We start from the raw sequence: 112980 nt of genomic DNA on the forward strand, positions 1-112980 counted from the left end.
CGTGACGCCATGATGAGCAGCGGCAACTGGACAGCCGAAAGAACGGTCGTCGTCCTGGACACGGGTGCTGAGATCGCGGATGTTTTCCTCGGCCCCGCAGACCACATCGCACGCTTCGACCCAGCGCGCGTCATGACGGAGGTCGACGCAAAGCGGGCCATCGTGGATGCCTACGACGGGTCACCGGGGAGCGACGACGCAACGGCGACCTCCCACGAGGGGCTCCACACTGCTGTCCTCCTGCTCGCATCCGTGTACGCCGATCACGCCGACTACCGCGAGGAGTGGCGCCCCTAACCGTCATAGGCGATTACGGGACAGTCCTTAGGCTGGCTTTGTACCCGTGAGTCAGGTTCTGGCACACCTTTCATGAGGACGATCAACGGCGTTCGGCCACGGCGACGTCTCGTCATCTGGGCCGAACGCCTGCTCTATCTACCAGACCGGGTATACAAACGCGTCACCGGGGAGGAGTGGGACCGCGACACGCGCCACCACAGCGTCGGCACAAAGCCTCGCAGAACAGGCTGACAAGCGGCATCGAGGATCAGCACACTGAGCGCATGCGACACGAGGAAAAGGCGAAGCTCACCGCCGCGAGAGTCCTGGTCCCGGCAGTCATCCTTCTCACCTCACCGGTGCTGCTGATAGCCGGAGCACCCATCCGCCGCCGATACCTCCGCTACGTCTACCGGGATGAGGCTCCAGCGATCCTGGACAAGGAGCAGGGCAGAATCAGCGTCCACTGGTTCGTGGTCATGAGCCCACTTCTTGGATGGCTCTGCTGGCCCACAGAGGCACTCGCCCGACTCATCTCGCGCCGAGGTTAAACGGCGAGCTTACTCAAAGCGCGGCCGGTGGACGACTCACGCGGCAGGCCATGGCCCCATGCCCGGACCAACGAGCTCCAGGTCGGCGGTGGTCAGGAAAGCCGCAAGTCAATCCACGGGATAGTGTCCCCTGGCAGCAGGTATCGCTCGGTCTCGACGAACCCGTGCTTCTTCGCGAACCGCAGACCGTCCTCGTTTGATGACAGGACGACGGTGTCGATCACCCTGGCACCCAGCTCCCGCGCCCGGTGGAGCCCACGTGCATAGAGTGCTTCGCCGAATCCGTGTCCGCGGTGACTGGCAAGCACGCGGGCGATCACTGTCGCCGTCATGGTGGCGTCCGCTGGCGGGCGCACCGTGCTGCAGCCGACGAGTGCGTCATTGAGATACGCGATCTCCAGGTGGTGGCGCTCGGAACGTTCCCGTACCTCTTCCAGAGACAGGATGTGGGTGGGGATGATCACGTTGTGGATGTACCGCCAGTCTTTGAGAGCGGCATCGACGTCAGGCTGTTGGAAGCGAAGGTCAGGCATCCCAGCAGGAGACCCGAGTGCTTCTCGGACGTCAACTCCGTTGCCAGCCAACAAGCGCCATGCGCCAGCCGCCACTGAGACGACCTCTAAGCCGTCCTACGGGACTTCGGTTACCCATCAGCCCCTCCTGCATGTCATGAACGGCTCAGGCGCAGGTATGGAGCCGTCAATGCGCACGCATCAAGGGATCAGCAGCGAACTTCATCAAAGCCGCTTAGTGCTCGTGGATGAGCTTGTAGCCGGCTCCGCGCACGGTGACGATGCTGGAGCGGTCGAACGGGGTGTCGATCTCGCGGCACAGCGAACTGATGTAGACCTCGACCACGTTGAGCTGCCGGGTGGACGGCGCATCCCGTACCCGGCTGACGATGTCCTGCTTGCTGACGACTTGTTCGACCTGATCGGCGAGGCAGGCCAGGACGCTGCATTCCTTTGCCGTCACGACGACTTCGGTCCCTCCTCGCCACACGACCCATTCGGCGCACCCGGTCCGTCCGGAGCGGCGGACCAGCGCCCGCAGCCGGGCGACGAGGACCAGGAAGGAAGGGGGTTTGACGAGGTAGTCGTCGGCGCCCACCTCCAGCCCTTCGACGATGTCGTATTCGCCGCTCTTGGCCGTGAGGATGAGGATGGGGGGTGGTCAGGCTCGCCATACGGACCCGGGTACACACGTCGTAGCCGTTCATCCCGGCCAGCAACACATCGAGCACGATCACGTCGTCACTGCCTTCCACGGCACGGCGTAGCCCCGCATGTCCGCTGGAAGTCCATTCCGAGTGGATTTCCTCGGCTGCCAGTTTCGACCGCAGAACGTCGGCGAAGTGGGCACTGTCCTCCATCAAGAGCAACTGCATGGCCCCAGCAGGCGGAATCCCGTTCCCGGCGTCGGATATCCCTGAACCATGATTCAGCTTGGCTCTGCCGGAGCAACCTGCGGGATTTTTCAGGACGTTCGCTCCTGTTGCCCGTGTGGGCGCCCGGCAAGAATTCATGTCGTGCCCGGCTGACCGGGCACGTTTCATTCAATTCGCTGAGAGCCCGTCCATTCTGCCCGCGTTCCGCGTGGCGAAGTCGGGTGTACGAGGTGTGCGTCAAAACCCGTCCGGGAAAGGGCGTGGGGCGCACGAGAGGCCTCGCAAGAAACGGAAGGCAAGAAAATGCAGAAGGTTACGCAGTCGGCGCAGGCCGGTGCCGAGCGGAACCGCAGGAAGAAGGCCATCGTCGCCGGCGCCGCCCTGCTGGGCCTCGGCCTCACGGCGGCCGGTGGCTACGCGGCCTTGAGCTCGGACGCTTGGGTCTCCTCGGGCCGGTTCTCGTCGCACAAGGCCGAGTCGGTCAACCTCTTCGCCAACGGGAAGAAGAACTCCTCCCTCAAGGGCCTGTCCGCCAAGGACATGAAGGCCGGCGACGTGACCGTGCCGGAGAGGGTGACGCTCTCCAACAAGGGCAACACAGGCATCAACAACATCGTTCTGAACACCAGTATCCCCAACAGCGAGGATGCCAAGGCGCTCGCGGACGTGATCGACATCGAGATCGAGGGTGGGCACGGGATCGTCCCCACGAAGGTCAGGCACTCGCTGGCCGAATTCGTCAAGGGCAGCGTGGACCTGTCGAAGGAGCTCGGCCTGTACGAGCTGAAGGGTGACGAGGAAAGCAAGGAAACGATCCACATCAAGGCGGTGATCTCTGATCGCTTCACCGACAAGCAAGCCGGCAAGACGCTGGACGAGATCAACTTCCGCTTCGTCGGCACGGCGGACGCGTCGAAGGCTGAGAACTAGGAACTGACGACGGCCGGCTACCCCGCCTTCCAGGGCGGGGTGGCCGGCCTCTGCTGTGTGCGGTGAGCGATGAGGAAGAACCAAATGGATCGTCAGGGCAGCGGAGCGGTAGGGGAGAAGAAAGTGCGGATGACCAGAGGCGGTCTCTCCGAATTGCTGTGGTGGGGGGCGGCCATCGTGATGGTGGTGTCGGTCGGCGTGGGCTGCTGGGCCTACTGCGCCAAGGAGTACCGCTACGTTCCGATCCTCTCGGGATCCATGGGGCCGCACACCCCCAAGGGCGCGCTCGTCGTCACCGAGCCGCTGCGCGCCCAGGACATGAAGCCGGGCGACGTGGTCGCGTTCATGCCGCCCGAACCGTGGACACCGGGCGACGGTCTCCCGATGGTCCACCGCATCGCCGCGGTCACCCGTGACCTCGGTGGCGCGGTCCACATGACGACGAAGGGCGACGCGAACGACATCCCGGACCCCTGGCAGATCGACCTCACGGACGGCGCGGGCACGTACGCCCGGGTGGTGTACCAGATCCCGTACCTCGGCGGCTGGATCGTCATGGTGCGGTCCGTCGGACTCGTGGCCGGCATCGGCATCGTCACCGGTGTCGTCATGCCGTGGTACGCGGTCAAGAGGACACTGCGGGTCAGGCGGCGCAGGAGCGCGGGCACGGTCGCTCGGGGGACGGCATCGGGCTCGTAGCCTTCCCGGACGGCGGCGTGCTCCTGTCGCATCCCGGTCCGGTTGTCCCTCGCGGGCATTCATGCTGCCCCCTGCAGTGGCGCTGTGCATCTCCTGTGCCCATGGCCGTACCAGTAGCGTCCTGTAGGCAGACCGTCTACACGCGGGGAGTGTGCGTCGTGCCGTTACGCAAGGACCGGGAAGAGGCCGAGGCCGAGGTCGCGGCGAAGGCGAACCGACGCGCAGCGGATCCGGACTGGGGCCAGCGGGTGGCGCCGGAGCTGGGACAGGTCAATCCGGCCATGGCCACGGCCATGCAGCGCTCGGTGGGCAATGCGACGCTCGGGCGGATGATCGCGCAGGGCCCGGCCGGGCCAAAGGTGCCGCACGCCGCTCCCGGTGCGCGCGGCAAAAAACGCACCCAGGACGAGGTCGTCGAGCGCGGCGAAAGCCCGCCGACCAACCAGCAGAAGACCGAGGCGGGAGCGGCCACCCGGGCCACCCGCAGCGGCAAGGCCGGGGCGACGCCCTCGGTGAAGGGCAAGGAACAGCGGGTCGAAGAAGAGATCGGCAACCCGACCCTTGTCTTCACCTCCCGCTACGACGGCGACGAGGAGCAGTCGCTGAACGGCGACTACAGCATCGGCTTCGCACAGACGGCAACGCTGCGCCGCGCGGACGGGATGCAGACGCCCGCGGCAGACGCGTACGACTTCTGGCAGGAGGTCTCCGACGGAAGCCGCCAAATCGTTCCGGCGTCGGTGAATTACCGGCCCAAGAAGTCCAGCCGCGCCTGGGTCGTGGACGGCCCCTTCCACCCCCCGTACAACGATGAGGACGGCAACGTCGTCAACGCCGCCGACCGCATCACCTTCGTCGACAACCCCGGCTTCTCCACCACCACACGCATGTCGGCCGGCTACTTCCTCGTCGACTACACAGTCCGGTTCCGCTGGAAGGTCCGCAAGAAGCAGGGCGGACGCTTCACCAAGGCCGAGCCGTTCTGGGCGAGCGACGAGATGGTGCACCGCGTCACGTCCGCCTTCGATGCGGAAAACCTGGAGGAGGCCGTGCGAGTCAACCACCAGGCGGCGGGCAACCGCACCTGGAACGTACAGCTGCCCAACTGACCGGCCGACGCGGACCTGTTCGCCGTGTCTAACGCACTCGGCCGTACAGGTTCGGGTCGTAGTGACTGAACGAGGAGATCCGGACGTCCTTCCCGGGCCGCGGGGCCTCCAGGTACTGGCCGTCGCCGAGGTAGACGGCGACGTGGTGGATACCGGAGGCCCGGCCGTCGCTCGACCAGAACACCAGGTCCCCGCGGCGCAGTTCGGACCGGGAGATCGGGGTGGTGGCCCGGTACTGGTCGTCGGCGACCCGGGGGAGGCTGATCCCGGCGCTCTGGTACGCCGCCTTCACCAGGCCCGAACAGTCCCAGCCGTGCGGTCCGTTGCCGCCCCAGACGTACGGATCGCCCAGGTGGTTCATGGCGAAGGCGATGGCTGCCTCGGTGCCGTACCGGGTGGGTGTCCCGGAGCTGCCGGAGCTGCCCGAACCGCCGGTCCTCCCGCCCCCGCCGCCGCCCTCGCCGGCAGGGGGCCGGGCGGAGCCGCCACCGCCCGAGTAGCGCTCGTACTTGTCCTGGTGACCGGTCCACCACCAGGACCCGTTCCGCTGGTACCAGTACACCCGGTCGACGGGATCCCAGCCCTGGCGGCCGCGGAACACCGGCTCCGAGGTCCGCTCGTCACCGCCGGAAGCGCCGGCCTGCTGCTTCGCGCTGCTGCTGCCGCCGCCCGTCTGCCCGGACTTGGCGCGGTACTTGTCGTAGTGCGAGGTCCAGCGCCACCAGCCGGTGTCGTCCTGGTACCAGTACTTCGAGCCGTCCCAGCCGGCCCGGCCGGGCGCGGGCTCGGCGGCGGCGGGACCGGCTCCCGTGCCGACCAGCACCGCCGTGCCGACCGCCGCGACCAGGGCTCCGCGGACGGTGCAGCGCTGCCGACTCGTCCGGGCGGACCTGGTTCCGGACGCGGTACGGGCGCAGGCGGCGCAGTCGCAGCGGTCGGGGACCTCTTCGGTGAACTCGGGGGTACGCAAAGGCAAGACGATGTCCTTTCGGGTGGAGAGGGGAAGGGTCGCGGAACGGAGGGGCCGTTCAGCGACGGGCGTCCGCGGCGCTGCCGCGTGCCGTGTAGAAGGCGACCGTCAAGTCCTTGACCAGCGCCTTGCGTTCGTAGTCGTCGAGGCCGACGAGCCCCCGGTCGGCCATGCGGTGCACCGCGTCGTCGACGGCGTCGATGACGGAGGTGAGGACCGAGTCCCGGTGACGGGCGTCGATCGCCGCGATACGGCGGCGCTGCATGGCCCCGGCCACCTCGGGGGCGTATGCGATCTGCAGCGGCCGGGCGGAGAACACCTCTATGCCCACGGCCCGGCATTCGGCCGTCAGCACGCGCGTGAGCTCGTCGCCGACCGCCTCCGTGTCGCGCAGGTTCGCGAGGGTGGTGTCCGCATCGGTCTGCACGGCGGTGTCGGCGACCTCGTGGACCGCGACCTCGTGGACGGCGTCGCCGAAGGAGTCGGCCGGCGCCCGCGAGAAGACCCGGGCGGCGCTCGACTCGACCTGTTCCCGGAGGTAGGCGAGGTGGTCGTCGACGGCGAGCCGGGCCCGGGCGGTGTCCTTCACCCGCCAGACGACCAGGACGACGGCGTGCAGCGCGGTGCCCTCGGCGTCCACCACGGCCAGCGGTTCGCTGCGCCAGTGCCGCAGTCGTACGTCGATCCGCGCGTCCCGGGGAAAGGGGGAGGACCACAGGAGGCCGGTCCGGCGGATCGTGCCGCGGTAGCGGCCGAACAGGGTCAGCACGCGGGCGTGTCCGGCCCGGCCGCGTCGCAGTCCGGCAGTGGCGAGGAGGGCGACCAGCAGGCACCCGGCCACGGCCGCGGTCGGCCAGGACGCCGGCTCGATCCGGGTGGGCAGACCCCGGTCCAGGCTCAGCCTGGTGGCTGCCGTACCGGCCGCCGCCAGGGACAGCAGGGCCCACCAGCCGGAACAGGCACGGGCCCGGCGCTCGGCGAGGCCGCGGTCGAGGACGGGCGGCACCGCCCGGCGCGCGGCGGGGCGGGAAGGAGGACCCGGCTCCGGCCGTTCCGGCCGCGGTGTCCGCGGAGGCTCCGGCGGCCGAGTGCGGTGTTGGACCCGGCCGGCGTGGTGCCGGGCCGGCTCCGGCAGGGGGGCGGCGCCGGCCACGGCGGGCTGTTCCAGGGTGTCGGGCTCCGGATCCCCGTCGCGGAACAGCGGTCCCAGCACGACGGGGTCCCGGTACGAACGCACGACCAGCGCGGGCATGGACGGGGATCTGTCAGGGGGAGTGGACTCTCGGGACGTCCGCCCCCCGGTTCCACTCGGCGCGTGCGTCAAGGCCACCTCGGAAGGTCGATAACGATCATGAATGGATCGATCTTCCGGGATCCGAGCGGCCCTCTCACCCCACGAAGGTCCTGAAGGCCGGGACCTTGGTCCCCTCTCACCGGCGTGCCGTCATGAGCCCCGGCCGGCAGCTGAAGCGGCCCTCAGCTTTCCCGTGCTCGTGGCGCACTTGCAGGCATGCTCACGGCGGAAGGAGCGCAGTGACTCAACACATACAGACGGTTCTGCCATTTGTGCTGGAGGGCTGGGACGGCGAGTTCCCCCTCGTGGCACGGCTTGGATACCGGCCCGACCATCCGTTCGAAATGTCCTTGGAAGTGCTGGCCGCTCCCGGGGACCGCATCCGCTGGGTCTTCGCCCGAGATCTGCTGCTCGACGGTCGTCACCGCTCCTGCGGCGAGGGGGACGTACAGATCTGGCCCCGGCGGTCTCCCCGCGGCGGGCGCGTCTGGATCCGCCTCTGCTCCAGCAGTGCGCAGTGCGCGCTGTCGCTCGACGCGGCGGACGTCGACGGCTGGTGCCGACGGATGACCGACCTCGTGCCCGCCGGCAGCGAACGGGACCACTTCGATCTGGACGAGCAGCTGCGGCTCTTCCTCGCGTGATGCCGTCTCCCGGCGGCCTCCGCCCCCCGTCACCTCGCAGCCTCGGCTACTCGGGTCGTCCGTCGTCCGCTTCCGTCTCGCCCGCTTCCGTCTCGCCCCCACGATCGGGGAGCCTGGGATGCCGGTCACCGGCGGTGGCCTTGGCCACCATCTCGGCCAGCAGGCTGCAGGCTCGCGCGATCTCGTTCTGGGTCTGGTTGCGTTGGCTGACGGCAGCCGCGACCAGCAGCGCGGTCAGCGAGGAAGAACCGTTGAACGCCTGCAGGGTGATCATGTTGGTGAGCAGGTCATGACCGGCGAACGGGCCTGAGCCACGGGCAGCGGCGACGATGGCGAAGGTCACCACGCACAGGGCGCAGAGCGCGGCACCGGCCAGCTGGAAGCGGAAGGCCGCCCAGATCAGCAGAGGGAAGCCGAGGAACATGAGCGGCGTGTTGCCGGTCGCCAGGAAACCGACGCAGATCGTGGCTGCCAGCAGCAGCAGTCCCTCCGCCCAGCGGGACGGCCGCACGTCTTTCGGCCGGCGTGCGAAGCGGAGTACGAGCAGGACGGGCGTCACCACCAGTACGCCCATCGCGTCGCCCGTCCACCAGACCGACCACGTCGGCCAGAACTCCTCGGCGCTCAGCGCACCGGCGAGGGCCAGCGTCCCGCTGCCCACGGTCGCACTGATCAGCATCCCGGTGAGCGCGCCCAGAAAGATCAGCCCCAGCGCGTCCTGCAGACGGTCCAATTCCGTACGGAACCCCGTCCGACGGAGCAGTGCGTACGAGCAGACGGGCGCGAGGGTGTTTCCGGCCACGATCGCGAGCACGGCCGGGATCGACGGGCCGAGCGGCACGTTGACCAGGAAGGCGCCCAGCGCGATCCCGGGCCAGACCCGCAGACCGAGCAGGAGCAGGCTCGCCAGGGCGATCCCGGTCGGCGGCCACAGCGGGGTGACCTGGCCTCCCACCAGTTGCTGGACCAGTCCCAGCGTGGCTGAGCCGTAGTACAGCGCGGCAACGGCGCAGATCTCCAGGGCGGCCAGACCGGCCCGCCGGAGCCGTTCAGGCCGCGCGGCACGCATCAGGCGACACCTCCGCATCGATATCGCCCCGAGGTCCATCATCCGTCGGATCCCTCGGATCCTCCATGGCACGGTTGAGCCGGGTGGGGGACACGGGGATCAGAGGTGCGGGGTGCGCAGGGCGAGGATGGCCAGGTCGTCGTGACCGTCGCTGGGGTGGTGATCGGCCAGAACCTGAACGAACTCCTGCAGGGGCAGGGCGGCGTACTTGGTGGCGAGATCGCCGAGCCGGTCGAGCCTCTCATCGATCGGGTGCTCGGGATGCTCGACCAGCCCGTCCGTGAAGAAGACCACGGTGGTGTCCGGAGGCAGGAAGCGGGAATGGTCGGGTCGGGGCTGCTCGGGGTCGACCCCGAGCGGTACCCCGGGCTCGGCGAAGAGGTACTCCGCCGGGCGCCCAGGGGCGATCAGCAGGGGTGGGACGTGGCCCGCGGTGCTCCAGTGGATGCGCCAGCCCGGTTCCTCGGGCTCGATGCGCGCCAGGGTCGTGGTGGTGACGGGATTGCTCGTGATGGCGTGCAGGGTGCGGTCGAGCTGGGTGAGGATGGCGCTGGGCGGATGGCTCTGGTCGAACAGCAGAGCCCGCAGCATGTTGCGGGTGGAGGCCATGGAGGCCGCGGCCTCCAGATCGTGACCGACCACATCACCGATGACGACCGCCACGGTGTTGTCGGCCAGCGGGATGGCGTCGTACCAGTCCCCGCCGAGTTGACTGGGCTTGGCCGCGGGCCGGTAGATGGCGGCAGCCGTGAAGGGTCGCAGGTCCGGCAGGGTGGGCAGCAGAAGCCGTTGGAATTGCTCGGCTCCGAGGCGAACGCGTTCGAACAGGCGGACCTTCTCGATCGCGATTCCGGCGGCACTGGCCAGGGCGATGACGACGTTCTCGTCATGGACGTCGAAGGGCTGTCCATCGCGCCGCTCGGAGAGGTAGAGGTCGCCGTAGATCTCGCCGCGGACGCTGATGGCGACTCCGAGCAGCGTGTGCAAGTGCGGGTGGCCGGACGGGAACCCGGCGGACGACGGATGGGCTGAGATGCTGTCGACCCGCAGGGGTTCGGGGTGGTGGATCAGGTGCCCGAGGACTCCCAGCCCGCGGGGCAGACCCGTCTCGGCCAGATCGGCGCGTTCCTGCTCGGACAGGCCGGCGGTGATGAACTGCTCCAGGTGCTCGCCGGACTCGCCGAGTACGCCCAGTGCCCCGTAGCGGGCGCCGACCAAATCCATGGCGGTGGTCACGATGCGGTCCAGAACATCCGGCAGCTCCACCTCCTGGCTGATCGACACCACCGCGTCCAGCAGGCCCTGAAGCCGGTCCATGGCGGCCAGCAGGGAGCGAAGTTGCTCGTCGATCCTGGCCAACTCGGTACGCAGGCGCACGTGCAGGTCGGGAAGGTGAGGCTGCCCGGGGTGTTTCCCTTCCTCCTTTCCTGCCATCACGAGCGCCCGGCGTCAGGATTGCTCCACTTCCGCACCGACGTCCCCGGGTCCGCACGCAGGGCAGGATGGATCCGCTGATACGACCCCTCACCCGAGCGGTGCATTCCGGTCTCCTGACACGACCCTGATCAATCGGGACCACAGCGTGGCACGGCGGTACAGGCAAAACGGTCATTACTCCGAAGGTGGCATGCCACTCAGGGCCGGCCCGTCGGCACTCCTCTGCCGACGCACAGCGGCGCGGTGATACTGAAAGTAGGCCGACTGCCCCGTCCCTCGTCTCTGATCACTCCGGGTAGTCGCCGCGGCAATGCCCGCTGTGCGGTCCGTTCGGCAGGTCGAGCAGGTCGAGCAGGTCGAAGGGTGGCAGCGATGGACGCACCGGCGCCGGGATCGGGTGAGGTGCCCGAGGACCCGTTCGAGCTGCCCAACTCCGCCTCGGCGGTTCTGGACGACCGCGGCAGGGTCGTCGGCTGGAGTGAGCGCGCACGGGAACACCTCGGCTACCTGCCCGATGAGGTGCTGGGCCGCATGGCCTTGGAATTGTTCGTCGACTCTCGTGACCATGAGGTGGTCCGGGAAGCAGCGGCGGCGTGCGAGCGCGACCAGGGCTGGTCCGGCGTCCTGCCCGTCCTGCACCGCAGCGGTCGACGGGTGGAGCTGGGCTTCCGAGTGCGCGCCGTCATCCGCGCCGGTTCGGCCCGCGAGTGGTTCCTCGTCGTCGCCCCGGCGGAGGAGCTGCTCCAGTGGGAGACGGATCGGTCCGTCCTGGACGGCCTGTTCCGTCGCTCCCCGATCGGTCTGTCCGTCCACGCCCCCGATCTGAGCATCCTGCGGATCAACCGGGCGCTTGCTTGGTACACGCAACTTTCCACGGCGGAGATCCGGAGCCGGCGCATCGGCGACTTCCTCATCGGCCCGGACCTGAAGACCATCGAGACCCGGCTGCGACGGGTGCTGGAGACGGGCGCCCCCCTGATCTTCACCGAGCAGCCGTGCCGTCTGAGGAGCGACCCCGACCACGAGCGCGTGGTGTCGGTGTCGGCGTTTCGGATGGAGGACCCCTCCGGCAGGATCCTCGGAGTCACCCAACTGGTGGAGGACGTCACCGACCGCTACCGGGCCCGGCGGCGGCTCGCCCTGCTCAACCGGGCGAGCGCCCGCATCGGGACGACACTGGATCTCGGCCAGACCACTCGGGAGCTGGCCGACGTCGCCGTTCCCGACCTCGCGGACGCCGTCTCGGTGGATCTGCTGGAGTCGGTCGCCCGAGGCGACGAGAGCGCCGAGGAGACGAGCGGAACGGTCCGCAGGATGGCCGTCCACTCGGTCGTGCCGGAGGCGCTGCAGGTGATGTACTCCGCCGGAAGTGTCTTCCGCTTCGACCCCCGCACCCCGCACGCCAGGTGCCTCGCCGAACAGCAGCCCATCCTCGAACCCGAGCTTCGGAGCAGCCCAGGCTGGTACTTCCAGGATCCGGAGCGCCGACGGCGCGCCCTCGACCTGGACGCCCACTCACTGATCGTCGTACCGCTCAAGGCCCGCGGGCTGCTCCTCGGCCTGCTCAGCCTGTGGCGGGCCAGGCGGCCCGAGCCGTTCGAGGAGGACGACCTCACGCTCGCGGAGGAATTCGCCGCGCGGGCCGCCGTGTGCATCGACAACGCCCGCCGCTACACCCAGCAGCACCAGGCCGCTTTGACATTGCAGCGCAGCCTGCTGCCGCAGGAGCTGCCCGACTCCAGCGCGGTCGAGGTCGCGCACCTCTATCTGCCCGCCGATCCCGCCACCGGCGTCGGCGGCGACTGGTTCGATGTCATCCCGCTTTCCGGAGCGCGCGTCGCCCTCGTCGTCGGCGATGTCGTCGGCCACGGGCTGCACGCCGCGGCCACCATGGGCCGCCTGCGGACGGCCGTGCACACCCTGGCCGGCCTCGACTACGCTCCGGACGAGGTCCTCTCCCACCTGGACGACCTGGTCAACCGCCTGGCGGATGAGCAGGAGCCGGCCGACGGACGCTCGGGGGGCCAGCAGATCGTCGGGGCGACCTGCCTCTACGCCGTCTACGATCCCACCTCCCGGCGCTGCACCCTGGCCCGGGCGGGCCACCTGCCGCCCGCCGTGGTGACCTCCGACGGCACGGTGACCGTGCCCGACCTCCCCGAGGGTCCGCCGCTGGGGCTGGGCGGACTCCCCTTCGAGTCCGCCGAATTGGAGCTCGCGGAGGGAAGCCTGCTGGCGCTGTACACGGACGGCCTGGTCGAGGCGCGTGGTCTCGACCTGGATGAGGGACTCTCGCGGCTGAGGGAAGCCCTGTCCCGGCCCGGCCGCTCGCTGGAGGAGACCTGCACGGCGGTGCAGGACGCCCTGCTGCCGGAACACCCGCCGGACGACGTCGCACTGCTCCTTGCCCGTACCCGCGTGCTGGCGCCGGAGCAGGTCGCCTCCTGGGAACTGCCCGCGGAGCCCACCGCCGCCGCCCGGGCACGGCGGCTGACGGAGGCCACACTGACCGGGTGGGGTCTGGAGGAGCTGGCGTTCACCGCCGAACTGGTGGTCAGCGAACTGGTCACCAACGGCTACCGGTACGGCGGCGGCACGCCGGTGATGCTGCGGCTCATCCGCGATCGCAGCCTGATCTGTGAGGTCTCCGACGGCAGCAACACCGCTCCGCACCTGCGACGGGCGCGCACCACCGATGAGGGCGGCCGCGGTCTCTTCCTGGTGGCCCAGCTCACCGAACGATGGGGTACTCGCTACACCCGGGACGGCAAGACCGTCTGGACGGAGTTCCCCCTTGCGGGATCACCAGGGGACCTGCTGATAGTCCTTCAGGAGGACACCGTGGAGGGGTGAGCCGGCCTGCCCTTGCACGATGGGGTGGTAGATACGGGCGGCACCGTCGACGATGTCCAGGGGCGGGCGCCAGCCCGTGGCGGCGTGCCGGTTACGGGCGGGGAGGGGCTTCTCATCGGTGACCCAGCCGGTGTCGACGCTGCAGGTGTGGATGCCGCGGGTGGCCAGGTCGGCCGCGCTGGTGCGGGTGAGCATGTTCAGGGCGGCTTTGGCCATGTTGGTGTGCGGATGGTCGCCGGTCTTGTTGCGCACGGTGAACTGGCCTTCGACCGCCGAGACGTTGATGAGGTAGCGGTGGGGGTGCGGGGAGGCATCGAGCAGCGGGAGCAGGCGGTCGGCGAGCAGGAACGGGGCGACGGCATTGACCAGCTGGACTTCCAGCAGCTCCGTCGGGTCGATCTGCCCCAGACGCAGTGTCCAGGAGTTGGTCGCGGTCGTCTCGGGCAGCAGGCCCGCCTCGTCGACGCCCTCCTGCGACGGCGGGGCGGCCACCGAGGTGTCAGCCGTGTGTGCGGTACCGGCCAGGGCGTGGGGCGCTCGGGACCGTGGGGCGAGCTCCGCCGTCCACGGCAGGGGTGTGGTGCGCGGACCGGGTACGGAAAACCCCGGAGCGGTCCAGAGCTGCGGCGGGGGGAGGGACGCCGGGGTCGGCGTGATCGGCGTGGTTTCCGCGCCACACAGTGCGCTGTACGCCTGCGGAGAGCGGCGTAGGGTCTGGGCCGCGTTGTTGATCAGAACATCCAAGGGCAGCCCCTGGGCGAGCATGTGGTCCGTGAAGGCGAGGACCTGCCGGGGATCGCGCAGGTCCAGGGCGGCGATCCGCAGCCGGTGCCACCACTCCGCGGCGCCGGGAGCCGCCGCGAACCGGCGCACCGTGTCCTGTGGGAAGCGGCTGGTCACGGTGAGCTCGGCGCCGTCCCGCAGGAGCATCAGCGCGACCTGGAAGCCGATCTTGACGCGCCCGCCGGTCAGCAGCGCGCGCCGGCCGGTGAGGTCGGTGCGGCTCGTGCGGCGGGCGAGGTTCTCGCCGGCGCACGTGGGACACAGCAGGTGGTAGAAGTCGTGGACGTGCCGGTAGTGGTTCTTGCAGACATAGCAGCGCTGGGGACGGTTCAGCAGCCGTGACGGCCCGTCACTGTCCGGCACACCTCGTTCCGGCCGGGCCGGTGCGGGCAGAGCGGCGTCCATGACGCGGTCGCGGGCGCCCATCGCGGTGGCGGCGAGCAGCTTCGCGTCGACTGCGGCCCGTGCCGCGCGTCCCTCGGCACGGCGTCGCAGGCGGCCGTCGCGGACGAGTTCGCCGGCGGCCTGTTCCAGCAGGCGGCGCTGGGCATCGTCCACGGGCAGCTGCCGTGCCTCGTGCATCAGGTCCAGGCAGGTCTGTATGCGCTCACTGTCCATGGGGTGCCTTAGGTGTGATGGATCGTTCGCGGCTCTCCCCGCACGCGGACGACCGGACCACGCACAGGCGAGGGCGGCCGGGGTGGTGATCAGAATAGGCCGAAGGCAGGACGGCCGTGGCGCATTTTCCAGCCCGCGTACGAGCCCGAGCCCCACCGCAGACGCACTGTAGCCGTGACCCCGGGAGGGGTCACGGCTACAGCGGGCCGCACGGCCATCCTCGCAATGCGCGAGGAGTGGTGCGACCGACAGGCCAGTGTCGGTCGCACCAGTCCTGGTTTCAACGCCGGGTGACTACCACTGCCCGACGACGGGAGCGTCGGTGGGGATGCCGAAGCGGACCCTGTAGATCTCCGTGTCGGAGTCCTTCGCAGCACCGAAGAAGCTGTAGTCGGCCGGCCGGTGGACACCGACCTTGTCGATGCCGTCGCCGTTCCAGTCGCCCTTGATCGGGACATCGCCCGGGTTTCCGAACTTCACCTTGTGATCGACCGTTGCGGAAGTGTGCGAATCAGTGAGGTAGAAGGTCGTGTCCGAGGAACGGTAGACACCGACGGTGTCCTTGCCGTCGCCGTTCCAGTCACCCACCATCGGGGTGTCGGTCCCGATTCCCATCCTCACGACGTAGGCCGCCGAGACGTTGTCGTTGGACAGGTAGAACGACTCGGTCGAGGCACGGTACACGCCGATGGTGTCGACACCGTCACCGTCCCAGTCCCCGACCAGCGGCACGTCACCCGGGTTGCCGAACTTGCCCGACACGGCCACGGACTTGTTGTCGTTGGAGAGGTAGAAGCTCTGATCGCTGGGCCGGAACACGCCGAAGGTGTCCTTCCCGTCCCGGTCCCAGTCGCCCGTCAACGGCAGGTCACCCTGAGCACCGAAGTACGCCCATCCCGCCAGGTTCCCGCTCCGGTCCGACAGGTGGAACGAGGAATCGGCCGAACGGTACACACCGACGGTCGCCGCGGGAATCCTGGTGCTGTCGGCGATCCACTGACCGAGGCCGTCGGCGCGGGCGGCGATGGCGCCGGTGCGGGTCTCGGTGGCGGGCGCCCCGAGGCAGCCACCCTGCCAGGAGCGGCTGTTGACGCCGACGAGTTCGCCGGCCGCGTTCAGCAGCGGACCGCCGGTGTCGCCCTTGCAGAGGGCGTCGGTGCCCTTGCCGGTGATGGTGAGGGTGCCGGCGGCGGACGCGTTGGTGGTGAAGGTGCCCGTGTGGAGCTTGTCGGGGACCCACTGGGTCTTCGTGCGCCCGAACCCGACCGCGGTGAGCTCGGCGCCCACTGCGGGAGCGTTCTTGCCTATCTTGGCCGGCGGGAGAGTGGTCGCGACGCCGGCCAGTCGGCCGAGGACCAGGTCGCGGTCGGTCCGGGGAACGAGGTCGGTGATCTCGACGGCCTTGCCGTCGGAGAGCGTGGCGATGGACTTCAGCGCCGGCTTGCCGGCCGGGACCGAGGTGCCGGGGGTGGTGGCGAAGCAGCTGGCGGCGGTCAGGACCCAGCGGGCGTCGACCAAAGTCCCGGTGCAGGCACGGGAGTTGGCCTCGTCGCCGATGGTGAGCCTGACGACGGACTTGTGGCTGTCGGCGGGGGCCTCGGGGCCGGTGACGGCGAGGGCGGGGGCCGCGGAGATCAGGCCTGCGGCGACCGCGGTGGCGGAGAGCAGGACGGTCATCCGCGCCGGGCGCAGACGGGGTGCGAGCATGGTTCTTCCTTCGGTGAGCGGGTGCGTGGGGAAGCGAACGGGCGCCGCGCGGGCGTCACTTGGAGGTGCGGATCTCCATGAGCGTGAACTTGCGGGCCTGCTCGTCGTCGCTCTCGCCGACCGGGGTCCAGGAGTTCTTCTTGATGTCCCACGTCTTCTCCTCCGCGCCGGTCTTCATGTTGACCTGGGTGGAGTAGCCGTTGCCCTTGATGACGAAGACCGAGGGGATCTCCAGGGCCAGGTAGCCGGTGGTGCCGGTGACCTTGAAGCAGACCTTCTTCTCCTCGTCGGAGCGGGGCAGGATCTCGATGAGATCGTTCGCGCTCGCGCAGTCGGCGAGGAGGATGTGGCCGTCACCGCGCTTGAGGATGATGTTCTGCTCGGCGAGGATCTTGTCGGCGTTCGGGTAGCCGAAGTCCTCGATGGCGTAGCCCGGGCCTTCCTCGGCTACGCCCTTCATCGCGGTGGCGTCCGTGGAAGCCCCGCCCGCGGTGGCAACGCCCGCCCCCGTGAGCGCCAGCCATGCCAGCGCTCCGGCGGTGGTGGCCGCGGCCACCGTGCGGACGAGCTTCTTGCGTGCCTTCATCCCTACCCCAGTCTTCGGTTCCGGTCACTGCCCCGGAAAGTCCCATGTCCAACCAATAAGAGCCGCGTCGAAGGCGATCTCTCCCAGGAAGCCCCCCAACTTCCGACGGGATCTTAACCGCACACCTGCGACAGAAATCAAGTCCGGAAAAAGGAAGTCGATAGCCCGACAGTCAAAAACGCGACGGCAATCAACCGTGGTTGACGCGAACGGGAAGCCGGGCCGAGTGATCTGACTCACGCCGCATCGAGATCCTGACCTGGGAGTATGCGGCAATCGATGGGCTTGTGTCCGATTTGGGTGGCGAACTGGAGACTCCGGAGGGCTGTGTAGGCTCCGGGTTCATAAACGTACGTTGATTCAGCATCATCTAGCGTCTGGTCAAACCGGCCCGTCCCGCGTAGGGTCATGCTGCGCGCCTCTCGGACCTCGCAACGCGATGCACGGTCCGGCGATTAAAACGCGACTCACACCTTGCCGCCCTGGACTCGCCGCATTCTTTTACGGCATGCCATGCGCCGATAGCGAAGGACCGTTTTGGACACCATTTATTGGAGTAGGCGGCGCATTCTCGGCGCCATCGCGGCCACCACGGCCGTCGTCACCACTTCCAGCCTCGTTCTCAACCCCACGTCGGCCTGGGCGGACACGCCGCCTCCGGAAGCCGACCCGTTCCGGCTGCCGGACACCGAGCGCGCCAAGGTCGTCAAGGCGTGGGTGCTGGGTGGTCCGGCCGTGCGCGCCGCCGCCGCCGTCGCATTGGCCGGCTCCGACGCCGACGTGCAGAACTTCCTGACCGTCAGACTCGACTCGGAAACCGCGGTGGACAACCGCGCGGCGCTCCTGGGCAACCTTGCGATCGTCGGCCAGGGGATGCGTCGTGGAGTCACCGCCGCACTCAACGGCGATGACGCCGCCGTCTCCGCGTTCCTCGCAGGGGGCTTCCAGCCCCTCCTCCTGGAGGACCTGCGGGTGGCCACCGCCACGGTGATGGCCACCGGTGGCAAGGCCGCGAACAGGATGGGCAACGCCGCCTTCAACGACGGCTCGCGAGCCGCGTTCGAGAAGTTCCTCACCACCGGCCGGTTCACGGCCCGGCTGGAGGACATGCGCTTCGAGACCGCCAGGCTCTTGTCACTGGCGGGCCCGGAGGTGCAGAAGTACGCCGACAGAGCCCTGTCCGGCACGGAGTCCGATGTCCAGTGGTTCCTCGACACCGGCCAACACATCGCCCGCGCCCGCGATCAGGAGCGGTCCAAGATCGAGGAACTCGTCGCCATCGCCACCCGCGAGGGCAAGACGGCCGAAGCCAGGACGAAGGAGGCCGAAGAAGCCTGCGCCCGGGCCGTGGAAGCCTCGGCCAAGGCCAAGGAGGCCGCCGAAACCGCCGAGGCCGAGGCCCGCCAGGCGGAGAAGGACGTGCAGAAGGCCGCCCAGGCGGCCCGCAAGGCCTCCGAGGCGGCCAAGGGAGCGTCCGACGCGGCCCGGATGGCGACCAACGCCGCGAATGCCGCGATCCAGGCTTCTCGGCGCGCCTCGAACGCGGCCATGGCCGCGAGCCAGGCGGCAGCCGCCGCGGGCAAGGCCGCCTCGACCGCGTACGGGGCGGCCATCTCCGCCTCCAAGAACGCCGGGACCGCCGAGAAGGCCAAGGAGGCCGCCGCCTCGTGCCGGAGGATCGCCGGCCTCGCCTTTGTCACGGCGGATCAGGCCGCGCTGGCCGCCGACTTCGCACAGAAGTGCGCCGACATCGGTTCCAGGGCAGCCGGCGCGGCCCGCAAGGCCGCCGCCACGGCCGAAGGCGCCGCCAGGTCCGCGGACATCTCGGCCGGTGTGGCCGGGAGTGAGGCCGCTGAGGCCAAGCGTCAGGCACAGATCGCCGGCACGAACGCCCGGGTCGCCACCAACGCCGCCGGAACGGCGCAGGCCCTCGCGAGCGCGGCCGCGACCGCAGCGCGCAATGCCCGCAACGCCGCTTACAGCGCGGCCGACCATGCGATCAAGGCCGCGGAGGCCTGTGAGTGGGCCGTCGCGCACGCCGGCCAGGCAGCGGACTACGCGAACAAGTCCACCGAGTTCGCCAACGAGGCCACCAAGGCCGCCGACAAGGCCACGGCAGCGGTCGTCGAGGCGGTCAAGGTGGAGAAGGACGCGCGCGCGGCCGAGCAGCAGCGGCTGGACCACGAAACCCAGCGCGCGATCGAGGAAATGCGTCTGTTCGCCCAGGTCGATGCGATCGAGCGGGCGGCGGGCGAGGCGAAGCGCACCCAGGCAGAGCAGACCTCCCAGGCCACGCAGGACCTCATCGCGCAGGCCGAAGCGGCGCTGCGGGGCGGCAACCCGGCAGCGGCGGCCGCCGCGGGCCGCAAGGCGGCCCTTGCCGTCATGAACTCCCACGGAATCTGGTCCCGCGAGGCCGCGCAGTTCGCCCTGGCCGGTGCGGACGAGGACATCCACGTCTGGATCGACAGCGACCGGCAGATCGCGCAGCGGCAGGACGACAGGGAAACCGTCGTCCATTTCGCCCGCGTCTCCTCCTCGAAGATCGGCTTCGCCGCGACCGCGGCGCTGAAGAGCAGCGACCCCGACGCCGCGGCGACGTTCCTCCGCACGGGTGTCATCCAGGCCGCGGCCGGTGACAACCGGTTCCTCGTCGCGCGCCTGCTGTCCGAGAACCCCGGCCGCGCGGTCACCGAGGCGGCCAACGCAACACTGAACGCCGGAACGCCCGAGGCGCTCCACCAGTTCTTCTCCAGCACGTTCGAGAAGGCACAGCGCGAGGACGACGCGGTGGCCGCCGCGACCCTGCTCCGGACCGGGGGTCCCTACACCCAGGCCTATGCCCAGGCCGTGCTTGAGGGCCCCTCGTGGATGCGCCGGAACTTCATCGGCACCGTCCAGTACGAGACCGCGCAGCTCGACCACGACTTCGCCACCCACGTCGCTGCCATGCAGGGTGCCATCGCCGCGGCCGCGAAGATCGCCGACAAGGCGCAGGAGGACGCCGCCCGCGCCCAAGAGGCCGCGGCCACGGCTCGCAACGCCGCCACGGAAGCACAGGCGTGGGCAAAGAAGGCGGACGCGGCGGCTGCTCGGGCCGCCACGTCCGCCCAGCAGGCGAACACGTACGCGGACCAGGCCGAAGCGTCCGCCCGCAACGCCCAGGCCTCGGCCGACAAGGCGAAGCAGGCAGCGGCCACCGCCCGGACCGCCGCCCGCGCGGCGAACTACTCCGCCAACCAGGCACTGAAGTCCGCTCGCAGTGCGCGCATCGCCGCCGGCGATGCCAAGGCGCAGGCGAAGGAGGCTCGCGCCTCCGCGAAAGCGGCGGGCAGGAGCGCGATGGATGCGGCCACCGCGGCCAGTGAGGCTCGCCTGGAGGCGAAGCAGAAGCGGGAGGCGGCGGACAGGGCAACGGCCGAGTTCGAAGCGAACCAGTGGGCAGCCGCCGAAGCCGCCAAGAAGAATCCCGCAGACAGCTCCGAGCACGACGAGGTCAGGCTCGGCCTCTCGACGTCGACCTGGCAGGATGTCAACCACTTCACACATGAGTTGGCCTACTACACCGGCGCGGCCGCTGCCACGGCCGGTGGCATCGGTGTGATCATGCTCGAGACCCCCGCCGCTCCGGCGGCCCCGATAGCGCTGGGGATAGCGAGCACCCTGGGTTGGACCACCGCGGGCCTCGACGTCGTGAGCGCGGGCTCCGCGGGCCTGGGCTACGGCTGGAAGAGCACTGAGTTCCAGACGTCGGCCGGGCTGGCGGTGTTCAGCGTCCTCACCCTCGGAGTCGGGAGGAACCTCATGCGCATTCCCACCGTCTCCCACGCCGTCGGCGAGCTCACCAAGGCCGCATTCGACGGGTTCGGCTCGATCCTCAACCGGCTGACCGCGCACTGAGAGGCGTACAAGAACACCTGAGGGGCCGGTCACGGGGGTGTCGGCCCCTCAGGGCGTCCGCACCGGCGGGTTTTCGTCCGTGCCGCGTGCCCGTCCGGGCTCGTACGGCTTTCGCGTACGCCGCCCGGTACGGCCGGGTGCCGCCGCCAGGGCCCGGGAGATCGAGACCAGCAGGTCGCGGTCCTCGGCCTCTGCGGCGTGCATGGCGGCCACCGCGAGGTCGCTCTGGTCCGTCCCCGGCCGCGACCTGCGCGTACGGGCGTCGGCCGCCGCCGTGAACATGGCGGCGAGTCCGGCGGCCACGGCCTCGCGCTCCGGGGCCCCGCCGGCCTTCGCCCGCCGGTAGGCCGGCTCGCGCACCTCGTCCGTGCAATAGGCGCACAGTTCGAGCATCCAGTCGTGGATGGTGGTCATCCGGTAGAGCAGGACCTGCTCGGGTCCGGCGTACCAAGGCGGGGGCAGGAACATCGCGTTCCTGGCGGTGGGCCCGGGGCGGCGCACCAGACGCCACAGGGGCCGCAGGGCGGTGATGCCGACCAGCGGGTTCCACACCCGGTCGATCAGCCCGGGTCCGTAGGCCGGTACGAGGAGCCCGACACCGATCATCATCCCGCTCACCGCGATGAAGGGCGCCAGGCTGTCGTTCAGCGCGTCCCAGTCCCGTCCCGTCCAACGGGCCGCTATGGCGGTCAGCTTGAGCGAGCCGAAGACGATGTTGCCCAGGGCCGCGATCACCAGGACGAGCAGCCCGACCCGCAAGGACCTGTCGACCGCGGTCTTCGGCTCGTGCGCCGTCCTGCGGTCGATGTCGAGGACCCAGTTCCAGCACACGACGGTCGTGGCCACGCCCGCGGCGACGTACGCGAGGAGATAGATCACGAGCATCTCGCTGATGAACGGGGTGGCGGCGTAGTACGTGTCGAAGTCCCGCGGACGCTCCACCGGCACCTCGCCCAGGGCGAAGAGCCCCACCAGCGCCACGATCACGACGCCGCATCCGATCCTCCACACCCGCACGCGCCGGCACGTACGGGCGTACTCACCCGATCCGCCTCTCCAGTGGTCCAGCAGCACCAGGGACGCGCACGAATAGGCGGTCAGGATGCAGTGGACGAGGAGGGCCGAGAGGTTGCTGATGCCGGTCAGCCGGTTGACGGCGGTGATGGTCGGTGCCGAGGAGAAGACGAAGCCCGCGCAGGGCAGGAACAACAGGAGGTGCACCGTCCGGACCGCCGGGCTCCGCCAACCCCGCAGGAGTGCGGGCAGCCTCGCCAGCAGGGCGGCGCCCAGAACGAGGGCGGGTACGTAGTAATCGACATCCGGGCGGACCATCAGCCCCCCAGCGATGCCCAGATGCGGCCGGCCACATCGTCGGGGGGCGTGCCGGCGCGCTTGCCGAGCAGGAAGGGCCGGAACTTCGCCGCGAGCATGCGACCGAACCGCTCCGCCCGCCGTTCCTCGGCCACGCTGTAGTCGGTGCGCGCCGCGACATCGGCGATCACGTCACCGACGGTCCGCTGGTTCCCGTTCCCGAGTGCGCGGGCGGCCACGGTGCTGCCGGCCCCCTTTCCGGACCGGCCGGACCGGCGCTCCTGGCGGTGCCACAGCTCGTGTCCCAATATCACCATCTGGTGCATGTGCAGGGTGTTCTCCTCCACCACGACCACTTCGTAGTCGCCCAGGTCCAGCCAGAGCCCGCTGACCGTGTCCGGGGGGAACGGCTCCAGCATCAAACGGACTTCTCGGCCGCTGCTCTCCGTCAGATAGGCGCAGATCGCCCGGAACAGTTCATGCGGATCCTGTGTGGTGGGGCGCGAGACTCCCGCGAAGAGTTCGTCCCGATGGCGTTTCATTGCGCGCGAAAGACCCACTGCGTCCCACATGTCTTCCCTACCCGGACGCGTCCCTTGTCGGACATCGTTCTCGACTTCGAACGCTGCGCGGCACGCGGTCGGTTCATACTGCCAGACGACGCGATCGGTGCGATGAGGTTCGTGCGGTGCGTCGGCGTGTCAAAGTTCCAGGATCCGGGGCGGGTTGGTCACTGACACACCCTCACGCGGCTGGGACTGGGACTTGGACTCGTACGGACACCCCCGCGTTCGCGACAGTAGTCACTCCGCGGAGCTCAGGCAAGCGGGGCCTGCCCGCGCATCGTCCCTGGCCAGAGGCCTTTGGCCGCCGGCGTGCCGGACAAGTGGAGTCGGCGCGGGCCGAGTTCGGCGCCGCCCGCCGGAGCGGGGCAGGCGCGGTCTCCGTCGCTCGCCCCGCCGGGAATTTCTGCTCTGGGCGAGACGGCTATCCGTGCGCGTCTGCCCGGCCCTCGCGAGCGCGCTCCTCGCGCGAGCGCCGGGCAACGGATTCGATGAGGGCGATGATGGGCTGTGCGGTGTCCTCCGGCACGTCGGCGAGGGCCCGTGCGGCGTAGTCGACCACGCCGAGAACGGAACCGGGGGAGTCCGCGGAGCCGGTCTTCCTGAGGCGCCGGAGGTCCTGTTCCTGGCGGGCGACCGTCTGCTCCAGAAGGTCCTTGTGGATCAGCTGAAGCACCCGGTCCAACGCCTGGGCGGGCTCGGCGACGAGGAAGTCGATGCTCTCCCCGAAGAATCCCGCGATCCCCGCCGCGTGATCGAGATTCGGAGCCTTCTCCGTCCTGATCATCTTGTCGAGCCACTGTGTGCTCGTGCCCGCACCCGCGGCGACTTCCGCCAGTGAATAGGCGCGCCGCTGTCCATCGGGGGACGTGTGCAGTCGCGTGGAGCGCAGGAAGACGATCCGGGCGACCACCCGGCGGTGACGCTCCTCCACCGGATCCGCCCCGCCGCCGTCACCCTGCGGCAGCAGCTCACCGCGCAGCAGTGCGTGTACGTGGTCCACGGGCAGCCCAGAGGCGTACGAGAGGCCGCCTTCGCCCTCCACCCGAAGCACGTCCTCGCGTCCGAGTCCGGCGCGCTCAAGCAGGGAGACGATGTCCCGGGCAGTCCTGGCGGGATCCGCGACGTATCCCTCGCTCATTTCCGTTCCCCCGGTCCATGCCTGCCCGCAACCAATGACCTAATTAGGCATCAAACAATATCGATTTCAACCGGACATTGGCAACAGAAGGCTACCAGCGGGACCTGCGTTGATGACAGGGTGCGACCAAGGAATCAAGAGCGTCAGCTCTGTGCGGTGTCGTCGCCCGCCTGGTCGGCGTCCTCGGCTCCGCGTGCCTTCTCGCGCATCTTGCGCACCAGCTCCGCCTTCTGGTCGGCAGCACCCTGGCGGTCGCGGTTGCGGTGCGGGCCGTTGTTCTGCCGTTCGGCGCGGGACAGCCGCTTGCGCGGGCCGCCGCCCTGGCCCACGGGGTTGTTGATGTTCTTGCTGTCGGTCATGGGTTCCTCCGGTGGTGATGTGAAGCGATCTACGGATTCATCGTGCGGGACGGGCGGGGACGTCGAAGGACGTCGGCAGGGGCCCATCACGCCCTCACTCGTAAATCGGCCTCTGGAAGAACATGACAAAGACGTTACCCGGTTCCGTCGGCCCCGCACACCAACCCTTTCGCCGCCCCGGCGTCGGCCGGGCCTTCGGCGAGCGCCCGGGGGAGGGGATCTGTCAGGGCTGCGAGGCATCGCTCTAGACTTCAGGTCAACGTTTCGCAAAGCCAAGTACGGCGCGGGGGAACCCCGTACACGACGATTGGGTAGCCAGTGCTTCTGAAAACGTTCGGCTGGTCGTTCGCGGTCACCGCGCTCGGCCTGATCGCGGCGGTCTTATACGGGGGGTGGGCCGGCTTCGGGATCGTGGCGATCCTGTCCATCCTCGAAATCTCGGTGTCCTTCGACAACGCCGTGGTCAACGCCGGGATCCTGAAGAAGATGAACGCCTTCTGGCAGAGGATCTTCCTCACCATCGGTGTCCTGATCGCGGTCTTCGGCATGCGTCTGGTCTTCCCCGTCGTGATCGTCGCCGTCAGCGCCAAGATCGGTCCGATCGAAGCGGTGCAGCTCGCGCTCGACGACAAGGACAAGTACCAGCAGCTGGTGACCGACGCCCACCCGTCGATCGCCGCCTTCGGCGGCATGTTCCTCCTGATGATCTTCCTTGACTTCATCTTCGAGGACCGCGACGTCAAGTGGCTCGCGTGGCTGGAGCGTCCGCTCGCCAAGCTCGGCAAGATCGACATGCTCTCCGTCTGCATCGCCCTCGTCGTGCTGCTCGTCTCCGCGATGACCTTCGCCACCCACGCCCACCAGTACGGCGGCGTCCACGCGGACAAGGCGCAGACCGTCCTGATCTCCGGGGTCGCCGGCTTGATCACGTACCTGGTCGTCGGCGGTCTCTCCGGTTACTTCGAGAACAAGCTCGAGGAAGAGGAGGAGCGTGAGCACGAGGCCGAGGAAGCGGCCAGGACGAGCGGCACGAAGGTCCCGGCGGTCGTGATGGCCGGCAAGGCCGCGTTCTTCCTGTTCCTCTACCTGGAGGTCCTGGACGCGTCCTTCTCCTTCGACGGCGTCATCGCCGCCTTCGCGATCACCGACGACATCGTCCTGATGTCCCTCGGCCTCGGCATCGGTGCGATGTACGTCCGCTCGCTCACGGTCTACCTCGTCCGCCAGGGCACCCTCGACGACTACGTCTACCTGGAGCACGGCGCGCACTACGCGATCGGCGCCCTCGCCGTGATCCTCCTCGTCACCATCCAGTACGAGATCCACGAGGTCATCACGGGCCTCGTCGGCGTCATGCTGATCGCCTGGTCCTTCTTCTCCTCGGTCCGGCGCAACCGCAGGCTGGCGGCGGCCGAGGCGAAGGGCGCGGGAGCCGACGCGAGAGCCGAGGTCTCCTCCGGCGTCTGAACCGGGCCGTGCAGAGACCCGGGCCGGGAAGATGTGGCGAAGCCCAGGCCGGCGGTGCCGTATGGTGGAGGCATCGACGCGGGGTGGAGCAGCTCGGTAGCTCGCTGGGCTCATAACCCAGAGGTCGCAGGTTCAAATCCTGTCCCCGCTACTGCTCGGAAGGGCCCGGATCCTCAACAGGATCCGGGCCCTTCCGCTGTTTTCCCGGGGTCCCCGCCCGTTACATCGGGTCGGGGAAGATGTCCATCATGCTCCAGGCGACGCTGAAGCACGGGGGGAAGGAGTAGGTCTCCGGCTCGGTGTCCAGTGCCTGGAGCGCGAGGATCTGGCTCATGGATGCTCACCACTTTCTTCTCGGGTTCGTGTCGGTCGGTCACTGCATACCCGGGCGCGGAGTTGGTCGCCTTCGTGCCCAGGGGTTCATGGGACGTCCGCCCGGCGCCGTCAGCCGGCTGCCGGGATCAGGGGACGCGCGTGGTGGGGTTCCGTCAGGAGCGGGCCGGCCAGCAGGCGGTGCAGGGCCAGCAGGACACCGGCTCCGCCACTGGACAGGTCGGCGGTGAACCGCTGCGAACCCGCTCCGAGGAAGCGGACACCGCGCCGGTACGGGACGGCGTACTTCAGCAGGCCGGTCGCGGCGCGTACGGCGTCCTCGCGGGCGGCGTCCGTGCCGGTGAGCTCGGCGTGCCCGGTCAGGAACCAGGTCAGTCCGGCCAGCCCCCGGTACAGGCCCGCCTCCTTCGTGGTGCAGGAGACCCGGATGCCGGCGACCAGCCTCGGCAGCGCCTCGGCGCAGCGCTCGTCCGGCGCGGTGGTCACGTAGCGGGTGAGCGCCGCCGCGACGCCGGCCGCGCCCGTGGCCAGGTACGGCATGGCGCGGGTGAACCGTGCGTCGTCGGAGATGGACAGGGCGCCGTCGTCCAGCGGGAAGGTCCGGTCCAGTTCCTGGTGGAGCAGCAGGCGGCCCGCCTCCAGCCAGCGGGCCTCGCCGGTGTCGCGGGCCAGGTGGTGGAGGAAGAGGGCGAGCCCCGAGCGGCCGTGCAGCAGGCCGCGGGCGTCGTGCTCGCCGAGGGCGGCCGGCAGGTCGGGGGTGCGCAGCAGGCCCTGGCCCGCCGCGACGGCCCGCTCCAGGTGGCTGCTCTCCCCGGTCAGCCGGTGCAGGGCGAGCCAGCCGAGGCCGACCCCGGCCCGGCCGCCGGCCAGGGTGCCGCAGGAGGCGGTGAGCGGGTGGTCGTCGGCGTCCCGGAGCAGGTCGACGGCCTCGTCGAGCAGGCCGAGGCCGGCCAGTACCCGGGCGATGCCGGCCGAGCCGACGAGCAGTCCGGGCGGCAGGGCGTCGCGCTGCGCCAGCGTGTCGCGGCGCAGCCGTTCGCGGATCTCCTCCGGCACCGCGGCCCCGGCGCGGTGCAGGGCGTGCACCACCCCGGCCGTGCCGTAGGCCAGGCACACGGTGTTCGTCCGGAACGCCTCGGGCGAGGGCGGGAAGACCCACTCCGGCCGGTCGGCGTCGGCCATCTCCAGCAGCCCCGCCGCCACCTCCTCGGCCAGCCGGGTCAGGCAGCCGCGCGGATCGGAGTCCAGCTCGGCGGGGGAGGGCAGGCGGTCGGGCTCGTACCGGTCCCGCGCCCGGTCCTCCGCCAGGTGGAAGGCGGTCGCCCGCTGCCACAGGTCCTGCGGCGGAGCCACGTCCGCCAGATCGCGGCGCAGCAGTGCGAGGTTGGCGGGCGCGTGTTCGGCGGTCTCGTGGAACGGCGCCAGGAAGGCGAACGCGACCGCCGACATGCCGTACCGGTCCTGCAGCAGCGGATCGGTGTCGGTCCGGGCCAGGCCGGGCGGCGGCGCGAACCCCGGGGTCCCCATCCCGGAGGGTGCCGCGGACAGCGCCGAGGCCGCTTCGAAGTCCACCAGCCGGACCCGGCCCGACGGCGCGACCAGGACATTGCCCAGGCTGAGGTCACCGAACCGGTAGCCGGCGGCGTGCAGCCGCTCCAGCGCGGCGTCCAGCTCGGCCAGCAGGCTCCGGCACGCCTCGTAGTACGCGGCCACGGACTCGGCCGTGCGGTCGGCGCGGGCCAGCGGGGAGGACCGGCTCAGCCAGCCCACCAGCGGCTGCCCCGCGACGTACTCGGTGACGAGGAAGTCGTGCTCCCACTCCGTGAAGTGGTCCAGCGGCTCCGGGCCCACCCCGGGGGCGGCCGCGTGCAGCTCGCGCAGCACCCGGTACTCGTGCCGCAGCCGCTGCTGTGCGTCGGTCCCGTCGAAGACCAGGCCGTTGTGGGCGCGGGCCTCCTTGACGAAGACGGCGCGGCCGGTCCGCCGGTCCCGGGCCTGGTAGGCGCCGCCGGCGTTGCTCAGGCGCACCGCGCGGGTCACCTCGTAGTCGCGGATCAGGATCGGGCCCGCGTGCGGCTGCTCCTCCTGCTCGACGAAGGGGTCCGCGATCCCCGCGGGCAGGTGGAAGGCGGGCAGCCGCCGGTCCACGACCTCGCGGCCGGAGCCGTCGAGGACCAGCCCCTCCCGGGTGCCGTCGGCCCGCAGCCGGCTGCGGGCACCGAAGGAGCCGTAGCGGTAGTGGACCGTCCGCGAGTCGCGAAAACGCCGGTCGGTGAGGATGTACGGCCCCTCCTCCCCGTCGAGCGCGTCGCTCAGGCGTTCCAGCAGCCGGTGGGCCGTCGCCCTGTCCGGCGGGTAGACGGCGCAGAACTTGCCCGACTGGGCCCGCCCGGCGTGCTTGTGATGGAGGAACAGGAAGAAGAGCCGGGCGCTCAGGTGCTTGAACGGCACGCCTTCGGAGAAACAGATCCCGGCGACCGTGTCGAGCACGTGCTGCGCCCGGTCCAGCCGCGCCGACACGTGGATCTTCCAGCCCTGCTCGGCGGGCCCGGTCCGCGGACTGCCCCAGACCGTCCAGATGCCCTGGGCGGCGCCGCGCAGGCCCGGCGGCACCTCGCCGGGAGCGAACCGCGGCCCGGGGTCGGCCACGCTGGGCAGCGGCAGGTAGTACTCCCGGTCCGCGAGCGCTTCGCCGAAGCCTTCGAGCACGGGATCTCCTTGCGGGGTGGTGGGCGGTCGCAACGTCGTGCCGGACGCTAGGGCGGGGAGGTATGGATTCGGTTCGGCGGCGGCATGCGACCGGTATCCCGCCCAACTGGGCGCTCGGCCGGGGCTTGAGGCCGGGTGGAGAAAACATGGGGGACTCTCCCCCATGCGGGGAGGGCCCCTCCCGTACCAGGATCGTGCGTGGCACGGAGCGGTGGGTCGGGGGCGGGGAGCAGCGATGGTGGCGGGGCAGGCGCGGGCCGGGGTTTCACTCTCGGCGGTCGAGCACTGGTGGGGGGCCGGGCTCGTCGGCGGTGGCGGGGGTGAAGGGCGGCCGGACTGGGCCGCGTTCGCCGAAGAGGCGTCGGCGGCCGCGCCCGAGGAGGCCGTGGCGCCCGAGGGGCACCATCCGGGACTGAGCGGTTTCGAGTGGGTGCTGCGGCCGTTCACCGTCTGTGCGGGGGAGCGACTGGAGCGGGGCCTGTCGGGGCGGGCGCGGAGGCTCGTGGACATGACCGCCGTGCGGGACGACCTGGAGCGGCACCTCAGCGGCAGGCTGGCACGGGCGGCGGCGCGGACGCTGGTGCTGGAGCTGTACGGGGCGCGGAGCGCCGGGCGGCTCGACGGGGACGACACGCGGGCCCGGTTCCGGGACTTCCTGGGGCGTACCGCGTCCCGCCGCGGCCTGGCGGCCCTGCTGGCCGGCCGGCCGGTGCTGGCGCGGATCCTGGGGCGGGCCGCCCTCGACGCGGCGGACGCCGTCGCGGAGGCCCTGGAGCGGCTGGCGGACGACCACGCCCGTCTGACCGCCGGTCTCCTGGAGCAGTCCGGCGACCCGGGGCTGCTCGTGGGTGTCGAGCCGGGCGCCGGCGACGGGCACCGGGGCGGACGGAGCGTGATGCTGCTGCGCTTCGCCGACGGGACCCGGCTGGTGTACAAGCCACGGCCGCTCTCCGCGCACCACCACTTCAACGACCTCGTCGCCTGGTTCAACGGACTGCCCGACTCCGTGGATCTTCGTACGCTGCGGCTGCTCGACCGGGGCGACTACGGGTGGGTGGAGTTCGTCGCCGCGGAGCCGTGCGCCTCTGCCGCGGAGGTCGAGACGTTCTACCGCCGCCAGGGCGCGCTGCTGGCGCTGCTGCACTTGATCGACGGGACCGACCTGCACCACGAGAACCTGATCGCCGTCGGCGCCCACCCGGTGCTGGTCGACGTGGAGACCCTGTTCCACCCGGCGCCGGCGGGTACCGACACGGATGATCCCGCCGCCCGCGCACTCCATGACTCGGTCTACCGGGTCGGGTTGCTGCCCCAACTGCTCGTGGGCGACCACAGTGCCCTGGACGTGTCCGCGGTCGGCGGCGGCCGCGAAGCGGTGTCGCCCGTCGTCCGGGCGGACTGGGCCGACGCCGGCACGGACCGGATGCGCCTGGTGCGCAGGGCCGGGCGGTTCGGCGAATCCGCCAACCGGCCACGCCTCGCGGACGGCGGGCCCATAGAGCCGGCGGCCCACATCGAGGCACTCTGCGCCGGATTCCGCGCCGGATACACGGCGATCGGCGCGGCGAGAGAGGAACTGTTGCACGAGACAGCCTTGTTGAAGGCGTTCGCCGAGGACGAAGTGCGGGTGGTGGTACGCCCCACCTGGGTGTACAGCACGTTGCTCGACGAGTCGACGCATCCCGATCTGCTGAAGGACGCGGACGAGCGGCAGCGGGTTCTGGAGACCCTCCGGACCGACGTGCTCGGGACGGTGCGCGAGCCCGACCTGGTGGACGAGGAGATCGCCCAGCTCTGGGCGGGGGACGTACCGGTGTTCACCGCCCGTCCGGGCCGGGACCGCCTGTGGGGCGCGTCGGAGCGGCCCCTGGCCGGGCGCACGGACCTGTCCGGGATCGCCCGGGTCGCCGCGCGGCTCACCGCCCTGGACACGGTCGACCGCCAGGACCAGGAGTGGATCGTACGGGCCGCGATGGCGACGGCCTCCCAGGCGCCCGTGCACCGGCCCGTCGAGGACCGGCGCACCCGTACGGCGGAGCGCGCCCCGGAGCCGGAGCGGCTGCTGTCGGCGGCCCGGTCCGTCGGGGACCGGCTGGTCTCCCTCGCGTACCGCGAAGGACCGCGCAGCAACTGGATCGGCCTGGAGCTCCTGGACGACCGCTACTGGCGGATCTGCCCGATGCCGGCCGACCTGGCCGGCGGGTACACCGGGCCGGCGCTGTTCCTGGCCCAACTGGCGGCGCTCACCGGGGCCGGACACTACGCGGAGGTGGCCCGTACGGCCCTGGCACCCGTACCCGGGCTGCTCGACGCGCTGGGCGCCCGGCCCGCGGACCTCCGCGCGGTGGGCTCGGGGGCCTTCTCCGGCCTCGGCGGCATCGCGTACGCGCTCGCCGAGACGGCACGGCTGCTGGACGATCCGGAGGTCGGCGCCTGGGCGTCCGCCATGCTGCGGCTGGCGGGCGCGGCGGCCCGGTCCGAAACGGAGTACGGGGTGGGCGCGGGCGTCGCGGGCGGGCTCGTCGCACTGCTGGCCGCCGACAGGGACGGGGTCGGGGCAGGTGCCGGGGACGACGGGCAGCAGACCTGGCGAGACGCGCAGGCCTGCGCGGACCGGTTGGCCGCGGCGGACCCCACGGCCGGCGGGCGGGGCTTCACGACGGGGGCCGCCGGGCTCGGATGGGCCCTGCTGCGGTTCGCCGAGGCCGCGGCCGCCGCGGGGTCCGGGGGAGCGGCCGCCGAGGGCGGTGACCGGTACCGGCTCGCGGGTCTGTCCGCGCTGCGGGCGGCCGTGGCCGGGCAGCCGGACGCGGGCCCAGGCCCGGGCCACGGGGGCCACGGGGGAGCCTCCGTGCGCTCACCGGCCGACGGGCCCGCGGGCGAGGCCCGGGCCTCGGCCTGGTGCGGGGGGCGCGCCGGCATCGCACTTGCGGTGCTGGACGCGCCCGGCGCCCTGGCCGACCCGCACCTCGCGGCCTGGTCCCGCAGGACCGTCGAAGCGCTGGGCCGGGACAGGCCGGCTGCCGACGACAGCCTGTGCCACGGCGAGGCCGGACTGTGCGAACTCCTGGGCCACAGCGCCGTCCCCGAGGCACGCCCGCACTGGATCCGCCGGGCCGGAGCACTCCTCGCGTCCGTCGAGGAGACCGGGGCCCGGAGCGGCGCCCCGGACGGGGTTGCGCATCCCGGCCTGCTGACCGGGCTGGCGGGGATCGGGCACGGACTCCTCCGGGCGGGGTTCCCGGAACGCGTGCCGTCCCTGCTCCTCCTGCAGACGCCCGGCTAGGAGCCGATCCCGAAGACGGGCGCCCGCGACCGCCGCCCGCCCGCCCGACATCACTTTCGGCCGCCGTCCGCGGTGCTCCGCCACGGAGCACCCGACCGCACGACGGGACACACACCACCGCACAGCTCGGCACGACCACCACTCCTGCGGATACGAAGGACAGACGATGACCACGCAGATCAATCACTCGGTGAGGTACGTCGACAGCGGCGCCGGCGCGGAGACCGCGGCCCACGACCACCCGGTGGGCGAGGTGATGCTGGGGGCGAGCGGGATGCTGGGACTGCGCAGCCGACTGCTCAGGACGGCGGACTCCGACGCCGCCGCCTCCGTGGACGTGCCCTGGACCACCGGCTCCCTCACGCTGTTCTGAGGGGAGGAGGGGCACGTCGCCCGGTGAGATGTCCGGGAATTCGTCTTGACGGATCGAGCGGAGGCCCGCGGATCCGTGGCCCTCTGCCGCGGGTGAAAAAGATCAAGTAGCCTGCGCCCATGCGAGCGACGTCGTCGGTCATCGTGGGGCGGGACGCCGAGATCCGACTGCTGGACGAGGCCTTGGAGAGCGTCGGGAAGGGTGCCGGACGGGCGGTGTTCCTCGTCGGCGAGGCGGGGATCGGCAAGTCCCGGCTGGCCGGCGAGTCCGCCCTACGCGCGTACGACCGGGACATGCCGGTGCTGCGCGGCCGCGCCACGTCCACGGGGCTCGTCGTGCCCTTCCGACCCCTGGTCGAGGCGCTGTCCTCGCGGTTCCGGGCGGCCGGTGCTCCGGACGACCCGGAACTCCAGCCCTACCGGCCCGCGTTGGCCGGCCTCGTGCCGGAGTGGCGGGCCGGGACGGTGGCGCCCGGATACGCGATCTCGCTGGTCGAACTGGCCGAGGCGCTGCTCAGGTTATTGGCGGTGCTCGGCCGCGAGCGGGGCTGCGTGATCCTGCTGGAGGACCTGCACGACTCCGACACCGAGACGATCGCGGTCGTCGAATACGTCGTCGACAACGTGGCGGAGCTGCCGGTCCTCCTGGTCGGCACGCTCCGGCCCGACCCCGGCCCGGCGCTGGACCTCGCGCTCGCCGCCGAGCTGCGCAACACCGCCTCGCTGAGGGAGCTGCGGCCGCTGGACGAGGCCGCCGTACGGGACATGGCGGCCGCGTGCCTGGACGTGGCGCCGGGTGAAGTGCCCCCGGCCGCGCATCGGCACCTCTCGCAGTGGGCGTGCGGGAACCCGTACCTGGTGGAGGTACTTCTGGCCGATCTGCTGGACACGGGACGGCTGAGCAGAGCCGACGACGGATGGCGGTTCGCGGAGCACGGCGAGGCGACGGTACCGACGGGCGCCGTCCGCAGTTGGGCGCGCCGGCTGGACCGGCTCGACGAACCGGTGCGGGAACTGCTGCTCGTCGCGGCGACGCTCGGCGGCCGGTTCTCCGTCGGGGCTCTCAGGGCGGTGACCGGACTCGACGACCGGGCGCTGTTCGCCCACCTCCGGTCGGCCTCCGAGGTGGGGATCATCGCCCCGGACGGGGCCGCCCACGACCACTACACGTTCCGTCACGTTCTGACGGCGGACGCGCTCAGGGCCTCGCTGCCGCCCGCCGAGCAGGCCGCGCTGGCCCGGCGCGCGGCCTCGGCCATCGAGGAGGCGGCCGGCGAACTCTCCGGTGACCAGCGCCAGTTGGTGGCTACTCTGCGGTTGGCGGCGGGCGACAAGGTCGCGGCGTCCCGGCAGTTCGCCCAGGTCGGACGGCAGATGCTGGACGCCGGTGCGTCCGGCTCGGCCGCCGTGTTGCTGGAGCGCGCCCGGGGGCTCGCGGCCGACGAGGAGCGGGACGAGGTCACGGTGCAACTGGCGATCGCCCAGGCCGAGTCCGGGCGGCTCGACGAGGCGGCCGCGCTGCTCGACGACCTTCCGCCGGCGCCCGCCGGGTCGCGTGCCGCGGAGGAACGGGCCCAGGCGCACACGCAGGTGGCCTGGGTCGCGACCATGGCGGAGCAGCAGGAGGAGGCACGCCGCCGGATCCGGGCGGCCCGCGCCCTGCTCGGGGCCACCCCGCGCCCGGAGCAGGAGGCGGCGCTCGCGGTGGTCGAGGGCCATCTCGCGCTGCTGCCGGAGCAGGACGGCCGGGGCGAGGGGCGCTGCCCGGTGGACCGGGGCGGCGAGGACGGCCGCGAGCGGCTGGAAGAGGAGGAACGTTCCGCCCGATGGGCCGCCCTCACGGCGGAGCAACGCGGCCGGCCCGTGGTGGCCTGCCAGGCATGGCAGTTGCTGGCCATGCTGTCCCGGGAGCGCGGGTTCGACGAGGCCGACGCCTGCCTGGAACGGATGCTCGCGGTCGCCGAGGAGCACCGCCTCGCGGTCTACCGGGCCGAGGCACTCGTGCGGCTCGGCACCAACGCGTTCATGCGGACCGGCGAGGCGACCCGCCTGGAGACCGCCCGCACGGCGGCGCACGAACTCGGTTCGCTGGCCCTGCTCCAGTCCGTCGACGGGCTGCTCGCCATGCAGAGCGTGCTGGGCGGGCGATGGGACCGGGCCCGGGGGATCGTCGAGCGGTCGGTCGAGGCCAGCGCCCGCCTCCAGAACCTGTCGACGCACCGCTATCTGCTCCTCGTCGACGCCACGCTCGCCGCCCACCAGGGGCGGGCCCGCGAGCAGGACCGGGCCCTGGTCCGGTTCCGCCGGGCGGGCGGCGAGGAGTCCATGCTCGTGCCCCTGCAGCGCGGACTCTGCCAGGCCGTGGGCGCGTTGATGGGGGAGGACCGGGAGCGGGCGAAGGCCGAGCTCGACGCGGCGCTGGCCTGGGAGCGGGAGCACCCGAGCTTCTTCTACCTCAGCGGCCGGTACGGGCTCGGCCCCCTGTTACGGATCCTCGACGGCGAGGACTCCGGCCGGGAGGCGTACCGGGAGGCGCTGGCCTCGCCGGGCGGGCAGCTCGCCTGGAACCGGATGTTCCTCGGCATGGCGGACGCGGTGTTGCGCGGCCGGGACGGCGACCCGGACGGTGCGCGGCGCGCCGTGGAGCAGGCCGGCCGTGCGGCGACGGTGTTTCCGCAGGCATGGCATCTCGCCCTGCGGCTCACCGCCGAGGCGGCGCTCGCCGATTCCTGGGGGGAGCCGGCCGCCTGGCTGCGGACCGCCGAGGAGTACTTCCACGAGGCGGGCGTCCTGCCGGTGGCCGGGGCCTGCCGGGCCGTCCTGCGGCAGGCGGGCGTCAGCGTCCCGCAGCGCCGGGGCGGCCGGGAGCGGATCCCCGCGGGCCTGCGCACCGCGGGCGTCACACCGCGCGAGTACGAGGTGTTCGTCCTGCTCGCGGAGCGGCCCGGCAACCAGCAGATCGCCCAGCGCCTGTGCATCTCGCCCCGAACGGTGGAGAAGCACATGGCCAGCCTGATGGCCAAGACCGGCTCCGCGGACCGCTCGGCCCTGTGCGCCCTCTCGGCGGAGTGCGCGGACGCCTGACCGGGGCAGGCGGGAGCCGGGATGGGGGTCGCTCCCGTCTCTATGGGGGCACGGTCCCCCATGAGGCGGTCACCGGCGGCGCGACTCTGCGGGCTCGGCACCGATGTGTGACGGGTGCGGGCGGCGGATCATCGAGTGGACCGACCCACTCCCGTCACCCACCGGAGGTTCGCTCGATGCCGCGTCCGTTCGCGCAGCCCGCAGTGCCACCCGGCACGCTCGGGTTCTCCGTCCTCGGCCCGCTCACGGTCCACCGGGACGACCGGGCGCTGCCCCTCGGCCCGTTGAAGCAGCGGGTCGTGCTGGCAACCCTGCTCGGCTCCGCCAACACCCCGGTCTCCGTGGACGCGTTGACCGACGCGGTCTGGCAGGAGGAGCCCCCGCGCACCGCCCGCAAGAACCTCCAGGTGTACGTGAGTGCCTTGCGCGCGCTGCTCGCGGATGACGGCCAGGACCGGCCGCGGCTCACCCACACGCATGGCGGATATGTGCTGCGCGTGGCAGAGGACGAGCTCGACCTCCTGCGGTTCCGCTCCCTGGTGCGGGCCGCCGAGGGGCAGGAGCCCCGCCCGGCCGCCCGACTCCTGCGCCAGGCCCTCGACTTGTGGCAGGGGCCGCCGCTGGGCGACGACCTGCGGCAGTCGCCCCGGCTGGCCGAGGAGGCCGAGCGGCTGGAGCTGCGCCATCTGACGGCCTACGAGAGCTGGGCGGAGGCAGAGCTGGAGCTGGGCGGCGCGCCGGCGGTGGTCGAGGGGCTGCGTGACCTGGTGGAGCGGCACCCGCTCCGGGAGCGGCTCCGGTCCGCCTGGATGTGCGCGCTCAGCGGGTCCGGCCGGCAGGCCGAGGCCCTTGCGGCGTACGACGACTACCGGCAGCTCCTCGCCCGCGAACTGGGCCTGGAGCCGGGTGGCGCCATGGCGGCCCGCTACCGGAAGATCCTCGCGGGCGACGACCGGGCCGGGGCGGGCGCGGGCGCGGCCGCCCGGCCGCGGGCCGCCAAGCCGCCGGCCGCTCTGCCGCCCGACCTCGTCGACTTCACCGGCCACGGCGAGGAACTGCGGTATCTGATAGGCCACTTGGAGGACGATGCCGCCGGCCGCATCGTGCTGCTGTCGGGCCCGGCCGGGGCCGGGAAGACCACGCTGGCGGTGCGGGCCGCCCACCTGCTCGGCGACCGGTTCGCCGACGGGCGGATCTGCGTCTCCCTGCGTGACGCGGACGGCCGCACCCGCCCGCTGTCGACGGTGCTCGCGGAGCTCGGTCAACGGACCGGCCAGGCTGGGCTGTCCGGGCCCGAGGCGTGGCGGGAGTGGCTGGCGGAGCACCACGTGCTGGTGATCCTCGACGACGTGCCCGACGAACGCGCCGTACGCCCCCTGCTCCCCTCCGGCGGGCGGGGCAGGGTGCTGCTCACCGCGCGCGGCCAGCTGGGCGGTCTGGCGCCCGTGCACCGGCTCTCCGTCCCGCCGCTCGGCACCGCCGAGTCGGTGCAACTGCTCGCGAGGCTCGTCGGCCAGGACCGGGTGCGGGCCGACCGGGAGGCCGCACTGCGCATCGTGCGCGCCTGCGGCGGGTCGCCGCTGGCGGTCCGGGTGAGCGGCATGCGGCTCGCGGTGCTCCGCCACGTGCCGCTGCGGGAGTTCGCGGACCGGCTCGCCGACCCCGCGGGGGCCCTGGACGAACTGACCTCCGGGGACGTGTCCGTCCGGCGGTGGCTGGCCCACGGCTGGGAGGCACTGCCGGAGGCGTGGGGCCGCGACGCGGGACGGCTGGCCGCGGGCACCGGGGAGGGTCCCTTCGGCCTGACCGAGGCGGCCGAGGCGCTCGGTTGCGACGAGCGGCACGCCGTACGGGTGGTGGAGGCGCTCATCGACGCCGGAATGGTGACGTCGCCCTGCGGCGAGGTCACCGCGCACGCGGCGCAGTACGAACTGCCCCACCTGATACGGCTGTACGCGCGCGGCTCGGGACTCGTCACCACCGCGGTGACCTAGGGCCTGTCTTTCGGATCAGGCCGGGCCCGCGGCGCCTGGCACCGCACCTCGCTGCGTTCTCGTCGGTCGCCGACGTCCCCCAGCTACCGCTGGGAGGTGCCCCCACCGCGTCGACTCCCTCCTCGGCCTTGCGATGCACGGCACCAGACGCCGCGGGCTGATCCGGCCTGATCCAAAAGACAGGCCCTAGAGCCTGTCTTTTGGGACCGCTGTACTGGGCCGGCCCCGGCCGCCCCCGTCGGGCGGCCGGAGCCGGCGTTTCAGGGGGCCGCCGGACCGGGACGGTCCGGGGCCGGGAGCCCCACCTGCTCCGCCAGGAAGGCGAGGCACTCGGCCTGCAGGGCCACCGCGCGGGACGCGGACCGGTCGCCGTGCCCGACGCCGCGCTCCAGCCGCAGCAGCACCGGGCCGGTGCCGGAAGAGGCGTGCTGGAGCGCAGCGCACATCTTGCGGGCGTGCAGCGGATCGGTCCGGGTGTCCCCGTCCGCGGCGACCAGCAGCACCGCCGGGTAGGCGGTCCCGGGCGTGACCCGGTGATACGGGGAGTAGCCGAACAGCGTCGGCAGCAGGGCCGGGTCCTGCGCGCTGCCGTACTCCGGCGTCCAGCTGGGCCCGAGCCCGGACCCTTCGTAGCGGACCATGTCCAGCAGGGGGGCCATGCACACCACGGCGGCGTACTTCCCCGGCTGCTGGCTGAGGGCGGCGCCCACCAGCAGCCCGCCGTTGGAGCCGCCCATGATCGAGAGGCGGCCCGGCTCGGTCCAGCCCTCGGCGATCAGGCAGTCTCCGGCCGCGGCGAAGTCGTCGAAGGTGTTCTGTTTGTTCTTCCCGCTGCCCGCCAGATGCCAGGCCTCGCCCTCCTCGCCGCCGCCGCGCAGGCCGGCCCAGGCGAACACCCCGCCGGCCCTGACCCAGGCGAGGACCTGGGCGCGGTACCGGGGCGACATCGTCTTGCCGAAGCCGCCGTAGCCGGTGAGCAGCGCGGGGCGCGGCACGTCCGGACGGCCGGTGGGGGAGATCACGAACATGCGCACCGTCGTGCCGTCCCGCGAGGGGAAGGCGACCTGGCGGGTGACCGCGCCGCCGACGCCCGGGGCGTCCGGGGCGCCCGGGGCGTCCGGGGCGTCGCGCTCCCAGCGCGAGGCGCGGCCCGTCCGGGCGTCGAAGCGGAGCACCCGCGGCGGTGTGACGAAGTCGGTGTAGGCGAAGTAGGCCTCGTGACCGCCGGGCGGTCCGGCCGAGAAGTCGCCGACCGCGCCGGTGCCGGGCAGCGGGACCGTGGCGGTCTGCCGCCCCTCGACCAGGTCGTGCACGGTCACCTCGGCGACCGTGTTGCGGGTCCAGGCGGCCAGGCCGAGCGGGTGCTTCAGCTCCGGACCGGACAGCACGACGAGGTGGGTCAGTACCGCGTCGGGCCGTTCGGGGATCACCTCGCGCCAGGCGTCGGGGCCCAGGCGCAGTTCGTCCGGCCGGCACGCGACGACGCGTCCGCGCGCGGCATCGCGGTCGGTGCGCAGCCACACCAGGTCGCGCGGGCCGGTGCCGGGCACCGCGTACAGGCGGGTGGCGGCGTCCATGCCCTCCTGAACGGGCCGCAGCTCCGGGCGTTCGAGCGGCCCGGCCGACAGGTCGGCCAGGTAGAGATCGGTGCCGCGGCCGGTGCCGAGCGTGGCCGTGACGCCGAGCCAGCGGCCGTCCGCGGTCACGGAGACGCTGTAGAACTGGGTCTTGTCCCGCCCCTCACCGAAGACCAGGGCGTCCGTGTCGGGGTCCGTGCCGATCCGGTGCAGGCACACGCGGCGGTGGTAGCGCCCCTCGCCGGGGTGCAGCCGGGGGTCGAGGTTCCTGACGTAGTAGTACGCCTCCCCGCCGGGCAGCCAGCCGATCGAAGACCTCCGTACCCGGTCCACCGGCCCGTCGACGACCTTCCCGGTGGCCACGTCGAGCACCTGGAGCAGCGAGTCCTCCGTGCCGTTCCGGGACACCTGAAAGGCCAGCAGATCGCCCTCCACGGAGGGCTCCCAGGCGTCGAGCACGGTGCGTCCGGACGGGTCGAGGGCACTGGGGTCCAGCAGCACCCGCTCCGTCGTGCCCGCCCCGGCCTCCGCCACCATGAGCACCGGATGCTCCTGACCGGCGTCCTGCCGCAGCCAGAAGACCCTGCCGCCGCGGACCCTGGGCGACCGGACGCGGTCCACGGCGTCGATCGCCGCCACCTCCGCCTTCCAGCGCTCCAGGTCCGCCCAGGACGCCCGCTCCGCCTCGTAGAGCGTTTCCTGCTCCGCGCCCCAGCGGAGCGTCTCAGGGGACTCGGAGTCCTCCAGCAGGCGGTACGGGTCGGGGACGCGCAGACCGTGCAGTTCCTCGACGACGTCCTGCCGTTCCGCGTACGGATAGCGGCGGGGCTCCCGGGTCACTCGTTGCTCCCTCATCCGTCCGTGGGTCAGAGGTCGTTGGAGCGGTTGATGACGCAGGCGGCGAGTTCCTCGTCGTCGCTGTGGGCGACGACCTCGATGTCCTCCCGCTCGTTCGGCTCCGGGTTCGTGGTCTCGGTCTCGGGCATGTCCGTCCTCTTTCGGGTGAGGCGTCCGCCGCGCGGTCCGTGCGCGAACGGACGGGTCTTCGGTCGGGCAACGTGCTTGTCGGCGGGCTTGCCGTCGGGCTTGTCGGTGCCTTCCGTGCCGGGCAGGGCGGCCATCGCGAAGACACCGGCCAAGAGGACGATCAGCCCCGCCGCGGCGATGATCGTGTCGACGGGGCCGAACCGGAGCCCGCCGATCGAGCCCCCGACGCCTTGCAGCGCGGATCCGGCGAGCCAGCCGGACAGGGCCGCGGAGAGCATCGACGCCAGCCGCGTCACCGGGTAGAACACGGCCATCACCCGGCCCCGGTAGTCCGGGGGCGCCGCCGCGAGCAGCAGCGGTGACATCGCGGTGTTCAGCATGGTGAGCGGAACGGTGAACACGAAGAGCAGGGCGACACCGCCCAGGAAGCCGGTCTGCCGGGAGTAGGCGACCAGCAGCACACCGCTCACCAGCAGGCCGACCCAGGTGGTCCTGCGCGCCCCGAGCCACTGCACCACCCGGCCCGCGCCCAGCGCTCCCGCGATGCCACCCGCACCCATGGCCATGCCGAGGTATCCGTAGAGGTGGGCGTCCGCGTGGAGGTTGTCGGTGGCGAAGAAGACGTTGAGGGTGCCCAGGGTCCCGACCCCGAACTGGCCGATGACGGCGAGCAGGAGCAGCGCCACCAGGAACCTGCTGCCCGCGAAGAAGCGCAGCCCGTCCATGAACTCCCGCCGCAGCATGCCCTTCTGCCGCTCGGCGGGCTTCTGCGTGCCGAGCGGTCCGGCGGAACCCGTGTCGGGCACACGTACGCCGATGGAACGGATCGCGATGTACGACACCACGTACGAGAGGCAGTTGAAGAGCAGGGCCCACTGCAGTCCGGCGGTGAACAGCAGCGGGGCGGCGAGGGGCGGGCCGACGATCCAGGCCGTCTCACCGGTCGCCTGCGCGATGCCGGCCGCCCGGGCGCGGTCGGCATCCCCGGTCACCAGGTCCGCGAGGACCGCGAAGCGCGCCGGGGCGAAGAACTGGCCGGCCGCGTGGAGCAGGAGCACGGACCCGTAGATCAGGCCGAGCCAGACACCGGTCGGGAGGGTGCCGGCCGGCAGGAAGGTGACGGCCGTCAGCACGGCCACCAGAGCGCCGCGGACCACCTCGGTGCGCAGCATCGTGGCGAGCTTGTCCCAGCGGTCGACGAACACGCCCGCGAGCGGACCGATGACCAGCACGGCGACGCCCGACGCCATCACGATGCCGCTGACCGCCACCGGCGCCCACGACTGGTCCTTCGCCAGTACGGTGGCCACCCACAGCACCAGCGTCGTGCTGAAGACGGCGTCCCCGACGGACGAGACGGCCTGGCCGAACCAGAGCCGGGTGTAGTCGCGGTTGATCAGCGTCAGCTGCGGTGTCACGACGGCCTCGGCGACGAGACGATCAGTGCCATGAGGGCGGTGACCAGGGTCGTGTGGTATGCCTTCGCGAAGAACTCCGCGCCCGAGGCGGACGGGTGCGCCGCCTGCGCCGCCGACCGCCCCGGGAGCGCCCCGTCGGGCCGCTGGGCCCGCACCAGGCATTCCACGGCCGCGGCTCCCGAGGGCGTGTCCAGCGGCTCGCTCCCCAGGATGAACCGGGTGAGGACCAGCTCCGCGGCCAGGTCCCACCGGTCGTGTTCGACGCAGTGCCGCAGCAACCGCTCGACCAGGTCCTGGGCGTGCGCCAGTGCGTCCCCGCCCAGCCGGGGGGCGGTCCGGCCGAAGTCGCCGAGATAGAAGGCGGTGTGCGTCACGGCGTACGCCTGCGGTTCGGTGAGCGGCGCCCCGTCCTGGGAGTTCGCGCCCCCCGGCTCGGCGGCGCGGAACGCGACGAGCGGGCTGCGCGGCAGGAGTTCGGCGTACGGCTCGACGGTGTGGCGGACACCGGCCTTGTCCGCGTAGTGGCGGATCTCGATGCGCTGGTACGCGGACTTCCCCTGCGGCGACAGGAACTCGGGGTCGAGCCGCGCGAGCGTCGCCCGGACCTGGGTGTCGTCGATCGCGTCGGGGGCCAGCGCGGCGTAGATCAACCCGTAGGTGGACGCGTACTTCGGGACGTCGGCGAACAGCCGCGGGAGGTCCGGGTCCTGCCAGAGCTTGCGGACCAGGGCCCCCGCTTCGCCCAGCGCCCCCGGAGGGTCGGCCAGGCGTGCCGTGCAGTGGCAGAGCAGCGCAAGTTCCAGCGCCGCCTTCGCCTTTCCGTGGGTCGCCGACCGGGAGCTCGCCGAGAACGGGTCGAAGTAGTCCAGATTCCCGCCCAGCCAGCCGAGCGCGCCGGCGGAGAGCCGCTCCAGGGGTGAGGACATGACTACAGGCGCCCCGTCTCTTGCAGGTAGTCGAGCAGGGCCGTGTCGACGGAGTCGCGGAACCGCGCGAGCGTCCGCGCGTCCTCGTCGAAGCGGTAGAGATCCTGGCAGGCGATCCAGCGGTCGCGGGTCTCCGCGCCCGGCAGATAGCCGTCGGTGACCGTGCCGACCTCCCAGTCGGGTTTGCCCGCGGTCTCCCAGCAGCTGGCGAGGGTGCCGTCCGCGCTCACCACCGCGCCGTAGCGGCCGTCGGTGTGACCACAGGTGACACAGGTCTTGCGGGCGCCGGGGCGGCCCACGGTGAAGCCGAGGTCGAGCGCCCGGCGCTGCCACCGGGTGAAGGCGGCCGAGAGTTCGCCCGTGTGCAGCAGACTGTTGGCGTACCCGACCCCCACGTCGCCGATCCGGGCGAAGTACAGCGTGCAGCGGGCGGGGTCGAGCGTGGCGGACAGCCGGTCGATCAGGGCGTCCACGCCGTGGAAGGTCTCCTGGGAGACGTTCACCCGCAGCGTCCACTGGAGCGGAGTGTGCTCGGAGGCCTTGGCGATGTTGCCGACGATCTTGTCGAAGGTGGCGCCGCCGTCCGCCCGGCCGACCCGGATCCGGTCGTGGTCGGCGCGGTCGCCGTCGAAGGTGACCTGGACGGACGTCAGCCCCAGGTCGGCGAGCCGGCGGGCGAGGGACGGGGTGAGCAGCGTGGCGTTGGAGATCATCCAGGCCGAGGTCGGCGCGATCTCCGCGGCCCGCTCCAGCAGTTCCAGGCAGCCGCGCGGGTTGAGCAGGGGCTCCCCGCCGAAGAGCAGGATCTTGAGCTTGTCCAGGCCGACGGCTGCCATCTGCCGCTCGGTGAAGCCGAGGATCTCGGTGATGGTCTCGGAGGTGAGGCGGGTCTGGGCGATCCGGGGCGGCCGGCTGCCGCCCAACTGGTCCTGGGCGGTGTTCTGGAAGCAGTACCCGCAGCCCAGGTTGCAGTGGGTGCTGGTGAGGACGGTCAGTGCGTAGGACCTGATCCGGCCGGGGGTGAACATGCCGCTCTCGTGCAGGCGTTGTTCCGCATCGGCGTGCAGGGCGCCCTCGGCGGTGACGTGCCGGTCGCGGAGCCGGGCCACCCCGCCCGGGCCCAGGAACCACCAGTTCCGCTCGCCCTTCAGGAGGCGGGCGCCGGAGGGGAGGGGCTCGGGCGGGGCGGCGGGGCCGAGGTTCACGGGCAGGCCGATATTCACCGCTTGGTCGATGCTCACAGGGTCTCCCGTATTGCCGTTGCCGTTGCCGTTGTCAGGGCAGGCTCGTCGGTCCGGCCGCCGGTGACGACGAGCGTCATCAGCGCCACGACGAGGGTCACTTTGTAGGACTTCCGGAAGTACTCCACGGGCGTCGCGTCCGCCGGGACCCGCCCGGTGGCGGACCGCCCGGGGATCGCCCCGTCGGCGGCCTGGGCCGCGTGGAGCATCCGCAGGCCGGCCGCTCCGGAGGGGGTGCGCAGTGGATCCGCGCCCAGGCAGTACTGGGCGAGCAGCAGCTTCGCCACGACGTCCCAGTCGCCGAGCCCCACGCAGTGGTCCGTCAGCCGTTCCACCACGCGCAGCGCCCGCCCCCGTTCCTCCTCGGGAAGGCGGGGATCGCGCAGGCCGAAGTCGCTGAGGTAGAGCACGGTGTGCGCGACCTGGCAGCCGTCCAGATCGGCCACGGGCAGGGTGGCGGCGCGGGGGAGCGGACTTGCCTCGTACAGCTCCTCGTACGGGGCGAACCGGTGCGGGACGCCCGCGAGATCGGCGTAGAACCTGGCTTCCAGATGCAGGAACGGCGGCTTCCGGCCCGGCGTCAGGTAGCTGCCGTCCGTCAGCCGCTCCAGCACGGCACGGGGCGCGTCGGTGGCGGCACCGACCGGTGCCAGCGCCGCGTACATGAGCTCGAACTGCCGGGCGCGCCTGCCGTCGAGGGTGAGGAGCCGGGGGAAGTCGGGGCGCTGCCACACCTGTTCGACCACACTGGTCACCTCGGTCAGGGCGGGGTCCGCGGGCGCGCACCTCTCCCAGTAGCGGAGGAGCATCGCGAGCTGCAGGAGGGCCTTCACGCGCGGGACCAACGGCAGTTCGGCGTGGGCGGCCGGGGAGTCGAGGTAGGCCGCGTGCAGCCCGATCCACCGCCGCGCGCCCGCCGACAGGCTGGTCACGGCCTCATCGAGGCCTGCTGATCGCGTACTCATGCTTCTCCTTTGCGGAAACGGACGCCTCGGCCGAGGGGGCGGTGGACGCCTCGGCCGGGCAGGCGGCGGTGGCCCCGGCCGAGGGAGCGGCGGATGCCCCGGCCACCCGCTCGACGATGTCGGCCGCGCGTGCCGCGCTGTCCATCGCGGCCAGCCTGCCGCCGAGCACATGGGCACGAGCCCGCAGACCGTCGTCCCGCCACGCGGACTCCAGCAGCGCCGAAGCCTCCACGGACGGGCTCTTGGGGAAGTGCGCGGCCACGCCGGCGCGCAGGCAGGCGCCGGTGAGCAGGGGCTGCTCGGAGCCGTTGGGCGAAAGTGCGAGGGGCCGGCCGTGCAGGAGCGCGGCCAGCACGGGCGCGGAGGTGCCGCTGCTCAGCACGAGGCCGGCGCGGTCGACGAGCGGTGCCATCCATCGTTTGCGGACCAGCATGATGTCGGCACCAGGGGCGGGCTGCGGGTCGGTTGAGCGGCCCTGCTCGACCACGGCCTGGAACCGGCCGCCGGTGAAGGCCTCGTTGAGCCGCGGCCACAGGCTCCGGCCCTCGAAGAAGCGGCCGAGATGGACGTAGACGACGGGCCTGCCGTTCCGCGACAGGTGGTCCCCGATCTCCTCGACCTCCGCCGGGTCGGGTGTCGGTTCCCAGGACAGCGGTCCCACGTGATGGGCCCGCTCGGGCAGCTGCGCGCCCGGATACTCCAGCTCCGGATCCCCGCGCAGCAGCAGCGCGTCGCCCAGCAGCGGTTCGTTCCCCCACCGGGGGGCACGCCCCGCCAGACCGGCCTGCTCCCGTACGTCGGTGTAGATCTGCAGGCAGTCCTGGGTCCGGCTCTGCCGGGACCGGCCCAGGTGCGGCTCGTCGTCGCCGCCGGCCCGGTAGTCCCACAGGTGCACCGAGAGCCCGACCACCACCACAGGGATGTCCAGTGCCTCGGCGGCGACCAGGGCGCCGTTGCAGAGTACGGAGGTGACCAGCAGGTCGGCCCCCGTCTCCCGGGCCGCGCGTACGGTCGCCCGGTACTGCGCCGCGCCGGTGGGCCCCCACCACGTGGCGGAGAACGCCCGGCGGGCGTCGAAGTCCTCTGCGGCCGCGAACGGGAGTCCGGCATCGGCCGCGACGGTCTCCGCGGTGGACCGGCCCAGCACACTGACGTCATGGCCCCGGCGCCGTAGTTCCCGGCCGGCCGCGATCGCCGGGTAGAGGTAGCCGCCGTCGCTGAGCGGGCAGAGAAGGATCTTCATGACGTGCCGCTCCCTCGGTGGCGGTGGCGGTGGCGGTGGCGGTGGCATTGGCGGTGGCTTTGGCGGTTCCGGTCCCGGTTCCGGGGTGGTGTGGCCGCGGGCCCCCGGCTCAGGGCAGGATCTGCCGAGAGTCGGGGGGCCCGCGCGGTGCTCAGGCTCGCTTACGAGCTCTTAGAGCTCGTGGGAGTGGTTGACGACGCAGCCGGCCTCGGCCTCTTCGTCCTCACCGTGGGCGACGACCTCGATGTCCTCGTTCTCGGTCTCGGGGTTCGTGTTCTCGGGCATGTTCGTCCTCCTTGTTTGACGGCGTCGTTCCGCCGGCTGGGAAGAAACGTACGAACACCCGGTACGGGAACGCCTGTCCATCGGTTCGGCACCGGTATACGCCGAGCGCACGGACGCCGTACGCCCCCGAAACCCCGCCGGCACGCCCCGCCGAGCCCCGCCACGCCCCGGGCGTCCGACCGCCTCGACCTGCGGACCAACCGATCACCAGGCGTTCGTGAACCGGAAGTCTGCCGCGCGCGGGCACGATCCGGGGCACGATCCGCGCGCGGCCCGAGCGCGCGGCACGAGCACGCAGGAGGAGACATGGAGCTCGCGGAGCTCATCGGCCTGCGGCCGGTGCCCTGCGGTGGCCTGCTGGTGGCGCTCACCCGCCGCTGCCCCATGAGCTGCGCACACTGCTCCACCAACTCCTCCATGTCGGTCTCCGAGCAGCCCGACCCGGAACACCTGCTGCGCTTCATCGGCTCGTTCGGCGCGGAGGACCGCCCCGAGGTGGTCATGCTGACCGGCGGCGAACCGTTGCTGCTGCCGGAACTGGCCGCCCGCCTGGCCGGTCTCGCCCGCGCCGCGGGCTCCCGCGTGGCGCTGCTCAGCGGAATGTTCTTCGCCCGTGACGGACGCATCCCGGACCGGATCAGGCGAGCGATCACCTCCCTCGACCACTTCTCGGCGAGCCTGGACGTCCACCACGAGCGCGAGGTCCCCCGTACGGAGGTGTTGCGCGCCCTCCGGGCCGTGCTCGACGCCGGGATCCCCGCCAGCATCCACCTCACCGGTACCGGACCCGACGACCCGTACCTGGCGGACGTCGTCGCGGACGTCCGCCGCGTCTTCGCCGGCCGGGTGCCCCTGCTCGTCAACGAGGTCCGGCCGCTCGGCCGCGCCGCGGGCCTCGTCCGGCCGACACCAGCCGGACCGGGCGGCTCCGTGGCGGCGCCGTGCACCCTCGCCGCCTGGCCGGTGGTCGCCTTCGACGGGACCGTGGCCGCCTGCTGCAACCAGTGGACGGTGGACCGCCGCCCCGTCCCCCGGCACCTACGGCTCGGACACATCGCCGACGACGACTGGCCGGCCGTCCGCGCGCGCTCCCTCGGCTCCCCGGTGCTGCGGATGCTGCGCGCCGTCGGCCCCCAGCGGCTGCACGCCCGCTACGCGACCTCGCCCGCCCCGGCCGGCTACTGCCAGAGCTGTCACGCACTCGCCGACCGCCCCGAGGTCCTCGCGGGCGCGGCACGCGACGCCGGCGGCCGGGTCGGCGAACTCCTCGACCGGCTCAGCGCGGAGCAGCAGCTCGCCGCGGGACCCGCCGCCCTGGTCGGCCGCATGGGCTGCGCCCGCTACGCGCACCTGGTCGAGTCGCTTCCCGCAGAGGAGAAGAGCTCCCGATGACCGCCACCGCGTCCCTCGCGCTCCGGACCAAGCTCGCACCCACCACCACCGTCCTGAGCGCCGCGACCGCCGTCCTCTGGCGACCGGACGGACTGCGGCAGCGGTACCCCCGCTACCTGGCAGCCATGCACGCGCTCGTACGGGCCTCGGTGCCGTTGCTGGAGCGGGCCGCCGAGCGGTGCGTCGAGCTGGACGACCCGGCCGCGCGGACCCTCGCGGCGTACTACACCCGTCACGCCGAGGAAGAGCGCGACCACGACACCTGGCTGCTCGAAGACCTCGCCGCCGCCGGTGCCGGGCCGGCCGCCGTGCCGCCCCCCGTCGTCGTCGAACTCGCCGGGGCGCAGTACTACCGGATCGAGCACGAACACCCCGTCACACTGCTCGGGTACATCGCGGTCCTGGAGGGCCACGCCCCCGGGCCCCGGCTCGCCGACCGCCTCACCGAGGCCACCGGGCTCCCCGACGGCGCGTTCCGCACCCTCAGGGAACACGCCGAGCTCGACGGCGGCCACCTCGACGACCTGCACCGGGTGCTCGACGAACTCGCGCCGCCCCCGGCCCAGCAGACCGCCGTCTCCGTCAGCGCGCTGCACACGGCGAACCTGCTCATCCGGCTCTTCCTCTCCCTCGCCGCCGACCCCGGAGGACACCCGTGACCGAGGACAACACGCCGTACGACGAGCCCTCGTCCGGTGATTCCCCGCCCGAGCCCACCCTGGAGGCGCTGACCGCCGCGGGGTTCGACCTCGACGCCCTCAGCGAAGAGCAGTACGAGGTCCTGCGCGCGCTGGCCCCGGAGGAACTGGCCCTGCTCGTCGACATCAGGGGGCGGCTCGACGCGGCGGCTCCCGAGGTGCAGGCCCACGCCGACGTGGCGGGCGGCGCCCTCTTCTGACCCCGGCCGCCCCGCCGTCCCGCGTCCACCGGAGGAACCCATGCCTTGCACCTCGTGCCGGAGCCCACTGCCGCCCGATGCCCGGTTCTGCCCCTTCTGCGGCAGCCCGTGTGCCCACGGGCCGGTCACGGCCACGCCGACCGGCCGCAAGGTGGTGACCGTCCTCTTCTGCGACCTGGTGGGTTCCACGGCGCTCTCCGGAGCACTGGACGCGGAGACCCTGCGCTCGGTGACGCTCCGCTGGTTCGACCTGATGAGGCTGCGGATCGAAGAGCAGGGCGGCACCGTCGAGAAGTTCATCGGGGACGCCGTGATGGCCGTCTTCGGCATGCCGGTCGTGCGGGAGGACGACGCCCGCCGGGCGGTCGCCGCCGCCCTGGCCATGCGGGAGGCGCTCGCCGGACTCAACGTCCGGCTGGAGCAAGGCGTCGGCGTACGGCTGCAGATGCGCCTCGGTCTCAACACCGGCCAGGTGGTCACGGGTTCGGCAACCCTGCGGCAGGCGATGGTCTCCGGCGAGGTGGTCAACGTCGCCGCGCGCCTGGAGCAGAACGCCGCCGCCGGGGAGATCCTCATCGGACCGGACACCCTGGCGGCCGCCGGGCCGGGCGTCCGGACCACGGAGACCGGCCCGCTGCTGCTCAAGGGCAAGAGCGACCGCGTCACCGCTCACCGCCTGCTCGGCCTGGACGAGGAGGAGGGCCCGGAGGCGCTGCGCCGTTTCGACCTCGCCTTCGTCGGCCGGACCCGCGAACTCGCCCTGATCGACGAGACGTTGGACCGTTTGGTCCGGACCCGCCGGGCCGAGCGCATGGTGGTCGGCGGGGAGGCGGGCCAGGGCAAGACCAGGCTCGTGCGCGAGTGGCTCCACCGGGCCACGGCCACGGCCGGCGGTCCCCGTCTCGGCGTCGGGCGCTGCCGGGCCCGCGGCGAACAGCCCAGCCTCGGACCGCTCGCCGACGCCGTGGCCGACCTCCTGAGGACCGGCGGCACGGTCGAACCGTCGCCCGAACTGGACCTGCTCCACCAGGGCCTGCTCCTGAACGGGACGCCCAACCCGTCGCCGGCGGACACCTGCGCCGCGCTCGCCAAGGTCCTGGCCGGGCTCTGCGCAGCGGAACCCGTGGTGCTGGTGATCGACGACTGCCACTGGGCGGCGCAGCCGCTCTTCGACACCCTCGACCGGCTGCTGCGGGCCCTCACCGACGCGGCCGTCCTGATCATTCTGCTCACCCGCCCCCAACTGTTCGACGTACGACCCGAGCTGGCCCTGGACACCGTGCCGCTCGCCGGGCTCTCCGACGCCGAGGCACAGCTCCTCGCGGCCGAGCTGACCGGGGGCGCGGCGCACGGCGAGCCGCTCGGCCCCCGGGTCCTGGCGCGTGTGGGCGGAAACCCGCTGCACCTGGAGCAGTTGCTGGTCGCGGGTGTCCCGGTCGACGCGGACAGCGTCCCGCTCCCGCTCCAGGCCCTGATCGGCGCCCGGATCGACGCGCTCGACCCGCCCGAGCACCGGGCCCTGGGCCTGGCGTCCGTCCTGGGCGGCGACTTCACCGCCGACGAACTGACGGCGCTCGCCGGACAACCCGCGCCGGCCTGGACCGGACCCGAACTCCGGCCCACGCTGCACCGGCTGGTCCGGCACCGCCTGATCAGGCCGGACGGCGAGGCGTTCCGCTTCGCCGGAGGGCTGATCCAGGAGGTCGTCTACGCCAGCCAGTCCAAGCAGGACCGGGCCGACCGGCACGAACGGGCGGCCCGCCTGGACTCGGTCCGTCAGCGGGGCAGCGCGGCGGTCGGAGGCCACCTGGAACAGGCGTACCGCTACCGGGTCGAGCTGGGCGCCCAGGACGCGCACACCGACGGGCTGCGCCGGCGCGCCGCCGACGCGCTCGCCGAGGCCGGACGGCTGGCGCTGGCCCACGCCGACCCCGTATGGGCGGCCGACGTACTGTCCAGGGCCACGGCCCGGTATGCGGCCGGCGAGCCGGGAAGTACGGCGACACGCCGGCGGCTCGGCCAGACGCTGCTGGACCTGGGACGCGGCACGGAAGGCAGAGCGCTGCTCGAAGAAGTGCTGGCCGAGGCCGTGGCCGGCGGCGGGGAAGCGGCGGAGACCGCGCACGCCCGCCTCGCCCTGGCCTCGGTCGGCCGGTCCGCCGGACCGGACGAATCACCGGCACAGGCCGCCGGCGCCACCCTGACGGTCTTCGCAGCGGCCGGCGACGACCTCGGCCAGGCCAGGGCCTGCCTGCGGCTCGCCCAGCACGCCCAGGAACAAGGCCGGCACCGGGCGGCGGAGCGCCTGCTCGCCCGCGCGCTGGACCACGCGGTACGCGCCGACGCCGAGCCGGAGCGGGCCGCTGCCCTCGGCGCGATGGGGGTCTCGCTCTGGCGCGGCCCCCAACCGGTCGCGGACGCCGTGGCTCGGTGCCGCGAGCTCCTCGCCGACCAGGGGGCCGGCCGCCGGGCCGTCCGGCTGACGCTCAACTGCCCGCTGGCCGTGGTGCTGGCCCTCCACGACGACCGTGACGGGGCCCTGGCCTGCCTCGCGGAGGCGGAGCACCTCGCGAAGCGGCTCGGCTACGCCGAGGCCGACGCCTTCCTCCCGATCTTCACCGCGACCGTGGCCGACCTGACCGGCCGCCGGGAGGAGGCGCTCCTGAGCCTGGAGCGCGCCGCCGCCGCCGCGCGGGACCTGGGCGCCACGGCGCTGCTGCGCAGTGCCCTGCTGGACGCCGCCCGCATCCGGCTGGACCTCGGCGACTGGCGTACCGCCCGCGACACCCTCGCCGAACTGGACGGGGAGCGGGCGCAGCCGGCCCGACCGCGCGCCGAGTCGGCGGACCTCGACGGCCTGCGCGCCCGGATCGCCGCCGCGCGAGGACAGGCCGCGACCGCCACCCGGCTGGCCGCCCGGGCGCTCGCCACCGCCGCCCGCACCGACTCGCCCATCGTCCAGGGCGTCGCCGCCCTCGACCTCGCCCGTACCGCCCTCGCGCTGGGGCGCCCGGCCGACGCAGCCGCGGCGGCGGCGCGCGCCCGCCGGCGCTTCGCGGCGAAGGGCCATCTCCCCGCCGTACGCCAGGCCGAGGCGGTGGTCTCCCGCTGCCACCGCCGCTCGCCGGGGCACGGCTCCGCCGTCGGACGAGTCACCGTCGCCGGAAAGGAAGCATCCCGATGACCACCGCGCAGCAACCGGCGCGCCCCCTCACCTGGGGCCTGCGAGGGCGGGGCCCCGCGGACGTACCCGTGGACGCCGACGGACCACCGGACCTGCCCGAGAGCGGTCTCCTCGGAGGCACCGGGCGCGGCGTACGCGTCTGCGTGGTCGATTCGGGTGTCGAACGGGACCACCCCCTGGTCGGCCCGGTCGCCCAGTCGTGGCGGGTCTTCAAGGACGACGACGGGGTCCACGTCGAGGAGACGGAGGAGGGGGACGCCTGCGGTCACGGCACGGCCTGCGCCGGGATCATCCGGCGCACCGCGCCGGACTGCGAGCTGTCCAGCATCCGGGTGCTCGGCGACCGGTTCTCCGGCAGCGGGGACGCCCTGCTCGAAGGAATCCGGTGGGCCGTGCGCCAGCGGTTCGACGTGGTGAACCTGAGTCTGTCCACGACCCACGACCGTTTCGTGGACGAGCTGCGCCGACTGGCCGACGAGGCGTACTTCCAGCAGACCGTGATCGTCGCCTCCGCGCACAACACGCACGTGGAGAGCTTTCCCTGGCGCTTCTCCTCGGTGATCTCGGTCGGCAGCCACCAGGAGGACGACCCGGACCTCCACCTCTACAACCCCGAGCCCCCGGTGGAGTTCTTCGCCCCCGGCCAGAAAGTCCAGGTGGCGTGGCTCGGTGGCACGTCGATCCGTACCTCCGGCAACAGCTTCGCCACCCCGTTCATCGCGGGGCTCTGCGCGCGGATCCTGTCGAGCGCGCCCCGGCTGACGCCGTTCCAGCTGAAGAACGCCCTGTACCTGTCCGCAGCCAACGTCCGTGTCCACGGCCGCCGGTAACGACCGGCGCCGGAAGGGAAGTCCCATGGCTCAGACGATCGCCCCTGTCGTGCCCGCAGCACCCCGGCCGGATCCGGGTGTGGCCGAGCTCTTGCAGTCGGTGGTGGACACCGCGCGTGCCATCTTCGGCGCGCAGGCGAGCTCCATCATGCTCCTGGACGCCGCGGCGGACGAGCTCATCTTCGAGGCCGTATCCGGTCAGGGACAGGAGTTCCTGGTGGGCCGGCGGTTCCCGGCGGGCCGGGGCATCGCCGGGTGGGTCGCCGCCTCGGGGGAGCCGATGGTCGTCGACGACCTGCACGACAGCGTTTCCTTCGACAGGGACATCGCCGAGTCCACCGGCTACGTCCCGAACGCGCTGATGGCCGCCCCCCTCATCCGCAGGGACCGGGTCCTCGGCGTCCTGGAGGTGCTCGACCCGTCCCCACAGGCCCGGTCCGGCCTGCCGGAGCTCGACCTGCTGGGCCTCTTCGCCCGTCAGGCCGCCGTCGCCCTGCACGTCCTCACCGCCTACGCCCCCCGGCCGGCCCCGGACGCCCCGGGCGGCGCCCCGGACGATCCTTCGCGCATCGAACTCCTGCGCCTGCTCTCGGAAGCCCGCCGCCTCCTCGGAGAGTGAGCGGCGCTTTCGGAAAGTGGTCTCGGAAAGTGGGAGATTCCCGATTCGGCCAGTGGACGTCTGTTTCGCGCCGGTTGGGGATGATCCGGGTGTCGGGTTGTCCGATAAGTGATGTGCTGGAGGAGCTGCACCCGTCGGGGGCAAGCGTCGGACCGTGTCAACAGGGGGTCTTCAGCGATGGCTTCTCTGCACTACGAAATACTCACCGATCCGGCTCCGCTCCAGGTGCCGGTCGCGGGCGAGGAACGCCAGGGATCGGTCTACATCGTCGTCTCCAACCCGACCATGGACGAGGTGATCTGGTACTCCATCGAGGTACGAGTGCCCTGCGGCCAGGCGGACGGTGATCTGACGGCACATCCGAAGACGATCACCGCGCGGGTCGAGCAGAACACCGCGACGAAGCAGGGGGAGGAGCCGATCGTCGCCTGGGACGACAACACGGGTGTCCTCACCGTGACGGCCCGGCCGAACACGCTGTTCCAGGAGGCCGGATCCATGGCCCTGGTCCTGGACGGCTTCCCCGTCTCCAGCGCATCGGGACTGGTGCTGCTGCGCGTCACGGAGAGGGCGGCGAACGGCGCCTTCGTGAGGAAGACCCCCGTGACCCTGAGCCTGCTGAAGCAACTGCCCAAGGTCCCGCGCAACTTCCGTGCGAGGCGGACCCTGGTGGCCGGAGGCCAGGACGTCGTCCTGCAGTGGGACGGGCCCGACACCCTCACCTACCAGATCCAGGGTCCGGACGGGCCCCCGGAGACGGTTGCGCCGACGCAGGGCGCGACCGGCTGGCAGTGGTCGCCGGCGGCGGGCCAGGAGCCGAAGCGCGACGCCACGTACACCCTGATCGCCACCTCCCCGGGCGGGCAGCAGCCCGGGTACTTCCTCGCCACCACCGTCCACCTGCGCAGCCCCGAGTTCGAGAGCGTCACCGCGACGAGCGGTGTCCACAGCCCGTGGGTCGAGGGCACGACGGACAAGGGCCGGATCGTCTTCACCCCGCAGGGCGCCCAGATCCGCGACGCCGCGAGCGGCCTCGGCACCCTCTCCGGCGCCAAGGCCGACGTCGAAACCGTGACCGCGGCCCGGGTCCGCGGGCGCGAGAGCGACGCCGGGTGGATCGCGTTCCCGTCCGACGGAATCAGGGTCGGCCGCGGGGGCGGAAGCGACTTGGGAACCGTCACGGCCGACAAGATCAGCGTGAACGGCATCAACACCCAGTGGGTGCAGGGCCGTACGGCCGCCGACGGATGGATCGAGTTCCCGGCCTCCGGGATGAACGTGTTTCAGGGCTCCGGGAGCCGCCAGTGGGGGACCGTCGCCGCCGACAAGGCGGACCTGAACGACGTGGTCACCCACCGGGCCCAGGTCAAGGAACGCCTCACCCTCCAGGGCGGGCTGAGCGTCGACAACGTACTGGAGACGCAGGACGGCCCGCCGCGGCTGATCGTCCACGGCCGCCTGGACGCCGAGGGCGAGGTGAAGGCCGAGCACACGGTCACCGTCAACGGAGACCTCACCACCCTCGGCATGCTGCGCGTGCAAGGCGAGTCGCGCTTGCAGGGCAAGGTGAACGCCGGCGCGCATCTGTCGGTCCGCAACGCAGGCGACTGGATCATGCACACGAACGACGGGAAGGTGGCGATCAACGGCGACCTGCGCGTCCACGGGGCGTTCCGCTCCGATTCCTGACCGGGCTGCGCCTGCCGGCTGCGCGGCGAACGGCACCGCGCCGCCGGCAGGCGCCCACCACCGGGTGTTGCGCCGCGCGGGGGTACCCGGGCGGGTCGTGCGGCACCACGCCCGGTGGCGGCGGGCGGGGACCTGCCGGCGGTGGTCTCCTGGGACGGGAGCCGACGGCGTGCGTGCCGCGGGGGCTCCTGCCGTCTCCGCACCCCCAGGGAAAGGGTCCCCGCCCGGGCGGCCCCCGCACCACCTCCCGCGCTCAGCCCCACCCGCCGAGGACCGCCCTTCATGCTCCGTGGCCGCCGGGTAACCGGCACCCGTCCCTCCATCGCCCTGGTGCTGCCCGCGCTGATCGCTGTCCTGTTCCTGCTGCTGCCGCTCGTCGGCATCCTGGCGCGGACCCAGTGGAGCGAACTCGGCACCCACCTGACCAGCCCTCCGGTGGTCGAGGCGCTCAAGCTCTCGCTGATCGTCTCCTTCTCCGCACTCGGACTGTCCCTCGTCCTGGGCGTGCCCCTGGCGTGGTTGCTGGCCCGGGTGGAGTTCCCGGGGAAGACCCTCGTACGGTCCCTGGTGCTGCTGCCGATGGTGCTGCCCCCGACCGTCGGCGGTGTCGCCCTGCTCCTCGGCTTCGGCCGACGCGGCCTGCTCGGACCGTGGCTGGAGGACACCTTCGGGATCGTCTTCCCCTTCCACACCTCCGGCGCGATCCTCGCCGCGACCTTCGTGTCGATGCCCTTCCTCATCATCAGCCTGGAAGGCACGCTCGCCGGCCTCAAACCCACCTACGAGGAAACCGCCTCCTCCCTCGGCGCCTCCCCGGTCCGGGTGTTCTTCACCGTCACCCTTCCGATGGTCGCCCCCGGACTCGCCGCCGGCGCGGCCCTCGCCTGGGCCCGCGCACTCGGCGAGTTCGGCGCCACGATCACCTTCGCGGGCAACCTCCCCGGTGAGACCCAGACCCTGCCGCTCCAGGTCTACCTGCTCCTCCAGGACGCCCCCGAGGCCGCCACCTCCGTCTCCCTGCTCCTCCTCGCGATCGCCATGGGCGTCCTGGTCGCCCTCCGCGGCCGCTGGACCGGCTCGGTCGGCCGCCCCCGCACCGTCACCGCCAAGCCGGAGCCGGCCGCCGCGGTCCTGGCCACCACCGAGCCCCCGGCCCCGCCGCGCAAGACGGAACCCTGGTCGCTGCACGCGGAGGTGACCGGCTTCAACGAGCTCACCCTGGACGCCCAGCCGGGCACCACCATCGCCGTCGTCGGCGAGAACGGCGCCGGCAAGACCACCCTGCTCCGGGCCCTCCTGGGACTGACCCCACGCGCCCACGCCGAACTCAAGCTGGGCGACCTCGACGTCACCGCCCTGCCCCCGCACCAACGCCACGTCGCCTGGGTCCCGCAGGACGGCGCCCTCTTCCCCCACCTCAACGCCCTCGCCAACACCGCCTACGGCCTCCGCGCCCACGGCATGCCCAAGGCCGAGGCCCGCACGGAGGCCCGCCGCTGGCTCGACCAGCTCGGCGTCGGCCACCTGGCCCACCGCAAACCCGCCGAACTCTCCGGAGGCCAAGCCCAGCGCGTGGCCCTCGCCCGCGCCCTGGCCGCCCGCCCCCGCCTGCTGCTCCTCGACGAACCGCTCGCCGCCCTCGACCAGACCACCCGCGCCCACGTACGCCACACCCTGCGCCGTCACCTCGCGGGCTTCGGCGGGGTCTGCCTCATCGTCACCCACGACCCCGTCGAGGCCGTCTCGCTCGCCGACCGGGTCCTCGTCCTCGCCGACGGCCGCACCCTCCAGGACGCACCGCCCTCCGCCGTCACCCGACACCCGCGCTCCCCGTGGGTGGCCCGCATGCTCGGCCGCAACGCCTGGCCCTGCACCGCCGGCCGCGAAGGCCTCACCCTCGACACCGGCGGAATCCTGATCGCCGCCGACCCGCTCCCCGAAGGCGCCCACGCACTCGCGATCATCGCCCCCGAGTCCGTGTCGCTGCACCTCGACAAGCCCGCCGGCAGCCCCCGCAACGTCTGGTCCGGCACCGTCCGCGAGATCACCGTCGTCGGCAGCCGGCTACGGATCCTGATCACCTCCGATCAGGCCCCCGACCTCATCGCCGAGATCACGCCCCAGGCCGCCACCGACCTCGCCCTCGCCGACGGAACCGACATCTGGGCCAGTCTCAAAGCCACCGAGATCACCCTCGTCGAACTCTGACCCAGGAGAGGGGGAGTAGGGCTCACACGCGGTCGGCGCGGCGCGTGAGCGGGCTGGTGCACGAAGGCAATCCGCCGCGTAGGCGATGGAAAAGCGGTGGCCGGAGGCTGGCTCCATGGTTCTGATGACTGGTGCCTCCTCCGCCGTGGACTTCGCAGCCGCCCGCGAGACGAGTTGGTCTGAGGCGCGCGCGCTCGCGCACCGGGCGCCCCTGCCGCCGGCCGCCCGCACGGTGCCGTTGGCCGCGGCGGGCGGGCTGACCCTGGCGGAGGACCTGCGTACGCACCACCCGCTGCCGGCGTTCGACACGGCGGCCATGGACGGATACGCCGTGTCCGGCCCCGGGCCGTGGCGCGTCAGAGGGGTCGTCCGAGCGGGCGCCGCCTGGGGCGGCCGGCTCCTTCCGGGGGAGGGCGTGGAGATCTCCACGGGTGCCCTGGTCCCGGCCGGCGCGTGCGCGGTGCTGCCGGTGGAGCTTGCGGCGGGAGGCGAAGGCTGGGTCTCGGGACCGGCGCCGTCACCGGGGAAGCACATCCGGCGTACCGGCGAGGACGCCCCGGCGGGAACGTGTCTTGTCCCGGCCGGTACCCGGGTCGGCCCTGCACTCCTCGGGCTCGCCGCAGCCTGTGGCCACGACGCCTTGCGGGTACGGCCCCGGCCGCGGGTCGGGGTGCTGGTCACCGGTGACGAGCTGGACCGCGGCGGGCGGCCCGGTCCCGGGCGGGTACGGGACGCGCTCGGGCCGCTGCTGCCGTCGCTGATCGCCGCCCTCGGGGGCGAGGCCGCGGGTGTACGGCACGTCCCCGACCGGCCGGCCGGACTGCTGGCGCACGCCGTGCGCGAGGCGCGGGACTCGGACGTCATCGTCGTCACCGGATCCACTTCCGTCGGGGCCACCGACCAGTTGCGGCAGCTGCTGCATGACGCCGGCGCCCGGATGGTGGTCGACACCGTGGCCTGCCGGCCGGGGCACCCGCAGCTCCTGGCCGAACTCGCCGACGGGGGCTGGGTGGTGGGGCTGCCCGGCAACCCGTACGCGGCCCTCGTCGCCGCCCACACCCTCCTGGCCCCGCTCATCGCCGGGTTGTCGGGCCGCGGCCTCGCACCCCTGCCCCAGGTGCCGGTGAGCGGCGGCGTACGTCCCGTTCCCGGCCTCACGCGGCTGGTACCCGTGGCCTGGGAGGGCTCTGGCGCCCGGATCATCGGCGGGCACCGCTCAGCCTTCCTCCACGGGGCGGCGGTGGGCGACGCCCTCGCGGTGATCGCGGACGACTGGACGGACGGCAGTCCGGCGCCGCTGGTCCTCCTGGCCGGATGAGCTCGGCCAACGATCCGATCCGGACGTTGAGTTGCCGAGCCGTGCCCGATGCCTCCGCGGCCGGTCCGCATTGGATAGGTTGAGGCGACCACGTCAGTGGCAGGTTGGCACTCCAGGAGGTTTACCCGCATGGCCGGCCCGGCTCCTCACCAGTTGTTCTCCTACGGCACGCTGCAGTCCCGCGAGGTCCAGCTCGCACAGTTCGGCAGGCTGCTCGAGGGGAAGCCCGACGCGCTGCCCGGACACCGGATCACCTACATCGAGATCACCGACCCCGAGGTGATCGCCGTCAGCGGGAGCGACCGGCACCCCCTGCTCGTAGCCTCGGCCGAAGCGTCCGACGCCGTCGAAGGCACGGTCTTCTCGATCACCGACGAGGAACTCGCCTCGGCGGACGACTACGAGGTCGACGACTACGCGAGGACCCAGGTCGTCCTGCGCTCCGGTACGAAGGCATGGGTGTACCTCGGCGCGCAGACGGAGCAGAGCCCCGACGGCCGCTCCACTGCGGCCGCCTGACCAGCCCCGCCTAGCGGGAGCCTGTACGGGATCTTCCTCGTCACGGAGTCGCGCGCACGATGACGAGCGACCCTTCGTACGCCGGCTGCGTGCGCAGGTGGCCGAAGCGCTCGTCCCACAGCCCGGATTCCAGGTCGCGGCGCAGGGTCTCGTCGAAGCGCTGCCGCACGCCGTCGTCGACGAAGCTCCATGCCGAGCAGGCCTGTCGGGCGGCGGGGTCGAGAAGCATCTCGGGCCGACCGTAGTAGGCCTCGTTGAAGCCGTCCGTGCAGTCGAGCGGGATGGGCACGGTCTGGATGACGCCCGTGCCGCCGAGGGCTTTGGCCATGTCCTCGATCGGCGGATGGCGACGTGCCTCGGTGTCGAGGACCTCGGGCGCGTACTCGTACAGCCAGAAGTCGTGTACGAGTTTCGGGTCGCAGGTCAGGACGACGACCGGGCCGCGGGTCACCCGGCGCATCTCGCGTAGGCCGGCCGTCACGTCGCTCCACTGGTGCACGCTGAAGAGCGTCATCGCCCCGTCGAACTCGCCGTCCGCGAAGGGCAGTTCCTCGGCGACGGCGTTGACGGCCCGGGCGAGGCGCGCGGGGCGCCGGGCGCGCATGGACTCGGAGGGCTCGACGGCGGTCACCGTGCGGGCGGCGCTCTCGTAGGAGCCGGCGCCGGCCCCGACGTTGAGGACGGTCCGGGCGCCGTCCAGGGCCTCGGCGATGAACCGGGCGATCCGGGAGTCGGGCCGCCGGTAGGTGGTGTATTCGGAGCCTATGGCGCCGTAGTCGACGTCTCCGGCGCTGCCGTCCCGGGTGCGTGCGTTCATGAGTCCTTACCTCGCCTTGTGAGCAGGAACAGGGGACAATGCATCCTGCATCCGCGAGGCCCGTTTCGTAAATCAGATGGCAAATGCTTGTTGAATCGCCCAAGAGAGCCACAGATGCGACTCTGGGTGATGTGCTCTCCCTGACGCTGCTCGGTACAGCGTGTGGTACCGAGCAGCGGGTCTCGGGTCTCGCACAGGGGGTGCTCAGTTGAGAGGGACGCTGGTGGCCGCGCGGGTTCCCGGGGCGGTCGGGGCGGGGATTTCCTGGAGGCCCTTGTCGGCGGAGGAGGCGGGGGTGCCCGCGCCGACGGGGGTGGTGGTCGTGGGGCGGTCGGCGACGCAGCGCTGTTTCTCGGTCTCGGTCATCGGGCCGGTGCGTTGCATGAGCCGGTCGGGTACGGCGCGGGAGGGGCCGTCGATGACCGCGTGGAGGCGGTAGTCGTCCTTGTTGCTGAGGAACCAGCCCTCCACGCGCTCCCTGCTGGGCTGGAGTTCGACCCAGCTGACCTCGCCGGGCATGATCTTCTCGTTGATCTGGCGCTGGTCGCTGCTGAACCACTGCCAGGGCCGCTGCCAGGTCTTCTCGTAGGCGAGGGCGAACTGGGTGGCCATGGGACGGGCCTTGATCCGCTTGACGTCCTCGGCGCGGTCGCCGGTGGTGGGCAGGCGGGCGACTTCTTCCAGGGCGAGGTTGGCGTCGGTGTAGGTCTGGGCGATGCTGTCGTGGCTGCGCTCGGAGTAGTTCAGGACGCGAGTGTGTTCCAGCGGGTTGCGGGTGCAGTTGATGAACGTCTCGCCGATGACGCGGGCCTGACCGAAGTAGCGGAAGGAAGTCCGCTTGTCGGGGCGGAAGGTGCAGGCGTTCTCGCCGTTGCAGGCGGCCGCCGCGTTGTGCAGGGACTTCTCGCGTTCGTTGCCCTTGAACGCCTCGGACGTGCCGAGCGCGGTCCGGTCGACGGTCTGGTCGACGGCCGGGGGCACCTCCACGGCGCGGATGGCGGCGATCATCGGGGTGCAGGTGAGGTGCGTTTTGGTGCCTGTGACCTTCGAGGTGAAGGTGAGCGCGGGGTCGCTCTCGCCGGCGGTGAACGCGTAGGTGCGACTGGTCCACTTGCCGGTTCCGGGAGTGCCCTTGACCCGGCCGGTGTCTGGGGCGGTGGTTACCGCCTGGACCGGTCCGCCGCTGCCCTCGACGGTGTAAGGCTGCCCGCTGTCGACGTCGGCGGCGACGCACTCCTTGGAGACGGCGGGGCTGTCCTCGTAGGTGACGGTGACCCGGGCTCCGGCGCGCACCCCGCGGAGCCGTTGCCGCAGGGTGTTGCCGTCCTTCTGCAGGGCGACGGCGTGGGAGGTGCCGGTGCGGCCGGAGGCGGTAGGGGAGTAACGCTGGTTCGCCCCGGTCCAGTTGTCGATGGTGACGGTGGTGGGGCCGTCGCCCTTCATGGCGGGCTCGGCGAAATCACCGTTGAGGACGGCCACGGGCTGTTCGCCCGGCGCGGCGTGGACGGCGGTGGCGAGGGGCGGCAAGAGCACGGCGGTGGCGGTGAGTACGGTCAGCGTGGCGCCCAGGGGCGGGCGGAAGGGGTGTCTCATGGCGGGGACCCTCCTCGGGTGGGGCGGCGGGCGGCTGGGCACGGGGTGACGCCCCGAGGCGACGAGGCGCTGGGGCGGACGGCGGCGTGGGCCGGGATCTTCCTCACGGGCCGGGGACGCCGGGAGCCGAGTTGCCGGGGGGCCGGGTGCCGCTGCAGAGCCCGCCGGGGGCGGTGGAGGTCTGGGCGACGAAGTGGCTGTCGTTGGCCATGGAGGGGCTGTCCACGGCCACGTTGAGGATGCTGCTGCCCTTGTTCGTGACGAGCTGGCCGACGATGCGGCGCATGGCGACGGTCGCGCCGAACACCATCATGTCGTGGGCCTTGACGGTGCTCTTGTAGGTCGTGGACTCGGTGGTGTCCACCGTCCACGTCTTCGCGTACGCGGCCTTGAACGCGGCCTGGAAGGCGAGCTTGGCGCTGGTCTCGCCGGCGATCTTCCCGCTGCCGCCGACGTTGACCTTGGTGGCTGCCTCGGTGGTGGGGCCCTTGTCCAGGTTGGGCCCCTTGAGGGTGAGGCCGCTTTCGTTGGCGAGGGTGGTGGTGACCTCTCCGGAGGCCTGGATGGTGCCCTCGGCGGTGACGGAGCCGGAGATCTCGCCGTTGATGTTGTCGGTGGTGACGGCGTGCAGGGTCACCGTCCGCTCGACGTTCATGTCGTTCTGGGTGCAGTTGATGACGGAGTTGCCCAGGGACCTGATCGTCGTGGCGAATTCGATCCCGAGCTTGCGGTTGATCTTGAAGGTGCAGTCGGACGCCTTCCGTTCGCAGTCCTTCAGGACGTCGGCGACCTTCGCGGGGCGGCCGTCCGCGGTCACGGCGCGGGGGACGGGCACGGGGCCGGGGTCGGCCCCGGGCTGGAGCGGCCCGGCGGCCAGGGCTGGGAGGGGAGAGACGAGGGACACGGCGAGGGCCAGAGCCGGGGCGGCGAGCACGATGCGGCGCGCGGGCATGGGGGGATCCCTTCAGGGAGTGCGGGGGAGCAGGGGGAGCGCGTCGGTCAGCCGCCGAGCAGGGCGCACAACTGGGCCACGGGGAAGGGGCTCTGGGAGTCGTCCGCCGATCCGGCCGGCAGTGACGCGAGGAAATCGGCGCAGGTGGAGGTGACCGCGGTGGTCGCGTCGCCGGCGGGGCCGGGCTTGAAGCCCTTGACGGTGCCGGTCATGTCGGTGATGCCCTGCTTCTCGCCCATGCCCGGGCCGGTGAGCCCCTCCATGCAGCTGCTGGAGCCCGGCTCGCACTCCTCCAGCTTCTTGCCGACGTCCTCGATGGTCTTCTCCGCCTTCTCGGCGTCCTCCTCGGTCTCCTTCTGCTTCTCCTCGACCTTCTGCTCCTGCTCCTCGGCCTCCTTCCGGTCCTTGCACGCCTGATCGTCGGGGGCGCAGTCCTCGATCGGGACGATCGGGACGGTCGGGGCAGCCGGAGCCCACGGGAGGCCCAGGACGTCCAGCGGGCTCGGGACGTCCAAGGCATCCCGGGCCTCGTACCCGGCTGGCCGGGCGTGGGCGGGCGCGGCGAGGAACACCGCGGCGGCGAGGGACAGGGATGCGGCGAGCAGGGCGGCGGACAGGGCGCGGCGCGCGGACGTGCGTGGGTTCACCTGAACTCCCGGAAAGGTCGGTGGAGGGCGTCATGGAGCCGACGCAGGGGGCCGCAGAACGCGGCCTCCGTGATCACCAAAGATGATCAGACGCTAATCGGACCGACCCTGGCGGCACGGCAGGACACACGGGTCGGCGCGGCCCACCGGTCGTGTTCACTACAACGGCCGTGGCGCCCAATTGCCCCGGATGCCACGCGAGAAGGAAGGGTGGCGTGGCATCGGGGGCCGACCCGCGCACCCGTCTCCGACACCCTCCGGGATGACCGGCACTCCTTGGAGGACCGCTGTGGGGGCGCCGCCTTCCCCCGTCGGCTGCGGCCGATCGGCGGCCCGCCGGACCCCCCTCCCTCGCTGCCACGTTCGGCCCCTGGTGCTCCGTGTGGGTGGGGACTCGAACGAGTGCCCGGCATTGAGGTGGTTCCGCGTCCATCGCTCGCAATGGTGATCATTTCCGGTAACCCTAGGGACAGGCCCGACGGCGTCGACAGGACTCACCGCCGGGCTCGTGTACGTCCCCGCGGGCCGTACGCCCCGGCCGGCAGGCGTCTTCCCCACCCCACTGCGCGCCGAGGTTCCGTACGCCCTCATCTCAAGGAGAGCAGCGCATGACCCCTCGACTCCCCTCAAGCTCGGACCGGGCACGCTCCCCGCACGGCGCAGCCGCGGCACCCGCGTCCGTCCGGCACACTTCGGCCCGCCGCCGCTGGATGCTCGCGGCCGTCACCACAGCCATGGCCACGGCTCTGGCCGCCCCCACGGCCACGGCCAACGAGGGCAACCCGACCGTCCTGAGCTGGGGCGCAGGCCGCACCGGCCAGCTCGGCAACGGCACCCTCGCCGACAGCCTTTCGCCCTCCTCCGTCACCAGCCTCTTCCGCGGCGACGTCGACGAGATCTCGGCCGGCGGCACCTCCTCGGCCGACTCCTTCGTCCTCGCCCGCACCGACAGCACCGTCAAGTCCTGGGGCCACAACTCCTCCGGCCAGCTCGGCAACGGCGGCAACACCAACCAGACCGTGCCGACCACCGTTCCGCGCCTGACCAACATCAAGAGCGTCGCCGCCGGCGGAAAGCACGGCCTCGCCCTCGACACCTCCGGCCAGGTCTACTCCTGGGGCGACAATGCCTACGGCCAGCTCGGCAACAACCGCACCGGAGACAGCCGCACCGTCCCCGACCGGGTTCAGGGCATGCCGAAGGTGAAGCAGATCTCGGCGGGCTGCGACTTCAGCCTGGCCCTGCTGGAGAACGGCAAGGTCTACGCGTGGGGCCGCGGCATCCACGGTCAGCTCGGCAACGGCAGCCGCGCCACCAGCTCCGTCCCGCGCCAGGTGCAGGGGCTGGAGAACGTCGTCGAGGTCGACGCGGGCTGCCACCACGCCCTCGCGCTCACCGCCGAGGACACCGTCAAGTCCTGGGGGTACAACCTCTATGGCCAGCTCGGCAACTCCAGTACCAAGTCCTCTCCGGTTCCCGTTGACGTCGACTGGGTCGACGGTGTCTCCGACATCGAGGCCGGCGCCTTCCACAACTACGTCAAGACCAGCGACAGCCACGTGTGGGGCTGGGGCAACAACCAGTACGGACAGCTCCTTGAGGGCGACGAGTCGTTCGGCGACAACATCTCGCGGACCAACCGCACCGCGCCGGTCGAGATCCCGCGCCTGGCGGGCGTCCAGCACCTCGCCGCCGGAGCCCGCCACGGCGTCGCGGTGACCGCGGACGACGTCTTCACCTGGGGCCACAACGGCGAGGGCCAGCTCGGCAACGGCACCACCGTTCCCCGCTACGAGTCGGTGAAGATCCTCAAGGAGGGCTCGGCGATCAAGGCCGTGGCCGTGTCCCTGGGCGGCAACACCACGTACGCCTACTGAGGGGGTGCGTCACGCCATGACGTACCCCAGTCGACGCGCAGGTCTCGGCGTTCTTCTGGCCGTTTCCGCCCTCCTCGCCACAGCCGCCCAGGGCCCGGCGCGCAACGAGAAGCCCGAGCCATGGGTACGGGCCTGGGGCAGCAACGCCGTCGGCCAGCTCGGCAACGGCTCCACACTTGACCAGCAGACGCCGTCGGCTGTCCGCGGCCTAGCCCGCGACGACGTGCGCGAGCTGGCAGGCGGCGGCTGGCCCACTACGCCCTTCGCCGTGGCGCTGCTCAACAACGGCACCGTGCAGGCCTGGGGCGACGCCTCGCAGGGGCAGCTGGGCGACGGCACCAGGGCCTCCCGGTCGTACCCGGCCGCCGTCGCCGGGCTGTCCGGTGTCTCCGAGGTGGCCGCTGGAGCCGTATCCGCCTACGCGGTACGCAACGGCCGGGTCCTCGGCTGGGGCGGCAACACCTACGGCCAGCTCGGCAACGGAAGTACCGGGGCGGGCGGCGACCGGCCCGTCCCCGTCCAGAGCCTGAACAAGGTCAAGGACATCGCGGCGGGCTGCAACCACGTGGCCGCCCTCCGCGAGGACGGCTCGGTCTGGACCTGGGGAAGGAACGACCAGGGCCAGCTCGGCAATGATTCGACTGCCGGCCGCGACACACCCCAGCGGGTGGCCGGTCTTCAGGAGGTCGTCGCCGTCGCGGCCGGCTGTCTTCACACCCTCGCACTGACGGCCGATGGCACGGTGAAGGCATGGGGCCGGGGCGCCAACGGTCAGCTCGGCATCGGCACCACAGCAGCCAGCCCCGTACCTGTGAACGTCCCCTACCTGGATGGCGTCGTGGGCATCGTCGCAGGCGGCCACCACAACTCTGCGCTCCTCGACGACGGGACCGTCCGGGCGTGGGGCTGGAACAATGCCGGCCAACTGGGCGACGGCACCAGGACGGACCGCACGACGCCGGTCCCGCTCCCCGCCCTGACCGGTGTCAAGGCAATGGCCGGGGGTTGGACCCACACCCTCGTCCTCCTCGACGACCAGACCGTTGTCGCCTGGGGCGACAACGCCAACGGCCAGCTCGGCGACGCCAGCACCACTTCATCTCTCACCCCTGTCACGGCCCTGCCCGCGGGCAGCGGAACGACCCGAGTCGCCGCATCCCCCGGATGGAACTCCAGCTACGCCTACTGACCCCCGGGCGCACACACCGCGCCCTCCCACACCCCACGCGAAAGGCATGCAGATGACCCCACCTCTGCGCCGCACCCTGCTCACCGCCCTCACCCTCACCGCACTGACCGCTGCCACCCCCTGCCTGTCGGCCCAGGCCGCCGGCACCGACCCCTGGATCCGCGCCTGGGGTGACAACGCCCTGGGGCAACTGGGCAACGGCAGCGTCCTCGCTCAACAGACCCCTGCCGCCGTGCTCGGCGTCACCCGTGACGACGTACGCGAACTCGTCGCCGGGGGCGGCGACAAGAACCCCTTCGTCATCGCCCTCCTCAGGGACGGCACCGTCAAGAGCTGGGGCGCGAACCTCACCGGCCAGCTCGGCAACGGCACCATCGTCAACCAGTCGTTCCCCGCGACCGTCACCAAACTGTCCGGCGTCAGCGAGATCGCGGCGGGCTCCAACCACGCCCTCGCGGTGAAGGGCGGCCGCGTCCTGGCCTGGGGCGACAACGCCAAGAAGCAACTCGGAACGGGCCTGGACGCCACCACCCCGTACCGGACGCCGGTCGACGTCCAGAGCCTGGACAAGGTCAGGGACGTCGGCGCGGGCTGCGACTTCAGCGTGGCCCTGCGCCAGGACGGCACGGTCTGGACCTGGGGCGCGGGGGCCAACGGCCGCCTCGGCACGGGCAATGCGACCGACCGGGCCACGCCACAGCAGGTCCCGGACCTCGCCGACGTCGAATCCATCTCGGTCGGCTGCGACCACGTCCTCGCCCTCACCGCCGACGGCACCGTGAAGGCGTGGGGCAAGAACACCGAGGGCCAGCTTGGCAACGACAGCGTCACCGACAGCAACAAGCCGGTCGACGTCGCCTACCTCAACACCGTGGCGAAGGTCTTCGCCACCTCGGCCTCCGGCTTCGCCGTCCTCGACGACGGCAGCGTGACCGGCTGGGGCAAGAACACCGAAGGCCAGCTCAGCGACGGAACGAAGGCCAACCGCACCACCCCGGTCCCCCTCGACCACCTCAAGGGCGTCCAGGACGTCAACGGTGGCGTGGACTTCACCCTCGCCGCCCTCGACGACGGCTCGGTGATCGGCTGGGGAGCCAACGCCCTCGGCCAGCTCGGCGACGGCACCACGACCGCTCCCGCGTCGACGACCACTGCCCTGCCGCCGGGCAGCCAGATCACCCGCGTGGCGGCGACCCTCACCGGCAAGTCCGGCTTCGCGTACTGACCCGCTCCGCCTCCGGAACACCAGCCCGTGCGTGACACCGTGGACATCAGTCGCGCACGGGCCCCGCGAACCGGCGTACGGAGCGGCCCGATCGATGATGCGGTGGAGCCAACACGCTGACATCTACCGGGGGTTCATCGCACGGACCGCGCCGAGTATCTCCCCCGTCTGGGCGGACCGGAGGGGGCCCGGGCACGAGTGGCCGCCCCACTCCCGGCCGCCCATGCTGTGGATGCCGAACCCCCGACCCAGCGGTGTGGAGGCGGGTTCGAGGGGCCACCGGTGCTGTGCCATGCCCCAGGCGTAGATCCGGGCGACGGAGTCCACCTGCTGCGCGGTGAGCGGTCGGCTCGCGAATCCGGAGGTCTCCACGGAGAGCCACGACGGGTTGCCGGCGGACTGCGCCCAGGCCCGGTCGTACGCGGAGACGTACTGTTCGATCTCGCCGGACTGCGAGACCCAGAAGTGTGAGGAACTCTCCACTGCCGGGTCGCTGAAGCGTTCGTGGAGCGAGTTCTCGCCCTCCTGCACGTGTAAGATCAGCCCCCGCATCTCCCTGATCCCGCCCGGGGTGAAGTTCACGGCGAGCGGCTTGTGGGTGACGTCCGGCATCCACGCCTGCCCCGGTGCGGGAGTCGTTTCGGCGGGCGGCCCTGCCCCGCCCTCGTCCAGCGTTTCCGTTCGGCCGGGCTCGGCGTCCCCGCTGAAGTCGGCGACGACGATGCCGAGAGCGGTGGCGATGAGTCCGCCGCCGGTGCAGGCCATGGCGGTGCGGCGCGACACCAGCCGTGGCTTCGGTTTGCGGTGGCTCACGCGAGCGGTTCCGCATCCGCACGGAGCATCGGTGGATCCTTTGCTGGACTGACGTTCTCCGCCGAATAGTTGCTGACCTTTGGTGTCGGAATGGGACCGGATGATGACCGTTTCGTGACGGCCGAACCGGCCGGGTCCGTACGCGCCGGGAGGCTGGCGCCCTCCAGTACTCGGTGATACGCTATAGCTGTACTCGGTACCACGCAGTACTGAGAGGGCTGAGGAGGGGTGCGATGGATGACCTGACGGAGATGCTGAAGGGCACGCTCGAAGGGTGCGTGCTCGAAATCATCGGCAGCGAGGAAACCTACGGGTACGCCATCACGCGCCGGCTGAACGAGCTCGGCTTCGCCGACGTCGTCGAGGGGACGGTGTACACCATCCTGCTGCGACTGGAGAAGAACGGACTCGTCCAGATGACGAAACGACCGTCCGGGGTCGGTCCGCCGCGCAAGTTCTACGCGCTCAACGACGCCGGACGCGAGGAACTCGCGAAGTTCTGGGCGAAGTGGCAGTACGTCTCATCACGCATCGACAGGCTCAAGGGGGGCGGGAGATGAACTTCTGGGAGACCATCACAGGCAGTGATCTCACCAGGGAATGGAAGGCGTTCGAAGCCCGGGCCGCGGCCCTGCCGGACGACTACCGGGCGGCGTGGGAACAGATCAAGAACCACCTCCTCCCCCATGGGGACTTCACCGGCCGCAACCTGATGCCGATCCTCGACGCCGCCCTGGGCCTGCTCGAAGAGACGGCGGCGGACGGGCAGAGCGTCCACGAGGTGCTCGGCGACGACATCCGGGGCTTCTGCACGGCGCTGGCCGGTGGAGAAGAGGCTCGCACCTATCGCGACCGGTGGCGCGAGCAGTTGAACAGGAACGTCGCGAGGAAACTGAGCCGGCTGGGAGGCTGACGTGGGCATCCAGGACATCATCGAGGGCAAGAAGCAGTGGCGGGCGCACATGGCGCGGGTCAAGGCGCTCCCGCCGGACTACCAGATCGTCTACAAGGAGATGCAGAGGTACCTCTTCAAGGTCGGACCGATCGACCTGCCCGACGGGCCCCTGCTCCCCGGGATCGTCGACTTCTTCGAGGAGGGCGTCGCCGCGGGCAAGGGGGTCCTGGAACTCATCGGCAACGACGTCGCCGCGTTCTGCGACGGCCTGGTCCAGGACTCTCCCACCTACGCGGACGTCTACCAGGAATCCCTCGGCGGGGAACCCGGCAGGGCCGGGAAGTAACACCCGCCGCACCGTGCCGGCGAGCCCCGGCCCCGGCCGCTCAGCGCCGGGCCGGGGCGGACGCGGCCGCCGGCTGGTCGGTGTCCCCGTGCCAGGTGGGCCAGCCCAGGAGGTTGGGGCGTTCGGTGACCCATGCGTGGGTGTCGGTGCCGATCTCGGCGCTGATGAGGTCTTCGAGCAGGGTGTTGTAGCGGGCGACGAGCTCGCGGTGGGCGGGGTCGGCGGCGAGGTTGCGCATCTCGTGCGGGTCCTCGACGCGGTCGTAGAGGACGACGTCGTTCTGCGCGTAGAGGGCTTCGGGGCCGGCGGGGCGGTTGGGGTTGAGCGGGGAGAAGTAGCGGCCGAAGGTGTGCCGGCTGTCGGTGTAGCCGCGCAGGAACCCGCGCTTGGTCCAGTCCGGGCGAAGGTCGCCGGACTGGATCCGCTTCGGTGCTTCGGGGTCGGCGAACTCGAACCAGAAGGAGGCGTCCAGGGCCGTGACCGACTCGACGGCGGTCAGGACGCCGTCCCGGATGGTGCCGCCGTTCAGGACGGGGCTCAGGGAACGGCCCTTGAGTGCGGGGTGGCGGGTGGCGGCCTCGGCCGGGTCGACGCCGGCGAACTCGAGCAGGGTCGGGGCGATGTCGACGGCGGAGGCGAGGGCCTCGGTGCGAGCGCCGCGGGGGAAGTCGGGGTGGCTCAGGATGAACGGGACGTGGAAGTTCTCGTCGTAGACGAGGGCGCCCTTCTGGCGCAGGCCGTGGGAGCCGGCCAGCTCCCCGTGGTCGGAGGTGAAGACCACGACCGTGTGGTCGGCCTGCCCGGAGGCCTCCAGGGCGTCGAGGACGAGGTCGATGCTGCGGTCCACGTCGCGGATGGCGTTGAGGTAGAAGTTCAGGCCGTCGTGCCAGTGCTGGTCGTCGGCGACGGGGCCGAAGATGGTGTCGAGCATCCGTGCGAACTCGGCCACTGCCGGCGCCGCGCCGGACAGGTCGTCGTGGAGGCTGGCGGGCAGGTCGAGGTCCCAGCGGCGCCGGTAGACCGGGATGTCGGCGGCCGCCTTGGACACGACGGCGTGGGCCAGGCCGAACGGGAGGCGCACCTGGGACGAGCCGCCGTAGTCGAAGCTCATGATGTCGTGCGGGTTGACGAAGTTGACCGCCATGAACCAGGGCTGGTCGGCTTCCACGACCGGGGCCCGGTTGCGCAGCCAGCGCACGGCCTGGCCGGCGATGACCGGGTCGATCTTGAGACCGGCCCAGGCGCCGCCGTCGATGTCGCCCCAGTCGTTGAACTCGCTGAACCCGTAGGGCTCCAGCGCGTTCGTGGTCGGGCCGGGGTTCTGGCGCGTGACGTAGGCGTTGGAGAGGTGCCACTTGCCCTGGTAGGTGCAGTAGTAGCCGGCCTCGCGGAGCATCGTGCCGAGGGTGCCCAGCCGGGGATCGAGCGGGCGGATGTACGGCATGTTGTCGTTGTCGTAGATCTCCGTGAGCGGCAGGTGCTGCCCGGTGTAGATGACGGATCGGGCCGAGCTGCACATGGCCGAGGCGGTGTAGTACCGCTCGAAGGTGGTGCCCCGCTCGGCCATCCGCTCCCGGGCGGGCAGCGAGAAGCCCTGCGGACGGGGAAGCGCCGCGCGTTCCTCGTCGGTGACGATCATCAGGATGTTCGGACGGCGTGTCATGGCCCTCAGTCCTCCGAGGTGATCCCGGCGCCCGCCCGAGTGATGCGGGAGCGGGCGCCGGCGCGCGGGGGTGCGTTCCGGGCCGAATCTAGATCTGCGGCCGTGCGAAGCCTGCGAGGACGCGGCCGTCCGGGGCCGTCCGGGTGAGCTCGGCCCGCACACGATGTCGCCTGCCCGGCCGTTCGCGCGCGGTGAGGGGTCAGCGGGCGCTGCCGATGTTGCGGTCGGCGTCGGAGCCGCTCAGCATCAGGGTGGTTTCCTCGATGCGGTGGAAGCGGCCGTCGGGGGCGAGGTCGGCGAAGACGTAGACCTCCATGGTGACGGTGGTGCCGTCGTTCTTGGTGACGTGGCAGGTGTGCCGGTCGGCGTACTTGTCGCCGTCGTACAGCTCCTCGTGGACCTCGACCTTGCCGCCGGCGACGATGCCGCGCAGGTGGCTGATGTGGTCGAGGAACTCGGCGCGGTCCGCCCACTCGCCGTCCGTGCGCTGGCGGTACCCGGGGGCGAAGTGGCGCTCGGCGGCCTCCTCCAGGGTGATGTCGGGGTTGAAGAGCAGGTCGGTCAGGGCGGCTTCGATTCCGGTGCGGTTCATGGTGACTTCCTTGTGGTGTGAGGTGGTGCGGGAGGATGGGGTCCGTGTGACGGGGGCGTGCCGGCGCCGGCCGGGCTTTCAGCCGGCGGTCGCGAGGGTGGTGTCGAGCCAGTCGTAGATGCGGGCGAGGGCCAGGCGCATCGCACCGGTGTGGCAGTGGGCGCCGGCGCCTTCCTCGGTGGTGAACAGCATCAGGGTCTTGGGGCAGGTCAGGTGCTCGTAGAGCTGCTCGGGCTGGCCCTTGAAGAACTCGTCCTCGGCGGCGTCGCACACGAGGGTGGGGCACTGGATCCGCTCCGCGATGCCGCCGGCGAGGGTGTAGTCGAGGTAGGAGGCGCTGAAGGCCCGGGGCGTGTCCACGCCCATCACGTACATGCCGTGGTGGATCGCCCAGCGCGCGGTGGCGTCCTCGGCCACGATCTGCTCCATGCGCGCGTCGACTTCGGGGGCGGATTCCGCGCGCAGGAGCCGTTCGGCCTGGTCGCGGTCGCCCGGGATGCCGCGGGTGGACACCTGGCCGAGGTCGTAGATGCCGTCGACGGCGATCAGGGCGGCGAGGCGGTGCTCGAACGCGGCTGCCCTGGGGGCGAGTACGCCGCCCATGCTGCTGCCGAGGAGCGCGATGCGGCTGTTGTCCACCTCGGGCAGGGTCTCGGCGAAGTCGACGACCGGGGTGATGACGTTCTCCCAGTCCGGGCGGAAGACCAGGCCCTGGTGGTGGCGGGGGCCGGGCTGCCCGGGGCCGTCGAAGGTGAGGACGGTGTACCCGCGCTCCACGGCGGCCAGCGCGCCGCTGAAGTGGAGTTCCTCGGCGGTGCCGTCGAACCCGCTGTGCATGATCAGGGTCGGGCGGGGCGTGCCGGTGTCGTCGGCCCGGTAGAGGTAGCCGGGGAGGGTGGTGCCCTCGTAGGGGATCCGGACCGCTTCGATGCGGGGGGTGTAGAGGGCGGCTGCGGCCTGGAAGCAGGCCACGCTGCGGTCGTAGGCGTGGTCGTGGCGGGGGTCGCACGGGTTGCCGTGCTGGAAGAACTCCGCGGACCGGTAGTAGTTCGAGGCGCGCAGGAATCCGTCCCGGGCGCTGACGGTGTGGCCCGCGTCCAGGGCCCGCCGGGCCTCGTCGGACACGCGGTCGGCGGTCGCCGTCCACTCCTCGTACCAGCTGTCGTAGTCGCCTTCCTTGATCCGGGCGCTGGTGGAGACGACCTCGCCGAAGTCGGCACCGCCGTAGGCGATGTGGCTCATCGAGCGCAGGGTCTCGTACCAGAACTGGGGGTTCTCGGGGAACAGCAGCGGCTTCATCACACTCTCCTTAAGCACAGATCTGTGCGTACGGCAGAACTGTAGGCACACGAGTCGCCGGGAAGCAAATATTTGTGCTTACGATGGGTGGGTGAACTCGAAACAACCGGCACCGCGCCTACGCAAAAGCCCCGAACAGGTCCGCTCGGCCGTCCACCAGGCCGTCATCGACCTGCTGTCCGACCCCGAGGGAGCGGACCTCACCATCCCCGCGGTCGCACAGCGCGCCGGGGTCAACCACACCAGCGTCTACCGCCGCTGGGGCAGCAGGGAGGCACTCCTGGCCGACGTGGTCGTCACCCGTCTCGAACGGGACTCGCCGCTGGCCGACACCGGCAGCCTGCGCGGCGACCTGACGGCATGGGCCGAAGGGGGCGTCGCGAGCATCCGTACGCCCGAAGGGCGACTGCTGATCCGGGCGGTCGCCCTGTCGATGTCGGGCAGCGCCGCGGCGCAGGGGGAGCGCGCGCAGCAGTTCGAGCGCCGCATGGGCGCGATCGAGCGCATCCGCGAGCGCGCCGCCGCCCGCGGCGAGGTCCCCCCGCCCCTCGACCAGATCCTCGACCAGCTCGTCGCGCCGCTCTACCTGCGGGCGATCTTCGGCATCGACCCGCCGGCCTCCGGCTACCCGGAACTCCTCGTGAACCGCCTCCTCGGCAGCGAGGCCACGCACTCATGAGGACGCGTTGACGACTCCGAACGGGATGTGAACGCTGGGGGTGGCCGCCGCGGTGCCGTTCAGGTGCGAGACCTGGTCGTCGAAGAACATGTGCGGATCCAGGACGCTCATGACGGCAGCCTTGTCGATGCCGCCGAGGAAGAAGGCGTCATCGACCCGTAGCCCCCACTGCTTGAGGCTCAGTACGGCACGCTCGTGCGCGGGGGCGTCCCGAGCCGTGACCAGGGACACCCGGAGGCGGGGCTGATATCCGGGATGCTTGCGGCGCTCGGCCTCCTCCCGGCGCTGGATGCGGTTGATGCCGGAGAGGAACCGGCTCAGCGGTCCCGGATCGTGCGGCGTGGTCGCGTTGCGGACCTCGTGCGCACGGAACTCGTCGAGGCCGGCGCCCTGGAAGATCCGCTCGGAGGCATCACCCGCCAGCACCCCGTCGAAGTCGAAGGCGATGCGCAGTTCGGGGTCGGTCTCGTCGTCGACCCGTGCCGTCTCGAGCACGTGCCCGGCCGGCAATCCGTCTGCCACCGCCTCGCGAACGTCGGCCCCGTGGGCCGACAGGAACAACGACATGTTCAGCGCCGGCATGAACCGGTGGGGTGAACGGCCCTGCCGGAAGACGGCCCGGCTGATGGGCAGGCCGTGCGCCTTGATCGAACGCATCACCCGCAGCCCGGTGTCCGGATCGTTGCGCGACAGGATGATGACCTCGACCAGCGGATCGGATGGATCCGCGAGGTCGTTCAGTGACAGCAGGCGACGGACGAAGGGGAAGGCCACCCCCTTGGCCAGGACGTCGTCCACGTGCGCCTCTTGGTGGGAGCGGTACGCGTCCTCTCCCCGCTCGCGGAACACCGCGGCGCCGTCGGTGAGGTCGAACAGGGCACTGGAGGCGATCCCCACCACCAGGCGACCGGACAGGTCGTACTTCATGACGCCCCCCAGCTGGCGTGCGCGCGGTGTCGGGAGGGTTATCACCCTGACGCGCATCCGAAAACCTCAGTCGTCCGCCGGGTGGACCACCTCGACGCCCTGGTCGCGCAGCGCTTCGACCGCAGGGGAGTCCGCGGGGGCGTCCGTGACGACGAGGGCGATCTCCTCCATGGAGCAGATGCGGCCCAGTGCCGTACGGCCGATCTTGTCGGCGGTCGCGACGAGGATCACGCGCTGCGCCGAGGCGACCGCTGCCCGCTTCACCTGTACGTCGTCGAGGTTGTAGGCGGTGGCGCCCTGGACGGGGTCGACCCCGCAGCAGCCCAGGACGAACGTGTCGAAGCACAGGTCCTTGAAGGTCTGCACGGCCGCGTGGCCGTGGAAGGACAGCTCCTCGGGCCGCACCTGTCCGCCGGGCAGCACCAGTTGGATGCCGGGGTACGCGGACAGGGCGAAGGTCGCGTGCAGGGAGAGGGGTGCGACGGTGAACTGGCGCTCCGCCATGGCCTTCGCGACGGCGACAGCGGTCGTGCCCGTGTCCAGCGCGACGGTCTCGCCGTCGGTGAGCAGTTCGACCACGGCGCGCGCGAGCCGTTCCTTGGCCTGCGAGCCGGACATGGCGCGGATCGCGTACGGGGGCTCGACGCCGCCGGGCAGGCTGCTCACGGCACCGCCGCGCACCCGGCGCAGCGCTCCCCGGGACTCCAGTACCTCCAGGTCCCGGCGGATGGTCATCTCGGACGCCCCGGTGGCCTGGGCCAGCTCGGCCACCGTCGCGCGGTTCTGCTGCATCAGCAGTCCCACCACGAACTTGTGCCTCTCCATCACATTCATGTGTCTGCTTTTAGCACAGATGGGGGCTGCGGGAAGCCCGACTGAGCGTTTCGCACATGGATTCTGTTGAAACGAACATCTTGAGTGTGTAGCTTGAGGGGGAGAGTGTGAACTTCAGGCCGATGCGAACGTTGATCGTGTTCATTCGGCTATGACCGATGAGGAGAGCCGTGACCGCCACCAGTGAGGCCGATCTGCCGGAAGGAGGGAAGCCACTTCTCACCACCGTCGCGATCGTCGCCTCGTGCCTGGCGTTCGTGCTGATCGGCGCCCTCCAGGCGCTCTACGGTCCGGCGATCCCGGCCCTGCGGGACGAGTACGGCATCAGTCCGACCGTGGCCGGGCTGAGCCTCAGCGCGCACTTCGCCGGCGCCCTGCTCGGGGTGCTGATCTACCACCTCCTGCGGGGCCGTCTGAACAACCGGATGCTCCTCGGCGGTTCCTACCTGCTCATGGCCGTCGGCGCGGTCGTCTTCGCCTTCTCGCCGAGCTGGTCCCTCGCTCTCGCCGGCACGTTCGTCATCGGCCTGGGCTTCGGCGGCATCGACTACGGCCTCAACCGGCTCTTCGCCGTCGGTTTCGGCCACCGCGGCACCGCCATGCTCAACCTGCTGAACGGGCACTTCGGCATCGGAGCGATCGCCGGCCCCGCCCTGATCGGCCGCTTCGGGGCGGACAGTTACCCGGAGCTCTTCGTCGGCGCCGGGGTGATCAGCCTGCTGATCCTCGTCACTCTCGGCGGGGTGGCCGCCCGGGAGCCGGCCCCCGCCCCCGTCTCCGCGGACAGCGCCTCGGCGGGCGGCGCCCGGGTGCTTCCGATCATCGGAGTGTTCATCGGGGTCTACGTCCTGCACGTCGCCATCGAGACCGGCGTCGGCGGCTGGGAGCCCACCCACCTCGAAGCCGTCGGATACGGCACCGCCACCGCCGCGACGGCGACCTCGGCCTACTGGGCCGCCATGACCATCGGCCGGTTCGTCGCCGCGCCGATCAGCCTGCGCTGGTCCGCGCCGTCGATCCTCCTCGTCAGCTGCGTCGGCATGGCCGGCTTCCTCCTCCTGGCGACGGTCCCGGCTCTCGCTCCGTACGCGTACTTCGGCGTCGGCCTGATGATCGCGCCGATCTTCCCGACCTGTCTGCCCTGGCTGAACCGCGCCGTGCCCGGCGTGGCCGCCGCCGGCGCCTATGTGATCGCCGCCTCGATGATCGGCGGGGTGGCGTTCCCGCCCCTGCTGGGTGCCGTCATCGACACGATGGAGGTGAACACGGTGCCGCTGCTGCTGTTCCTGCTCGCCGTCATCTGCGGCGTGCTGAGCCTGTGGCTGCGGCGCAACGCCCCCGACCCCGGCGGCGTGCCGGGGCCGCGCGACCGCGCGCGTACGGACTCCGTCACCGCTCCCTGAACCCGTGGAACGTGAGGAACCGAAGGATGAAAGCCGTCCTCTTCGACTTGTTCGGTGTCATCGCGCGCGTCCAGTCGCCCGAGTCCATGGCCGTCCTGGAACGCACGGCCGGTGGCGACCCCGACCGCTTCTGGGCGGCGTACTGGTCGCAACGGCCCGCCTACGACCGCGGTGAGGTCACCGGGCCCGGCTACTGGCGGGCGGTGTGCGCGCACCTGGGCATCCCGTGCGACCGCGGGCTGACCGACGCGCTGACCGCCGCCGACCTCGCCGGCTGGAGCGAGATCGACCAGCATGCCGTGGACCTGCTCGGCCTCCTCGCCGACCGGGGAATCGTGCTGGGCCTGCTCTCCAACATTCCCGAGGACCTGGCCGTCCTGTACGAGGCCACCCACCCCTGGCTGGAACGGTTCGCGGTCCGCGGACTGTCCTGCCGGATCGGCAGCGCCAAGCCCGAGCCCGCCGCCTACGAGTGGTGCGTCCGCGAGCTCGGACTGCCGCCCGGGGAGATCCTGTTCGTCGACGATCGGGCCGAGAACGTACAGGCGGCCCGTCAACTGGGCCTCCAAGGGCATGTGTTCACGTCTGTGCAAGGGGTGCGGGAGGCGGTGTCGTGGTGACGGCGCCGGCGCAGGGCGCGGCGAGGAGGCCGGGGCCGAAGCCCGCGGCCTCCCGGGGCGTTCAGCCGACGGGGGAGGGGCTCCGGGGGTCGGCCGGGCGGGGGACGAAGACCGGGGAGTCCGACTGGTAGAAGAGGTCGATGTCGGCCTCCTCGCCGCCGACGATCAGGGTGTCCCAGGCGCCGCTCTCCCGCAGGGTGCGGAGGGTGGCCGGGGCGATCGAGGCGAGGTGGGAGCGGAGTTCCGCGTCGTCGGGCAGGCCGGGCATGCGGGGCGCCAGCCGTTCGCGGATTCCGGCCATCCGGTCCAGCAGTGCGTCCAGGTCGGTCCCGTCCGCGGCACCTGATCCGACACCAGCGGAACCGGCACCGGCAGCCGCACCCCCGCCGGCCTCCGCGCTGCGCGCGATGATGTCCTTGATGGCGCGGGTGACGCCCTGTTCGTCGGTGGTCACCATGGCGTTCCAGGCCCGGCTCTTGTGCCGGTACTGGAGCATGGACATCGCCGCCTCGTGCCGGATGAAGTCGGCGTCCCGCAGCGGCTTGCCCTGCCAGGCGCGGCTGAGCGAGCGGGCCAGCGAAGTGGCCGAGGCCAGACCGCTGTTGAGGCCGCGGCCCGGCCAGAAGTGGATGGCGTTGGCCGCGTCGCCCAGCAGGAAGCCGTAGGTGCCGGGGGTGGTCGTGGTCGGCCGGTGCAACTGTGCGGTGAACCGCGGGCGCTGCACCATGTCCAGCCGGAACGAGGTGATCGCGGACAGGTCCTCCTCGGCCACCCCGAACAGGCTGAGGCCCTGCCGGATCTCCTTCCAGAGCGGGGAACCGCGCAGCAGGGCGGGCAGGAAGAGGGTGCCGTGGGTGGGGCAGCGGAACTCGTTGTCCTCCTCCTGCCGGCTCATCAGGCAGGGACGGGCGGCGATGCACTCCTCGAAGACGTGGCGGACCGGGTCGATGCCGATGACGCTCTTGGTCTCCTCCCGGGTGAGCCGCATGTTCAGGAAGCCCTCGCCGCGCAGCGAGTTGAGCAGGAACCTGTTCTGCGACACGGTGAGCAGCACGCTCATCGGGTCCGGCAGCTTCGACTTGACGCGCAGCCCCAGCACGATGTCCTGGAGGTGCTCGCCGTCGAGGGAGTAGATCGAGGCGTCGGCCGCGCCGAAGCGGTCGGCGTAGTACTCCCGGGTGCGGGAGCGGCCGCCCTCGGCGACCACCAGGACGTGATCCTGGGTGATCCGGTTCTGCTCCTCCGCCACGTCGAAACGCTTGGGAACCAGGCGGATCGAGGGCTTCCGGTTGGCCAGGTCCAGCAGCCGGTCCTCGATGTGGGCGATCCGGATGTTGCGGGGAGGGCGGCCGTCGACCGAGTCGGGGCCGACGGGCCACATCTCGGAGTAGGCGCGGTCGTCGTCGAAGAGGACGGCGAGCACCTCCTCGGGCAGGGCGAGGTACTGGCGGCTCTGTACGGTCACCACCTGCTGGCGGCGGAAGTTCCCCTGGGTCTCGTCCTTCCAGACGACCGAGGAACCCTTCCTGGTCCAGCGCCCGTCGTAGAGGGTGATGGCGGTCCGCCCGGGCAGCATCTCGTCGAGCGCCAGGGCGAAGGCGAGGCCCACAGGGCCGCCGCCGGTGATGGTGACCCGCAGCGTGCCGGGGTCCGCGGCGCTCGGCCGGGGCACGTCCAGGAGGGAGAGGTCCATGACCGTCTCCATGGCGTCCTGGGCCTCGTACAGGAACGTTTCGTCGCCGATCCGGATGCGGTCGTTCGGACGGAGCACATGCCGCGTGACGCGCTGGTCGTTGACGAACGTGCCGTTCCGGCTGTCCCTGTCGTAGAGGACGTAACCGGCGTCCTCGGTGAGGATCTCGGCGTGCAGCCGGGAGGAACTGGGGCTGACGATCACGACGGTGTTGTCGCTCTTGCGCCCGAAGCTGACGGGCTCGCCGTCCAGGACCACGCTCTGCCCGGTAAAGGGGCCCGTGCTTCCAACGATGACCGAAGCCACTCCACACTCCTTGAAAAAGACGCCTACTGACTCCTCGTACGACAGCAACACGCAGTCACGAACGTGTTCGGTTCAACCATTTTCAAAAATTTTCGGTCAGTTCGTTGAACCGGAAGCCGCGGTTCGTACGTGATGTTGGCGTCGGTAGGCGATCAGAGGAGAACCGCCCCCATGCACAACGAGGAATCCGAGACCGTGACGGAGAGCACGCTCGCGGCCACCACAGCGGTTACGGCGGCCACGGCAGGCACTGCCGCGACCGTGGACACGACCGCGACCGCGGACACCACTGCGGACACGGCCACGACTGCAGCCGCACCGGGCGCACCGGCCGCACCGGGCGGGGAACGGCTGATCGCCGGCCGCTACCGGCTGCTCTCCCGGCTCGGCGAGGGCGGTATGGGCACGGTGTGGCGGGCCCGCGACGAGACCCTGCACCGCGAGGTCGCCGTCAAGGAGGTCCGTGCCCCGGCCCATCTGCGGGCCGGCGACATCGCGCGGATGTACAGCAGGCTGGAGCGGGAGGCGTGGGCGGCGGCCCGGATACCCGACCGCAACGTGGTGACGGTCCACGACGTGGCCATGGAGGACGACCGGCCGTGGATCGTCATGGAGCTGATCCGCGGGCAGTCGCTGGCCGATCTGCTGCGCGCCGAGGGACCGCTCACCCCCCGGCACGCCGCGCACATCGGCGCGGAGGTGCTGAGCGCGCTGCGCGCCGCGCACGCCGTCGGGGTGGAGCACCGCGATGTGAAGCCGGCGAACGTGCTGCTCGCCGAGGACGGACGGGTGGTGCTCAGCGACTTCGGCATCGCCGTGGTCGAGGGCAGCACCGCGCTGACCCTGACCGGCGAGGTGGTCGGCTCCCCCGAGTACCTGCCGCCGGAGCGGGCGCTGGGCCGCCCCTCGGGCCCCGAGTCGGACCTGTGGTCCCTCGGCGTGATGCTGTACGCGGCCGTGGAGGGGATCTCGCCGTTCCGGCAGGACAGCGCGCTGAGCACCCTGCGGGCCGTCGTGGACGAGGAACCGCCGGTGCCGACGCGGGCCGGCCCGCTCGCCCCGGTCATCGCCGGGCTGCTCCGCAAGGAGCCGGCCGAGCGGACCTCCGCCGCCGAAGCCGCCGAGGCCCTGCGGGGCATCGCCCACGAACCGGACGCCACCACGACCGCCGCCCGCGTCCTGCCGGCGCCCGAGGTTCCGGCGGCTCCGGCTGCACCCACGGAGCCCATGGAGCCCGCCACGGCAGAGGCACCGGTCCCGACAGGGGTGCCGGAGGCCACCACCACGGCGGAGCCCGCTGCGGCGGCGACGCACGCGTCCCCCGCGCCGGCGTCCCCCGCGCACCCGACAGCCGCAGAGCCCGTCACCCCGCCCCGTAAGCGCCGTACGACTGTCTTCGTCGCGGCCGGCGCGGCCGTCTGCGTCCTGATCGGCGCCGGAGTGGCCTACGCCCTCAGCGGCAACGACGACGACTCCACCCCCGGTGCGGGCGGCGTACGGATGTCGGTGGCGGGCGCGAACACCAAGTACACCGGCAAGTGCCCGACCCCCGAGAGCCAGGCCCCGGCGTTCACCGCGACCTTCACGGCCTCCGAGCCCACCCTGATCTCCTACCGATGGGTATCCGGCGACGGCTCGGTGGTGGATCCGCACTGGCGCACGATGTCCATCGGCGACAAGGCCAACCCCACCGGGCACGACACCGTGCGGCTGACGACGTACGCGAAGGCCGGCAACCTGACCACCGGAATGGCCGTGGAACTCCAGAGCCCCACCCGCACCACCTCCAACCCGGTGCCCTTCTCGATCACCTGCACCGGCTGATCGCGGCCGGATCTCCTGTCAAGCCCCGAGGTTCCGTGCCGTGACCCCGGCCCGGAACCGGGGCGCAATGGAGTGACAAGGGCCGGCGCGGCCACGGCACGCCGCCGGCCCGCCCGCCAGCCCCACCACCCCCGATCCCCGACCCAGGAGCCCACCCCCATGACCGGCACCCGGACCCGACGCCTCGCCCCCCTGCTGATCGCCACCCTGCTCACGGCCGGAGGCGCCTCACTCACCACCGCCGCACACGCCTCACCCACCACCGCACCCGCCGTCACCACCGACGACAGCCCCACGCCGGGCAAGTCCATCAAGCGGATCGGAAGGGCCAAGCCGCAGTCGATCAAGCGCATAGGGCGAGCCGACGCCTCCGACGCCCTCCAGAAGGCCGACTCCCGCAGAGATTTCGCCAGGCGGTGCTTCCCCCGTACGTCTGCGTCGCCTTACTCGGTGGTGGGTGGCCCTGGCGGGGCTCCCAACCCTTGTACCGCAGCCAACTGAGCGGCCCCGTCCCACGGCGGTCACCCCTTCAGCGCCAGCACCTGCCCGGCGACCACGAGGAGCACCTCCTCGCAGGTCCCGCCCACCGCGGCGTTGAGCCAGCCGAGCTCGTCGCGGTACCGCCGCTGCCAGACGGTGCCGGGTTCGACCCCGGATCCCACCTCGCTGCTGACCAGCACCACCCGCCGCCGGGTTGCCCGTACCGCGGCCGCCAATTCGGCGGACTGCGCACGCAGTTTCTGCTGGCCGCCGCCCAGCCAGGCCGTATCGTCCCCGGCGTCGATCCGCTCCATCGCGTCGGCCAGCCACGACGCCAGGCAGTCGACCAGCAGCGGCGGACCGTCCTGGGCGAGCAGCGGGAGCAGGTCGCGGGTCTCCACCGTCCGCCAGTGGGCGGGACGCCGCTCCCGGTGCAGCTGCACCCGTTGCACCCAGTCCGGGTTCCCGTCGCGGCCGCCACCGGTGGCGGCGTACACCACGTCCGGGTGGGCCTCCAGGCGGCGCTCCGCCTGGAGGGACTTCCCCGAGCGGGTTCCGCCCACCACCAGGGTCCGGCGCGGTACGGCCGGGGCCGGCACCGGCCGGCCGGTGAGCACTGCGGTCCCGTCCGGCACGGCCCGGGCGCCGGCGGCCACGCAGCGGCGGTCCAGTTCGGCGCCGAGCGGGTCGTCGTGATCCAGGTGCACCGCGATCACGTCCGTGCCGGGGCCGACCGCGCCGGAGGCCCGCAGCCGGGCCAGCGCCTCCGGGCGGCCCAGCACGTCCGCGAAGACCACCTCGTACGGGCGTTCCGCGGCCCGGTCGGCCCCGTCCCCGCCGGTGGGGGCCGCGCCGGGCGGCAGGTAGAGGGCGCGGGTGCCGTCGGGGCCGGTCACCGCGTAGCCGGTACCCGGTACGTCGACGGAGACGGCCCGCACCCGGTGCCCGGAAGCCGCCGCAAGCTGCTGCCCGGCGGGCAGCCGACCCGCCGGGGGCAGGCCGGGCACCGGCGCTCCGGCCGGGCCGCCCTTCTCGGGGCGAGCCGGCAGCACGTAGCGGATCCCGGACGGTGCGTGCCCGGCCCGCGCGGCGCCCGCGCCGGCGCCGGGCGTCGCGTCGAGGAGCAGGACCCCGTCCACGAGCACCGCCGTCGCGGCGCGGGCGTGCGCGCCGACGGAAGCGGCGCAGCCCGCGCAGGGGCAGCCGGGTCGGGGCAACCCCTCGGGGGCGGCGGTGCCGAGCAGGGTGAGTTCCACGGGTGGTCCTTCCGGAAGGGGCGGGCCGGGAGGCGGGGCGGCACTTTCTGTCGCGCCGATGCGTCGCCGGCCCTTCCAGGGAACGTGCCCCGCCCTCCTGCCCGCATCCTCCGAACGGACCCGTGCCGGGGTGAACGCCCAGCCCGGCCTCGGCGAGGGCCACCTCGCCCGCCCACCCCCGAGGCGCTGGGTATCGAGCCTGATGAGACACGAGTGCACAACCCGCGCCGCCTGCCCGTCGACCCGGCGAGACCGTTCAGCCAAAGCTGGAAAGTCGTGTGCAGGGAACGGACTGAACACATGACCCGGGTCCGGAATTCGGGGTCGTGGCCCGTCTAGACTTCCGAGCCCGAGTGACGGAAGGCCGGCGCCATGCGGAGACTGCTCTACGGCATGAACCTGTCCCTGGACGGCTATATCGCCGCGCCCGGCGACGACATCGGCTGGGGCGGGCCGCCGAGCGACGAGCTGTTCCAGTGGTGGCTCGACGAGGAGCGGGCGATCAGCCTGTTTCTGTACGGGCGCAAGCTGTGGGAGACCATGAGCGCCTACTGGCCGACCGGCGACCAGCAGCCGGGGGCGACCCCGGCGCAGATCGAGTTCGCGCGGAACTGGCGGGACACGCCGAAGGTGGTGTTCTCCTCGACGGTCGACAAGGTCGACTGGAACACCCGCCTGTTCACCGGCGACGACGCGGTCGCGGAGATCACTCGGCTCAAGGCCGAGGACGGTGGGCCGATGAGGGTCGGTGGCGCGACGCTCGCCGGGGCGGCGATGCGGGCCGGGCTGATCGACGAGTACGAGATCGTCACCCATCCGGTCCTGGTGGGTGGCGGCACACCGTTCTTCACCGCGCTGGACAGCTGGGTGAACCTGAACCTGGTGGAGACACGGACGTTTCCCGGCGGCGTGGTCCTGACCAGGTACGAGACGAGGCGCTGAACGCGCTGGTCGAGCGGTGCGGCATCGACGACGACCAGCCCGCGACGCCCCAGAGCTTGCTGCACATGGCATGATCAGCCGCATGACCGAAACCTCTGCACGGAAGGGCGTCCACCGCCCCGTTCGATGAAGTGGCTGGACGAGGCCGTGTCCGCGGGACACGCCACGACTGCCGCCCACCCTGCCCGTATCGCGGTCCTCGACGCGATACGCGCCGACCGCACCGGCCCCGTGTCCGTCCGGCTGCTTGAGCTCTCCCGGGCCGACGACACGTTCGTACGCCGTGAGGTCCTGGACCTCCTGTCATCCGCCAGGGCCGGGCGCCCTTGGCCCGATGCCGCCGAGGCCGCGCTCGCTCGACTCACCGACCCCGATGACGAGGTACGGCGCCGGGCCGCGTACCTCGTCGTGCACGCCGGAGGCAGCGATGTTGCGCTCAGGGCTCTCGGTGAACTCACCGAGCCCGTGGTGCGTACCGCCCTCGCCGAGTGGCTCCGTGGCTCCCTCGCGCACCTGCACGACGACTCCCTGGCCTCCGTCCGCTTCCTGGCCCGACTGGAGACCCTGAGCGTCGCCCCTGCCCGGCAGTGGCTCCGGCTCGACAGGGCGCTGCTCGCCGATGCCCGGGAGGCCGCGTGCCACCTGGACGGCGTCGGCTGGCGCTGGGGTCGGGTCCTGTACCGGCTGGGGCGCGAGCGTCACGTCTACGCCCTGGTGGCGCGGCTCCTTGGCGATCCCGCCACCCGGGACATCGGCGCGGGCCTGGCCCGGGAGGCCTGTCACGACTGGCGGGCGGCCCCCGTCGAACTCCTGCCCCTGCTCGTCCGTCACTGCGGACAAGGAATCAGCTCGGCCTTGGCCAAAGCCCTTACCACCGCCTCCATTTCGGAGGCCGCGATGCACACCCATGGCGCGCTGGTCGCCGAGGTCCCCTTCACTCCGTATCCCAAGGCCCGTCGGCCTTCCGGCAGTCCGACGCCCTCGTACGACAGCGCCACCGCCGCCGCGGTCCTTGACGCCAAGCCCGTGGGCACCGGGCGACTTCACCAGGCCCCTGAGATCTTCGGGGCCCTGCTGGACGCGGGTCCGCTGACCTTCCGGCAGGCCGCCCAGTTGTACAACCTCACCTTCAAACGGCCTGGACGCATGCAGGCGGCATGCGCTCCGCTGTGGCTGCGGCACGCCGGCCCCATCGCCCTGCCCCGCGTTCTCGCCCTCATGACACCGCACCTCGGTGACTACGCGATCGGCGAGTACTACTCGGAAGGCCTGGCACGCATGGGCCGGCACGCGATGCCCGCGCTGCCGTCGCTGACGGCACTGATCGACCGGCGCACCCGTCTACCGGTCAACGACTCCACACGGGACGGCGAGACGATGCTGGACGAGCGCCTGCTCGCCGCCGCGATCAACGCCCGCCGTGCCATCCTCGCCGACGCCGCTTCCTGATCGCCATCGCCGCCCGTGATCGGCTTGACCTTGCCGCAGCGTCACCGTTTCCACTGAGGGCATCCGGCCCGAAGCGATCACAGGGCGCACGGCGGTTCCCCTGAGAGGACAGCGAGATGACCACCACTGCCGAGAAGAACACGGCTCTGCTGCGCACGGCATACCAGGCCTCTTCGGCGTCGACGACGAGGTCACGGTGCTGCTCCCGTTCCGTGGAACCCAGTTGGGCACGTTCCAGCACTCCGCAGCAGATCTCACCCGCCCATGCCGACGACTGAGCAGCGAACTCGCCGTCAATGACGGACGGGCTACGGAGCGGGCGGGAGTGTCCTGTGGGCCATCCGGACGGCGAATGAGCGCGGCGGTTGCCAGACGCGCCGGTCTTCGAACGGCCAGGCGTAGATCGGGGCTCCGTCGCGGACGCAGCCGAGCAGGTCCGGCGCCGAGAGTTCGTGCGCCGACCACTCGTAGAGCTGTTGCAGTCGCGGAACGATCACCCCGTAGTCCAGGAGACGGCCGAAGCCGATCTCCCTGTCGAGGTGGGACTGCACCGTGCCGCTGAGCGGGTACTCGTCGGGGAGCACACGGGACAGCTGCAGGAAGATCCCGGTCATGCCCAGCCTCGGATCACCGAGCAAAGGGGCGAGCGGACGCAGCGGGCCGAGGGAGATCCGGGGCGCCGCGACGAGGGTGTGGGCGTAGAGCACGCGGCAGAGGACGACGTTCATGAAGAACCGCTCGCTCTCGTTCTCCGCCTCCGCGAGGCTGCGGTTCCCGAGGTAGGCGGCGACCACGCTCCCGTTGTGCGCCCGGTACCAGGCCCGGGCGGTGGGGTGCTCGGCGAAGGACAGCCAGTGGTCGACCGTACGCGAGGAGGCCGGCCCGGGAAGCCCGCCGCTGAGGGCCACCGCCTCGCAGCCGTCACGGAGGATGCGTTCGTTCACCGCACGCCACCACGGACTGCCGGGTCGGCCGCCCGACGTCGGCCGCAGCACGCCCCGCCGTACCTGCCAGCCCATGAACGACAGCGCGGCCCGGCGGAACGGCAGGTGCTGGGGCGCCTTGCCGAACGGGCCGGAATAGCAGCGCTCCATCAAGGCCGTCCGCCCGGCAGGGTCGTCGCGGACCCGGGCGACCTGCCGCGCCGCCCACGCCGCGGCCGTGACCTCGGACGTCATGCCCACAGGATGCCACGTACCCGGCCCGCGGCACCGAACCAAACCTCCGTGCCGGCCGGAGCTAGAAGGAGTGCGGGAGCCAGGGGGCCGGCTCGTTGCCGAAGGCCAAGGAGGCTCGTGCGAGCGTTCCGCGGCTCAGCTCGTCGGCCCGTCCGGCCCGCCCGGCTCGTGCGAGGGCGGTCAGGGAGACGCCGCCCAGATAGGCGGAGGCCAGTGCCCGTACGTGCAGCGTCACATCGGCCGCCGCGCGGGTGCGCGTGCACGACGCGCCGCCCGTGTCCCCGGCGAGCCGCCAACGGCCTTCGTTCCAGGGGCAGAAGGGGTCCGTGACCTCGAAGACGAGCTCGACCGGAGCACGGTACGTACGGGCCGCCAGCGCGGCGCCCACATCCACCAGCCGGACGAACAGCCCGTCCCGCAGCTGCCTTTCGCACCGGCGGACGTCCGAGACGAGGTGCTGCCACGCGTCGTCCACCGGGCGGTTCTGTGCCACGAGCGTCGACGTCAGATCGATCTCGAAGAGGAAACGCCACAGCGCCGCGTACGCCCCCGGATCCCGGGCCTCGAGGTCGCGCAGCACGATCGCGCCGTGTGCGCCCGAGAGGTTCCACTGCGGGGTGTTGTGGAAGCGGGCGTATCCGACCGTCGCCCCGTCCCGCTCGGCGACGACGCACTGGAGCGGTGAGCCGTCGCCGCCGCCACCCTGGGGTGTCAGTACGGACAGGCGCTCCCAGCCGGGCGGGCGGGCCGGCATGCCCGGCCGGCCGGCGACCTGGTCCGCGTAGACCGCTTCGCACGCCGTCAGCGCGGACACCGGATCGGCGTACCGCAGCCGCACCTCGCTCACCCCGTCCGCGCCCTCGCCGGCCGGTACCTCCATGCGTACGCGCGTCGTGTCGATGGTCGTCGTGAGCTGTTGCGTGGCCATGCCGTAGCCGAAGCGGCCGTAGATGTCCGGCTCGGAGGCGACCAGTGCCGCCAGTGGCTCACCCCGTTCGCGGATGTCGTCCAGCTGGCGTCGCATCATGGCCGTCATCAGGCCGCGCCTACGGTGCGTGGCGGACACGCTCACCATCGTCACGCCGGCGGTGTCGACCAGGGCGCCGCCCGGCACGGACAGGCGCAGCGAGAAGGCGCCGGCGGTACCCACGCACTCGTCGCCGTCCCAGGCGCCGATGGACCGGTCGTGTTCGGTCAGGCTCTGCCACAGCTCCCGCGTCTCCGGGGGCGTGGGCGGCCCGCCGAACGCCCGCTCCAGGGTCCGGTACCAGGTGTCCCATTCCCGGGCCTCCAACGTCCGCAGCTGTGGCGCCATGGACCACCTCTACCAGGGATTTCCAGCGGGGGCTTGACGAGTGCACCCAAAGATATGACACTCGAAGTGCAAGTTGTTTTGTCGCTATTCGTAGCTGTTCGTAGATGTTCGCAGGATTTGTTCGCTGTCCGTAACGAAAGGCGAGACATGTCTGTCCACACCGCCCGAGCGTCCGCTGGGCCCAACCGTGTCCGCGCAGGTCGTCGCGGCGGAACCGTGCGCGTGTCCGCCGCCTACGCCGCCGCGGGCGCGGCCGTGGCCGCCGTGTGGGTCTTCGGCGGGGACATGCCCGCCTGGGAGCACGCACTGCGCGTCCTCGTGGTGGTGCTCTGCGTCAGCGTGGCCGGACGCTTCGTCGGCCGCCGTCTCGCCCGCACCGGCAGGGCCACGCTCGACCGCGGCCTGTTCTTCGCTCTGGTGGCGGGGAAGGTGCTCCTCGTGGCCGTGGCTCTGCTCGTCGACTGGCTCGTCGGCCTGCGGTTCGCGGAACCGACCATGATCACTGCCGTGTTCCTGTTCGTCGTGGTGGCCGTCGGCGGCCCCGCCCTGCACGGCCGGCTGTCGCACGGTACGCAGGCCCGGCAGGAGCAGGACGAGACGGCTTAGGCCTCGGCGGTGGACGGTGCGGGAGGCCATGACACCGTCCACGGGCGAGTGCCGCCGTGGCGCAGGCGCAGGAGGAAGTCGAGGATCCCCGCCGCCCCGTTGCCGTACTCGGAGCCGCTCGTGGCATCGGCGACGAGGCGCAGCCCGTCGGATGCGCAGTGCTGGGCGTCGATGACCGCGGCGAGGCCCTCGGCCTGTGCGCGGTAGCGGGCCTCGCCCGTGATCTCGGCCAGGTCCAGGAGGAAGTGGCCGGTCCCGGCGTTTCCGCAGCACGCGCCCGCGATCGCACGCCACGGATCGCTCACGCCGGCCGCCGCGGCCTGTTCGGCGAGGTCCGCGAAGTGCTGCCGGCCGGTCGCCGCCCACAGCCGGATGAGGAAGGTGCCGATGCCCGCGGGCCCGTTGCACCACTGGGTGCTCGGCCGGAACTGCGGCTCGCCGCCCACTTCGGCCGGCCATGCGGCCCGGCCGTCCTCGACCCGGGCGACGCGGACGAGCGTGTCGCCCGCGCCGAGGGCGGCGGCTGCGAACCGGCCGGCCTCTCCGGTGTGCCCGCGGACCTCGGCCGCGGCCGCGGCGGCCAGGAGGAACGCCCCGACGCCCGCTGTCCCGTGGGCGAACCCGTACGTGTGCGCCCCGGCGAGTACGGAGTCCGTGGCGCGGGAGGTCGGCCAGGTCCAGTCGCCGTCCGTCCGGTCGGCGGCGTCCAGCACGGCATCGGCGCGGGCGAACGCCGCGTCGAGGAGGGACTCGTCGGCGGTGGCCTGCCACAGGTGCAGGCACGCGGTACCCGCCCCGGAGAGGCCGTGCGTGACGTCGGGACTCGGCCACCGGCTCGGGAGCCGCCCGGCGAGCGCGATCGCCCGATCGGCCATGGCCGTGTCACCGAGCAGCCGAGCGGCGTCGTAGAGCGCCCAGGCCGTGCCGGAACGGCCGAAGCACAGGCCGGGCAGCAGCCGGTCCACGCTGAACAGGCGCTCGTCGAGCCAGCGGGCGGCCTCGGCCACCGTGGTGAGCAGGGAGGTGTCGCCTCGTGCCTGCGCGGCGTGGGTCAGGGTGGCGAGCACGCCGGCCGCGCCGTTCCAGGTGTTGCAGGGATCGCTGCGCGGCACGTTCCATTCCGGTGCGGGCCAGAGGGTGGCGCGCCACGGGGTCATGGTGCGTTGCAGGTGGGCGAGGCCGTCGTCGAGCAGCCGGTCGATCGCGTCCGGCCGGTACGGGGGCAGCGCGGCCCGCGGGGGCGTGGCTGGGGCCGGGGCCGCGGTTTCGGGCGTACCGGTGCTCGGCCCGTTCGGCCCGTTCGGTCCGGACAGCCAGGCCAGGGCGTGCGGGAGGGTCCACCGGGTGCCGGGGTCGGTCCGGGTCAGCCCGTCGATCAGCTCGCCGAACGGAGCCAGCGGGGGATGGGCGAGGGCGATCAGCGGGAGCGGCCGCTGCCCGTCTGCCAGGCTGTCGGCGCCGTCGGTCCAGCCGGCCGCCCACCGCGGATCGAGGTCGGTCAGAAGCGAGAAGAGGACCACCCCCAGGCTGAAGCGGTCCGCCTCCGGTCCGGCGACCTCGGTGGACTCCGCAGCCGATGCGTGCAGGCCCAGGGCCCTGACCTCGGGTGCGGCGAACCCCCGCGTGTACGCCGGGGCGCGCTCCTGCCCCGCTTCGATGACGTACTCCGTGTCGATCAGGCGGAGCTCCCCGGACGGGCCGACCATGACGTTGTGCGGCTTGAGGTCGCGGATCACGAAGCCCGCCTCGTGAACGGTCCGCACCAGGGTCACCAGCCGCGCGACCATGGCGGCGGCCTCGTCCGCGCCCGGTCCGCCCTCCCGGGCGCGCGCCGACTGCCACAGGTGCAGGGGCTGTCCGGGCACCAGTTCCTCGGCGAGGAACAAGTCTCCCTGCTCTTCGAACAGTTGGAGCTTCTCGGGTGTGACCCCCAGCGGTGCGAGCTGGTCCAGCATCCTTGCCTCGTCCCGCAGCCGGTCGCGCACATCGGTTCCGTCCAGGCGGGCGCCTACGTGGGCCCGCGCGTGCTTGACGATGACTTCGAGGCCCGTCCGCTCGTCCAACGCCCGGTAGACGCCGCCCTTGTTCGCGTGCCGGACGGCCCGCAGCACCTTGAACCTGCCCCCGAGCAGCACCGGTGCGGCCGCCGGAGCGGGGGTGACGGATGCATCGGGAAAGGGGTACGTGGCCCAGGGCGGGAAGGCGAACCCCGCGGCGCGCTCGTCCTTGACCCTGCTGCCGTCGGGGCCGGTCATCCACGGTTCGAGGACACCGTCGTCGGTCAGGACCATCTCGCCGCTGAACTGCCCGTACCGGAAGAAGACGAGGCTGCCGGGCCGCACCGGCCGGTCGGACAGGATCCTCGGGCCGCTCAGTCCGGCCGTCGCGGCGTCCAACTCGCTCGCCAGGACGCGGAACCGGTCATCGTCCTCCGGGTAGACGGTGATGAACTTCCCGCCCGTGCCCCGGTCGTGCCAGACGTCCCCCAGCCGGATGACCCGCTCCAGATCGACGGCGAACTTGAAGGAGGCCGAGCGGCGGGTGAGCACCTCCGCCGAGCGGGCGAGGACGAGGGCGGCCGACAGCGGCGTCGCCGAGACGTGGAGCTTCCATCCGTGCTTGCGCCGCACGGCGGGACCCGGAGGCCGCACGAAGCACCACGACTCCGTCGGCTGCAGTGTCCACCGCTGACCTCCGGAGCGGCCCAGCACCGCACGGGCGACATCGAGCAGCAGGAGCGAATCGGCCGACACGTCCCCCGGCGGGGCGGCGGGATGCGGATTCGAGGTCATGGGGGACCAGCGCTCTCTCGGATCCTCGGCGGATCACGGTGCGTATGCGCAGCTCACCAGTCTATGCCCGCACCGGCACCCCCTCCTGTCGGCCCGGACACAGCCCAAGGTAAGTATTTGCACTCCAAGTGCAAAGAAATCCCCAAGTCCGGTGTTTTATCGATTTGTCGGGGTATCGACCATGTGTTGGGTCGAGGTGACCCGAGAGGCGGGGGATGAGAGAGGCAACCGGGGGATCAGAGAGGCAAGACGATGAACGAGACGACGATCGACCTGAACGCCCTGGAGCTGCTTCCGCAGGAGCAGGAACAGGAACTGTCGGAGCGGGACTGCACCGGTTGGTCCAGCTGCACCCTCACCCTGGCGGCCGATGAATGACCGCACGGCCGCCGACCCGCGCCGCACCGGCGCCCCGTCCGGCAGCCGATGACCCGATCCCCGCCCGCGAGGCGGGGATCAGTCGCGTACGAGGGGCCTAGCTGTCGGCTGGGGGCTGGTCGGTGGTGGCGAGCAGGGCGTGCACGGCCGTCTCCATGGTCCTGGCGGCCGATTCGGCGCTCAGGCCGCTGCTGCGCCAGTGGTACCAGGCGCCCCAGGTCGTCACCGCGTCGAGGCCGTGGAGCACTTCGGACCTGCGTGACGCGGGCAGGCGTTCGAGTTCCTCCGCGAAGATCTCGGCCAGTCGCGCCCGGGCGAGGTCCAGCACCTCTCGGGTGACCTCGGCGACGCGGTCACCCGGCGTCGCCAGGCGCATCAGGGTCAGCTGGGCCGGTGTGATCCACTCCAGGATCCGTGCGCGCTGTTCCGTGAGGGCCGCCACCCGAGTGGCGCGCGGACCGGACGTCGGGAGCGGCTTGATCTGCTCGATCAACTGTTCCAGGCGGCGGGTGATGGCCGTCTCCACAAGCTCGGACATGTCGGCGAAGTGGTGGAACACCAGGCGTCGGGACACGCCCGCGCGCTCGGCCACCCGCTCGGCGGGGAAGGTGGACTCCCCGTCGTCGAGCAGGGACAGGACCGCCTCGGCGATCTTCACCCGGGACTGACGGCCGCGCTCGGCGCGGCCGTCAGCGGCGCGCCCCTCGGTCCGTGGTCGTCCGGCCGACTCGTTCACGGCGCCCCTCCCCACCTCGCTCGGTGCCATTGTCGCAAACGAGCCGACGGGGAAGCCCTTGCCTCGCGGCTGCCGACCGTACGAGTGGCAGACCGCGACCGTCCCGGGGAGCCGCAGGGCGCGCCTGTTTGGTTCGGTGCGCACGTGTCTACGAATCGCGGGCCGGTGTTCGAAGAACAGCCCGGCGTGCCCTCCGCTTCCGAAGGAGACCACCCCACCATGCCCCGAAACCCGCGATGGCTCGTCGCGCTGGCGGCCGGAGCCGCAGTACTGAGCGCGGGCCCGGCCGTAGCGTCGGCAGCGCCGCCGGCCGCGGTCAACCCGGCCCCCTTCTCCACCATCACCGTCGACCGCAGCACCGTGGCGCACGGCGAGAGCTTCACCGTGTCCGCGAGCCGCTACTGGCCGAACGAGGAGGTGTACGTACGGCTGATCCCGGAAGGCCGGGCCGATGAAACCCGCGCCGTGGAGGGATTCGACGGGAACGGCGACCCGCGCGCCGGCCGGCGCATCGTCACCCTCGCGATCCTCCTCGCGAACGCCGAAGGCGAGGTCTCCGGCACGGTCAGGGTCCCCGAGCGGCACGGCCGCTATCACCACCTCCGGGGCGAGTACCGCCTGGAGCTCGCCGGACACGGCTCTCAGCTGTGGCAGTCCATCCCCTTCAGGGTGGTCGCGCCCGAAGGCGAATGGCACCACAAGCCCGGCCACGGTCCTGGTGAGGGCCCCCACGGGAAGCCGGTCGCCAAGCCCCACGAGGACGACACGCACGAGGAAGACGCGCACGAGGACGCCCGCGAGAGCGCCCGCGAAGACGCGCACGAGAACCCGCACGAGAAGCCGCACGGGGACTCGCCCGAGGTGTCCCCCGAGGTGTCCCCCGAGATCTGACCGCGACACGACGGCGTTCCGTGGTGCGTGCGCCGAGTGGCCCTAGGCCGGGCGCCGTATGACAGTCACTCAATAGGGAGCAGAGCGGACGCGGAAGAGTCCCCAGAGGGTAACGATGCCGCGACCCGCTCGCTCCTCACCCCAGAAAGCAGAAGCTCTTTGATGCGCTCTGATCTCCCTCGGCGCGGCCGTACGGGGCCGCTGACCAGTCGGCGGATTCCCCAAGCCTGCGGGGCTTTCGCAGTGCTCGCCGTGTCCGTGGCCGGGCTCTCCGGTACCGCGACGGCGGCCCCGGTGCAGACACCGAGGCCCTCGTCCCTGGTGCAGGCGGACCCCGAGCCGAACAGTCTTTGTCCGCCCTGGCTGGACTGCGGTTCCTATCTGCCGGGCCCTCCTTACGGCCGGCCGCCGGCGCACCGTGAGGACGGACCGCCGCAAGACGAAGGCAACGAAGGCCACGAAGGCCACGAAGGCGATGGCGGGCACGAAGGCGACGACGGGCACAAGCGTCCGGGTCCTCCCGGCCCGCAGGGCCCGGCCGGACCCGCCGGACCCGCCGGGCCCGCGTCCACCTTCGAGGTCGTCGGTGATCCCATCACCGTGGTCCCCACCGAGGAGGGCACCATGTTCGCCACCTGCCCGGCCAGGAGCACGCTCGTCAGCGGCGGGTACCTGATGAGCGGCGCGGTGCAGGTCCTGCTGAACTCCCGGGCGGCCACCCCCAACACCTGGACCGTCACCGTCCTGAACAACTCGACGGAGAACGCCACCGTAACGGCCGTCGCACAATGCGCGCCGTGACCGCACGCCGGGCCCATCCGCCCGCCCCTGAAGGGAATTTCATGCTCAGATCGGAATGGGTCGTCAAAACCCTGGGGACCGGCGCATGCCTGGCCTCCATCCTGGCACTCTCCGCACCGACCGCCTCGGCTACGACGACCGACATCTCGTGCGGCGAGATCCAGACCGGTGTGGTGTCCTGCCTCCTGCCGGACGGCGCCTCCTCGTACGACACCACGGCTCTGCTGGCGGCCGCGCAGGCCGAGACACAGGCCTCGCTGACCTTGACCACGCCCCTGGTCGTGACGGCGTACGGCGGTGCCGGGCGGTACGGCAGCAACGGCGGCGGCCTCTACCGGGGCGGTGACGGCGGCTACGGCGGCAAGGCGCAGACCGTGACGTCGATCGCGAATTTCCGGACCGCGTTCGGAGACACCCTGTACTACTACGTCGGTCAGCTCGGCGCGACGTCCGCCGGCGGCCGCGGGGGCGCCTCCACGCTGGTCTCCGGCGTGGACCTGACCACGCAGAACCCGTGCATCGCGGGCTACGGCACATGCACCACGACCAACCTGCTCGCCGATGCCGCCGGCGGCGGCGGGGGCGGCCAGGGCAATGCCAACGGGAACGGCGGCGCCGGAGGCAACGGAGGCACCGCGGTCTCGGGACAGATCATCTCGGCCGGATCCGCGGGCAGTGACGGCAAGGCGACCACCGGCAGCCTGACGCGTACCGGTGCGGGCGGCAGCGGCGGCAGCAGCGGTGACGGCGGTTCGGGCGGCCGTGGCGGCTCCGGGGTGGACCACAAGGCCGGGACCAGCGGCATCGACGGCATCGGCGGTCTCGGCGGCCCGGTCCACACCAGCAACGGCCCCAATGCCGGGGCGAGCTGGACGAACAACTCCTCGCTCTTCTTCGGCAATGCCGGGCAGGGCGGCGAGGGCGAGTGGCGGACCAACGGCACCAACTACGGCAGCGGCGGAGGCGGCGGCGGTGGCTGGGGCGGTGGCGGCGGAGGCGGTGGCGGCGGTGAGGCCATCACCGGTGGTGGCGGCGGCGGTGGCGGCAGCTGGGCAGCCGCGAACACCGACACGGCCGCGAGCGTCCCGGTGATCTCCAACGGCAACAGCGGTGAGAACGGCGCCGTCTACGCCACGTTCGTCGCTTCGAGCTGATACCCGGCACGGCCGGCGAAGGCGTGCCCCGCGCCCCGGGGACCCCTGCGCCGGCCGTGCCCCGCTGTCGGGACGATCCGGCTCGCGGCCGTCTATCGATGGACGTACGAAGCCCCGCGGCCCCGCCCCCCTCTCGGGGCGGGGCCGCGGGGCGTTGGCGGGGGAGAGGTCAGCCGACGCAGGAGGTCACGGCCGCCGGGCTGTAGCGGCAGTTGGTCGGCGCGTTGTCGGTGATCGTGGTGTTCGTGACCGCGGTGATCGGGGTGATCGTCCAGATGCCGCCGGGCGCGGGGGCGTCGGGCGCGACGTTGAACCGCACCGAGGAGTCGGTCAGTTGGTAGGTGCCGCCCGCGTTGTAGATGCCGGCGCCGCGTGAACCCGTACCGGAGACCTTGTTGCGGTCGATCGCGGACTTGCTCACGGTCACCGCCGGGGCGGTGCCGAAGAGGTTCGCCGTATAGATTCCGCCGCCCAGCGAGTAGCGGCCGGCGGCGAGGTTCCCGGTGACGGCCGACCCGTTCAGGAGCTGCACGGTGCCCCCCAGCGCGCTGATTCCCGCGCCGTGGCCGGCTTCCCCGATGAGTTTGTTCCCCTTCACCTTGGTGTGGTCCAGCGTGAGCGCTCCGCCCAGGGTGAAGATGCCGCCCCCGCCGTCGTCCGACGCCCGGACGGTCACGGTGTTGCCCTCGATGGTGGCGTTCCTGAACGTCTGAGTGCCCCCGAAGCCGATCTGCACCCCGCCGCCGGTGCCCGTCCCCTGACCGCCGGTGGTGACGCGGTTGTCGGTGATGGCGGTCCCCGTCACGTTCAAGGTGCCGCGTCCGTCGGAGTCGATGCCGCCGCCGTTGTCGAAGGCGGTGTTGTGCTTGATGCTGCCCCCGTTGATGGTGAGCGTCCCCATAGCATGCCCGATACCGCCGCCGATCCGCGCACGGTTGCTCGTGATGTGGGTCTTGACGAGGGTGACCTGGCCTTCGGAGTACAGTCCGCCCCCGTTGCTCGCCCCGCCGCTGGTGCGGTTGTCCGAGATGCGGCTCTTGGTCAGGGTTCCCGTGGTGCCGGGCAGGAACCTGATGCCGCCGCCGATGTTCGCCGTTCCTCCCTGGAAGGCGACGTTGGTCCCGGCGAAGGTGCTGTTGCGGTTGACCAGCACGGCGCCGCCGCCGCTGGTGCCGGAGGGCTGCCCGTTCATGACCGTCAGGTCGTTGAGTGTCAGCTTGCCCAGAACCGTCGCGGAGGTTCCCACCTCGAACAGGCGGAAGGGCGCGGCGCTCACGCGCTTGATGGTCGCGTGGTGACCGTTGATCGTCACGCCGTTGGCGTTGGTGATGGGCGGAAGCCCGTCGTCGGCCAAGGCCATGTAGGGAGCCGTGACCTCGTAGAGGCAGTACGGCTCCAGGTCGATGACCGTGTCCACGTTCAGGTTGGCGTTGTTGATCGCGGCGATCAAGGCCGCGGTGTCACACGGCACCGAGACCGCGTGGGCCGGGACCGTGGCGGTCGCCGCCGCCACGCCGGTCAGGGCAAGGGTGACAAGGGAGCTCAATCCCCGGTGACGCGTGCTGCGCCGTCTCATCGTCGTGCCTTTCGTGAAGCCGTTCGCGGTGCCCTCCGTGGTGCGGCACGCGGCCTGAGGCGATGCCGTCAGGCTCTGCTGCGCTCCTACGCCGAGGGCGCTGGGACCCGGGGAAGGGGTAACCGTGTAGGGCGCGGTTCATGCCCCGTACCTCGGCGTGGCCGGGGACTGTCACACGTCCGGGCCCCGTCAGAGAGCCGGTCGGCGGGTCGGTCGGCGGGTCGGTCGGCGGGTCGGACGGCGGTCGGGCGGTGGTCGGGCGGAGATCGGACGGCCGGGGCCGGAGCCGACCAGTCGGCTCCACACCCGCTCGCCGGTCCGTACGTCCAAGGCCGTGAGGTACCAGGCGTCGCGCATCGCGGCGGTGCCCTTCGGGCGACCGGAGCGCAGTTCTTCGGCGGTCGGGTGCGTAAAGGTGGACAGGAGGCCCGTCGGCCCGGCTGCGAGGGTGTGACCTGCGGTTTCGTGGCCCGGCAGGCGATCCCCGGGGCCTCCGTGCATGCTGGGAAAAGCCGGGCCCGGAGGCGCCGATCCGGGCGCCCTCCCACGCCCCGATCCCGCGAGCCCCACGAGGACACGCCATGAGTCGAGCCATGCTCCGGCAGATCATCGACTACGCCAACCGCGCCGATCCGTACCCGCTGTACGAGGAGCTGCGCAAGACACCGGTGTTCCACGACGAGGACGGGCCGTACGTCGTCAGCACCTACCACGAGATCCACAGCCTGCTGCACGATCCGCGCATCAGCTCCGACCCGCGCAATCTGGCGGATCCCACGAGCGACCCGCTGGCACAGGACGAAGGGGACGACTCGGCCCTGCCGCCCGTCTTCCTCAAGCTCGATCCGCCGGACCACGACCGGCTGCGCCGCATCACGAACCGGCCCTTCGGGCCACCGCACTCCCCGCACAGGGTCCACGACATGCGCGGCGAGCTCGGCGGCATCGTCACCGGGCTCATCGACGGCATCGCCGGCGCGGACTCCCTGGAGCGGATCGACCTGGTCGACCAGTTCTCCTACCCCTTCCCGGTGACGGTGATCTGCCGGCTGCTGGGCGTGCCGCACGAGGACGAGCCGAAGTTCCACGGCTGGGCCGACACCATTGCCGCCAGCCTGGACCCCGCCCCGGACGCCGACCCCACCGTGAAACGCAAGGGCGCGTCCGACGCGCAGATAGAGCTCGGCATGTACCTGGCCGGGCTGATCGAGGAGCGCCGCAAGAACCCGGGCGAGGACATGCTGTCCCAGCTGGCGGCCGCCAATGAGGAACCGGACGGGGCCATGAGCACGCTGGAGGTCATCAGCACCGCGGCGCTGCTGCTGATCGCGGGCCACGAGACCACGGTCAACCTCATCACGAACGGCATGCTGACCCTGCTGCGCCACCCGGACGTGCTCCAACGGCTCCGCGAGGACCCGGAGCTGTCCGTGCCGATCGTCGAGGAACTGCTGCGGTACGAACCGCCCGTGCAGCTGATTCCCCGGCGCAGCACGCTCGACGACATCGAGGTGGCCGGGGTGCACATCCCCAAGGGCGCCACGGTTTCGCTGATCCTGGCGTCCGGCAACCGCGACCCGAAGCGCTTCGAGAACCCGGACCGCTTCGACCCCGACCGCAAGGACATCCAGCACCTCGGCCTCGGCAGCGGCATCCACAGCTGCTTCGGCGCCCCGCTGGCACGCCTGGAGGCCCAGCTGGCACTGAGCGAACTGGCCCGCCGGCTGGAGAACCCGCGCCTGCTGGAGGACCCGCCGCCGTACCGCCAGAACGCGGTCCTGCGCGGCCCGCGCCACCTGCCGATCGCCTGCGACGGCATCCTCGCGCCCTGAACCGTGAGCAGCCCGATCGCCGCCGCCGACCGGGGACGTCGGCGGCGGCGATCGGGGATGGGCGGGGCCGGCGCTCGGCCCTGGGTGGGGCGATGCGTCGTCTAAACTTCAAGGCGGTTGCGGGGCGGTGACTCGTCACCGCGCGTGGCAACTGCGGAACGGTCGGTCCGGCCGCTCGCGGAGGGGGGCCCGGGCCAGGGCTTCGGTCCGGGACGGGGACCACATGGCGTCGATCATGAAGATCTTTGGGAATCCAATGACCGCTGGCACGCGTCTCAGTGGTGTGGGGTGTCCAGCCCACCCGCCCGCGATCAGAAGAAACCCAGGGAGAAGTGAGGTATGTCAGTGATCTGCGTCGGAGGCATGATCGGGATCGGCAAGACGAGCGTTGCCGAACTGCTCGCCAAGGAGCTGGGCAGCGAAGTCTTCTACGAGAGCGTGGCAGACAACCCGATCCTCCCGCTCTTCTACACGGCGAGCCCCGAGGAGATCCAGGCCAAGCGCTACCCCTTCCTGCTCCAGCTCTACTTCCTGCAGACGCGGTTCGCCTCGATCAAGGAGGCGTACAAGCAGGGCGACAACGTCCTGGACCGGTCCATCTACGAGGACTGGTACTTCGCCAAGGTCAACCACGACCTGGGCCGGATCAGCTCCCTCGAGATGCAGGTGTACGACGGACTGCTCAACGAGATGATGCGCGAGATCGACGGCCTGCCGTACCGCAAGGCACCCGATCTCATGGTCTACCTCAAGGCGGACTTCGAGACGGTGCTGCACCGCATCGGGCTGCGGGGCCGTGATTTCGAGCAGGACGAGAGCCTCGTCGAGTACTACCGGACCCTGTGGTCCGGCTACGACGACTGGGTGCACAAGCACTACTCGGCCAGCGAAGTCCTCATCATCGACATGAACCACACCGATGTGGTGAACAACGCCGAGGACGCGGCCCGCGTGGTGCAGGAGGTCAAGGACGCCCTGGCGGCGGCCAGGCTCCGCGCCTGAAGCCGCTCCACGCGGACGCCGCTTCCGGCCGGCCCCCGGCCGAGCGGCGCCGCCCCCGCCCACGGGCCCGCCGCCGGGCGCGGGTCATCACGAGGACCAGGGCCGCCGCGGCGCCGTACGCGAGGGTGCTCAGCGCCGCCTGATGGCCGAACCTTGCGCCTAGTACGTAGACCGCGGCGCCCGCGAGCGCCATGCCCAGCCACTCCCAGCGCCCGTCCAGGGCCACGAGCGCGACCAGGAGCAGGGAGTACCAGGAGTAGCCGGGCGTGAGGAGGGCGAAGGCCCAGCCGGTGACCAGAAGGGCGCCGCTCCACGGACGCCGCGGGTCCCCGCGCCCCATCACGTACAGGGACACGCCCGCGACGATGACGACCAGTACGGGAAACGCCCAGGCGTCGGGCAGGACCAGGCGCAGCAGGGCGTACCGGGACCCGGCCGAGGGGTCGTCGTAGCCCTCCTCCTGCACGTAGCCGCCGAGGTAGCCGAAGACCGATCCGTGCGAGAGCAGGACGTACGGGAGGTAGGCGAGTACGGCGAACGACGCGGCGGGCAGCAGCACGGCGGCCGCGTCGCGGACGCGGCGGACCCCTGACAGGGCGCCGGGGAGGACGACGGCGGGCATCAGTTTCGTGGCGATGGCGGCGCCGATCAGCAGGCCGCCCGATGCCCGTCGGCTCATGGCCCGGGCGGATACGAGGCCGAGGCCGACGACCGCGAGGAGGGCGCCGAGGACGTCGACGTGCGCGTTGTTCACGGCCTCGATGGGGACGGCCGGGCACCAGGCCCAGTACGCGGCCTTGCGGAGGTCACTGCCGCGCCGCCGAAGGATCAGCAGGGTCGCTCCGGTCACGCCGAGGGAGAGGAGCCCGGCGCCGATCTGGAGCGGCTTGTGCCGGGTGCCCGTCGGGGAGAGCTGGTCGACGACGAGGAAGTAGGCCTCGGCGACGGGCGGGTAGATGGTGTGCACGGCAGGCCTGTTGATACGGGTGCAGTGGGGTGTGCCGCCGGTGTGGGGGACACCTGCAAGATCCGGGCCGGCACAGGCGGTGCCCGTCGGGAAGAGCCACGGGTCGCGCAGCCGGGCGAGCGCCGGGTCCTGCGGGGTGTGGTCGTAGGGGGACACGCCGGCGGACTGGACGCGGCCGTCCCAGGCGTAGCGGTAGGAGTCGGTGCTGGTCCGCGGCGGCCCCACCAGCCCGGTCACCGTGACGGCGACGGCCCCGGCCGTGATCCACCACGCGACATGGCGGGCCGGGACCCGGCGCAGCGCCGACAGGGCCACGGCGAAGAGCACCCAGCAGGCCGCGTACCAGCAGAACAGGCCGACCGGATCGCTGAAGTAGCCCCCGTACCGGACGGTGAGGACGAGGACCGTCGTCAGCGCGGCGAGCGTGACAGCGAGAGCGAGGGAGAGGGCGGTAAGGGGTTTCACCTGCGGAAGCGTTCCAGGAATCGGCCCTCCGTTGCTCGGTGGCGCCCCGGACGTCCGTGTTTCGTAAGGTGTTCCGGCAACCTGCGCGTGCCGTGCGGGGGTGTGATGGAGGCATGCGTTTCCCCCTTCCTCCCCGGCCGCCCGTCACCTTCAAGGCGCGCCTGCACGATGCCCGTACCGCGACCGCGATCGGCCGCTGGCTGGGCCTGGCCATGGTCGTCTGCTTCGCGACCGGTGTACTGAGCCACTACCTCCAGCACCCGCCGGGATGGCTGGCCGACCGGCTGCCGAGCCGGCCCTCTTGGGGCTACCGGCTGACCCAGGGCCTGCACGTGGCGTCCGGGACCGCCGCCATCCCGCTCCTGCTGGCCAAACTGTGGGCGGTCTACCCACGGCTGTTCGCCTGGCCCCCGGTGCGCTCGGCGCTCCACGCACTGGAGCGGATCTCGGTGGCCGTTCTCGTCGCCGCCGGACTGTTCGAGCTGTTCACCGGCCTGCTGAACACCTTCCAGTGGTATCCCTGGCCCTTCGACTTCGTTCCCGTGCACTACGCGGTCGGCTGGCTCCTGATCGGCTCGCTGGTCTTGCACGTCGCCGTGCAATGGCCGAAGATCCGGGACCACTTCACGCGCCGTTCCCCCGGAACCCTGGCCCTGCCCGAAGCCGACGGGCCGGACCGGCGCCAGCTCCTCCTCGGCGTCACGGCCGCGGTCGGAGCGGTGACGCTCACCACCGTGGGACAGTCCGTGACCGCGCTCGGTTCGCTGGAACTGTTCGGCCCCCGCAGCCCCGACCACGGGATCCAGGGACTGCCCGTGAACCGGACGGCAGCCGCGGCCCGTGTCACCGAGGCCTCGCTGGCCGCGTGGCGGCTGACCGTGGACGGGCCCCGCCCGTACACCCTGACCCTGGACGAGCTGCGCGCCATGCCGCAGCACGAGGTGACCCTGCCCATCGCCTGCGTCGAGGGATGGAGCAAGTCCGCCCACTGGACCGGCGTACGGGTACGGGACCTGCTGGAGCGCGCGGGTGGCGGCCCGGGAGCGCGGGCCCGCGTGGTGTCCCTGGAGGCGGCCGGCGCCTACCGGGTGATGGACATGGGCCGTCAGTACGCACAGGACCCGCTCACGCTGCTCGCGCTGCGCCTCAACGGCGCGGTGCTGTCCCTGGACCACGGCTACCCGGCGCGGATCATCGCCCCGAACCGGCCCGGTGTCCTGCAGACCAAGTGGGTCGGCCGACTGGAGGTCGCGTGATGAACGGGCGCTACGTGGCAGGGGCCTTGGGGCTGCTGTCGGCGGCCTGGGGCGGGTGGCTGCTCCTCGGGCAGCGCGAGCCGTGGCGGATCGCCGTCTGGCTCGGGGGAGCGGTCGTGGTGCACGACGGGTTCGTCGTCCCCCTCGTGCTCGCGATCGGTGCCCTCGCCGCCGCGGCGGGGCTGCGCCTGCGCGGGATCCCGCGCGGGGCCCTGATCGTCGCGGGCTCGCTCACCGTGATCGCCCTGCCCCCGCTCCTGCGGCCCGGAGGCGTGGCCAACCCCACCGTCCTGCCGCTGGACTACCTGCGCAACTGGCTGCTCGCCATGGCGGCCATCGCGCTGCTCACCCTCGCCTACGCCGGCACACGTGCCGTGCTGCGCAGGGTGGGCCGACGCGCCTGATCGGGGGCGTCGGCCCACCCTGCGCAGAGAACCGCCGTGGTGGGATCCGTACTGCTGCGGATCCCACCACGGCGGTTCCCCGCGCGGCATCCGTCAGCGGGTGAGGTGCACGAAGTGCCGGCCCGCGGACTGCCAGGTGTCGTACGGGATCCAGTGCGCGGCCTTCGCCTCGGCGCACAGGGCGCGGGTGCCGAGCCGAGCCCACCAGAAGGACGCTCCGCGGCCGCCGTTGCCGTCCTCGACGTACACCTCGACGCGTTCGTCCACGTCGGCCGCGGCCACCTCCACCAGCAGGGAGCCGCCGGGCGCGGTCAGTTCGGCGGCGCGGCGCAGCAGGGCCGCGGGGTCGCCGCCGATTCCGATGTTGCCGTCGATGAGCAGGACCGTGCCCCAACTGCCCTGGCAGGGAAGCGGGTCGAACACCGACCGGCACAATGCGCTGCCACCCGCCCGCACGGTACGGGCCACCGCCTCGGGGGTGACGTCCACACCGAGGGCCGTGTGCCCGAGCCCGGCGAGGGCGGCGACCAGCCGGCCCGGCCCGCAGCCGATGTCGAGGACGGGCCCGGTACATCGGGCCAGGACGGTGTCGTCGGCCGAGTCGGGCTCGGCGCACCACCGCTCGACTTCGAGCGGCAGCAGCCAGCCGTCGTGACGACGCAGATAGAGCGGGCCCTGGCCGGCGCGCAACGCGTCGGCGTACGGGTCGGCCTGCCAGGTACCGGTCGCCGGTTCGGTGACCTGGGCCGTCATCGGGTCACCGCGCACAGGCCGGAGTGCAGTGTGGCGAACCGGGTCCGCGGCGCGGCCGCCGCGACCCGTTGCGCGTCGGCGGGGGTGTCCACGTCGCAGAGCTCGGGCAGGTCGCGTACGGCCAGCCCGGCATCGCTCAGCCGCCGCCGCTGCACCGCGCCGGTGTGCGCCACGGACATGGGAACGCCGAGCAGCAGGGACGGGTCGGGGTCGGCCAGGCCCAGCGCCCAGAACCCTCCGTCGTCGGCGGGCCCGAACCAGGCGTCCGCCTCGGTGAAGTCGAGCCCGAGCGCGAGCAGGCCGGGGGTGACCTGCGGGGTGTCCATGCCGATCAGCAGGGCCGGTCCGCCGGCCAGGGCGAAGGCGGCGGCCAGCCTGGCGTCCAGGCCGCCCGTACCCTGCGGGACGACCTCGATGCCGTCCGGGATCCAGGGCCCCGGTCGGCCGTCGAGGACCAGCACGCGGCGCCCGGCCGGCGTGGCCAGGACCGCCGCGAGGGTGTCCTGGAGCGAGGCGAGGGCCAGGTCGGCTGCCTGCTGCGGGGTGAACGCGGTGGTCAGACGGGTCTTCACGCGGCCCGCGACGGGCGCCTTGGCGATGACGAGGAGGGTGCTCATGCCACGATCCCCTCGGCCGGTGCGGGTCGGGTGCCCGGTGGCTCGGCCAGGACCCGGCGCATGTCGCGGACGGCGTGCCAGGTCCCCCGCCAGGTCCCGGTGACCTTGGACTTTCCGGAGCGGGGCAGGTACGGGATGTCCGTCTCGGCCACCCGCCAGCCCGCGTCGGCGGCCCGTACGACCATCTGGAGCGGGTAGCCGCTGCGCCGGTCGGTCAGCTCCAGGCCGAGCAGCGCCGCGCGGCGCGCCACCCGCATCGGTCCGAGGTCGTGCAGCCGCAGGCCGGTGCGGCGGCGCAGCATGCGGGCCAGGGCGATGTTTCCGGCACGTGCGTGGGCGGGCCAGGCGCCGCGTCCTTGCGGGCGGCGCCGGCCGAGCAGCAGGTCCACCTCCCCGGCGGCGACCCGCTCGGCCATGCCGGCGAGCAGCGCGGGGTCCATGGAGGCGTCACAGTCGCAGAAGCAGACCAGATCGGCCCGCGCGGCGAGCAGCCCGGCATGACAGGCGGCGCCGAACCCGCGCCGGCTCTCGTGCACGACGGTGGCGCCGAGGCGGCGGGCGATGTCCGCCGAGCCGTCGGTGGAGCCGTTGTCGACGACGATGGCCCGCCACCCGGCCGGCACCCGCGCCAGCACCCAGGGCAGGGCCTCCGCCTCGTCGAGGCACGGCAGTACGAGGTCCGCGCGGGGCGGACGACAAGCAGAAGAAGTCACCCTCCACACCGTAGGAACCGGACGGCGAAGAACGGCGCCCGAAGACCTTACGAAACGCGGACACCGCGTCGCCTGGCGGCAGGCCCGGGTCCGCACGGGACGGGCGCGATGTCACTCTTGGGGCATGGCATCCAGCATCGAAACCGGCCCTGGCCCTGACCACGGCCCCGGCCCCGACCGTCGCGCCGTGCCCGGCGACGTCACGGGCCGCGTCCTGGTCGTGGACGACGACCCGACCGTCTCGGAGGTCGTCGCCGGCTATCTGGAGCGGGCCGGGTTCACCGTGCACCGGGCGGCCGACGGCCCGGCCGCGCTGGAGGCCGCCGCCCGGCACCGGCCCGACCTCGTCGTCCTGGACCTGATGCTGCCCGGCATGGACGGCCTGGAGGTCTGCCGTCGGCTGCGCGCGAACGGGAACGGGACGCGCTCCGTGGCCGTGGTCATGCTCACCGCGCGCGGTGACGAGGACGACAGGATCCTCGGCCTGGAGGTCGGCGCGGACGACTACGTGACGAAGCCGTTCAGCCCGCGCGAGCTGGTCCTGCGCGTACGGTCGGTCCTGCGCAGGGTGTCCTCGGCCGTCCCGGCCGACGAGCCGCGGCTCGCGGCGGCCGGCCTGACCGTGGACCCCGCGGCCCGTCGGGCGACGCGGGACGGAGCGGAACTGGCCCTCACTCTCCGGGAGTTCGACCTCCTCGCCTACTTCCTGCGGCATCCCGGGCAGGTCTGCGACCGGGAGCGGCTGATGCGCGAGGTCTGGGGCTGGGACTTCGGCGACCTCTCCACCGTGACCGTTCACGTCCGCAGGCTCCGCAGCAAGATCGAGAAGGATCCGGCCGATCCGCAACTGATCCGGACGGTATGGGGCGCCGGATACCGTTTCGAGGCGGGCCCGTACCCGTCCGATCGCGCGGAGTCCGCAGCCGGGACCCGGGTGGCGGCGGACGGACATGCGTGACCTGCTGCTGATCGCCCTGTACGCCTTCCTCGGAGCGGCGGGCGCCGGGCTGCTCGGCGCCGTCGCCCTGCGGATCCTGCGGCGGCGCAGCGTCGCCGTGTCCCTCGCGGTCGTCGCGGCGGTCGCCGTGTCCGCGATGCTGGCGGGGACGCTCGCGGTGGCCTGGGCGATGTTCCTGTCCTCCCACGACCTCACCGTGGTGACCACGGTCGTCGCGATGGCCGCCGCCGTGTCGCTGGGCACGGCCCTGCTGCTGGGCCGGCAGGTCGTGCGGCGCATCCGGGAACTCGTCGGAGCGGCACGCGACTTCGGGGAGGAGGGCACCTTCTCGGCTCCCGCCGTGCCCGCCCCCGCCGAACTCGCGGCGCTGAGCCGCGAACTGGCCCTCACGAGCGAACGCCTCGCCGCCTCGCGTGACCGCGAGCGGGCCCTGGAGACATCACGGCGCGAGCTCGTGGCCTGGATCTCGCACGATCTGCGGACCCCGCTGGCCGGGCTCCGTGCGATGTCGGAGGCGCTCGAAGACGGCGTGGTGGCCGATCCGGCCCGCTACCACCAGCAGATGCGCGCCGAGGTGGAGCGCCTCAACTCCATGGTCACCGACCTGTTCGAGCTGTCCCGCATCCATGCCGGGGCCCTGTCCCTCAGCCCCACCCGCATGTCCCTCTACGACCTGGTCGGCGACGCGCTCGCGGGCGCCGATGCCCTGGCCCGTGAGCACGGCGTACGGCTGGCCGGCGGGAGCGTCGCCCCGCTCCCGGTCGAGGTCGACGGCAAGGAGATGACGCGGGTGCTGTCCAACCTGCTGGTCAACGCCATCCGCCACACCCCGGCCGACGGGACCGTGGCGATCGCCGCGGAACGCCGCGCGCACGCGGTCGTCCTGTCGGTCACCGATGCCTGCGGCGGGATCCCCGAGGAGGACCTTCCGCGCGTCTTCGACACCGGCTGGCGGGGGTCACAGGCGCGCACGCCTCCCTCGGGCGCGGGTCTGGGGCTGGCGATCGTCCGGGGCATCGTCGAGGCCCACTCCGGCCACGCCGACGTCCACAACGTGCCCGGCGGATGCCGCTTCGAACTGACCCTCCCGGCCCCCGCGTAGGCCGAACCCGGCCGGTGCACCGCGTACCGGACCGGAGACGACGCCCGCGTGCTCAGCCGGCGGTGCCCGCCGACGCGCGCTGCCCGGCCCGGGCGAACTCGGCCATCCCCTCGACGAAGCCCACCTCCGGACGCCAGCCCAGCTCCGCACGCAGCCGGGCGGAGTCGGCGGTGATGTGCCGTACGTCGCCGAGGCGGAACTCCCCCGTCACCACCGGGGCCGGTCCGCCGTGCGCGGAGGCCAGCTCGGCGGCCATCTCCCCGACGGTGTGCGGTTCCCCGCTGCCCGTGTTGTACGCGGTCAGCGTGCCGGCCGGCCCGCTGCCGACCGCCTCCAGGGCCACCGCGTTGGCCGAGGCCACGTCCGCGACGTGCACGAAGTCCCGGCGCTGCGCGCCGTCTTCGAAGACGCGCGGTGCCTCGCCCCGGGCGAGCGAGGAGCGGAAGAAGGAAGCGACGCCCGCGTACGGGGTGTCACGCGGCATCCCCGGTCCGTACACGTTGTGGTAGCGCAACGAGACCGCCCGGCCGTCCGTGCACCGCGCCCACGCCGCCGCCAGGTGCTCCTGCGCGAGTTTCGTGGTGGCGTACACGTTGCGCGGATCGGTCGGCGCGTCCTCACCGACCAGCCCCGGCGCGAGCTCGGCCCCGCACGCGGGACAGCGCGGCTCGAACCGGCCGGCCGCCAGGTCGGCCGTCAGCCGGGGGCCGGGGCGCACCACCCCGTGGCGCGGGCACGCGTAGCGGCCCTCCCCGTAGACCACCATCGACCCGGCGAGGACGAGTTCCCGAACCCCGGCGGTCGCCATCTCCGCCAGCAGTACGGCCGTGCCGAGGTCGTTGCAGCCGACGTACTCGGGGGCGTCCGCGAAGTCCTTGCCGAGTCCGACCATGGCCGCCTGATGACACACGGCGTGGACCCCGCGCAGCGCGGCCCGTACGGCGCCGGCGTCCCGTACGTCGGCCCGGACGAACTCCGCGTCGGGCAGCGCCGGCGTGCCGGGGTGGGCGGCGGGCAGCAGGGCGTCGAGGACCACGGGGTCGTGGCCGCGGCCCCTGAGGGCGGTGACGATGTGGGAGCCGATGAACCCGGCCCCTCCGGTGACGAGTACGCGCATACCCGGGACGTTACGCAGCGCGGAATCCCGTAGGGGTCTCCCACGCGCGCACGTAAGACTTCCGTCATAGGGGCGCCCGGGCCGGTCCGGCGGGCGGGACGACGGGCCCCTGGCCGCGCGGCTCGGCGGGGCTTCTCGTACGCTGCCGCCATGGCTTCCACTCCCGTCCCTCCTGCTCAGGCGCTCGACGACCTCCTCGCCGGGAACCAGCGCTTCGTGGCCGGGGCGCCGCAGCACCCGAACCAGGACGCCGCGCGCCGGGCCGAGCTCGCCCCGGCCCAGCAGCCCTTCGCCGTGCTGCTCGGGTGCTCCGATTCGAGGCTGGCCGCCGAGATCATCTTCGACCAGGGACTGGGTGACCTGTTCGTGGTCCGCACCGCCGGCCACGTCCTGGGCCCGGAGGTGCTGGGCAGCATCGAGTACGGCACGAGCGTGCTGGACTGCCGCCTCGTGGTGGTCCTCGGACACGACTCGTGCGGCGCCGTCGCGGCCGCGCGTGCCGCCGTGGAGGAGGGGCTGCCGGCCGCCGGGTACGTCCGCGACGTCGTCGAACGCGTCACCCCCAGCGTGCTCGCGGCCCGCGCCGCCGGACTCACCGCGGACAGCGACCTCATCGACACGCACATACGGCACACCGTGGACCTGCTCCTCGACCGCTCCCGCGTCCTGGCCGACCAGGTCTCCTCGGGCCACACCGGCGTCGTCGGCCTCGCCTACCAGCTCGCCAACGGCAGCGCCCGACTCGTCACCGCCCACGGCCTCCCCACCGCGACCTCGTCCGCCGCACCCACCGGCTGATCACCCCTACGGCTGAATCCAGGCCCGGAACCCCGAGCCCGGCGGGCTCGGCGCTGCGTACGATGCCGCCGAGACCCACCCGAGTGAAGGACGGACCCATGGCCGAGCGCTACGACTGCTCCGAGGCACCCCAGCGCGCTGCCGGGCTGAGCGCGGCGACGTCGGCCGTGCGGGGCGGCCGGCTCGTCGTACTGCCCACGGACACCGTCTACGGCATCGCCGCGGACGCCTTCGACCCGCAGGCGGTGGCCGCCCTGCTCGCGGCCAAGGGGCGCGGCCGGCAGATGCCCTCACCCGTCCTCATCGGTTCCCCGGCCGCCCTGGACGATCTCGTCACCGACCTCCCGGACGACGCCTGGAAGCTCGTCGAGGTCTTCTGGCCCGGCGCTCTCACCCTCGTCGCCCGGCACCAGCCGACGCTGAAATGGGATCTCGGAGACACCAACGGGACGGTCGCCGTCCGCATGCCGCACCACCCGCTCACCATCGAACTCCTCGACCAGACCGGCCCCATGGCGGTCTCCAGCGCCAACCTCACCGGCCGACCCTCCCCACAGGACTGCGACGCCGCCCGGCACATGCTCGGCGACTCCGTCGCCGTCTACCTCGACGGCGGCCCGACCCCCGCCGCCGTGCCGTCGTCGATCGTCGACGTGACCGGCCCCGTCCCCACCCTCGTCAGGGCCGGCGCGCTGACCGCCGAAGAGCTCCGCACCGTCGTCCCGGACCTGCACGTACCCGCCTGACGGGCCCGCTCCTGCCGCACCGATTCCGGGACGTACGGACCCGCAGGCGGCGCGCGACGGCCGATCGGGTCACACTGGCAGGAAGACGCGAGCGGCAGGGAGGCGGGATGAGCTGGGCATCATGGACCACACGCGGGATCTTCACCGGGCGCGGCGGGGTCGAGACCGGCGAGACCGGCGAGAGCGGGCACGTCCTCACCGGTGAGCTCGACATCCACACCACCTGGACCGAGGACGACAGCCTCGCACACATCACGGTGCAGTACGCCGGGGCGTCCGACTGGCTCCCGCTTGCGGGAAGCCCCGTCCTGTGCCCCAGCGAGGGCGCGAGCCGCGACCTGCACGACGCGGTCATCCACGCCATCCGAGGCGGAGCCGCCCGTCCCCTGGGCGCCGACATGCCCCGCGCCGACCCCGCGGCTCCGTAGCGGCTCCGTGGCGGCCCCGACCCGCGTGCCCCCCGGTGTCAGACCGCCCGGGGCAGCGGCCGCTGCGGCGGACCGGTGTACGCGCCGAGCGGCCGGATCAGCGCGTTGTGCCCCAGCTGCTCGGTGATGTGGGCCGTCCATCCGGTGATCCGGCTCATCACGAACAGCGGGGTGAACATGGGGACGTCGAAGCCCATCAGGTGGTAGGCGAGGGCCGCCGGGTAGTCGAGGTTCGGGTGGATGCCCTTGCGGTCGATCATCGCGTGTCGCAGGGCCGCGTGCAGGGCCGCGAGGGTGCCGGCCTCCCGGTCTCCCGTCCGGTCTCCCTTCCCGTGTCCCTCCCGGTCTCCGGCCCGGGCGACGAGCCGGTCGGTGGCCTCCTGCATGATCGGGACGCGGGAGTCGCCGTGTTTGTAGACCCGGTGCCCGAACCCCATGATCTTGCGCTTGTCGGCCAGGGCCCGGTCGAGCCACTCCCCGGCCCGTTCGGGATCGCCGATCTCCCGCAGCATGTGCATGACCGCCTCGTTCGCTCCGCCGTGCAGCGGACCCTTCAGGGCGCCGATCGCCGCCGTCACCGCGCTGTAGAGGTCGGAGAGGGTGGAGGTGACCACCCGCGCGGTGAACGTCGAGGCGTTGAAGCTGTGTTCGGCGTAGAGGATCATCGAGATCTCGAAGCAGCGGACCACCTCCGGGGCGGGCACCTCCCCGAAGCACATGTGGAAGAAGTTCTCCGCGTACCCGAGTTCCGGATCGGGTCGGACGGGATCCTGCCCGAGGCGGCGCCGGTGATCGGCCGCCACGACCACCGGCAGCCTGGCCAGGAGCCCGAGCGACTTCGTGAGGTGTCCGGCCGTGCCCTCCTCGTCCTCGGTGGGGTCCTCCGCGCCGAGGAAGCTGACGGCCGTGCGCAGGACGTCCATCGGGTGGCAGGTCCGGGGCAGGCCCGCGAGGAGTTCGGCGGTGGTGCGGTCGAGCGGGCGCAGCGCGCGTTCCCGGGCCCGGAACCGCTCCAGCTGTCCGGCGTCGGGGAGTTCGCCGTACCAGAGGAGGTGGGCGACCTCCTCGAAGGAACAGCGTGCGGCGAGGTCCTGGACCGGGTAGCCGCGGTAGGTCAGGGAGTTGGTCTCCTCGATCACGGTGGAGATCGCGGTGGTGTCGACGACGACACCGGCGAGTCCGCGGTGGATCTCAGGGATGGTGGCGGTCATGGCGCACTCCGGTGGGATCAGGTGCCGGGAGGCAGGGTGAAGTCGAAGACGTTCCCGTCGAAGGCCGAGTACGCGTCGTACCCGAGGACCTCGTAGAGCCGGGAACGGGTCTGCATGCGGGGGAGGAGCGATTCCTGTGTTCCCTCTTCGGCGAGCGTGCGCAGGCCGTCCTCGACCGCGCCCATGGCGAGGCGGAAGAGGGTGACGGGATAGATCACGAGGTTGTAGCCGAGGTCCTCCAGCGTGCGCGCGGACAGCAGCCGGCCCTTGCCGAGCTCGGTCATGTTGGCCAGCAGCGGCACGTCCACGGCCGCGCGGAACGCCTCGAACTCGGCCTCGTCGGCCAGGGCTTCGGGGAAGACGGCGTCCGCACCCGCGTCGACGTATGCCTTGGCGCGGTCGATCGCCGCTTCCAGCCCCTCCACCGCGCGGGCATCGGTACGGGCCATCAGCAGGAAGTCCGCGTCCCTGCGGGCTTCGACCGCCGCGCGCACCCGCCGCACCATCGTCTCCCGCGGGACCACGGTCTTCCCGTCGAGATGGCCGCAGCGCTTGGGGTTGACCTGGTCCTCCAGGTGGAGGCCGGCGAGACCCGCGTCCTCCATGAGCTGGACGGTCCGGGCGGCGTTCAGCGGCTCCCCGAAGCCGGTGTCGGCGTCGACGAGGGCGGGCAGGTCGGTGGTCCGGGTGATCTGCTGGGCGCGGGCCGCGACCTCGGTCGAGGTCGTCAGGCCGATGTCCGGCAGCCCCAGGTCCGCGGCGAGCACCGCCCCGGAGAGGTACACCCCGTCGAAGCCGGCCTCCTGGATCAGGCGTGCCGAGTACGGATTCACCGCGCCGGGCATGCGCAACAGCCGGCCGGAGGCGAGCTGTTCCCGGAAACCCCGGCGCCTGGAGGCCGCGGTGGTGTGGGTGTGCAGCATCAGAACAGTCCCTTCGGGAGCGTCCTGTCGTACGCGGCCGTACGGCCCGTGTCGACCGCGGGGAACAGGGCGGCGAGCCCGGCGGTGTCCAGTTCCGCGAGTCGGCCGGCCGCGTCGAGGAAACGGTCCTGGGCGTCGGCCGTGACGATGCCCTCGGTCAGGCTGCGGAACTTGCCCGTGTAGGCGGCCCGGTCGAAGGGCCGGGCGCCGGCGGGGTGGGCGTCCGCGACGCCGAGCTCGTCCTCGATGACGCTGCCGTCGTCGAGGGTGATCACCAGGCGGCCGCCGAAGGCCCGGCGCTCGGGATCGGGGTGGTGGTAGCGGCGTGTCCACTCGGGGTCCTCGACGGTGGAGATCTTCCGCCAGAGGGCGACGGTCTCCGGACGCCGCGCGCGCTCGGGGGAGTAGGAGCGCTCGTGGTGCCAGGTGCCGTCCTCCAGCGCGACGGCCAGGATGTACGGGACGGAGTGGTCCAGGGTCTCGCGGCTCGCGGTGGGGTCGTACTTCTGCGGGTCGCCCGAGCCCGAGCCGATCACCTGGTGGGTGTGGTGGCTGGTGTGGAGGACGGCCTCGCGGATCCCGGAGGCCGGGACGGTCTTCTCCCGCATCCGGCGGGCCAGGTCGATGATCGCCTGGGCCTGGTACTCGGCGGAGTACTCCTTCGTGTAGGTGTCGAGGATCGCCCGCCGGGGCTCCCCTGGGGCGGGCAGCGAGACGCGGTAGGAGGCCTGCGGGCCGTTCAGCATCCAGGCGAGGAAACCGTCCTCGCCCTCGTAGACGGGGGAGGGGGAGCCCTCCCCGCGCATCGCCCGGTCGACGGCCTCGATCGCGGCTTTGCCGGCGAAGGCCGGGGCGTACGCCTTCCAGCTGGAGATCTCCCCCTTGCGGGACTGCCGCGTCGCGGTCGTGGTGTGCACGGCCTGCTGGACCGCCTGGTGGACGGTCGCGGTGTCGAGGTCCAGCAGGGCGCCTAGCCCGCAGGCGGTGGCGGCGCCGAGGTGGGCCACGTGGTCGATGCGGTGCTCGTGCAGGCAGATGCCCCGGACCAGGGCGACGTGCACCTCGTAGGCGGCGACGATCCCGCGCAGCAGGTCGGCGCCCGAGCGGCCGGCGTGCTGGGCGACGGCCAGCAGCGGCGGGATGTTGTCGCCCGGGTGGGAGTAGTCGGCGGCCAGGAAGGTGTCGTGGAAGTCCAGCTCGCGCACG

The 112980-nt window shown here is 72.0% G+C and carries 95 protein-coding genes, 1 tRNA gene and 1 pseudogene (1 of these 97 only partly in view); 51 read left to right on the top strand and 46 right to left on the bottom strand.

The window, feature by feature from the left end; translation table 11 throughout:
- Positions 1 to 297, top strand: a 297-nt coding sequence (locus ACFYZ4_RS31300) for a DUF6221 family protein (RefSeq protein WP_390785402.1), incomplete at its 5' end; no start/stop codon positions are given.
- A 266-nt stretch (positions 298 to 563) separates the two neighbouring features.
- Entirely contained in the window at positions 564 to 830 is a 267-nt protein-coding gene (locus tag ACFYZ4_RS31305; RefSeq protein WP_351299851.1) for a hypothetical protein, read from the top strand.
- A 92-nt stretch (positions 831 to 922) separates the two neighbouring features.
- Here ACFYZ4_RS31305 and ACFYZ4_RS31310 read toward each other — a convergent pair whose 3' ends face one another.
- The 3 genes and pseudogenes from ACFYZ4_RS31310 to ACFYZ4_RS31320 all read right to left on the bottom strand — a co-directional run.
- Entirely contained in the window at positions 923 to 1363 is a 441-nt protein-coding gene (locus tag ACFYZ4_RS31310; RefSeq protein ID WP_390785403.1) for a GNAT family N-acetyltransferase, read from the bottom strand.
- Between the two features lie 214 nt (positions 1364 to 1577).
- The gene (locus ACFYZ4_RS31315) at positions 1578 to 1940 is read right to left on the bottom strand and encodes a response regulator transcription factor (protein WP_390785404.1); all 363 of its coding nucleotides are present in this window, start codon (positions 1938 to 1940) and stop codon (positions 1578 to 1580) included.
- Positions 1941 to 2058: 118 nt separating this feature from the next.
- A pseudogene (locus ACFYZ4_RS31320) lies at positions 2059 to 2385 on the bottom strand (response regulator); the annotation flags it as partial.
- A 135-nt stretch (positions 2386 to 2520) separates the two neighbouring features.
- Between ACFYZ4_RS31320 and ACFYZ4_RS31325 the strand changes: the two are divergent.
- From ACFYZ4_RS31325 to ACFYZ4_RS31335, 3 genes are all read left to right on the top strand, one after another.
- On the top strand, positions 2521 to 3147 hold the full coding sequence (locus tag ACFYZ4_RS31325; RefSeq protein WP_351299860.1) for a hypothetical protein: 627 nt from the start codon (positions 2521 to 2523) through the stop codon (positions 3145 to 3147).
- A gap of 129 nt (positions 3148 to 3276) precedes the next feature.
- Positions 3277 to 3846 (top strand): signal peptidase I, encoded by a 570-nt coding sequence (locus ACFYZ4_RS31330; protein WP_351299862.1) that lies wholly within the window; start codon positions 3277 to 3279, stop codon positions 3844 to 3846.
- 149 nt (positions 3847 to 3995) lie between these two features.
- Positions 3996 to 4955 (top strand): hypothetical protein, encoded by a 960-nt coding sequence (locus tag ACFYZ4_RS31335; protein WP_351299865.1) that lies wholly within the window; start codon positions 3996 to 3998, stop codon positions 4953 to 4955.
- 28 nt (positions 4956 to 4983) lie between these two features.
- Here the strand turns inward: ACFYZ4_RS31335 and ACFYZ4_RS31340 are convergent, their stop codons facing one another.
- Positions 4984 to 5931, bottom strand: coding sequence for a C40 family peptidase (locus tag ACFYZ4_RS31340; protein ID WP_390785405.1), 948 nt, complete (start codon positions 5929 to 5931; stop codon positions 4984 to 4986).
- A gap of 52 nt (positions 5932 to 5983) precedes the next feature.
- Complete coding sequence (locus ACFYZ4_RS31345; protein WP_390785406.1) at positions 5984 to 7177, bottom strand: SPFH domain-containing protein; 1194 nt, start codon at positions 7175 to 7177, stop codon at positions 5984 to 5986.
- Positions 7178 to 7371: 194 nt separating this feature from the next.
- Here ACFYZ4_RS31345 and ACFYZ4_RS31350 point away from each other — a divergent pair, with 194 nt between their 5' ends.
- Complete coding sequence (locus ACFYZ4_RS31350) at positions 7372 to 7863, top strand: SsgA family sporulation/cell division regulator (protein ID WP_351299874.1); 492 nt, start codon at positions 7372 to 7374, stop codon at positions 7861 to 7863.
- A 46-nt stretch (positions 7864 to 7909) separates the two neighbouring features.
- Here ACFYZ4_RS31350 and ACFYZ4_RS31355 read toward each other — a convergent pair whose 3' ends face one another.
- Together ACFYZ4_RS31355 and ACFYZ4_RS31360 are read right to left on the bottom strand one after the other, a co-directional pair.
- A complete protein-coding gene (locus tag ACFYZ4_RS31355; RefSeq protein ID WP_384344079.1) occupies positions 7910 to 8932 on the bottom strand; it encodes an MASE1 domain-containing protein in 1023 nt (340 codons plus the stop codon).
- A 99-nt stretch (positions 8933 to 9031) separates the two neighbouring features.
- On the bottom strand, positions 9032 to 10309 hold the full coding sequence (locus ACFYZ4_RS31360; protein ID WP_390785407.1) for a PP2C family protein-serine/threonine phosphatase: 1278 nt from the start codon (positions 10307 to 10309) through the stop codon (positions 9032 to 9034).
- A 432-nt stretch (positions 10310 to 10741) separates the two neighbouring features.
- Here ACFYZ4_RS31360 and ACFYZ4_RS31365 point away from each other — a divergent pair, with 432 nt between their 5' ends.
- On the top strand, positions 10742 to 13222 hold the full coding sequence (locus ACFYZ4_RS31365) for a SpoIIE family protein phosphatase (protein WP_390785408.1): 2481 nt from the start codon (positions 10742 to 10744) through the stop codon (positions 13220 to 13222).
- On the opposite strand, the gene ACFYZ4_RS31370 is transcribed toward ACFYZ4_RS31365, so the two are convergent.
- From ACFYZ4_RS31370 to ACFYZ4_RS31380, 3 genes are all read right to left on the bottom strand, one after another.
- Positions 13172 to 14623, bottom strand: a complete 1452-nt coding sequence (locus tag ACFYZ4_RS31370; protein ID WP_390785409.1) for an SDR family NAD(P)-dependent oxidoreductase — start codon at positions 14621 to 14623, stop codon at positions 13172 to 13174. The two genes, ACFYZ4_RS31365 and ACFYZ4_RS31370, sit on opposite strands and share 51 nt — an antisense overlap.
- Positions 14624 to 14917: 294 nt before the next feature.
- On the bottom strand, positions 14918 to 16330 hold the full coding sequence (locus tag ACFYZ4_RS31375) for a S1 family peptidase (protein WP_351303244.1): 1413 nt from the start codon (positions 16328 to 16330) through the stop codon (positions 14918 to 14920).
- 55 nt (positions 16331 to 16385) lie between these two features.
- Positions 16386 to 16916, bottom strand: a complete 531-nt coding sequence (locus ACFYZ4_RS31380; RefSeq protein WP_351303241.1) for a hypothetical protein — start codon at positions 16914 to 16916, stop codon at positions 16386 to 16388.
- Positions 16917 to 17453: 537 nt separating this feature from the next.
- Between ACFYZ4_RS31380 and ACFYZ4_RS31385 the strand changes: the two genes are divergently transcribed.
- The gene (locus tag ACFYZ4_RS31385) at positions 17454 to 20816 is read left to right on the top strand and encodes an ALF repeat-containing protein (RefSeq protein WP_390785410.1); all 3363 of its coding nucleotides are present in this window, start codon (positions 17454 to 17456) and stop codon (positions 20814 to 20816) included.
- A gap of 48 nt (positions 20817 to 20864) precedes the next feature.
- Here the strand turns inward: ACFYZ4_RS31385 and ACFYZ4_RS31390 are convergent, their stop codons facing one another.
- The 4 genes from ACFYZ4_RS31390 to ACFYZ4_RS31405 form a co-directional block, all read right to left on the bottom strand.
- Positions 20865 to 22148 (bottom strand): DUF6545 domain-containing protein, encoded by a 1284-nt coding sequence (locus ACFYZ4_RS31390; RefSeq protein WP_351303235.1) that lies wholly within the window; start codon positions 22146 to 22148, stop codon positions 20865 to 20867.
- Positions 22148 to 22699, bottom strand: coding sequence for a toxin-antitoxin system, toxin component (locus tag ACFYZ4_RS31395; RefSeq protein ID WP_390785411.1), 552 nt, complete (start codon positions 22697 to 22699; stop codon positions 22148 to 22150). The genes ACFYZ4_RS31390 and ACFYZ4_RS31395 overlap by 1 nt, the downstream gene beginning before the upstream one ends.
- Positions 22700 to 23114: 415 nt before the next feature.
- Positions 23115 to 23831, bottom strand: a complete 717-nt coding sequence (locus ACFYZ4_RS31400; RefSeq protein WP_351303230.1) for a hypothetical protein — start codon at positions 23829 to 23831, stop codon at positions 23115 to 23117.
- A gap of 143 nt (positions 23832 to 23974) precedes the next feature.
- Entirely contained in the window at positions 23975 to 24190 is a 216-nt protein-coding gene (locus ACFYZ4_RS31405; protein WP_351303227.1) for a DUF6243 family protein, read from the bottom strand.
- Positions 24191 to 24508: 318 nt separating this feature from the next.
- Here ACFYZ4_RS31405 and ACFYZ4_RS31410 point away from each other — a divergent pair, with 318 nt between their 5' ends.
- Positions 24509 to 25657, top strand: coding sequence for a DUF475 domain-containing protein (locus ACFYZ4_RS31410; RefSeq protein ID WP_390785412.1), 1149 nt, complete (start codon positions 24509 to 24511; stop codon positions 25655 to 25657).
- A 77-nt stretch (positions 25658 to 25734) separates the two neighbouring features.
- Positions 25735 to 25808 (top strand) — tRNA-Met (locus ACFYZ4_RS31415).
- Between the two features lie 293 nt (positions 25809 to 26101).
- On the opposite strand, the gene lanKC is transcribed toward ACFYZ4_RS31415, so the two are convergent.
- Positions 26102 to 28699: a class III lanthionine synthetase LanKC gene (gene lanKC, locus ACFYZ4_RS31420; protein WP_390785413.1), complete on the bottom strand. Its 2598-nt coding sequence runs from the start codon at positions 28697 to 28699 to the stop codon at positions 26102 to 26104.
- A gap of 235 nt (positions 28700 to 28934) precedes the next feature.
- On the opposite strand from lanKC, the gene ACFYZ4_RS31425 reads away from it, so the two are divergent.
- The 4 genes from ACFYZ4_RS31425 to ACFYZ4_RS31440 all read left to right on the top strand — a co-directional run bounded on the left by ACFYZ4_RS31425 (position 28935) and on the right by ACFYZ4_RS31440 (position 37435).
- On the top strand, positions 28935 to 31985 hold the full coding sequence (locus ACFYZ4_RS31425) for a type 2 lanthipeptide synthetase LanM family protein (RefSeq protein WP_390785414.1): 3051 nt from the start codon (positions 28935 to 28937) through the stop codon (positions 31983 to 31985).
- Positions 31986 to 32151: 166 nt separating this feature from the next.
- Positions 32152 to 32358, top strand: a complete 207-nt coding sequence (locus ACFYZ4_RS31430; protein WP_351290280.1) for a hypothetical protein — start codon at positions 32152 to 32154, stop codon at positions 32356 to 32358.
- Positions 32359 to 32477: 119 nt separating this feature from the next.
- On the top strand, positions 32478 to 35441 hold the full coding sequence (locus tag ACFYZ4_RS31435; protein ID WP_384344039.1) for a helix-turn-helix transcriptional regulator: 2964 nt from the start codon (positions 32478 to 32480) through the stop codon (positions 35439 to 35441).
- Positions 35442 to 35617: 176 nt separating this feature from the next.
- Entirely contained in the window at positions 35618 to 37435 is a 1818-nt protein-coding gene (locus tag ACFYZ4_RS31440; RefSeq protein WP_390785415.1) for a BTAD domain-containing putative transcriptional regulator, read from the top strand.
- Between the two features lie 260 nt (positions 37436 to 37695).
- On the opposite strand, the gene ACFYZ4_RS31445 is transcribed toward ACFYZ4_RS31440, so the two are convergent.
- The 6 genes from ACFYZ4_RS31445 to ACFYZ4_RS31470 are packed head-to-tail and all read right to left on the bottom strand — an operon-like array spanning position 37696 to position 45792.
- On the bottom strand, positions 37696 to 39867 hold the full coding sequence (locus ACFYZ4_RS31445; protein ID WP_390785416.1) for a prolyl oligopeptidase family protein: 2172 nt from the start codon (positions 39865 to 39867) through the stop codon (positions 37696 to 37698).
- Between the two features lie 11 nt (positions 39868 to 39878).
- Entirely contained in the window at positions 39879 to 41417 is a 1539-nt protein-coding gene (locus tag ACFYZ4_RS31450) for an MFS transporter (protein WP_390785417.1), read from the bottom strand.
- On the bottom strand, positions 41414 to 42343 hold the full coding sequence (locus ACFYZ4_RS31455) for a DUF6895 family protein (protein WP_390785418.1): 930 nt from the start codon (positions 42341 to 42343) through the stop codon (positions 41414 to 41416). Before ACFYZ4_RS31455 ends, ACFYZ4_RS31450 begins: the two co-directional genes overlap by 4 nt.
- Positions 42344 to 42345: 2 nt before the next feature.
- Positions 42346 to 43584: a radical SAM protein gene (locus ACFYZ4_RS31460; protein WP_390785419.1), complete on the bottom strand. Its 1239-nt coding sequence runs from the start codon at positions 43582 to 43584 to the stop codon at positions 42346 to 42348.
- Complete coding sequence (locus ACFYZ4_RS31465) at positions 43581 to 44549, bottom strand: DUF6895 family protein (RefSeq protein ID WP_390785420.1); 969 nt, start codon at positions 44547 to 44549, stop codon at positions 43581 to 43583. Before ACFYZ4_RS31465 ends, ACFYZ4_RS31460 begins: the two co-directional genes overlap by 4 nt.
- Positions 44521 to 45792: a glycosyltransferase gene (locus tag ACFYZ4_RS31470; RefSeq protein ID WP_390785421.1), complete on the bottom strand. Its 1272-nt coding sequence runs from the start codon at positions 45790 to 45792 to the stop codon at positions 44521 to 44523. The genes ACFYZ4_RS31465 and ACFYZ4_RS31470 overlap by 29 nt, the downstream gene beginning before the upstream one ends.
- 591 nt (positions 45793 to 46383) lie before the next feature.
- Here ACFYZ4_RS31470 and ACFYZ4_RS31475 point away from each other — a divergent pair.
- The 10 genes from ACFYZ4_RS31475 to ACFYZ4_RS31520 all read left to right on the top strand — a co-directional run bounded on the left by ACFYZ4_RS31475 (position 46384) and on the right by ACFYZ4_RS31520 (position 58734).
- Positions 46384 to 47469, top strand: a complete 1086-nt coding sequence (locus ACFYZ4_RS31475; protein WP_390785422.1) for a radical SAM protein — start codon at positions 46384 to 46386, stop codon at positions 47467 to 47469.
- Entirely contained in the window at positions 47466 to 48128 is a 663-nt protein-coding gene (locus tag ACFYZ4_RS31480; protein WP_351290263.1) for an iron-containing redox enzyme family protein, read from the top strand. Before ACFYZ4_RS31475 ends, ACFYZ4_RS31480 begins: the two co-directional genes overlap by 4 nt.
- Positions 48129 to 48187: 59 nt before the next feature.
- On the top strand, positions 48188 to 48367 hold the full coding sequence (locus ACFYZ4_RS31485) for an aroma-sacti cluster domain-containing protein (RefSeq protein ID WP_219668469.1): 180 nt from the start codon (positions 48188 to 48190) through the stop codon (positions 48365 to 48367).
- A gap of 154 nt (positions 48368 to 48521) precedes the next feature.
- Positions 48522 to 51551, top strand: coding sequence for an adenylate/guanylate cyclase domain-containing protein (locus ACFYZ4_RS31490; RefSeq protein WP_390785423.1), 3030 nt, complete (start codon positions 48522 to 48524; stop codon positions 51549 to 51551).
- Complete coding sequence (locus ACFYZ4_RS31495; protein ID WP_351290259.1) at positions 51548 to 52381, top strand: S8 family serine peptidase; 834 nt, start codon at positions 51548 to 51550, stop codon at positions 52379 to 52381. Before ACFYZ4_RS31490 ends, ACFYZ4_RS31495 begins: the two co-directional genes overlap by 4 nt.
- 25 nt (positions 52382 to 52406) lie before the next feature.
- Positions 52407 to 53000 carry a GAF domain-containing protein gene (locus ACFYZ4_RS31500; protein WP_351290257.1) on the top strand — a complete coding sequence of 198 codons (594 nt, stop codon included), beginning with the start codon at positions 52407 to 52409 and terminating at the stop codon, positions 52998 to 53000.
- A gap of 177 nt (positions 53001 to 53177) precedes the next feature.
- Positions 53178 to 54689, top strand: coding sequence for a hypothetical protein (locus ACFYZ4_RS31505; RefSeq protein ID WP_390785424.1), 1512 nt, complete (start codon positions 53178 to 53180; stop codon positions 54687 to 54689).
- A 282-nt stretch (positions 54690 to 54971) separates the two neighbouring features.
- On the top strand, positions 54972 to 56897 hold the full coding sequence (locus ACFYZ4_RS31510) for an ABC transporter permease (RefSeq protein WP_390785425.1): 1926 nt from the start codon (positions 54972 to 54974) through the stop codon (positions 56895 to 56897).
- A 115-nt stretch (positions 56898 to 57012) separates the two neighbouring features.
- Positions 57013 to 58215 carry a molybdopterin molybdotransferase MoeA gene (locus tag ACFYZ4_RS31515; protein ID WP_390785426.1) on the top strand — a complete coding sequence of 401 codons (1203 nt, stop codon included), beginning with the start codon at positions 57013 to 57015 and terminating at the stop codon, positions 58213 to 58215.
- 129 nt (positions 58216 to 58344) lie between these two features.
- On the top strand, positions 58345 to 58734 hold the full coding sequence (locus ACFYZ4_RS31520) for a gamma-glutamylcyclotransferase family protein (protein ID WP_390785427.1): 390 nt from the start codon (positions 58345 to 58347) through the stop codon (positions 58732 to 58734).
- A 40-nt stretch (positions 58735 to 58774) separates the two neighbouring features.
- Here the strand turns inward: ACFYZ4_RS31520 and ACFYZ4_RS31525 are convergent, their stop codons facing one another.
- The 4 genes from ACFYZ4_RS31525 to ACFYZ4_RS31540 form a co-directional block, all read right to left on the bottom strand.
- Positions 58775 to 59551: a class I SAM-dependent methyltransferase gene (locus ACFYZ4_RS31525; RefSeq protein ID WP_390785428.1), complete on the bottom strand. Its 777-nt coding sequence runs from the start codon at positions 59549 to 59551 to the stop codon at positions 58775 to 58777.
- Positions 59552 to 59755: 204 nt separating this feature from the next.
- On the bottom strand, positions 59756 to 61144 hold the full coding sequence (locus tag ACFYZ4_RS31530; protein WP_390785429.1) for a hypothetical protein: 1389 nt from the start codon (positions 61142 to 61144) through the stop codon (positions 59756 to 59758).
- A 103-nt stretch (positions 61145 to 61247) separates the two neighbouring features.
- The gene (locus ACFYZ4_RS31535; protein ID WP_390785430.1) at positions 61248 to 62096 is read right to left on the bottom strand and encodes a hypothetical protein; all 849 of its coding nucleotides are present in this window, start codon (positions 62094 to 62096) and stop codon (positions 61248 to 61250) included.
- A 47-nt stretch (positions 62097 to 62143) separates the two neighbouring features.
- The gene (locus ACFYZ4_RS31540; protein ID WP_390785431.1) at positions 62144 to 62743 is read right to left on the bottom strand and encodes a hypothetical protein; all 600 of its coding nucleotides are present in this window, start codon (positions 62741 to 62743) and stop codon (positions 62144 to 62146) included.
- Between the two features lie 608 nt (positions 62744 to 63351).
- On the opposite strand from ACFYZ4_RS31540, the gene ACFYZ4_RS31545 reads away from it, so the two are divergent.
- Genes ACFYZ4_RS31545 through ACFYZ4_RS31555 form a run of 3 tightly spaced genes read left to right on the top strand, consistent with a single transcriptional unit; the run spans position 63352 to position 67034 of the window.
- Entirely contained in the window at positions 63352 to 64620 is a 1269-nt protein-coding gene (locus ACFYZ4_RS31545; protein WP_390785432.1) for an RCC1-like domain-containing protein, read from the top strand.
- A gap of 16 nt (positions 64621 to 64636) precedes the next feature.
- A complete protein-coding gene (locus ACFYZ4_RS31550; protein ID WP_390785433.1) occupies positions 64637 to 65809 on the top strand; it encodes an RCC1 domain-containing protein in 1173 nt (390 codons plus the stop codon).
- Positions 65810 to 65861: 52 nt separating this feature from the next.
- Complete coding sequence (locus tag ACFYZ4_RS31555) at positions 65862 to 67034, top strand: chromosome condensation regulator RCC1 (RefSeq protein WP_351290235.1); 1173 nt, start codon at positions 65862 to 65864, stop codon at positions 67032 to 67034.
- A gap of 123 nt (positions 67035 to 67157) precedes the next feature.
- Here the strand turns inward: ACFYZ4_RS31555 and ACFYZ4_RS31560 are convergent, their stop codons facing one another.
- A complete protein-coding gene (locus ACFYZ4_RS31560) occupies positions 67158 to 67847 on the bottom strand; it encodes an N-acetylmuramoyl-L-alanine amidase (RefSeq protein ID WP_390785434.1) in 690 nt (229 codons plus the stop codon).
- A 233-nt stretch (positions 67848 to 68080) separates the two neighbouring features.
- Here ACFYZ4_RS31560 and ACFYZ4_RS31565 point away from each other — a divergent pair, with 233 nt between their 5' ends.
- The 3 genes from ACFYZ4_RS31565 to ACFYZ4_RS31575 are packed head-to-tail and all read left to right on the top strand — an operon-like array spanning position 68081 to position 69088.
- Positions 68081 to 68407, top strand: a complete 327-nt coding sequence (locus ACFYZ4_RS31565) for a PadR family transcriptional regulator (RefSeq protein ID WP_351290231.1) — start codon at positions 68081 to 68083, stop codon at positions 68405 to 68407.
- Positions 68404 to 68760 carry a DUF1048 domain-containing protein gene (locus ACFYZ4_RS31570; protein WP_390785435.1) on the top strand — a complete coding sequence of 119 codons (357 nt, stop codon included), beginning with the start codon at positions 68404 to 68406 and terminating at the stop codon, positions 68758 to 68760. Before ACFYZ4_RS31565 ends, ACFYZ4_RS31570 begins: the two co-directional genes overlap by 4 nt.
- A gap of 1 nt (position 68761) precedes the next feature.
- Positions 68762 to 69088, top strand: a complete 327-nt coding sequence (locus tag ACFYZ4_RS31575) for a DUF1048 domain-containing protein (protein ID WP_390785436.1) — start codon at positions 68762 to 68764, stop codon at positions 69086 to 69088.
- A gap of 40 nt (positions 69089 to 69128) precedes the next feature.
- Here the strand turns inward: ACFYZ4_RS31575 and ACFYZ4_RS31580 are convergent, their stop codons facing one another.
- From ACFYZ4_RS31580 to ACFYZ4_RS31590, 3 genes are all read right to left on the bottom strand, one after another.
- Positions 69129 to 70751 (bottom strand): sulfatase-like hydrolase/transferase, encoded by a 1623-nt coding sequence (locus ACFYZ4_RS31580; RefSeq protein WP_390785437.1) that lies wholly within the window; start codon positions 70749 to 70751, stop codon positions 69129 to 69131.
- Positions 70752 to 70950: 199 nt separating this feature from the next.
- On the bottom strand, positions 70951 to 71343 hold the full coding sequence (locus tag ACFYZ4_RS31585; protein ID WP_390785438.1) for a nuclear transport factor 2 family protein: 393 nt from the start codon (positions 71341 to 71343) through the stop codon (positions 70951 to 70953).
- 78 nt (positions 71344 to 71421) lie between these two features.
- A complete protein-coding gene (locus tag ACFYZ4_RS31590) occupies positions 71422 to 72642 on the bottom strand; it encodes an alpha/beta fold hydrolase (RefSeq protein WP_351290221.1) in 1221 nt (406 codons plus the stop codon).
- 91 nt (positions 72643 to 72733) lie between these two features.
- Between ACFYZ4_RS31590 and ACFYZ4_RS31595 the strand changes: the two genes are divergently transcribed.
- Positions 72734 to 73321 carry a TetR/AcrR family transcriptional regulator gene (locus ACFYZ4_RS31595; protein ID WP_390785439.1) on the top strand — a complete coding sequence of 196 codons (588 nt, stop codon included), beginning with the start codon at positions 72734 to 72736 and terminating at the stop codon, positions 73319 to 73321.
- Here the strand turns inward: ACFYZ4_RS31595 and ACFYZ4_RS31600 are convergent.
- Positions 73316 to 74248: a 5'-nucleotidase gene (locus ACFYZ4_RS31600; protein ID WP_351290217.1), complete on the bottom strand. Its 933-nt coding sequence runs from the start codon at positions 74246 to 74248 to the stop codon at positions 73316 to 73318. The genes ACFYZ4_RS31595 and ACFYZ4_RS31600 overlap by 6 nt on opposite strands.
- A 66-nt stretch (positions 74249 to 74314) precedes the next feature.
- Positions 74315 to 75082, bottom strand: a complete 768-nt coding sequence (locus ACFYZ4_RS31605; RefSeq protein WP_390785440.1) for a DeoR/GlpR family DNA-binding transcription regulator — start codon at positions 75080 to 75082, stop codon at positions 74315 to 74317.
- A gap of 170 nt (positions 75083 to 75252) precedes the next feature.
- Here ACFYZ4_RS31605 and ACFYZ4_RS31610 point away from each other — a divergent pair, with 170 nt between their 5' ends.
- A complete protein-coding gene (locus ACFYZ4_RS31610) occupies positions 75253 to 76485 on the top strand; it encodes an MFS transporter (RefSeq protein ID WP_351290213.1) in 1233 nt (410 codons plus the stop codon).
- Positions 76486 to 76511: 26 nt separating this feature from the next.
- A complete protein-coding gene (locus ACFYZ4_RS31615; protein ID WP_390785441.1) occupies positions 76512 to 77105 on the top strand; it encodes an HAD family hydrolase in 594 nt (197 codons plus the stop codon).
- 61 nt (positions 77106 to 77166) lie between these two features.
- On the opposite strand, the gene ACFYZ4_RS31620 is transcribed toward ACFYZ4_RS31615, so the two are convergent.
- Positions 77167 to 79104, bottom strand: coding sequence for an FHA domain-containing protein (locus ACFYZ4_RS31620; RefSeq protein WP_390785442.1), 1938 nt, complete (start codon positions 79102 to 79104; stop codon positions 77167 to 77169).
- Between the two features lie 171 nt (positions 79105 to 79275).
- Here ACFYZ4_RS31620 and ACFYZ4_RS31625 point away from each other — a divergent pair, with 171 nt between their 5' ends.
- Positions 79276 to 80928 (top strand): serine/threonine-protein kinase, encoded by a 1653-nt coding sequence (locus tag ACFYZ4_RS31625; RefSeq protein WP_390785443.1) that lies wholly within the window; start codon positions 79276 to 79278, stop codon positions 80926 to 80928.
- A 159-nt stretch (positions 80929 to 81087) separates the two neighbouring features.
- Positions 81088 to 81429: a hypothetical protein gene (locus tag ACFYZ4_RS31630; RefSeq protein ID WP_390785444.1), complete on the top strand. Its 342-nt coding sequence runs from the start codon at positions 81088 to 81090 to the stop codon at positions 81427 to 81429.
- Positions 81430 to 81449: 20 nt separating this feature from the next.
- Here ACFYZ4_RS31630 and ACFYZ4_RS31635 read toward each other — a convergent pair whose 3' ends face one another.
- The gene (locus tag ACFYZ4_RS31635) at positions 81450 to 82664 is read right to left on the bottom strand and encodes a bifunctional adenosylcobinamide kinase/adenosylcobinamide-phosphate guanylyltransferase (RefSeq protein ID WP_390785445.1); all 1215 of its coding nucleotides are present in this window, start codon (positions 82662 to 82664) and stop codon (positions 81450 to 81452) included.
- Between the two features lie 372 nt (positions 82665 to 83036).
- Here ACFYZ4_RS31635 and ACFYZ4_RS31640 point away from each other — a divergent pair, with 372 nt between their 5' ends.
- Positions 83037 to 83606 (top strand): dihydrofolate reductase family protein, encoded by a 570-nt coding sequence (locus ACFYZ4_RS31640; protein WP_384350946.1) that lies wholly within the window; start codon positions 83037 to 83039, stop codon positions 83604 to 83606.
- Positions 83607 to 83732: 126 nt separating this feature from the next.
- Entirely contained in the window at positions 83733 to 85055 is a 1323-nt protein-coding gene (locus ACFYZ4_RS31645; RefSeq protein WP_390785446.1) for a hypothetical protein, read from the top strand.
- 308 nt (positions 85056 to 85363) lie between these two features.
- Here ACFYZ4_RS31645 and ACFYZ4_RS31650 read toward each other — a convergent pair whose 3' ends face one another.
- Together ACFYZ4_RS31650 and ACFYZ4_RS31655 are read right to left on the bottom strand one after the other, a co-directional pair.
- Positions 85364 to 86233, bottom strand: a complete 870-nt coding sequence (locus ACFYZ4_RS31650) for a hypothetical protein (protein ID WP_390785447.1) — start codon at positions 86231 to 86233, stop codon at positions 85364 to 85366.
- Positions 86234 to 86294: 61 nt separating this feature from the next.
- On the bottom strand, positions 86295 to 87548 hold the full coding sequence (locus ACFYZ4_RS31655) for a GNAT family N-acetyltransferase (RefSeq protein WP_390785448.1): 1254 nt from the start codon (positions 87546 to 87548) through the stop codon (positions 86295 to 86297).
- A 222-nt stretch (positions 87549 to 87770) separates the two neighbouring features.
- On the opposite strand from ACFYZ4_RS31655, the gene ACFYZ4_RS31660 reads away from it, so the two are divergent.
- Positions 87771 to 88154, top strand: a complete 384-nt coding sequence (locus tag ACFYZ4_RS31660; RefSeq protein ID WP_384350958.1) for a hypothetical protein — start codon at positions 87771 to 87773, stop codon at positions 88152 to 88154.
- On the opposite strand, the gene lanL is transcribed toward ACFYZ4_RS31660, so the two are convergent.
- The gene (gene lanL / locus ACFYZ4_RS31665; protein ID WP_390785449.1) at positions 88151 to 90946 is read right to left on the bottom strand and encodes a class IV lanthionine synthetase LanL; all 2796 of its coding nucleotides are present in this window, start codon (positions 90944 to 90946) and stop codon (positions 88151 to 88153) included. The two genes, ACFYZ4_RS31660 and lanL, sit on opposite strands and share 4 nt — an antisense overlap.
- A 252-nt stretch (positions 90947 to 91198) precedes the next feature.
- On the opposite strand from lanL, the gene ACFYZ4_RS31670 reads away from it, so the two are divergent.
- Positions 91199 to 91324 carry an ALQxL family class IV lanthipeptide gene (locus ACFYZ4_RS31670; RefSeq protein ID WP_351290190.1) on the top strand — a complete coding sequence of 42 codons (126 nt, stop codon included), beginning with the start codon at positions 91199 to 91201 and terminating at the stop codon, positions 91322 to 91324.
- 97 nt (positions 91325 to 91421) lie between these two features.
- Here ACFYZ4_RS31670 and ACFYZ4_RS31675 read toward each other — a convergent pair whose 3' ends face one another.
- Positions 91422 to 92060 carry a TetR/AcrR family transcriptional regulator gene (locus ACFYZ4_RS31675; protein ID WP_390785450.1) on the bottom strand — a complete coding sequence of 213 codons (639 nt, stop codon included), beginning with the start codon at positions 92058 to 92060 and terminating at the stop codon, positions 91422 to 91424.
- Positions 92061 to 92279: 219 nt separating this feature from the next.
- Here ACFYZ4_RS31675 and ACFYZ4_RS31680 point away from each other — a divergent pair, with 219 nt between their 5' ends.
- The 3 genes from ACFYZ4_RS31680 (at position 92280) to ACFYZ4_RS31690 (ending at position 94906) form a co-directional block, all read left to right on the top strand.
- The gene (locus tag ACFYZ4_RS31680; RefSeq protein WP_390785451.1) at positions 92280 to 92951 is read left to right on the top strand and encodes a hypothetical protein; all 672 of its coding nucleotides are present in this window, start codon (positions 92280 to 92282) and stop codon (positions 92949 to 92951) included.
- A gap of 243 nt (positions 92952 to 93194) precedes the next feature.
- Positions 93195 to 93752 carry a hypothetical protein gene (locus ACFYZ4_RS31685; RefSeq protein WP_390785452.1) on the top strand — a complete coding sequence of 186 codons (558 nt, stop codon included), beginning with the start codon at positions 93195 to 93197 and terminating at the stop codon, positions 93750 to 93752.
- 41 nt (positions 93753 to 93793) lie between these two features.
- Complete coding sequence (locus ACFYZ4_RS31690; RefSeq protein ID WP_351290182.1) at positions 93794 to 94906, top strand: hypothetical protein; 1113 nt, start codon at positions 93794 to 93796, stop codon at positions 94904 to 94906.
- A 169-nt stretch (positions 94907 to 95075) separates the two neighbouring features.
- Here the strand turns inward: ACFYZ4_RS31690 and ACFYZ4_RS31695 are convergent, their stop codons facing one another.
- Positions 95076 to 96419: a hypothetical protein gene (locus ACFYZ4_RS31695; protein WP_351290180.1), complete on the bottom strand. Its 1344-nt coding sequence runs from the start codon at positions 96417 to 96419 to the stop codon at positions 95076 to 95078.
- A 644-nt stretch (positions 96420 to 97063) separates the two neighbouring features.
- On the opposite strand from ACFYZ4_RS31695, the gene ACFYZ4_RS31700 reads away from it, so the two are divergent.
- Positions 97064 to 98314: a cytochrome P450 gene (locus ACFYZ4_RS31700; protein ID WP_351290178.1), complete on the top strand. Its 1251-nt coding sequence runs from the start codon at positions 97064 to 97066 to the stop codon at positions 98312 to 98314.
- Between the two features lie 339 nt (positions 98315 to 98653).
- Complete coding sequence (locus ACFYZ4_RS31705; RefSeq protein WP_351298638.1) at positions 98654 to 99316, top strand: deoxynucleoside kinase; 663 nt, start codon at positions 98654 to 98656, stop codon at positions 99314 to 99316.
- Here ACFYZ4_RS31705 and ACFYZ4_RS31710 read toward each other — a convergent pair.
- Entirely contained in the window at positions 99279 to 100748 is a 1470-nt protein-coding gene (locus ACFYZ4_RS31710) for a glycosyltransferase family 87 protein (protein ID WP_390785453.1), read from the bottom strand. The genes ACFYZ4_RS31705 and ACFYZ4_RS31710 overlap by 38 nt on opposite strands.
- Before the next feature lie 113 nt (positions 100749 to 100861).
- Between ACFYZ4_RS31710 and ACFYZ4_RS31715 the strand changes: the two genes are divergently transcribed.
- Together ACFYZ4_RS31715 and ACFYZ4_RS31720 are read left to right on the top strand one after the other, a co-directional pair.
- The gene (locus ACFYZ4_RS31715) at positions 100862 to 102004 is read left to right on the top strand and encodes a molybdopterin-dependent oxidoreductase (protein ID WP_390785454.1); all 1143 of its coding nucleotides are present in this window, start codon (positions 100862 to 100864) and stop codon (positions 102002 to 102004) included.
- Positions 102004 to 102408 (top strand): hypothetical protein, encoded by a 405-nt coding sequence (locus ACFYZ4_RS31720; protein WP_390785455.1) that lies wholly within the window; start codon positions 102004 to 102006, stop codon positions 102406 to 102408. The genes ACFYZ4_RS31715 and ACFYZ4_RS31720 overlap by 1 nt, the downstream gene beginning before the upstream one ends.
- A gap of 93 nt (positions 102409 to 102501) precedes the next feature.
- Here ACFYZ4_RS31720 and ACFYZ4_RS31725 read toward each other — a convergent pair whose 3' ends face one another.
- The 3 genes from ACFYZ4_RS31725 to ACFYZ4_RS31735 are packed head-to-tail and all read right to left on the bottom strand — an operon-like array spanning position 102502 to position 104491.
- Positions 102502 to 103161, bottom strand: coding sequence for a class I SAM-dependent methyltransferase (locus ACFYZ4_RS31725; protein WP_390785456.1), 660 nt, complete (start codon positions 103159 to 103161; stop codon positions 102502 to 102504).
- Positions 103158 to 103778 carry a DUF2064 domain-containing protein gene (locus tag ACFYZ4_RS31730; protein WP_390785457.1) on the bottom strand — a complete coding sequence of 207 codons (621 nt, stop codon included), beginning with the start codon at positions 103776 to 103778 and terminating at the stop codon, positions 103158 to 103160. The genes ACFYZ4_RS31725 and ACFYZ4_RS31730 overlap by 4 nt, the downstream gene beginning before the upstream one ends.
- On the bottom strand, positions 103775 to 104491 hold the full coding sequence (locus ACFYZ4_RS31735; protein WP_390785458.1) for a glycosyltransferase family 2 protein: 717 nt from the start codon (positions 104489 to 104491) through the stop codon (positions 103775 to 103777). Before ACFYZ4_RS31735 ends, ACFYZ4_RS31730 begins: the two co-directional genes overlap by 4 nt.
- A gap of 124 nt (positions 104492 to 104615) precedes the next feature.
- Between ACFYZ4_RS31735 and ACFYZ4_RS31740 the strand changes: the two genes are divergently transcribed.
- Both ACFYZ4_RS31740 and ACFYZ4_RS31745 read left to right on the top strand, forming a co-directional pair.
- The gene (locus tag ACFYZ4_RS31740; protein ID WP_390785459.1) at positions 104616 to 105449 is read left to right on the top strand and encodes a response regulator transcription factor; all 834 of its coding nucleotides are present in this window, start codon (positions 104616 to 104618) and stop codon (positions 105447 to 105449) included.
- Complete coding sequence (locus ACFYZ4_RS31745) at positions 105442 to 106551, top strand: sensor histidine kinase (RefSeq protein ID WP_390785460.1); 1110 nt, start codon at positions 105442 to 105444, stop codon at positions 106549 to 106551. Before ACFYZ4_RS31740 ends, ACFYZ4_RS31745 begins: the two co-directional genes overlap by 8 nt.
- A 52-nt stretch (positions 106552 to 106603) precedes the next feature.
- Here the strand turns inward: ACFYZ4_RS31745 and ACFYZ4_RS31750 are convergent, their stop codons facing one another.
- Entirely contained in the window at positions 106604 to 107668 is a 1065-nt protein-coding gene (locus tag ACFYZ4_RS31750; protein WP_390785461.1) for an NAD-dependent epimerase/dehydratase family protein, read from the bottom strand.
- Between the two features lie 150 nt (positions 107669 to 107818).
- Here ACFYZ4_RS31750 and ACFYZ4_RS31755 point away from each other — a divergent pair, with 150 nt between their 5' ends.
- The 3 genes from ACFYZ4_RS31755 (at position 107819) to ACFYZ4_RS31765 (ending at position 109640) form a co-directional block, all read left to right on the top strand.
- Positions 107819 to 108466, top strand: coding sequence for a carbonic anhydrase (locus ACFYZ4_RS31755; protein WP_351298668.1), 648 nt, complete (start codon positions 107819 to 107821; stop codon positions 108464 to 108466).
- A gap of 98 nt (positions 108467 to 108564) precedes the next feature.
- Complete coding sequence (locus ACFYZ4_RS31760) at positions 108565 to 109212, top strand: L-threonylcarbamoyladenylate synthase (RefSeq protein ID WP_390785462.1); 648 nt, start codon at positions 108565 to 108567, stop codon at positions 109210 to 109212.
- A gap of 107 nt (positions 109213 to 109319) precedes the next feature.
- Positions 109320 to 109640: a hypothetical protein gene (locus ACFYZ4_RS31765; protein WP_351298673.1), complete on the top strand. Its 321-nt coding sequence runs from the start codon at positions 109320 to 109322 to the stop codon at positions 109638 to 109640.
- Positions 109641 to 109678: 38 nt separating this feature from the next.
- Here ACFYZ4_RS31765 and ACFYZ4_RS31770 read toward each other — a convergent pair whose 3' ends face one another.
- The 3 genes in view from ACFYZ4_RS31770 to ACFYZ4_RS31780 are tightly spaced (at most 17 nt apart) and all read right to left on the bottom strand, a layout consistent with a single transcriptional unit that may run on beyond the window.
- Positions 109679 to 110851, bottom strand: a complete 1173-nt coding sequence (locus ACFYZ4_RS31770) for a bifunctional 2-methylcitrate synthase/citrate synthase (protein WP_390785463.1) — start codon at positions 110849 to 110851, stop codon at positions 109679 to 109681.
- 17 nt (positions 110852 to 110868) lie between these two features.
- Positions 110869 to 111774: a methylisocitrate lyase gene (prpB, locus tag ACFYZ4_RS31775; RefSeq protein WP_390785464.1), complete on the bottom strand. Its 906-nt coding sequence runs from the start codon at positions 111772 to 111774 to the stop codon at positions 110869 to 110871.
- A protein-coding gene (locus tag ACFYZ4_RS31780) for an MmgE/PrpD family protein (protein WP_390785465.1) crosses the window boundary here: on the bottom strand, positions 111774 to 112980 show its 3' portion. Its footprint extends 314 nt past the window's final position; the window shows 1207 of its 1521 coding nt (coding positions 315–1521); its start codon lies off the right edge, out of view; the stop codon is at positions 111774 to 111776. Before ACFYZ4_RS31780 ends, prpB begins: the two co-directional genes overlap by 1 nt.

The sequence above is a fragment of the Streptomyces sp. NPDC001513 genome (assembly GCF_042894695.1).
Taxonomy (GTDB): domain Bacteria; phylum Actinomycetota; class Actinomycetes; order Streptomycetales; family Streptomycetaceae; genus Streptomyces.

Excerpts from the sequence above, each read along its gene's own strand:
- ACFYZ4_RS31535 (WP_390785430.1), bottom strand. The coding sequence starts at position 62,096 with ATGCCCGCGCGCCGCATCGTGCTCGCCGCCCCGGCTCTGGCCCTCGCC.
- ACFYZ4_RS31440 (WP_390785415.1), top strand. The coding sequence starts at position 35,618 with ATGCCGCGTCCGTTCGCGCAGCCCGCAGTGCCACCCGGCACGCTCGGG.
- ACFYZ4_RS31465 (WP_390785420.1), bottom strand. The coding sequence starts at position 44,549 with ATGAGTACGCGATCAGCAGGCCTCGATGAGGCCGTGACCAGCCTGTCG.
- ACFYZ4_RS31725 (WP_390785456.1), bottom strand. The coding sequence starts at position 103,161 with ATGACGGCCCAGGTCACCGAACCGGCGACCGGTACCTGGCAGGCCGAC.
- ACFYZ4_RS31350 (WP_351299874.1), top strand. The coding sequence starts at position 7,372 with ATGAGCCCCGGCCGGCAGCTGAAGCGGCCCTCAGCTTTCCCGTGCTCG.
- ACFYZ4_RS31590 (WP_351290221.1), bottom strand. The coding sequence starts at position 72,642 with ATGAAGCCGCTGCTGTTCCCCGAGAACCCCCAGTTCTGGTACGAGACC.
- ACFYZ4_RS31705 (WP_351298638.1), top strand. The coding sequence starts at position 98,654 with ATGTCAGTGATCTGCGTCGGAGGCATGATCGGGATCGGCAAGACGAGC.
- ACFYZ4_RS31615 (WP_390785441.1), top strand. The coding sequence starts at position 76,512 with ATGAAAGCCGTCCTCTTCGACTTGTTCGGTGTCATCGCGCGCGTCCAG.
- ACFYZ4_RS31625 (WP_390785443.1), top strand. The coding sequence starts at position 79,276 with ATGCACAACGAGGAATCCGAGACCGTGACGGAGAGCACGCTCGCGGCC.
- ACFYZ4_RS31645 (WP_390785446.1), top strand. The coding sequence starts at position 83,733 with ATGAAGTGGCTGGACGAGGCCGTGTCCGCGGGACACGCCACGACTGCC.
- ACFYZ4_RS31545 (WP_390785432.1), top strand. The coding sequence starts at position 63,352 with ATGACCCCTCGACTCCCCTCAAGCTCGGACCGGGCACGCTCCCCGCAC.
- ACFYZ4_RS31760 (WP_390785462.1), top strand. The coding sequence starts at position 108,565 with ATGGCCGAGCGCTACGACTGCTCCGAGGCACCCCAGCGCGCTGCCGGG.
- ACFYZ4_RS31700 (WP_351290178.1), top strand. The coding sequence starts at position 97,064 with ATGAGTCGAGCCATGCTCCGGCAGATCATCGACTACGCCAACCGCGCC.
- ACFYZ4_RS31655 (WP_390785448.1), bottom strand. The coding sequence starts at position 87,548 with ATGGCGCCACAGCTGCGGACGTTGGAGGCCCGGGAATGGGACACCTGG.
- ACFYZ4_RS31640 (WP_384350946.1), top strand. The coding sequence starts at position 83,037 with ATGCGGAGACTGCTCTACGGCATGAACCTGTCCCTGGACGGCTATATC.
- ACFYZ4_RS31405 (WP_351303227.1), bottom strand. The coding sequence starts at position 24,190 with ATGACCGACAGCAAGAACATCAACAACCCCGTGGGCCAGGGCGGCGGC.
- ACFYZ4_RS31435 (WP_384344039.1), top strand. The coding sequence starts at position 32,478 with ATGCGAGCGACGTCGTCGGTCATCGTGGGGCGGGACGCCGAGATCCGA.
- ACFYZ4_RS31515 (WP_390785426.1), top strand. The coding sequence starts at position 57,013 with ATGGTTCTGATGACTGGTGCCTCCTCCGCCGTGGACTTCGCAGCCGCC.
- ACFYZ4_RS31680 (WP_390785451.1), top strand. The coding sequence starts at position 92,280 with ATGCCCCGAAACCCGCGATGGCTCGTCGCGCTGGCGGCCGGAGCCGCA.
- ACFYZ4_RS31750 (WP_390785461.1), bottom strand. The coding sequence starts at position 107,668 with ATGCGCGTACTCGTCACCGGAGGGGCCGGGTTCATCGGCTCCCACATC.
- ACFYZ4_RS31670 (WP_351290190.1), top strand. The coding sequence starts at position 91,199 with ATGAACGAGACGACGATCGACCTGAACGCCCTGGAGCTGCTTCCGCAG.
- ACFYZ4_RS31480 (WP_351290263.1), top strand. The coding sequence starts at position 47,466 with ATGACCGCCACCGCGTCCCTCGCGCTCCGGACCAAGCTCGCACCCACC.
- ACFYZ4_RS31555 (WP_351290235.1), top strand. The coding sequence starts at position 65,862 with ATGACCCCACCTCTGCGCCGCACCCTGCTCACCGCCCTCACCCTCACC.
- ACFYZ4_RS31720 (WP_390785455.1), top strand. The coding sequence starts at position 102,004 with ATGAACGGGCGCTACGTGGCAGGGGCCTTGGGGCTGCTGTCGGCGGCC.
- ACFYZ4_RS31495 (WP_351290259.1), top strand. The coding sequence starts at position 51,548 with ATGACCACCGCGCAGCAACCGGCGCGCCCCCTCACCTGGGGCCTGCGA.
- ACFYZ4_RS31745 (WP_390785460.1), top strand. The coding sequence starts at position 105,442 with ATGCGTGACCTGCTGCTGATCGCCCTGTACGCCTTCCTCGGAGCGGCG.
- ACFYZ4_RS31475 (WP_390785422.1), top strand. The coding sequence starts at position 46,384 with ATGGAGCTCGCGGAGCTCATCGGCCTGCGGCCGGTGCCCTGCGGTGGC.
- ACFYZ4_RS31520 (WP_390785427.1), top strand. The coding sequence starts at position 58,345 with ATGGCCGGCCCGGCTCCTCACCAGTTGTTCTCCTACGGCACGCTGCAG.
- ACFYZ4_RS31765 (WP_351298673.1), top strand. The coding sequence starts at position 109,320 with ATGAGCTGGGCATCATGGACCACACGCGGGATCTTCACCGGGCGCGGC.
- ACFYZ4_RS31445 (WP_390785416.1), bottom strand. The coding sequence starts at position 39,867 with ATGAGGGAGCAACGAGTGACCCGGGAGCCCCGCCGCTATCCGTACGCG.
- ACFYZ4_RS31400 (WP_351303230.1), bottom strand. The coding sequence starts at position 23,831 with ATGAGCGAGGGATACGTCGCGGATCCCGCCAGGACTGCCCGGGACATC.
- ACFYZ4_RS31510 (WP_390785425.1), top strand. The coding sequence starts at position 54,972 with ATGCTCCGTGGCCGCCGGGTAACCGGCACCCGTCCCTCCATCGCCCTG.
- ACFYZ4_RS31565 (WP_351290231.1), top strand. The coding sequence starts at position 68,081 with ATGGATGACCTGACGGAGATGCTGAAGGGCACGCTCGAAGGGTGCGTG.
- lanL (WP_390785449.1), bottom strand. The coding sequence starts at position 90,946 with ATGACCTCGAATCCGCATCCCGCCGCCCCGCCGGGGGACGTGTCGGCC.
- ACFYZ4_RS31755 (WP_351298668.1), top strand. The coding sequence starts at position 107,819 with ATGGCTTCCACTCCCGTCCCTCCTGCTCAGGCGCTCGACGACCTCCTC.
- ACFYZ4_RS31525 (WP_390785428.1), bottom strand. The coding sequence starts at position 59,551 with ATGAACGCACGCACCCGGGACGGCAGCGCCGGAGACGTCGACTACGGC.
- ACFYZ4_RS31310 (WP_390785403.1), bottom strand. The coding sequence starts at position 1,363 with ATGCCTGACCTTCGCTTCCAACAGCCTGACGTCGATGCCGCTCTCAAA.
- ACFYZ4_RS31345 (WP_390785406.1), bottom strand. The coding sequence starts at position 7,177 with ATGCCCGCGCTGGTCGTGCGTTCGTACCGGGACCCCGTCGTGCTGGGA.
- ACFYZ4_RS31330 (WP_351299862.1), top strand. The coding sequence starts at position 3,277 with ATGACCAGAGGCGGTCTCTCCGAATTGCTGTGGTGGGGGGCGGCCATC.
- ACFYZ4_RS31505 (WP_390785424.1), top strand. The coding sequence starts at position 53,178 with ATGGCTTCTCTGCACTACGAAATACTCACCGATCCGGCTCCGCTCCAG.
- ACFYZ4_RS31305 (WP_351299851.1), top strand. The coding sequence starts at position 564 with ATGCGACACGAGGAAAAGGCGAAGCTCACCGCCGCGAGAGTCCTGGTC.
- ACFYZ4_RS31550 (WP_390785433.1), top strand. The coding sequence starts at position 64,637 with ATGACGTACCCCAGTCGACGCGCAGGTCTCGGCGTTCTTCTGGCCGTT.
- ACFYZ4_RS31355 (WP_384344079.1), bottom strand. The coding sequence starts at position 8,932 with ATGCGTGCCGCGCGGCCTGAACGGCTCCGGCGGGCCGGTCTGGCCGCC.
- ACFYZ4_RS31770 (WP_390785463.1), bottom strand. The coding sequence starts at position 110,851 with ATGACCGCCACCATCCCTGAGATCCACCGCGGACTCGCCGGTGTCGTC.
- ACFYZ4_RS31500 (WP_351290257.1), top strand. The coding sequence starts at position 52,407 with ATGGCTCAGACGATCGCCCCTGTCGTGCCCGCAGCACCCCGGCCGGAT.
- ACFYZ4_RS31580 (WP_390785437.1), bottom strand. The coding sequence starts at position 70,751 with ATGACACGCCGTCCGAACATCCTGATGATCGTCACCGACGAGGAACGC.
- ACFYZ4_RS31585 (WP_390785438.1), bottom strand. The coding sequence starts at position 71,343 with ATGAACCGCACCGGAATCGAAGCCGCCCTGACCGACCTGCTCTTCAAC.
- ACFYZ4_RS31570 (WP_390785435.1), top strand. The coding sequence starts at position 68,404 with ATGAACTTCTGGGAGACCATCACAGGCAGTGATCTCACCAGGGAATGG.
- ACFYZ4_RS31430 (WP_351290280.1), top strand. The coding sequence starts at position 32,152 with ATGACCACGCAGATCAATCACTCGGTGAGGTACGTCGACAGCGGCGCC.
- ACFYZ4_RS31370 (WP_390785409.1), bottom strand. The coding sequence starts at position 14,623 with ATGGACAGTGAGCGCATACAGACCTGCCTGGACCTGATGCACGAGGCA.
- ACFYZ4_RS31425 (WP_390785414.1), top strand. The coding sequence starts at position 28,935 with ATGGTGGCGGGGCAGGCGCGGGCCGGGGTTTCACTCTCGGCGGTCGAG.
- ACFYZ4_RS31380 (WP_351303241.1), bottom strand. The coding sequence starts at position 16,916 with ATGAAGGCACGCAAGAAGCTCGTCCGCACGGTGGCCGCGGCCACCACC.
- ACFYZ4_RS31455 (WP_390785418.1), bottom strand. The coding sequence starts at position 42,343 with ATGTCCTCACCCCTGGAGCGGCTCTCCGCCGGCGCGCTCGGCTGGCTG.
- ACFYZ4_RS31690 (WP_351290182.1), top strand. The coding sequence starts at position 93,794 with ATGCTCAGATCGGAATGGGTCGTCAAAACCCTGGGGACCGGCGCATGC.
- ACFYZ4_RS31605 (WP_390785440.1), bottom strand. The coding sequence starts at position 75,082 with ATGAATGTGATGGAGAGGCACAAGTTCGTGGTGGGACTGCTGATGCAG.
- ACFYZ4_RS31395 (WP_390785411.1), bottom strand. The coding sequence starts at position 22,699 with ATGTGGGACGCAGTGGGTCTTTCGCGCGCAATGAAACGCCATCGGGAC.
- ACFYZ4_RS31740 (WP_390785459.1), top strand. The coding sequence starts at position 104,616 with ATGGCATCCAGCATCGAAACCGGCCCTGGCCCTGACCACGGCCCCGGC.
- ACFYZ4_RS31365 (WP_390785408.1), top strand. The coding sequence starts at position 10,742 with ATGGACGCACCGGCGCCGGGATCGGGTGAGGTGCCCGAGGACCCGTTC.
- prpB (WP_390785464.1), bottom strand. The coding sequence starts at position 111,774 with ATGCTGCACACCCACACCACCGCGGCCTCCAGGCGCCGGGGTTTCCGG.
- ACFYZ4_RS31530 (WP_390785429.1), bottom strand. The coding sequence starts at position 61,144 with ATGAGACACCCCTTCCGCCCGCCCCTGGGCGCCACGCTGACCGTACTC.
- ACFYZ4_RS31470 (WP_390785421.1), bottom strand. The coding sequence starts at position 45,792 with ATGAAGATCCTTCTCTGCCCGCTCAGCGACGGCGGCTACCTCTACCCG.
- ACFYZ4_RS31375 (WP_351303244.1), bottom strand. The coding sequence starts at position 16,330 with ATGCTCGCACCCCGTCTGCGCCCGGCGCGGATGACCGTCCTGCTCTCC.
- ACFYZ4_RS31630 (WP_390785444.1), top strand. The coding sequence starts at position 81,088 with ATGACCGGCACCCGGACCCGACGCCTCGCCCCCCTGCTGATCGCCACC.
- ACFYZ4_RS31730 (WP_390785457.1), bottom strand. The coding sequence starts at position 103,778 with ATGAGCACCCTCCTCGTCATCGCCAAGGCGCCCGTCGCGGGCCGCGTG.
- ACFYZ4_RS31715 (WP_390785454.1), top strand. The coding sequence starts at position 100,862 with ATGCGTTTCCCCCTTCCTCCCCGGCCGCCCGTCACCTTCAAGGCGCGC.
- ACFYZ4_RS31325 (WP_351299860.1), top strand. The coding sequence starts at position 2,521 with ATGCAGAAGGTTACGCAGTCGGCGCAGGCCGGTGCCGAGCGGAACCGC.
- ACFYZ4_RS31650 (WP_390785447.1), bottom strand. The coding sequence starts at position 86,233 with ATGACGTCCGAGGTCACGGCCGCGGCGTGGGCGGCGCGGCAGGTCGCC.
- ACFYZ4_RS31390 (WP_351303235.1), bottom strand. The coding sequence starts at position 22,148 with ATGGTCCGCCCGGATGTCGATTACTACGTACCCGCCCTCGTTCTGGGC.
- ACFYZ4_RS31600 (WP_351290217.1), bottom strand. The coding sequence starts at position 74,248 with ATGAAGTACGACCTGTCCGGTCGCCTGGTGGTGGGGATCGCCTCCAGT.